Source organism: Allorhizobium sp. nf9_anc, assembly GCF_056323085.1.
Genome location: NZ_CM150481.1, coordinates 82,501 through 197,843 on the forward strand (window position 1 = coordinate 82,501; position 115,343 = coordinate 197,843).

A 115,343-nucleotide genomic window follows, 5' to 3' on the forward strand; every position below is an offset into this window, starting at 1 on the left:
TTTGAAGAAATAAAAGTTTGCATCACTCGAACGAGTGCTGCCTGTTCTGCATACATTGTGAAGAGAAGATTGATCTGGAGGCTTCCAGGTGTGGGGTTTTACCTCATGTCCGAGCCCAGTTCTGATGATCCTTGTGAGGGCCTAGCCGGCCTGAACCTGGTGAAGGACTGGAGGTAGGTAGGAAGCTTGTCGCTCTGGATCGTTCGTTGTTGGTGACTTCGGTCACCTCTGATGAATGATCGGATTACCGTTGCCTGACCGCGCGGTACCGGATTTAATCTCGAGAAGCTGGTCTTAAAGACAAGCTGCAAGTGAGCTGCTCGGCGTAGCTCCAATAAAGCAGACTTGTCGAACACGTCGATGGCATCTGAATGGTCTGGTTGTAAAAGGTAGCCGGATTGCTGGATCTGACCGCAAGGTCTGATCGAGCTATAGATGAGCATTGGCAATGAGAACGATTAAGTGTCGTAAGGGCATTTGGTGGATGCCTTGGCATGCACAGGCGAAGAAGGACGTGATACGCTGCGAAAAGCCGTGGGGAGCTGCGAATAAGCTTTGATCCATGGATATCCGAATGGGGAAACCCACCTTAAATGCTTGGAGAATCCAAACTGATCGCAAGATCGGCTTGGGTTTCCAAGCATTGTGATAAGGTATCTAACCTTCGAATACATAGGGGTTAGAAGCGAACGCAGGGAACTGAAACATCTAAGTACCTGCAGGAAAGGACATCAACCGAGACTCCGCAAGTAGTGGCGAGCGAACGCGGACCAGGCCAGTGGCAATGAGGAATAAAGCTGAACAGGTTGGAAAGCCTGGCTATAGTGGGTGATAGCCCCGTAAGCGTAGAACACTCATTGTCCTAGAGTAAGGCGGGACACGTGAAATCCTGTCTGAACATGGGGAGACCACTCTCCAAGCCTAAGTACTCGTGCATGACCGATAGCGAACAAGTACCGTGAGGGAAAGGTGAAAAGCACCCCGACAAGGGGAGTGAAATAGAACCTGAAACCGGATGCCTACAAGCAGTCGGAGGGCGCAAGCCTGACGGCGTACCTTTTGTATAATGGGTCAACGACTTAGTGTAACTAGCAAGCTTAAGCCGGTAGGTGTAGGCGCAGCGAAAGCGAGTCTGAATAGGGCGACCATAGTTAGTTGCATTAGACCCGAAACCGAGTGATCTAGCCATGAGCAGGCTGAAGGTTGGGTAACACCAACTGGAGGGCCGAACCCGCATCTGTTGCAATAGATTGGGATGACTTGTGGCTAGGGGTGAAAGGCCAATCAAACTCGGAGATAGCTGGTTCTCCGCGAAATCTATTTAGGTAGAGCGTCGACCGAATACCCCAGGGGGTAGAGCACTGGATGGGCTATGGGGACTCACCGTCTTACTGATCCTAACCAAACTCCGAATACCTGGGAGTACTAGTCGGCAGACACACGGCGGGTGCTAACGTCCGTCGTGAAGAGGGCAACAACCCTGACCTCCAGCTAAGGTCCCCAAGTCATGGCTAAGTGGGAAAGGATGTGAGGATCCCAAAACAACCAGGATGTTGGCTTAGAAGCAGCCATCATTTAAAGAAAGCGTAACAGCTCACTGGTCTAAATAAGGGTCTTTGCGCCGAAAATGTAACGGGGCTAAAGCCATGCACCGAAGCTGAGGATGTGGATTTATCCACGTGGTAGCGGAGCGTTCCGTAAGCCTGTGAAGGGGTACCCGTGAGGGGCCCTGGAGGTATCGGAAGTGCGAATGTTGACATGAGTAACGATAAAGGGGGTGAGAGACCCCCTCGCCGAAAGACCAAGGGTTCCTGCTTAAAGTTAATCTGAGCAGGGTTAGCCGGCCCCTAAGATGAGGCAGAAATGCGTAGTCGATGGGAACCACGTTAATATTCGTGGGCCTGGTGGTAGTGACGGATTGCGTAACTCGTTCAGACTTATTGGATTGTCTGGGCGGGGAAGCGGTTCCAGGAAATAGCTCCACCGTACAGACCGTACCCGAAACCGACACAGGTGGTCAGGTAGAGTATACCAAGGCGCTTGAGAGAACTATGTTGAAGGAACTCGGCAAATTGCACGCGTAACTTCGGAAGAAGCGTGACCCCTTTGTACGCAAGTATGATGGGGTGGCACAGACCAGGGGGTAGCGACTGTTTATCAAAAACACAGGGCTCTGCGAAGTCGCAAGACGACGTATAGGGTCTGACGCCTGCCCGGTGCTGGAAGGTTAAGAGGAGAGGTGCAAGCTTTGAATCGAAGCCCCAGTAAACGGCGGCCGTAACTATAACGGTCCTAAGGTAGCGAAATTCCTTGTCGGGTAAGTTCCGACCTGCACGAATGGCGTAACGACTTCCCCGCTGTCTCCAACATAGACTCAGTGAAATTGAATTCCCCGTGAAGATGCGGGGTTCCTGCGGTCAGACGGAAAGACCCCGTGCACCTTTACTATAGCTTTACACTGGCATTCGTGTCGGCATGTGTAGGATAGGTGGTAGGCTTTGAAGCAGGGACGCCAGTTTCTGTGGAGCCATCCTTGAAATACCACCCTTATCGTCATGGATGTCTAACCGCGGTCCGTCATCCGGATCCGGGACAGTGTATGGTGGGTAGTTTGACTGGGGCGGTCGCCTCCGAAAGAGTAACGGAGGCGCGCGATGGTGGGCTCAGACCGGTCGGAAATCGGTCGTCGAGTGCAATGGCATAAGCCCGCCTGACTGCGAGACTGACAAGTCGAGCAGAGACGAAAGTCGGTCATAGTGATCCGGTGGTCCCGTGTGGAAGGGCCATCGCTCAACGGATAAAAGGTACGCCGGGGATAACAGGCTGATGACCCCCAAGAGTCCATATCGACGGGGTTGTTTGGCACCTCGATGTCGGCTCATCGCATCCTGGGGCTGGAGCAGGTCCCAAGGGTTTGGCTGTTCGCCAATTAAAGCGGTACGTGAGCTGGGTTCAGAACGTCGTGAGACAGTTCGGTCCCTATCTGCCGTGGGTGTAGGAATATTGACAGGATCTGTCCCTAGTACGAGAGGACCGGGATGGACATATCTCTGGTGGACCTGTTGTCGTGCCAACGGCATAGCAGGGTAGCTATATATGGAATGGATAACCGCTGAAGGCATCTAAGCGGGAAACCAACCTGAAAACGAGTATTCCCTATCAGGGCCGTGGAAGACTACCACGTTGATAGGACGGGTGTGGAAGCTCAGTAATGAGTGAAGCTTACCGTTACTAATAGCCCGATTGGCTTGATCGTTCTCATTGACCATGCTCATCGGCCCGGACAAATCCGGGCGATGATGCCAAATACGTGTTCATGTAAAAGAGGTTCGCCTCACCAGCTTCTCAACAACATTGCCCTTAGCCGACCTGGTGGTCATGGCGGGGTGGCTGCACCCGTTCCCATTCCGAACACGGCCGTGAAACGCCCCAGCGCCAATGGTACTTCGTCTCAAGACGCGGGAGAGTAGGTCGCTGCCAGGTCTGCTAAAGGCAATGTTGTCGGGTTTTGCGAAAGCAAATACCTCGGGTTTTGCGAAAGCAAATACCCAAATCTTCTCGATCGCAACATCGGCCCAAGCCGAAACAACGGGCCGCATCAAGCGGCCCTTTTTGCTTGGTGGAACCTCTTAAGCGTTACAACTTCAGTTGTTACGCTCTTGGCGCGGGGTGGAGCAGCCCGGTAGCTCGTCAGGCTCATAACCTGAAGGCCGCAGGTTCAAATCCTGCCCCCGCAACCAAAACATTAAAAAAACCGAAACGAAGCCTGTTTCTCAGTGAGGGCAGCCTCGAACCGGCTGAAATACGCCAGCTTCCCTAGCTCGATCCCTGAACTCACCCGCCCTCACACGGCGGGCGAACTCGTTTGCATTCCGTACACACAGGCTGACCTGATGCAGTTCCTCATGACCTGAGCCCCTGACCTTCCTCCAGAATTTGGTAGAGTCCGTCACATCAAGGAGACGGACGGATGAAGCGTTCACGGTTTACGGAAGAACAGATCATCGGGATATTGAAGGAGCAGGAGGCGGGCGCGAAGACGGTTGATGTCTGCCGCAAGCACGGCATCTCGGATGCAACCTTCTACAAATACAAGGCGAAGTATGGCGGCATGGACGTGTCGGATGCCCGCAAGCTGAAGGCGCTCGAGGACGAGAATGCCAAACTGAAGAAGCTGCTCGCCGAGGCCATGCTGGACAATGCGATCCTGAAGGATGTCGCTGCAAAAAATGGTGACGCCCGATGTGAAGCGGAATGCGGTGGCTCACGTCTGTGCTCAGCATGGAGTGAGGCAGCGTCGGGCGTGCGAGGTTCTATCGTTTGATCGGTCGAGCATGCGATATCGCAGTGTGCGACCTGACGATGCGGCCATTCGGGAGGCGATGAAGAAGGTGTCATCCGAGCGGCGGCGCTTCGGTTACCGGCGCATCCACGTCATGCTCGACCGGCAGGGCATCGTCATGAACCTGAAGAAGCTTCGACGTCTCTATCGGGAGGAGAAGCTGACGGTGCGCAAGCGTGGTGGCAGAAAGCGAGCCTTGGGAACGAGGCGCCCTCTGGCTCTGCCCTCACGCCCCAATGAGCGCTGGAGCCTGGACTTCATCAGCGATGCCCTCACCGACGGTCGCCGGTTCCGTATTCTGGCGGTGGTCGACGACTTCACCCGTGAATGCCTTTGTCTGGTCGCCGATACATCCCTGTCGGGGGCAAGGCTTGCCCGCGAGCTGGGTGGTCTCATCGCCAAACGCGGAAAACCGAGGACGATTGTCTCGGACAACGGCATGGAGATGACCAGCATGGCCATCCTCAAATGGTGCCAGGAGACGAAGGTCGAATGGCATTACATTGCCCCAGGCAAGCCGATGCAAAACGGCCTCATTGAAAGCTTCAACGGCAGCTTCCGTGACGAATGCCTAAACGAGACGCTGTTCTCGTCGCTCACCCAGGCCCGCACCGCCATCACTGCATGGAAGGAGGATTACAACAGAAACAGACCGCACTCGTCGCTGGGCAATATCACTCCCAGCGAGTTCGCAATGAAAATGGCTATGGAAAAACAGGCCGCATGAGGCCAGATTGAAAACCCACGACTCTCCCGAAAATTGGAGGGAAGTCGGGGCTCAGGTCACTCACCATCGACGTGCAATTCCGCTGCGTCCGGCTACCGTCTCCCCGTCATAGCGGGGTCTACCAGAATCGGCACGAAATTTAGCGTCTCGGGTCAGTAGCAAAGAACCCTGCTGATCCCGCATGATCGCAGCCGGCGCTCCGTCAGCGGCGCTCCGACCGTCCCTCATTGCAATACTCCTCTCGGCGCTCGCGGACGCAAGGTTGATGTTGTGCGGCCCAATGACGATGGTGCGGCCGGTCTCGTCGGCGAGCCGGCGAGGTTTCAGCATCAGCTGGCTGCCGTGATACTTCCCTTTTTGCACCTTCAGAATTGCACTTCAACACGGCGGCGGGGCGCAGGGCAGGATGGTTCAGATTCATAGCTTCCACTTTTTTTAGGCCTGAACGCCTCCGGTCAGCGCACCAGTCCCTGTATCTTTGGTTGTATCATTTTGAAACAGGATTGCTCAGCTTCGCGGTGGCGAGAGGAGTAACGCTTCGCGGCGGCGCTTTCTTTCAGATGGAAAGTCGACGCACCGCGGTCGAGATCCTAGCAATCTATAAGTGTTTGAAATGTGGGGGATCTCATGCCTTGTGCGCTGCGATCAAGGGCTTTTCGGTGTCGTTGAGGGCCCGGTCGCAAGACTCTTGTCCTAATCTCACACAACCATCGCCTGCCAGAGATCAAAGGGAATTAAATCTCTGATCAACCATGCCGCCACGCCAGGATGCGCCCAAGGGTCGTCGCTGTGGTCATTAAGATAACAGTTACGTGAGTACGTTATGAAATACTAACTGGAGCTCTGGTTGCAGGGAGAGAATTATGGGCGTTACCCCGATGAAGGTCCTGAATGACGGCAGCCTTGCCGCGCACAGCGCGCCGCATGCAGTCGCCGTGTGGCGAAGACCGTCACTCATGCAAGGATTTCAAAATCTGCAAGAGTTGGGGGATGCAGCGTGACAGAGAGCGCTCACGAACTGGCTACAGCTCCGCTTGAAGTTGGCAAGAACCTGACGATTGCGCATGCCGCGGCGCTGCGTGAATTGCTCCTCTCCGAACTTGAGGCGCGACCTTTGCTGGAGATCGCGCTGCCGGAAGATGCGGAGATGGATCTCAGCTTCATTCAGGTGATGGAATCGGCGCGGCTCTCAGCTGCTCTTCAAGACAAGCAAATTTCAATGAGAACACCCGCCGGCGCCAATCTCATGCGTCTCCTGGAGCGGGCCGGCTTCACCACGGACATGTCATCCGAAAGCCGGGCGTTCTGGTTTCATGAGGGGGCAATCCAATGACTGCACAGATCCTGACTGTTGACGATTCCGCAAGTATCCGCATGACGACGAAGATCGCCCTGACGAATGCCGGCTATCAGGTCACCGAGGCGGTGGATGGCCGCGACGGGCTGACCAAGGCCACGTCCGGGGCTTTCGATCTGATCGTGACCGATCTCAACATGCCGAACATGAACGGCATCGAGATGATCAAGGCCCTTCGTGGTTCACCGAAGCATGCGGGAACGCCAATCATCTTTCTCACGACCGAGTCCGACGGTGAGATCAAGGCACAGGCCAAGGCGGCCGGTGCGACAGGATGGATCACGAAGCCTTTCGATGCCGACCAGCTGGTGAAAATTGCCAGAAAGGTCCTTGGCCGATGAGTTCGCTCGACCCGGTTCAGGTTTTCCGCACCGAGGCGGTGGAATTGTTCGAACAGATCGAGCTGAACCTGCTCGACCTGAACAACGACCTCACCAATCAAGGATTGGTCGATGCCGTGTTCCGTGGGCTGCATACGCTCAAAGGTTCCGGAGCCATGTTTGGCTTCGACGCGCTTGCCGCCTTTACCCATCATTGTGAAACGGCCTTCGACGCCGTGCGCAAGGGCAGTGTGCCGGCAACGCCGGCCCTCGTTTCGGCCGTGCTTGATGCGCAAAGCCATATGAAGGCTCTCATCGATCGGCCGCATGACGTTCAGCACGAAACGGGCGAAGAGCTGTTGGCCAAGCTTCAGGCGGCCATTGAGGGGGCTTCGGGTAACGGGACGTCCGGCAAGGAAGGCTTACAAAACGGGGCTTCCGGCCATGAGGCCGCGGCCCCGTCTCCAGCACTCTCTGAGACCGCTTCCAACAAGAACATCGGCTGGACGCTGAAGATCGGCCTGCCGCCCCGCGCCATGGTCAATGGCACCAATCCGCTTGGTTTGCTGGATGAATTGCGCGAACTCGGCGAATGTACCGTGATTGCCGATGCCAGTCACATCCCCGATCTTCCAGCGCTTCAGCCAACCGAAATCTATGTCAGCTGGACGGTGACCCTTCACGGGAATGTCCCCAAGTCTGCAATCGAAGACGTATTCATCTTCGTGCTCGACGAGATGTCGCTCGAGATGACGGAGATGTTCGAGGCAGCGCCTGAAGCGACAGAGCCCGAAGCGCCGTCCGCCTCCGCAGAGCCGCAAGCGACGCCGGTTGCGATGCCGGAGACGCCGCCGCCGGCAGCCGCAGCTCCGACCGCCAGCACCGATAACCGGAGCAGCAAACCGGCCGAGAGCGTGCGCGTGCCGGCTGAACGGCTTGATGAACTGATGGATCGCGTCGGCGAGCTGGTGATTGCCCAGTCACGCCTTTCGCAGCTCGCCAATGCCAGCGCGGATGTCATGCTTCGCTCGGTTTCCGAAGATGTCGAGCGCCTTTCCGGAGAACTGCGCGATACGATGATGGGTTTGCGAATGGTGCCGGTGGGCAGCCTCTTTGCTCGCTTTCGCCGGCTCGTACACGACCTGTCGCGCGAGACTGGAAAGACGATCGAGCTCGAAACTCTCGGCGAAACAACCGAGGTCGACAAGACCGTCATCGAACGGCTTGCGGACCCGCTGGTTCACCTGGTTCGCAACTCCGTCGATCACGGCCTTGAGCCACCGCACGAACGACAGGCGGCCGGCAAGAGTGCTGCAGGAAAGGTGACCCTTTCCGCCCACCAATCCGGCGGGCAAGTGATCATTGCCATCAAGGATGATGGCCGTGGCATCGACCGTGCCCGGGTCAGGGCAAAGGCGGAATCCACGGGATTGATCGCGCCGGGTCAGCCACTGACCGATCAGGAACTGATGCTGCTGATTTTCGAACCGGGCTTCTCGACCGCAGCGCAGATCACCAGCCTTTCCGGACGCGGTGTCGGGATGGATGTGGTGAAGAAGACCGTGGAGACCTTGCGCGGCATCATCGATGTGAAGAGCGAGCCGGGCCAGGGGTCTGAAATTTCTCTGCGCATTCCGCTGACGCTCGCCATCATTGATGGGCTGCTGATCCGTGTCGGGTCGGGAAACTACGTTATTCCGCTTTCTGCCGTCGAGGAGTGCGTCGAACTCTCCCTTGAGGAAGATCAGCGCTCGCGGGGGCGCAGCTTCATCTCCCTGCGTGACAGCCTTGTGCCGTTCCTGAGGCTCAGGGAAGTCTTCAACACCTGTACGCCGCCGGACACCTACCAGAAGATGGTTGTGATCTCGACCGGCAACGAGCGCGTCGGGCTCGTCGTCGACCAGATCATTGGCGACCACCAGACGGTCATCAAGTCAATGTCGAAGCTGCACCACGACGTGTCGACCTTCTCCGGCGCCACGATCCTCGGTGACGGCAGCGTCGCCCTCATCCTCGATGTGGCACAGATCGTCAGCGCAGGGCAGCAACAGGAGGCGCAGTTGCGGGCAATAGCATGAACATCGTTGTCGACAGGAAGGCCACAGGCAGCATCTGGAATGAAGAGGACCTAGCCGTCCTGACCTTCAGCCTGAACGGTGAATTGTTCGCGATTGCGGCGACACTGGTGCGCGAAATCATGGACGTCGTTGCGGAAACCAGCGTCCCGGGCGCGCGCAACTTCGTCGGCAGCGTGATCAACTTCCGCGGCCGGGTCATTCCGCTGACCGACATCAGGCTCGCTTTCGGCATGGAAGCGACACAGACGACCATCGACAGTCGCATCATCGTCATCGAGATCGATATCGACGGAGAGCCGACCTTGCTCGGAGTGCGCACCGACAAGGTCCATGAAGTGACCTCGCTCCAACGCTCCCGGGGAGAGCCGCCGCCAAGCGTCGGAATGCGATGGCGCGCGGACTTCATCGAGTGCCTCGTGAAGCGCGACGGCGAGTTCGTCATCGTACCAAATCTTTTTGCAATCTATGCGCTTGGCCGCCCGCAAAGGCAATTCAACCAGTCCTGACCTCCCAGTTTCGCCCATCAGTGGCCAACCGAATGAATAGAAAGAGGAAATCCCGCATGTCCGTTCTAGATCAGATGAGGAAGACATCTCGCACGGCCTGGGCGATGGCTGAAATTCGCAGCCTGATGCAAGATATGGCCGCTGGAGACATGTCCGGCCGTGCCAACCTTCAGATGGCAACGGGTGAAGCGCATGAACTGCTGACAATGGTCAACGAACTGCTTGACCTAGCTACGGCGCCCGTCGCGGATCTGCGCAAGGCAATCGACGATGTCTCGGCCGCACATGAAAAGGGCGATATCGACGTGATCGTCCCGACGGCAGTGTTCAAGGGCGATGTCGCTGTGATTGCCCAGGAGGTGAATGACCTCGTAGGCAGCCATATCGCCGTGAAGAAGAAGGCAATGGCTGTCGTCAAGGAGTTCAGTGAGGGCAACTTCAACGCGCCGCTCGAACAACTGCCGGGCAAGAAAGCCTTTATCAACGATACGATCGAGACCCTGCGCGGCAACCTCAAGGGTCTGATCACCGAGATGAACACGATGTCTGCCGAGCATGACAAAGGCGATATCGACGTCTTTGTGCCTGTCGAGAAGTTCAACGGTGACTTTGCCACCATGGCCAGTGGCATCAATGACATGGTCGCCGGTCATATCGCCGTGAAGAAGAAGGCGATGGCTGTGGTCAAGGAGTTCGGCGAGGGCAACTTCAACGCGCCGCTCGAACAACTGCCAGGCAAGAAGGCCTTTATCAATGATACGATCGAGACGCTGCGCGGCAACCTCAAGGGCCTGATCACGGAAATGAACACCATGTCGTCCGAGCACGACAAGGGCGACATCGACGTCTTCGTTCCGGCGGATAAGTTCAACGGTGACTTTGCCACCATGGCCAGGGGCATCAACGACATGGTCGTCGGCCATATCGCCGTGAAGAAGAAGGCAATGGCGGTGGTCAAGGAGTTCAGTGAGGGCAATTTCAATGCGCCGCTCGAACAGCTGCCCGGCAAGAAGGCCTTTATCAACGACACGATCGAGACCCTGCGCGGCAACCTCAAGGGTCTGATCGCGGAAATGAACACTATGTCCACCGAGCATGACAAGGGCGATATTGACGTCTTTGTGCCTGTCGAAAAGTTCAAGGGTGACTTTGCCATAATGGCCAAGGGCATCAACGACATGGTCGCCGGCCATATCGCCGTGAAGAAGAAGGCGATGGCGGTGGTGAAAGAGTTCGGCGAGGGCAACTTCCATGCGCAGCTCGAACAGCTTCCGGGCAAGAAGGCTTTCATCAACGACACGATCAACACGCTTCGCGCCAACTTCCGCGCCATCATCGCCGAGATCCAGCGCCTGATTGACGCCTCCACGGCGGGCAAGCTTAACGAAAGAGGCGAAGCCAATCGTTTCGTCGGCGATTTCGCGTCCGTCGTTTCCGGCATCAACGGAATGCTCGATGCCATTCTTGTGCCCATCGCAGAAGGCAACCGTGTGCTTGGCAAGGTGGCGATCGGTGACCTTACCGAAGCCGTGAACATTGACTGTGAGGGCGACCATCAGAAGATGAAACATGCCGTCAATTCGCTGATCGATAGTCTGCGTGAAACGGCGGATGTGGCCAACCGGATTTCCAACGGAGACTTGACGGTTACGCGGCGACCACTCTCCGACAAGGATGTCCTCGGCCAGGCGCTGCTCGAAATGACGGAACGCCTTCGCAGCGTCGTCCGAGATGCACTCGCGGCCTCCGACAATGTCTCGCTGGGCAGCCAGCAACTGTCCGGCAGTTCTGAACAGTTGTCGCAGGGCGCCTCCGAACAGGCTGCCGCCACCGAACAGGCATCGGCTTCCATGGAAGAGATGGCTGCCAACATCAAGCAGAACGCCGACAACGCATCGCAGACCGAAAAGATTGCCCGCCAGTCCTCTAGGGATGCCGAGGAATCGGGCGGTGCGGTCAACCGGGCAGTTGGTGCCATGCGCACGATCGCCGAGAAGATCTCCATCGTCCAGGAGATTGCTCGCCAGACCGATCTCCTGGCGCTGAATGCTGCCGTCGAGGCAGCGCGTGCCGGCGAACATGGCAAGGGCTTTGCCGTCGTGGCATCCGAAGTCCGCAAACTTGCCGAACGCAGCCAGGCTGCGGCTGCAGAAATCAGCACGCTTTCGAGTGAAACCGTCAGCGTGGCGACACAAGCTGGCGAAATGCTCAACAAGCTTGTGCCTGATATCCGCAAGACCGCGGAACTGGTGTCGGAAATTTCTGCCGCCTGCCGCGAGCAGGATATCGGCGCCTCGCAGATCAACGAGGCCATCCAGCAGCTCGACAAGGTGACGCAGCAGAATGCCGGAGCATCCGAAGGCGTCTCGTCAACTTCGCTCGAACTGGCGTCCCAGGCCGAGGAATTGCAGGCTTCGATCTCATTCTTCCGCATCGACACTTCAGGGTCGGGGCGGCTCCACTCGCAGCCCCCCGTGCAACGCGCAAGCCAGACTGCATCGCGAAGCCCGGTCAAGCCGTCCAGATCCCACTCGTCCGGCACGGTCGCCGGCCAACAAGAGCGAGTGAAAGGATTTGCCCTGGACATGTCCATGGGTGCGCCGGACGACGAAGACAACGATTTCCGCCAGAGCGCCTGAGTAGCCTGCAATCAACTTGACCAAAGCTCGACGCGGTCAAACAACGAGGAGCATCAGTATCATGAACTTGCTCACACAAATCCGGAAGACATCTCGCGCCGAATGGGCGATTTCGGAGATCCAAGAACTCACGAAACGCCTTGCGGAGGGTGATCTTTCTCACCGCGCACGCGAACAGGATGCGACCGGGGAGGCTCGTGACATGCTGATCGCCGTCAACGCTTTGCTGGACGTGGCCATGCGTCCGGTCGGCACGCTCCATTCGGCCATCGACCGGATGGCCTCGGAGCATGACAAAGGTGACATCGATGTGGTGCTGCCCGTTGATCGCTTTCACGGTGATCTGGCCACCATGGCCAATGGCATCAATGATTTGGTCGCCGCCCATATCGCGGTGAAGAAGAAGGCTATGGCTGTCGTCAAGGAGTTTAGTGAGGGCAACTTCAACGCGCCGCTCGAACAACTGCCAGGCAAGAAGGCCTTTATCAATGATACGATCGAGACGCTGCGCGGCAACCTCAAGGGCCTGATCACGGAAATGAACACCATGTCGTCCGAGCACGACAAGGGCGACATCGACGTCTTCGTTCCGGCGGATAAGTTCAACGGTGACTTTGCCACCATGGCCAGGGGCATCAACGACATGGTCGTCGGCCATATCGCCGTGAAGAAGAAGGCAATGGCGGTGGTCAAGGAGTTCAGTGAGGGCAATTTCAATGCGCCGCTCGAACAGCTGCCGGGCAAGAAGGCCTTTATCAACGATACGATCGAGACCCTGCGCGGCAACCTCAAGGGTCTGATCGCCGAAATGAACAATATGTCCACCGAGCATGACAAGGGCGATATCGACGTCTTTGTGCCTGTCGAAAAGTTCAAGGGTGACTTTGCCATAATGGCCAAGGGCATCAACGACATGGTCGCCGGCCACATCGCCGTGAAGAAGAAGGCGATGGCGGTGGTGAAAGAGTTCGGCGAGGGCAACTTCCATGCGCAGCTCGAACAGCTTCCGGGCAAGAAGGCTTTCATCAACGACACGATCAACACGCTTCGCGCCAACTTCCGCGCCATCATAGCCGAAATCCAACGCCTGATTGATGCCTCCACGGCGGGCAGGCTTAGCGAAAGAGGCGAGGCCAATCGTTTCGTCGGCGATTTCGCGTCCGTCGTTTCCGGCATCAACGGTATGCTCGATGCCATCCTGGTGCCCATCGCAGAGGGCAACCGTGTGCTCAATCAGGTCTCATCGGGAAACCTTATGGAACGCGTCGAAATCGACTGCGAAGGTGATCATCAGGCCATGAAGTCGGCAATCAACTCGCTTGTCGATAACCTCACATCCTTCGCGACAACGGTCAGCGCTGCCGCAGATCAGGTCGCCAGCGGCAGCCACAATCTATCCTCGAGCAGCGAACAGCTGTCGCAAGGGGCAAACGAGCAGGCCGCCGCGACCGAAGAGGCGTCTGCCTCGATGGAAGAGATGGCTGCCAACATCAAGCAGAACGCCGATAATGCATCGCAGACCGAAAAGATTGCCCGCCAGTCCTCTAGGGATGCCGAGGAATCGGGCGGTGCGGTCAACCGGGCAGTTGGCGCCATGCGCACGATTGCCCAGAAGATCTCCATCGTGCAGGAGATTGCCCGCCAGACCGATCTTCTGGCACTGAATGCTGCCGTCGAGGCGGCGCGTGCCGGCGAACATGGCAAGGGCTTTGCTGTCGTGGCATCCGAAGTCCGCAAGCTTGCCGAACGCAGCCAGGCTGCTGCTGCAGAAATCAGCACGCTTTCGAGTGAAACCGTCAGCGTGGCGACACAAGCTGGCGAAATGCTCAACAAGCTCGTGCCTGATATCCGCAAGACCGCGGAGCTGGTGTCGGAGATCTCTGCCGCCTGCCGCGAGCAGGATATCGGCGCCTCGCAGATCAACGAGGCGATCCAGCAGCTCGACAAGGTGACGCAGCAAAATGCCGGAGCCTCCGAGGCGATGTCCTCAACGTCTGAACAATTGTCGGCGCAGGCTGAGGAGATGCAGGAATCGATCAGCTTCTTCCGCATCGGGCAGGCCCCTGCCAGTCGCCCTCATCAATCCCCAAAACAGCATCGGAGCGCGGGATCGGCCGCTCGGCAAGGCACAAGCCCCTCGGCTATGTCAGCCAAGTCTGGTTCGGGCATGACGGTTGCGGCCCAGCAGGCCCGCGTCAACGGCTTTACGCTCGACATGTCGATGGGTGGACCTGATGAGGCCGACCGCGATTTCCGGGAGACCGCATGATGGCGCAGTCCGAGGCCCAGTTCGTTACCTTCGCCATGGGTGAAGAGATCTTTGCAGTTCCGGTCGAGGTGGTGCGTGAAATCCTCGACCACGAACATGCCTTCAAAATTCCGCAGGGCCCGGACTACCTCCTTGGCCTCAGGGATGTGCGCGGCCAGGGCGTGCCGATCATCGACCTGCGCCGCCGTCTTGGCATGGCGGCGACCGTCCTGACCCACCACACCCGCGTGCTGGTGCTCGACATTCCCTGCAATGGGCGGGTGCTGACGCTTGGCATGATGGCAGACAAGGTCTTCGAGGTGACACCCTTCCGCTTGGATCAAATCGACAGTGCGCCGCAGATCGGGGTGCGCTGGGAGTCCAATTACATCCAGGGTGTCGTCCGACGGACAAACGATTTCGTGGTCATTATCGATCTGCCCCGTCTTTTCGCCCATCAGGGTGATGAGATCCAGCGCGCCAGCTTAGACGCGCGGCAGGTGGCATAACATCGTGTTCGCGGAACCCAACACTGCCACCCAGATCAATTTCGACGATCGCTTAAGCAGTCGCAATTTCAAGCGCCTGGCGAGCTATATCTACGACTATAGCGGGATCAAGATAACCGATGCGAAGGTGACCATGCTCGAAGGTCGCCTGCGGCGGCGACTCCGCGTGACCGGACATCAGAGCTTCGACAGATATTGTGAATACCTGTTCGATGAGGGAGGGATCGACAAGGAGGCCGTCGTCCTCATCGATGTGGTGACCACGAACAAGACGGACTTCTTCCGCGAGCCCAATCATTTCGAATTCATGTGCAGTCACATCCTGCCGGAACTCGCGCGGCGTGGAAGCCAGCCGATCAGGATATGGAGTTCGGCGTGCTCGATCGGTGCCGAACCCTATACGATCGCCATGCTGCTCGAGGAGTTCTCGACGCTGCAGAACGGGCCCAACTATTTCATTCTCGCGACGGACCTCTCGACGGACGTGCTGGATAAGGCCCGGCGGGGCATCTTCAGCCAGGAGATGGTCGACCCGGTGCCTCCGGCCCTGGCCTCCAAATATGTCCGATATTCGAGAGATCCGGAACGGGCCCAGGTGCGCATCGTTCCCAAGCTTAGGTCCCGGATTGGCTTTGCCCGTCTCAACCTTATGGATCCCACTTACGAGATCGGCGAAGCCGTGGATATGATCTTTTGCCGCAACGTCTTGATCTACTTTGACAAAGATACGCAGCTGCAGGTTCTGAACAAGCTCTGTAGCAAGCTTTCGGTGGGCGGCTACATGTTCATCGGACATTCGGAATCGATTTCCGGCATGAACCTGCCGCTGCGCCAGATTGCCAATACCGTCTTCAAGCGACTGTGAGAACGAGATGAAAAGAAAGATCCGTGTCCTGATCGTCGACGATTCCGCCAGCGTTCGCCAGACGCTGATGAACGTATTGCAATCGGATCCCGATATCGAGGTGATCGGCACCGCTGGCGATCCCTTCATGGCTGCCAAGCGCATCCAGGAAGAAGTTCCGGATGTCATCACGCTCGATGTCGAGATGCCCCGCATGGATGGGATCACTTTCCTGCGCAAGCTCATGTCGCAAAAGCCGATCCCTGTGGTGATGTGTTCGTCACTGACGGAGGCCGGCACGGAGACGCTGATGCAGGCGCTGGAAGCGGGCGCGGTTGACGTTGTCCTGAAGCCCAAGATTGGTGCCGCAGACTATCTGGCGGAACAGGCGACCCGGATCTGCGATGTCGTGAAGGCCGCATCCCATGCCCGCCCGGGTGTCAGGCGGCGCGGCCCTGGAAACGGATCATTGGAAGGCCCGGCAGAGAAGCTGACGGCAGATGCCGTTCTGCCGCCACCGTCAGGTCGGGCCATGGCCAAGACAACGGAAATGGTGGTTTGTGTTGGCGCGTCAACCGGGGGCACGGAGGCGCTGCGCGAGATGCTCGAAGCCCTACCAGCCAATTCGCCCGGAATCGTTATCGTGCAGCACATGCCGGAAAAGTTTACCGCAGCCTTCGCACGGCGCCTCGACAGTCTTTGCGCGATGGAAGTGAAGGAAGCCGAAGACGGAGACACGGTGTTGCGGGGGCATGTTCTGATTGCGCCCGGTGGCGGCAGTCACACCGTTCTCGAACGGCAGGGCGCGCGGTATTACGTCTCGGTCCGGCAGGGGCCGCTCGTGTCCCGCCACAGGCCTTCGGTCGATGTGCTTTTCCGATCGGCTGCGCGAGCGGCGGGTGGCAATGCCATGGGCGTCATCATGACCGGCATGGGCGATGACGGTGCTCGCGGCATGCTGGAAATGCACACTGCCGGTGCCTACACCGTTGCACAGGATGAGGCGACCTCCGTTGTCTTCGGCATGCCGAAGGAAGCCATTGCGCATGGCGGCGTCAACCGCGTGGTGCCCCTTGGGTCGATCGCTGCCGAGATCATCGCCGCAGACAAACGGCGGTGATCGACCAGCCTGACGACCGGGCAGAAGATCAGCGCCAAAGGCTGCATTCAAGCTTAAATGGTGACTGGCACTGAGTTTGCTCTGCCTCGAGTTGCGTGTTCGCAGGCGAGACGTGGCTTCTGCCGAACTGGTCGGGCTTCCTCAGACTTTGACGGAAAGGTTCACGGGCACGCGCTCTTTCCCGAGCCAGGCGGCCAATTGCGGATGCCATCCCCTCAGAAGAAGGCGTCGTCCAGATCGTCGTCACTGAGAGTGCCGCTTTCGGTGACGGATGACGCGGGAAGCTCGGTGCCCATGATCTGCGCATGCAGTTCCCGCTCAGCGACCATCGTGTAGAGGCGGCCAATCTGGCTGCCGATCGCATCGAGAGCCTCCGTCGGCCCCTCTGCCGGCGCGACGTCTTCAAGGATCTCCATCCGTGCCGCACAATCGCGAAGCACGTCGCCCAGAGCCTCGTTGAAATCCAGTCTCCTGAGCGAGCCGTTGATCTCGGCGAGTGCTGTCTGGCTTTGCTCGTTGAGTGCCGCCAGTTGTGTATCCATCCGGTCACCGGCCGCACGAAGATTGTCGCGCACCTGTTCCAGCTGTGCGTCGAGGCATTCTTCTCTTTCACCGTTCATCTGGCCGACGAGTTGTTGGGCGGCCGCTTCGAGGCTGTGGAGCTCGGCAAGGATATCCTCGGCGGTCTCGTCGAGCCTCCCGGCGAAATGGCGAAGCTCGGCCGTTACGACATTGATGGCCTTGCCCTCTTCACCAATCCGGCTGCAGCGGAGATTGGTGTTGAGCGCAATGTAGTTGATGTCGGTGCGGACAGCGCGGACGGTGCCGATGCCTTCGAGCAGCTGGCGGACAATATTTGCCGTGTCAAGGCTCAGTCGGGATGCTTCCGCGCCGACGTGGTCCACCTCTCGGACGGCGGTGCGGGCACTGTCTATACCTGTCTCGAGCTGTCGAATGGCGTTGTTCTTTCCGCCCGAGGCACGATCAGACATGGTGGCGCTTAGCGCTTCGATTTCTGCAAGATCCGAGCGGAAGCTGGACACGGTCGCCACGATCTTACCGGTGTCGCGGTCGAAATCTTCGATCGTCTGTTCCAATTGCCGGTAGACCAGGCCGCGGATCATCAGGATCAGTGACTGTCTCTGCACCTCAGTCAGCGCATGTCCAGCTTCCGATCCGAGATAGTCCGACAGGATCTGCAGGCTGGACTGGCAATGCTCGATCCGTTGCCGCGTGATGTCGCCGACCTGCATGGACGACAGAATTGCGCCGAGCTTCATCTGTATGCCACTGGCCACGGCGCGGACACTCGTCGCTCGCTCGACGAGAAGCCTGCGATAGTTCCCGAGATCCTCGGCGCCGGCCGAAAGGCTTCGAAGGATCTGCGGCACGGCCTCATCATAGCTGGAGACGATTTCCCGGCTTTTGCGGATTGCTGGCCCAAGGCCGCTTCCCAGCGACATGACCTTGCCGGCGAAATCGTCGACCTGCTCGGTGCCTTCCCGGATTCGGTCGAGGATTTCTTCGGCGAAGCCGGCAAAATCTGCAATGCTTGCTCCGGTAATCTTGGCCGTCAGGGCGAAGGTACGCAGATATCGCAGCGTTTCCTGCATGAGATCGACATGGGGCTCAAGCGCCCGTTCGGCCCGCAGGATTTCCTGGAACCCCTCCTGTCGCCCTGCTTCTATATTGGTTTGCTGAGAGAGGCGATCCATGGACGAGGTCAGCTTTGCCATCGTCTCAGTCGCGGTCTCCTCGTCAAGCGCGCCGTTGAGTTGATCCAGCGAAGCGATGAGGTTGTTCAAGACGTCGAGAATGGAGAGCAGCGCCGATCCCCCTTCGAGGAACCGCTTCTCAATCAAAGAGCGCGCCGCCTCCATGCGATCGACATATTCCGAGTGCTCCGTCTGAGAAGCGCCTGCTGAAACGCTAGATGTCTTGAAAGCCGCTTCACCCATGTCCCGACCTATCGACCCGCCTGTTCAAGATCAGCCTATGCGTTATTCTCTGCCATCGTCCGCCGCATCAATCTGCGCGGAGTTTTCCTGATGGGGGTACACTCTGGTAAGACACCAGTTAATTCCATCAGAACGAGTGCATCATATCTGCGGCTTTAGTTAATTTAGCATCCACTTTGGTACGGGTGGCGGTTTTTTGGTACGGCGGATTCAGAAAGATGTCGGCGGCCTCACCGCCCGTTCCGGGATTGGCGTTATCCTGGATGGATACCTTGCGCAAAGTCGGCAAGGCGGGCCATGAGGCTTTGACCCATTCTTTGCGATCGCAGCTCGCCGAGGGGCGGCATCGCCTTCACGGATATTGTTGATCGCCGCGATATGCTGAGTGCATGACCTGAGCGCTTCCCCGCCGCGATCATTGTCGATGTCTTAAACTGCCGCAAAGGCGATATTGATGCCGGGTGTTGAGCATTGTTTGCACAAGGGACTGAACATCGGGCGCAGAATTCGCGCCTTCCATTACGAAGACGGGAGCGGCGCATCATCCGCTTCAAATCGCCCCGGCAATACCAGCGTATTGTCTCAGCCCATTGCCTAATCGTGAACTTCTTCCTTCTTCCTTCTTCACCGAAAGAACCTCACAGCCGCCGACTATCGCCAGTTTCGCACCAACGCCAGTGGTTTATGGCAGGAAATCTCTTTGTCGATTGAGACCTGAAGTTCAGGCCAAAGATACTATCATGCCTCAAACTCGGTTAAGGCGAAGCCGCCTTCATTTGTTATGAGAAGGCAAGAATGCTCTCATGGCGGTGAGACGGCATTGTGGAGTTGATTGCCGAGAAAAGAGCCAAGTGAACAGCCCCTACCTGGTGAGCACCTCTTCTAGAACTCGCATAAACTGGGGCAGCCTGACATCGGCTGCCACGTTGGCGTCCACTGACAAAAGGCTCGTCCAACACTCTCGAACCGGCATTCGTGCAAGTCTGCGTGCAATCAGTCCCCGCAACCAAAATTCCATGTTAAAGTTAAACTGCCCCCACCAAAAGGGGGCGTTTGGCGTTCATGGGACAAAACTCCAGGAAAAGCGTTGGGGCGAATAGATCAACAGCAGCAACAAAACTATTCCTACAGCGCCTCTAGGATCAGCGCGATACCCTGGCTACCGAAAATGCACGGTGGAAGTACGCTTAACCTGAGCGATTTCTATGTGGAGGCCATGGAGCGGTTTTGCCCCTCCATTCGGGTCGTTCGCCATCTCAATTCATTGGTCCGAAAGCTGCCGCTTCAAGTGGCAGGTCAGTAGCACTTCTCGTGATTTCGCGAACGCAGAAGGGGGACAGAAGCGGTTATCTAGTCCGCAGGCTGGTTCACAACTGCTCCCTTAACGTTAACCTCGGCTTGCTGGTTTCGCAGGCTTGGATTTGAAATCATTGTTCTGGCGGCGGGAGTGAAAGTTCACATTCGAATCCCGTGCGCCCCTTAGGCAGCACCACAGTCCTTAAGGTCATCGTGCCGTTCATCTGCGCTACCAGTTTTTCGACGATCGCAAGACCGAGACCGGATCCGGGCTTGCTCGTGTCACCGCGTCTGAAGCGTGCGCGGTAAACATTCAGGTCTGGATCGAGCGGGGCGGAAACGGCATTGGTTACCCTGATGCGCCCGTCTGCGGAGATGGCGATCGTGATGGGATGTTCGGCATCGCCATAACGGGCTGCGTTTTCCAGAAGGTTGTTGAAGGCGATGGCGAAGGCGTCTGGGTCGATTGCTCGGACGAGGGCCGATAATCCGGGTTCTGGCCGCAACTCGATCATCGCGGTTTGATGCGAGCGCTGGAAAGTCTCGACAAGCAGCTTTACGAGGGCGAGCAGATCAACGGGAGTGGAGGATAAACCCACGCCTGCCTTCGCGCGGGAGAGCTGCAGCAGTTTTTCCAGCATCAGCGACAGGCGACGAAGTGCTTCCAGCACGCGATGTGAGCGCGACCGGTCGTCCAGCTCGGTGAGCTGATCGGCCAACAGTTCCATCTGGGCAAGCGCACCGGCGAGTGGCGTTCGAAGTTCATGGGCGCTGTTGGCAGCGAGGTCCCGTTCGGCTTGCAGCGCGAGCTTTAGCCGTCCGAGTAGCGTGTTGACCGAACCCGGTATCGTCGCGATTTCTGTCGGAAGGCCGTGTAAAGAGATGGGTTCGAGGTTGTTGCCATCGCGTCTGCTGATTGCGTCTCGCAGTTCATTGACCGGCCTTGTCGCCCGCACAACGACCCAGCGGATGGCGAACATGCCGAGCGGAAGCAGAAGCAGGATCGGCAGCAACAGCGTCAAGGCGCTTTCGAGCGTTGCTTCGCGTCGATGCGCGAGTGAGTCCGCCACTTGGACGAAGAGCGTATCGCTGACCGTCGCGATCGTGAAGATCCGTCTGTCATCGCCGCTCCAGAAGCCGGGCGAGAGCGGTGCGGCATAAGGTTCAGCTCCGACATTGTGCGAATGCAGGAGCACCCGCCCGGAGGCATCCCGCACTTGGTAGGTCAGGTATTCGTCGGTCGCGCCAGGATTAAGCGCTGCCACCTTGTTCGGCCCTGTGCCCGTGTCGCGACGGAAGAAATCGTCGATGACGAGAGGGGCGAGGCGTTCCGTGTTCTCCTGCAGCGCACTGTCGAAAACTTCATCGAATTCGGCACGCATGACGTGAATGGAGAGCCCGACCGCAATCGTCCAGAAAACGGCGAGCAGCATCGACAGGGAAAGCACAAGGCGTCCGGCAAGGCTTCGGGTTTCAATTCGCATCGGCGGAAATCCTGTAGCCGACACCGCGCACGGTCTCGATTGCATCCTTGCCCAGCTTTCGGCGCAAGCGGCTGACATAGACTTCGACCGTGTTGCTCTCTACCTCCGCCCCAAAGGCGTAGAGCGCCTCCTCGATCTGCGCCTTCGACACGATTGCGCGTTTGCGGGCGATCAGCCTGTCGAGCACGGCCCATTCGCGGGAGGAGAGAAGGATTTCCGCGCCGTTCCTGGCCGCAATCCGCCGCTCGGAAGGGTAAACTGCAATGCCGCCGATGGTCAGATCGGGCAGTTTGTGCGTGCCGTAGCGTCGCGATACCGCGTGGATCCGGGCCTGCAACTCGCCGAGATCGACAGGTTTGACAAGATAGTCGTCGGCCCCGGCATTCAGTCCGGCGATGCGATCGGACACCTGGTCGTGGGCCGTCATGATGATGACGGGCATCTCGTCGCGGCGCGCCCGCAGAGCCTTCAGGATGTCGAGGCCGCTGCCATCCGGCAGCCGGAGATCGAGGAGCACGAGATCATAGGCGGCTGCTTGAAGGCTCGCCTCGGCCTCGTCGCAGGAGAGCGCCCAGTCCACGGCATGGCCCTGGCGGTGAACGTATGTCTTCACCGCATCGCCGAGCATTTCATCGTCTTCGACCAGCAAGACCCGCATTCATTTCCCCCTGTCCAAGAGATCGCAGTCTCTTGTCGCGCACGAAACTGACAGTCCGCTGAACCGCCCGCAAGGTCTGAGCTTGGCCTTCAGGTGGCTGTCAGCTTGCGGGTCGATCCTCCTCTCGTGTCCAACACTAGGAAAGGAACACATTCCATGCAGAAGATCATCATCGCTCTCGGCCTCGCAGCTGCGTTTGGCGGCACCGCACTTGCTTCCGAAAAATGCAATGTCGCCATGGCCGACTGGAAGCCGCGTGAGGCGCTGCAGACCAAGCTTGAAGGCGAAGGCTGGAAGGTCCGCTCGATCAAGACCGAAGACGGTTGCTACGAAGCCTACGCCATCAACGCCAAAGGAGAAAAGGTCGAGGCCTATTTCAACCCGCAGACGCTCGAGTCCGTCGACATGAAGATCGAGGACTGATCGATGACGTCGACAGTCAAGGTCTGGGATCGTCCGGTCAGGCTCTTTCACTGGAGCCTCGTGGGCAGTGTCGCCTTGTGCTGGTTGACGGCGGACGAGTTGCAGAGCCTGCACGAGGTGGCAGGCTATGCAGCCGCCGGCCTGATTGGCCTGCGGCTCGTTCTCGGCATAGCCGGGACGCGTTATGCCCGATTCAGCCAGTTCATTCGTTCGCCAAAGCGCACGCTCACCTATGCCGGCGACATGCTTCGCCACAAGGAGCCCCGCTATCTCGGCCACAACCCGCTCGGGGCCGCCATGGTGGTCGTCTTGCTTGCGATGGTCGGTGGTATCGCGCTCACCGGCTGGATGCAGACGACTGATGCCTATTGGGGCATTGAATGGGTCGAGGAGACGCATGAAGCGCTCGCTCAATTGCTGCTCGTGGCCATCGCCGTCCACGTGGTTGGCGTCATTCATGCCAGCATCCGGCATCATGAAAACCTGGCGCTTGCCATGTTCACCGGGCGCAAACGCGCACCTGATGGCGGCGATATCCTCTGACAGAGAAGCCCCAACGAAACAAAGGACGCCGCAAACCGCGGCGTCCTTGTCTGTCGTGAGTAGCATTGTTGCGTTCGGTGGACCGAGTTCCGAAGTGCCCCTCTCAGGACGATACGCCGCTGCGGCAGGCTGCAAAGATGTCGAGGGCGGGGTCGTAGACCTCAGTCTTCACTTGCATCAGGCCGAGCACGCTGTGGAAGAGGTTGTCGTGCGAATGCGGTGAAGCCGCCCTGGATGTGAGGCACGGTTTGTCGATGCCCGTCGACTGTCGAAGGTCGGGTGACGTCCAGAGGACAAACGGAACATGGGTCTGTTCCTCCGGCGCGAACATGTAGGGCGCGCCGTGCAGATAGAGGCCGTTTTCGCCGAGCGACTCGCCATGGTCAGACATGTAGATCATCGCCGTATCGAGTGTCTTGGCATGGGCGCTAAGCTTGTCGATTACCTCTGAGAGGATATGGTCGGTGTAGAGCAGGGCGTTGTCATAGGCGTTCCTGATGGTCTCCGGCGTGCAGGCATCAAAGTCTGCCGAGCGGCAATCGGGCACGAATTTCCGGAACTCCTCGGGATAGCGGAGATAGTAGGCGGGGCCGTGATTGCCGAGTTGGTGGAGGACCAGAACGGCGTCGCCATCGACCTTGTCCAGCCAGGCATCGAGGCCGTCGACCAGGATCTGGTCCAGACACTCACCGCCATGGCAGAAACGCGGATCATTCGATTTGAAGAAATCGGTCTTCTGGATCCGATCGGCGACATGTTTGTCGCCCGTGTTGTTGTCCCACCATTCGGTCTTGATGCTGGCATGGGTGAGGACATCCATCAGGTCCTCCGTCGCCATGGCTTTGGCGTGCGAATAGTCCCGTCGACCATAGACGGAAAACATGCAGGGCACTGAGACAGCCGTCGCCGTGCCGCAGCTCGAGGTGTCGCTGAAATAGGTGATGTCTCGCTTCGAAAGCTGAGGGTTCGTCGGGCGCTCGTAACCTCCGAGCTGGAAATTCTGCGCCCGTGCCGTTTCGCCAACCACGATGATCGTGACGCGCGGTCGACGGCCGGCGGCTGGCAAGCCATCCACCACCTTGGCATCGGTGCCGATCGGCTCAAGCACGATGGATTGCTCACGCGATCGTCCAATCACGAAGCTGGCCGCACTTCCGACGGGAAAGATCGGGTTCAGCGTTCGGAACCATTCCCGGTGCTCGCGGGTGCTGAAGATGAATGTGCCGCTGTTCGAGAGGCCGGCACCAGCTAAGATCAGCAAAGACGGCGCGATGATCATCAGATTGACCGCGAGCTTTTTGAGGATCGGACGGTGCACGACCTCGACCCAGGCGATGAACAGTGAGGGCAGGATACCGAAGAGGCCCATATGGAGGACGAAGGCACCGGTCATCAGGTGGCCGGCCTCGGCTGTGTTGGTCTCCGCCGCGTTGCGGATCATCTCGGTGTCGATGATCACACCGAAGCGATCCATGAACCACGCGCTCGCCACGCTGGTGATCACCATAAGGATCAGGGCCGGCTTGATCAGGTATTTGGCTGAAACCGTGACGGTCAGCGCAACGAAGGCGCCCAGAAGACCGACCGCCAGCGCAACGAGCGCGAAGCCTTGCCCCTGGAGGTAGAGGAAGGACTTGCCCCAGAAAGTCCCGTTCATGAAAAATAGCAGATAGACTGCGGTGAGTATGCTCAGCCATTCGCTGCGCAGGCGCGGTCTGAACTTCAAAAGCGTCTTCGACAAGCCCGCTTCCTTTCGTGCATGGATCCTAAGATCCGATGCACTGCCGTGCAAAGCTGACAGACACCTGAACGTTGTTTACAGGGGAATGGGTTCTCGACGGTCAGCCAGATCAGCTTCGAGACCACCAGTATGCCCCACGGTCTTTTGCGATCTTGGACCGAAGCCTCGATCCTTCAAGCGGACTGGATCCGCAATAGCGTTTGACTTGTATCGGACTGCTGCTGATCTGCGATGAGTTGGCTGGTATCCTCACCGCTCATGGGCCGGCCGAACAGGTATCCCTGGATCAGATCCGGCTTGAGGGCCGCAAGCACAGCCATCTCCTCTCGGGTCTCGACGCCTTCGAGCACGCAGCGCAGGTTGAGCTTGGAGCATAGGGCAATGATCGCGGCGACGATTTCGCGCGATGTGAGGCTGTGGCCGACCTTGCGGATGAAGCTCCTGTCGATCTTGACCTTGTCGAGTGGAAGCTGATCGAGATACTGGAAGCTCGAATAGCCAGAACCGAAATCATCGAGTGCGACCCTGCAGCCGCTGCTTCTCAACCTGTCGAGAACGGTGCTGGATGTTGTGAGATCAGACATCACCGCTGTTTCGGTGATCTCGAATTCCAAACGGCTCGGCGAAACGTCTTCCTTCATGATCTGCCCGAGCAGCGAGAGCACAAAGGCCTGGTCCGAAATGTCCCGTGCTGACAGGTTGAAGGACAGACTGATGTCGTCGGGCCATGTCTTCAGCTCCGCCAGGCCCTTGCGGAACAGGATGGCGGTGACTTTCTGAATAAAGCCGGAGCGTTCGGCGACACGGATGAAATCGTCTGGACGGACAAGGCCGAGCCTGGGATTTTGCCAGCGGGCTAGGGCTTCGAAGCTGACGATACGCTGCCTGCTTGGCGAGTATTGCGGCTGGAACAGCAGGAACAGTTCCTCCTCGAGGTTGCCTTCGCGCAATTCCCGTTCGATGGCGATGGCGTTCTCCATCTCCTTGCTGTCGGTGGTGTCGAAAACGATGCACTGTCCACGGAACCGGGCCTTGGCCTTGTAGAGAGCGAAGTCTGCCTGCTCGTAGAGCTGTGTGCTCGCGGTTCCCATATCCGGATAATGCGAGAAACCCGCGGAAGCTCCGACCGAGAGTTCCTGGTTATCAATGATATAGGGGGCGGTGATCGCCTTTAGCCAACTGCCGGCAAGCGCCCTGACCTGTTGTTCCGTGACGTTGCCGGTCAGAACGACGGCAAACTCGTCACCACCGATGCGGCCAATCATTGCCCCCTCGAAATGCAGCTCCGTGGCCCGCGCGACGGAGGCTCGCAACAGGCGGTCGCCCATCGAGTGACCGTACACATCGTTGATGCCCTTGAAGCCGTCGAGGTCGAATATTCCCAGCCAGAATGGGGTACGCTGCTCGATCAGCCGGTCGATCTTCTCAAAGATGGCGCGTCTGTTCGGGATCCCGGTCAGCATATCGGCGTCGGCAAGGGCCCGCGCCTTGACCGTCAGCTCATCGGCCAGCAATCGTGCGTCGATCTGACGAATGATCGCATGCCTGAGCAACCCCGTCATGCTCACTGAAGCGAAGGCGGTCGCAACTATAATGGAGACATACTCTGCGTAGAGATCCTCAAGGAGAGACGTGGAGAACCAGTAAAGGGTCGCCAATGTCAGTGGAACGCTGATCATGACCGTGCGCGTCGTGGCGCCGGTGATTGCAAAAATGAAGGCGAGCAACACGAAGTATATGTAACGCGTCTCGACATTGTAGACGAGAAGGTAGCTCAACAGGTTGAGGTACATGAACAGATGCATGGCCAGGTTATGCAATTCGAGCCTGGCCAGAGACATTGTCCGGTAGTTCGCTAGAAGCTTGTGAAACAGATAGAAGCCGAGAGCCGTCGTCGTGCTGATAAGGGTAAACGCCACCAGCATCAGGCCGGTCTGCGTCTGCCAGTGCTCCCAAGTGACGAAGAGATAGTAGCCGCAGGCGGGGATCAGGATCGGTCGCAGGATCGGGATATAGGCATCCACCATTGCCTGCTGTCGTGCCGGGTCGGTCGATATCCTGAGCTGATTGAGCAAGGTGCCAATTTTCATGGAGAGAGTTTTTTGTTTTCGCCTGATCCGGATAGTGGGCGCTCTGATGGAGGCAAACGCATAGATTTTTCCCGTTTATTCTTTGCCATCAAAGCGTGTATCAGCAGTGCAGTCCGACTTCTTGTCATCCGTCGCTGTATACGTGAGTGAGATTTAAAACAGGTTTACGGCGACCTCAGTTAGAGCTGGCCGCTATACTGTAGTCTTGCTGTCCGGCGACGCGGAAACCGGCCCTAGAGTTTACGGCATCTTGCGGAAAACATTGCCGCTTCGGACTGCAATCCGGTCGCCTCGGTCGGCAGCCTCTCACCGATACGCGGACATCTCACTCCAACGGGATGGGACTATTCCGAGGAAGCACCAGCAAAGCTGGATCTCCAGTCAGCCTTGCATGTGCATCCTTATCTTTTCTTTACGCCCCTCTCAGCTCTTCCCAATCGAAGCCTGATCCGCCCAGGCGTAAATCACCTCCTGTATCAACAGGAGAAACGGACATGTCCGACCTCATCTTCATCGCGCTTGGCTCTGGCACGCTTCTCGTTCTGGCCCTTTATGCCCGCGCGCTCGACCGGCTGTGAAGGGCAACGCAAATGCTTGAACCCCTCTTCGGCCTCGCTGTCGCCGTCGCCCTCGGCGTCTATCTCGTCGTGACGCTCCTGCGTCCCGAACGCTTCTGATCGGGAGCAGATCCATGACAACAGTCGGATGGCTTCAGATCAGCCTCCTCTTCCTCGCCGTCCTCCTCGTCATCAAGCCACTCGGCCTTTACATGGCGCGGGTGTTTTCCGGCGAGCGGACCTTTTTGTCCCCCGTGCTCGGCCGCGTGGAGCGTGATCTCTACCGGGTGAGCGGCATCAACCCTGAGAAGGAGCAGAGCTGGCTCGGCTATACTCTTGCGATGCTGACTTTCTCGCTCGCCGGCTTCCTGGCGCTCTATGCAATGCTGCGCCTTCAGGCCTATCTGCCACTCAATCCGCAGGGTTTCCCCGGAATGCCGCCGGATCTCGCCTTCAACACGGCGGTCTCCTTCGTCACCAACACCAACTGGCAGAACTATGCCGGCGAGGCGACGATGAGCCATTTCTCCCAGATGGCCGGCCTCACCGTGCAGAACTTCCTCTCGGCCGCGACCGGCATGGCGCTGGCCGTTGCCATTACCCGTGCGCTCGCCCGCTCCAAGGTCGCAACGCTCGGCAACTTCTGGGTCGATATGACGAGGGCCACGCTCTACGTGCTGCTGCCGCTCGCCATCGTCGTTGCACTCGCCTTCGTCGCCATGGGCCTGCCCCAGACGCTGGATGCCTCTGTCACGGCCACGACGCTCGAAGGCGCCAATCAGGTGATTTCGCTTGGGCCCGTCGCCTCGCAGGAAGCGATCAAGCAGCTCGGCACCAATGGCGGTGGCTTCTTCAACGTCAATGCTGCCCATCCCTTCGAGAACCCGACCGCCTGGTCGAACTATCTCAATATCTTCGCCATGCTGTCGATCTCCGCCGCCATGGCCTACACTTTCGGCCAGATGGTCGGAAACCGGAGACAGGGCTGGGCGCTGATCTCGGCCATGGCGTTCCTGCTCATCTCCGGCGTCGCCGTCACCTATTGGGCCGAAGCCCAGGGCAATACCATCCTGGCGGCGATCGGCGTCGATCCCACGCTCGGCAATATGGAAGGCAAGGAAGTCCGCTTCGGCCAGGCCATGACTGCGCTCTATGCGGCGGTGACGACTGGCCTCTCGGATGGCGGCGTCAACGGCATGCATGGCTCGTTCACCGGGCTCGGCGGTCTGGTGCCGATGTTCCTGATCCAGCTCGGCGAAGTGCTGCCCGGCGGCGTCGGCTCGGGTCTCTATGGCATGCTGGTCTTTGCAATTCTCTCCGTCTTCGTCGCCGGCCTGATGGTCGGGCGCACGCCGGAATTCCTCGGCAAGAAGATCGAAGGGCGCGAGATGAAGTTCGCGATGCTCGCGGTGCTCATACTGCCGCTGGTCATTCTCGGCTTCACATCCGTCTCCGCCATGCTTCCCTTTGCGGTGGCAAGCGTCGGCACCGCAGGCCCGCACGGATTGTCGGAAATCCTCTATGCCTACAGCTCGGCAGCCGGCAACAATGGCTCGGCCTTTGGCGGTCTGTCAGGCAACACGCCCTGGTACAACACCACGCTTGGCATCGCGATGCTGCTCGGCCGCTTCGCCTATGTCGTGCCGGTCATGGCGATCGCCGGATCGCTTGCCGCCAAGGTGAAGTCACCGGCCTCCGCCGGCACCTTCCCGACCGATGGCCCGCTGTTCGTCGGCCTGCTGATCGGCATCATCCTCATTCTCGGCGGCCTGCAATTCCTGCCTGCTCTGGTGCTCGGCCCCATCGTCGAACACTTTGCCATGCTCGCCGGCCAGACCTTCTAAAGGACCCATCATGTCAAAAGACCACCAAGCTCCCGGTCTTCTCGACCCGTCGATCCTGTTTCCGGCGATCCGCGACGCAGTCGTCAAGCTCGATCCGCGAAAGCTGCTGCGCAACCCGGTCATCTTCGTGACCGAAATCGTCGCAGTCGTCGTGACGATCCTCTTCATCCGCGACCTCGCCACCAATCCCGGCGAGGCCAGCTTCTCCGGGCAGATCGCCGCCTGGCTCTGGTTCACCGTGCTCTTCGCCACCTTCGCCGAAGCTGTGGCGGAGGGCCGTGGCCGCGCCCAGGCCGACAGCCTGAAGAAGACCAAGTCCGAACTCGTCGCCCGTAGGCTCGGAGCCAACGGCAAGACGGAAACGATTGCGGCCTCCAGCCTCAAGGTGGGCGATATCGTGCTGGTCGCCGCCGGTGAGTTGATCCCCGGCGACGGCGAGGTGATCGAAGGCGTCGCCTCGGTCAACGAAAGCGCCATCACCGGCGAATCCGCCCCCGTCATCCGCGAATCCGGCGGCGACCGCTCGGCGGTAACAGGCGGCACGCAGGTTCTGTCAGACGAGATCAAGATCAAGATCACCGTCCAGCCGGGCTCTTCCTTCGTCGATCGCATGATCGCGCTGATCGAAGGCGCCCAGCGCCAGAAGACGCCGAACGAGATCGCCCTGTCGATCCTGCTCTCGGGCCTGACGCTGATCTTTCTCTTCGTCTGCGTCGCGATCTGGGGCCTGGCCGGCTATTCCGGCACGGTGCTTTCGGTCACGGTCCTGGCTGCCCTTCTCGTCACACTGATCCCGACCACGATCGGTGGCCTGTTGTCTGCCATCGGCATTGCCGGCATGGATCGCCTGGTGCGCTTCAACGTGATCGCCACTTCCGGCCGCGCCGTCGAAGCGGCAGGCGACGTCGACACGCTGCTCCTCGACAAGACGGGCACGATTACCTTCGGCAACCGCATGGCCAGCGATTTCCTCGCCGCTCCCGGTGTCACAGCCACGGAACTTGCGGAAGCAGCACTCATCGCCTCGCTGTCCGACGAAACGCCCGAGGGTCGCTCGGTCGTGGCACTGGCAACAGGCGAATTCGGCGTGCCCATGCCGAAGGCCGAGTTCGATGCCGTCATCGGTTTCACCGCCGAAACCCGCCTTTCCGGCGTCGATATCGGTCAGCGCCGCCTGCGCAAGGGCGCCGTCGATGCGGTGCTGAAATTCGCCGGCCTCACCGAACAGGATGCGCCCGCCGAATTCCGTCGCGCCGTCGATCAGGTCGCCCGCACCGGTGGAACGCCGCTTGGCGTGGCCGATGGTGACCGCCTGCTCGGCGTCATCCACCTGAAGGACGTGGTAAAACCCGGCATCAAGGAACGTTTCGCGGCCCTTCGCGCCATGGGCATCCGCACGGTCATGGTGACCGGCGACAACCCGGTCACGGCAGCCGCTATCGCCTCGGAAGCCGGCGTCGACGACTTCCTCGCCCAGGCAACCCCGGAAGACAAGCTCGCCTATATTCGCCGCGAGCAGCAGGGTGGCCGCCTGATCGCCATGTGCGGCGACGGCACCAACGACGCCCCGGCGCTGGCCCAGGCCGATGTCGGTGTCGCCATGCAGACCGGCACCCAGGCCGCCCGCGAGGCCGCCAACATGGTTGACCTCGATTCCAGCCCCACCAAGCTCATCGAGATCGTCGAGATCGGCAAGCAGCTCCTGATGACGCGCGGCTCGCTGACGACGTTTTCGATCGCCAATGACGTGGCCAAGTACTTCGCCATCATCCCGGCACTGTTCGTGGCGACCTATCCCGCACTCGAAGCCCTCAACATCATGGGGCTGACCTCACCGCAGTCGGCCATCCTCTCGGCCGTCATCTTCAACGCGCTGATCATCGTGGCACTGATCCCGCTGGCATTGAAAGGCGTGGCTTACCGTCCGTCGGGTGCAGCTGCACTCCTGCGCCGCAACCTGCTGGTCTACGGCGTCGGCGGCCTGATCCTTCCCTTCGCCGGGATCAAGGTCATCGACATCGCCGTCAGCGCTCTTCATCTGGTGTAATCATGCTCAACCATATCAGACCCGCACTCACCCTCGTTGTCGCCATGACCGCGCTCACCGGTCTCGCCTATCCGCTGGCGATCAACGGCATTGCCCAGGCCGTGATGCCCGCAGAGGCCAATGGCAGCCTGATCGAACGCGACGGTAAGGTCATCGGTTCAGCTCTGATTGGCCAGAACTTCACCTCGGACCGCTACTTCTGGCCGCGCCCTTCGGCGACGGGACCGGACCCCTACAATGCGGCAGCCTCGTCCGGCTCCAACCTCGGCACGACCTCGGTCAAGCTGAAGGATCGCGTGACGGCCGATGTCGAGCGGCTGACAGCAACCGGCATCGCGCAGCCGGTGCCGGGCGATGCGGTCACCACCTCCGGCTCAGGTCTCGACCCGCATGTGTCGCCGGCCTTCGCGGAAGCCCAGGTCGCGCGTGTAGCCCGGGCGAGGGGACTGGAACCTGCAGCCGTGGCCTCGCTCGTCGCCCAACAAGTCGAAAATCCCGACTTCGGCGTTATCGGCGAAGCAAGGGTCAATGTGCTAGAGCTCAACCTGGCCCTCGATGCCATGTAATCTGTGAGAATTTGATGGCGGATGACGACCGCAGGGACGATAGACGTCCCGATCCCGATGCATTGCTTGCCCTGGCGGATAAGGACCGCCGGGGCAAGCTGACCGTTTTTCTGGGAGCTGCTCCCGGCGTCGGCAAGACCTATGCGATGCTATCGCGGGCCAAGCGCCTGAAGGCCGACGGCGTGGATCTGGTCGTCGGGCTGGTCGAGACCCATGGGCGGAGCGAGACCGCAGCGCTGCTCGAGGGGCTTGAGATCCTGCCGCGACGCCGGGTGCCCCATCGTGGCCGGATGCTGGAGGAATTCGATCTTGATGCGGCTCTTGAGCGGCGTCCCCGGATCGTCATCGTCGATGAGCTTGCCCATACCAACCCGGAGGACAGCCGCCATCCGAAACGCCACCAGGACATTGAGGAGCTGACCGCTGCAGGCATTGACGTCTGGACGGCGCTCAACATCCAGCACCTCGAAAGCCTTGCCGATCTCGTCGCCCAGATCACTGGCGTCACGGTGCGCGAGCGGGTGCCCGATGTCGTCCTCAAGCGTGCAGATGAGGTGCTGCTGGTCGACCTCGCCCCATCCGAACTCATCGAGCGTCTGAAGGAGGGCAAGGTCTATCTGCCCGAAAGCGCGAACCGCGCCGTCGATCGCTTCTTCCGGCTCGGCAATCTGACGGCCCTGCGGGAACTGGCGCTTCGCCGCACTGCCGACCGTGTCGACGACCAGATGGTCGACTACTTGAAGCAGAACGCCATCGACGGCCCTTGGGCCACAGGCGAGCGGCTTATTGTTTGCGTCGGCTCGGATCCTTTGTCGGAAAAGGTCGTTCGGGTCGCAAGCCGGCTTGCCTCTGGTCTCAACGCGCCCTGGCTGGTCGTCTCCATCGAGCGGGCCGACCGGGAAGTCGAGACGCCGGAGCGCCTGCAACGGATCGAGACGCTGTTTCGCTTGGCCGAACAGCTGGGTGCCGAAACCCGCCGCATCATCGGTAATGATTTCGTCGAGGAAATCCTCAAGCTCGCCCGCCGGGAACACGCCACCCAGATCGTCATCGGCACGCGCAAGCGGAGCCGCTGGCAGAAGCTCGTCAGCCGCTCGCTGCCGGATGCTCTGGCTGCCAAGGCATCTGGACTGGGCGTTTACATCGTGACACCAGAGGGAACGCCGGCCGAACGCGTGCGTCCGTCGCTGCGCCTGCCAGGAGCCACGGCGCTGAGACAGTCGGCCATCTCGGCTCTCGGTTTCGTCGCCCTGACGACGGCTTTGGGGAAGGGGATCGACGTCTTCGTCGAGCTGCCGAACATATCGCTGCTCTTTCTGCTTGCCGTCCTCGGAGCCTCGGTGGTCGGCGGCTACGCTTCGGCATTCCTGGCAGCAATTCTGTCAGCGCTCTCCTACAATTTCTTCTTCATCAATCCCCGCCACACCTTCACCATCGCGGCACCGCACGAGGTCTTCGCGCTCTTCGTCTTTCTGGCCGTGGCCATCGTGGCCGGTGGTCTGGCCTCACGCATCCGCGAACAGGCCGAGGTAGCCCGGATCCGCGCGACGGCGCTGCAATCGCTCTATGATTTCTCCCGAAAGCTCGCGAGCACGGGAAAGGGCGATGACGCGATATGGCTTGCCGTCTCGCAATTGCAGGCGAGCCTGAAGCGCAAAGTCGTGTTGCTCGTCCCGCGCAAGGGCGATCTCGGTGTCGCAGCCGCTTGGCCGCCGGATACCGAACTCGACGTGACGGACATGACGGCCGCCCGCTGGACACACGACAAGCGTGAGCCGGCCGGCCATGGCACGGGTACCCTGCCGAACAGCCGCTTCGAGTTCCGCCCGCTGCTCGGACCCCATGGCATTGTCGGTGTCTGCGGCATCGAGCACACGGGCGACCGGCTCGACCTCAATGCAGAACGCGCGCTGACCGCCATTTTGGATCAGACGGCGATCGCGCTCGATCGGGCACGACTTGCCGACGAAACCGTCGAGCAGGCGGCAAGGCTGGAGGGCGAACGTTATCGGGAAGCGCTGCTCTCCTCCATTTCCCATGACCTGCGCACGCCACTCGCGACAATCACCGGAGCTGTGACCGGCTTGCGCCAACTCGGCGAGCGCATGACGCCCGAGAACCGCGACGATCTTCTCCAGTCGATCGAGGAGGAGAGCGGCCGCATGAGCCGCTTCGTGGCCAATCTCCTCGACATGACCCGGATCGAGGCGGGTACGCTGAAGCCGAAACAGGATTGGGTGGATGTCGCCGACGTCGTGCAGTCCGCCGTCGAGCGCACCCGCAAATACGCACCGGGACGGATCGTCGAAACCGGTATCGCCGCCGACCTGCCGCTGGTCCGGGGTGACAGTGTGCTGATCGGCCAGGTGCTGTTCAACCTTCTGGACAATGCCGTGAAATATGGCGGCGACGAGCCGATCAATGTCTATGCCCGTCGCGACGGCAAGGATGTGCTGATCTCCGTCACCGATCTTGGCAAGGGTATTCCGCCTGAAGATCTGGACCGGATCTTCGAAAAATTCTATCGCAGGGGAAAGCCGGATGGGCGGGCACCTGGAACCGGGCTCGGCCTTTCCATCGCTCGCGGTTTCGTCGAGGCCATGGGCGGCAAGATCCATGCGGAAAGCCCGGCACTGAAGAAGCGGGGAACGCGCATCGTGATGCGGTTCGAGGGAAGTGATGCAAGAGGCGAGATCACATGAACCAGTCCCGCATCCTGGTCGTCGATGACGAGCCGCAGATCCAGCGCTTCCTCAAACCTTCGCTGACGGCCGCCGGCTATGAGGTCGTCGAAGCCGGAACGGGTGCCGAGGCGCTGAAGGCCGTAGCCACCCAGGCGCCTGACCTCGTCATCCTCGATCTCGGCCTGCCGGATATGGACGGCAAGGAGGTGATCGCGAGCCTCAGAGGCTGGTCGGACATTCCGATCGTCATCCTTTCGGCCCGCGACCGCGAGAGCGAGAAGATCGCAGCGCTTGATCTCGGTGCTGATGATTATGTCGAAAAACCCTTCGGGATCGGCGAACTCACCGCGCGTATCCGCACCGCACTGCGCCATCGTGGGCGCCGCGATGCGATCCCGACCGTGATGGAGATCGATGGCCTGACCATCGATCCGGTCAAGCGCCTCGTCTCGCGAGGCGGTGAGACCGTGCACCTCACGCCCAAGGAGTACGACCTGCTCCTGCTGCTGGCCCGCCATACCGGTCGGGTCGTGACCCACCGGACATTGCTGACATCCGTCTGGGGACCCGCCCACGGCGAAGACCTGCATTACCTCCGCGTCTTCATCGGCCAGTTGCGCCAGAAGATCGAGCGCGATCCCACCCAGCCCCGGATCGTGCGTACGGAACCGGGTGTGGGCTATCGGATGGCGGAGCAGGAATAGCGTCGATGGCGCGCGCCATCGTGGCGAGACGCGGCCTCGTCGTTGGGTCTTCAAGGCACATGTGATCCCTTTGAACATTCGCCGGAGAGGACGTGATTGCGGACTTAACGGTTGAAGGCCGGACAGGCGTGGTCGGCAGGTTGTCGGATGGCACCGTCCGATCCGGCCCCTGCCTCATGCCATGAATCTGCGGGCTTGCCCTATGACCTGCTATGTCGAAGGGCAAGAAACTCGAAAAGACGGGCGACTGCCTCTGCGCCGGGATCGATGTGACCTTCGAGCTGCCGGGCGTTTATGTAAGCCGCTCGGCCGGCCCGGGCGTTGACATAGGTTGCGGTCAAGTTGGCTCCGGCGCGGGCCGCACTGGCTGCTGCTGCAAAACCCTTGTCGTAGGCGTCTAGTGCGGGCGAGAGCGCATCGATCATCGTGCGGTCGCCGAGCTTTGCGCCGCCGATTTCCTGCATGCGGGCGAGGCCAGCTTTGAGCGCGTCGCGCATTCCAAGCCCACTCGAGGCCCCATCACCTGCTGCGGCAAAGAAGATCGCGAGCAAGACGCCGGAAGAGCCGCCCATCGTCTGGCTGAGCTCCTGGCCCATGGCGCGCAACAACTGCGTGTGATCGGCAAGCGGCAGCCGATCGAGGGCCTCGATCAGGGCGCGTGCAGCGCTTGAAAGGGTCGAGCCGGTATCGCCGTCGCCGGATTTGGCATCGAGGGCGTTGAGGTCCTTTTCGGCATCGATCAGAAGCTTGCAGCATTCGGTGAGGAATTGGCGGGTCGGCAGATGCTGCGAGGCAAGTGGCGCGATCGGGGTCAGTCCGTCGGGCAGGGCGACAATGTTGACGGGCCGGATGGCCGTCACGCCCGGCCATGCTGCAAGCCCGACGGGCTTGGCCAGCAAATCGAGATCGGCCTTTTCCGCCGGCATGACGGAGATCGAAAAGCCATGCATGTCGAGCGAGGTCATCATCGATGCCGGCCCCACGATATGCGAGATGCGCGCGCCGATCGGCGACTGGACGAGTTCGTTGACGACAACAGCCATCTCAAGCACGGACGTGCCTCCGAGATTGTTCAGAAGCACCACATGCGGCTTCTCTTCCATTCCAGCGGCGAGCCTTTCCGCCATGGCGGCCACCGCGCCCCGGACGCCGTCATAGTCGATCTGCTCGACACCGGCCTCGCCATGGATCCCAAGACCGAGTTCGGCGCGTCCTTTCGGAATGCGGACTTCCTTCGGCGAGCCGGGCACCGTGCAGGTGTCGAGTGAAATGCCGATCGAGCGGGTATTGGCGATCACCCGCCGCGCCGTGTCGATGACGGCGTCGAGGCTCGCGCCGTTTTCCGCCATGGCCCCCGCAATCTTGTGCACGAAGAGTGTGCCTGCCACGCCGCGCGATTGCGGCAGATCGGGAAGGGCGATGTCATCGTCTACGATCATCATGCCGACATTGAGCCCGAAGGCGCGGGCGCGCTCGGCTGCGAGACCGAAATTCAGCCGGTCACCGGTATAGTTCTTGACGATCAGCAAGCAGCCCAGCGGACCTGTCACCGCAAGGATTGCAGCCAGGATTGCATCGACGCTCGGCGAGGCGAAGACATCACCACAGACGGCCGCTGTCAGCATGCCGCGCCCGACGAAGCCGGCATGGGCCGGCTCATGGCCGGATCCGCCGCCCGAGACGATCGCCACCTTCGACTTGTCCCAGTCGGATCGCACCACGACGCGGATATGCGGATAGCCATCGAGACGGCTCAAGGCTCCGGCCGAAGCCATGAGCACACCGTCGATCGCCTCGGTGACGGCATTTTCCCTGCTGTTGAGGAATTGAGACATGAGACCCTCCCTTAGACGAGACGCATTCCGGCCGCATCGAAATAGATCGGCTGGTGTGGCTGGATTTTGATGATGTCGCCGCCCTGCAGGGCGGTATGGGCATCGGTGACGGTGATGATCGGGTGTTCCCCAAGCGTGAGATGAAGGCGCGTCTGATCGCCGAGATGCTCGACCCGGATCACCTTCGCTTCCTGGCCTTCTCCCGCACGAATATGCTCGGGCCGTAGTCCGATCGTCTGGGCTCTCGCCGGTGCTCCGGGGAAAAGGTTTGCGGGCAGCACGTTGATGCGCGGCTGGCCAAGTCGCGTCGCGGCATAGATGCTGACCGGGGCTTCGTAGATCTCGCGCGGCGATCCGAACTGTACCAGGCGTCCTTCCTTGAGCACGCCGACATGGGTTGCCATGGTCATCGCCTCGATCTGATCATGCGTCACGTAGAGGAAGGTGGCGCCAGACCGGGCCTGGATGTTCTTCAGTTCGACCCGAAGATCGGCGCGGAGTTTCGCGTCGAGCGAGCTCAATGGCTCATCCATCAGATAGATCTGCGGGTTGCGGACCAGGGCTCGGCCGATCGAAACGCGCTGCATCTCGCCGCCCGAAAGGGCGGTTGCCCTGTTGTCGAGCTTGTGGGCGATCTGCAGCATCTCGGCGATCGCCTTCACCTTCTGGTTGATCTCTGCCTGCGGCGTGCGCAGCAGCGGCGACTTCAGCGGAAATTCGAGGTTCTGCCGCACCGTCATGTGGGGATAAAGGGAATACTGCTGAAAAACCATCGCGACATTGCGTTGCGCGGGCGTCAGCCCCGTCATGGACTCTCCGCCAATCCTGATGTCGCCGCCGTCCTGCGTATCGAGGCCGGACACCAGGCGCAGCAGCGTGGTCTTGCCGGCTCCGGTCGGGCCGAGGAGCACGACGAAGGAGCCGTCCGGTATGGTCATCGTCACGTCGTCGAGCGCGCGGGTGGTGCCAAACGACTTGCTGATGCTGGAAAGGACGACTTCAGCCACGGCTCAGCACTCCTTCATTCGCTTCAGACACCAGTGCCCTCCCGCTTTTCGCATCAAAAAGGGTGAGGGAGCGGCGATCGAATTCAAGCCCGACGGAAGCATCCGTTCGGATGGCATCGCTCGACGCCGTTCGCGCCTTGATCTCTCCATGGGCGGTCTCGATCGTGACGATTTGGGTGGTGCCGAGATATTCGACGGCGGCCACCCGTCCGCGAAGGGCGGCTGCGTCCGAGAGGTGGACATGTTCCGGCCTGACGCCGAGCGTGAGCGCCCCCTTGCGACCTTCGCGAGATGTGGGAACCTCGATGCGGGATCCACCAATCGTCACTGTGTTGCCCCCTTCGTCGATCACCCCTTCGAACTCCAGGAAGGACATGGGCGGCGAGCCGATGAACTTCGCCACGAACTTGGTTGCGGGCCAGTCATAGATCTGCTGGGGCTTGCCGAACTGTTCGATGACGCCATGGTTCATGACGACGATCTTGTCGCCCATCTGCATGGCTTCCAGCTGGTCGTGGGTGACGTAGACGGTTGTCGCCCCCATGCGGTCATGCAGGGCGCGCAGCTCCTCTGCCATATGCTCGCGGAACTCCGCATCGAGTGCGCCGAGGGGCTCGTCCATGAAGAAGGCCTTCGGCTGGCGCACGATCGCACGGCCGAGTGCGACGCGCTGGCGGTCGCCGCCCGAGAGACCACCGACCGGTTTGTCGAGGATGGATTCAATCTGCAGGATGCGAACCACTTCGGCCACGCGGCGATCGACTTCGGAGCGCGATATGCCTTGGCTGACCAGGGGATAGGAGATGTTCTTGCGCACGTTCATGTGCGGATACAGCGCAAACATCTGAAAGACGAAGGCGATGTCGCGCTCGCTGGCGCGCTTCATGCCGACCTCTTCGCCGCCGATGTAGATCTCGCCACTGGTCGGCAGTTCAAGGCCGGCCATCATCCGCAGCGTCGTCGTCTTGCCGCAACCGGACGGGCCGAGCAGCATGAAGAATTCGCCATCCTCGACGGTGAAGGTGGACGACTTCACCGCATTGAAGGCTCCGAAGTCTTTGCGCAGGTTTTCAACGCGAATCTGGGCCATGACTTACTCCGGAAAATGACTGACGACGATGAACATGACGGTTCCGATCAGCGTCACCGGAAAGGAGAAGGTAAAGAGCGTCAGCGAAAGCGGCTGCATGAGCATGACCACGCCGAGCGCGATCAGGGCCGAGGCGAGCATTTCCCATTCTGACCGGCGAAACCGGCTGAGGCGGGCAAGGAAGTTCATCATTTGCGCACGGCTCCGAAGGTGATGCCGCGCAGCAGATGCTTGCGCAACAGTACGGTGAAGACGACCACGGGCATGAGGAACAGGGTCGCAGCCGCCGCAACCGCCGGCCAGTCGATACCGCCACCGACAGAGAGGATGGTCGGGATGAAGGGGGGCGCCGTCTGGGCGTTGCCACTCGTCAGGAGAACGGCGAAGGCATATTCATTCCAGGCGAAGATCAGGCAGAAGATGGCGGTCGAGGCGATGCCGGTTGCGGCCTGGGGCAGCACGACCTTGTAAAAGGCCTGGAAGCGGGTGTAGCCGTCGATCAGTGCCGCTTCCTCGTATTCGCGCGGGATTTCATCGATGAACCCCTTGAGCAGCCAGACCGACAGCGACAGGTTGACCGCCGTATAGAGCAGGATCATGCCGAGGTGGGTGTCGGAAAGCCCGAGCTGGCGGAACATCAGATAGATCGGGATCGCGACCGCAATCGGCGGCATCATCCGGGTCGAGAGGATGAAGAAGAGGAGGTCGTCCTTGAGCGGCACCTTGAAGCGGCTGAAGGCATAGGCGGCCAGCGTTCCCAAGAAAATCGACAAAAATGTCGAGCCGAAGCCGATGATGACTGAGTTCAGGAACCGTTGCCCGAAGCGCGAGGGCCCCGAAATGATCATGCCCCTTTCCCGGGTGATCTTGTCGTACCAGGTGGTGGGTGCCGGGAGTTTGGCGAGATCGTCTGCCGAGGGGCGCGACTGGGTCGTGAAGAGGTTCACATAACCTTCCAGCGTCGGCTGGAAGACGACCTTCGGCGGATAGCTGATCGAATCCGGGCCGGACTTGAAGCTTGTCGAGATGATCCAGAGCAGAGGGATCAGCGTGATCACCGCGTAAAGTCCGACGAGGATGCCGGCAAGCCACTTCGAGGCGGTCGACGGTTCGGTGACGGAATGAGCACTCATCGTTCTTTCACCTTGTTCAGGGCCTTCACGTAGATGGAGGCGAGGCCGAATACCGTGACGAACAGGACAATCGCATAGGCGCTGGAATAGCCGGTCCGCCATTTTTCGAAGGCCTCGCGCTTCAGATCGATCGAGGCGAGCAGTGTCTCGTCCCCCGGTCCGCCCCCGGTCAGAAGGACCACGAGGTCGAACATCCGGAAATTCTCGATGCCGCGAAACAGGACCGCGAGCATCAGGAACGGCAGTGCCATCGGTAGCGTGATCGTCCAGAACTGCCGCCACTTCGATGCGCGGTCGACCTCGGCTGCCTCATAGATGTAGTCGGGTATGGAACGCAGGCCCGCCAGGCAGATCAGCATCACGAAGGGCGTCCACATCCAGGTGTCGACGATGACGATCGCCCAGCGTGCCCAACCGCCCGGGCCAAGCATCGAGAAGCTGTCGGCCGGAATGCCGGTCAGGAATTCGACGGCGTAGTTCACGAGGCCGATCTGCGGCTGGTAGAGGAAGGTCCAGAAGTTGCCGACCACGGCGGGCGAAAGCATCATCGGGATGACGATCAGTGTCGTCACCAGATCGTTGCCCTTGAACTTGCGGTTGATCAGCCATGCCAGGGTGAAGCCGATCAGCACCTGGAAAAAGATCGTCCAGATGAGGAAATGGGCGGTCGTCTGCATGTTCGCCCAGGTGTCGGCGTCCGTCAGGATGCGCGTGTAGTTGCGCAGTCCGACCCATTTCACTTCCGCATTCGGCTTGTTCGCGGCGAAGTTCGTGAAGGACAGACGGATGGTCCAGATCAGCGGGAATATGTTGACCGAAAGAAGCAGGAAGATCGTGGGTGCCACGAAGATCCAGGCAATGGCCCGGTCGCTCAGTCCCCGGATGCGTTTTGCGACCGGTTTTGGCGTAGCGCGGGCGAGGCGGTCTGCGGGGGTATCGGTCATCTTCCGGATCCGTGTGGCGTTTCCAAAGGGCGGCCGCGCACTGTGCCTTGTCCCTTGAGGCAACGAGGCAAAGTTCGGGTTGTGCCGGCGTGAGGTTTCAGAGGTCGGTGCCGGCGGCAACGCTGGCTTTGTGAGGGCTCCCCCGGCATTGCCGGGGGAGAGATTGAGGGAACGGCTTCCGGACCCCAGGTCCGGAAGCCGAGCTCTTTTGCTGTCAGAGCTTGCCTTCGTCCTCGAAGGTTTCCGTCCAGTCGGCAATCAGCCCGTCCAGCGCTTCCTTCGCGGTGCCGTTGCCAGCGACGACATAGTCGTGGAACCGCTTCTGCGATGCCTGGAGGAGCGAGGCATAGGACGGCTCGGCCCAGAAGTCCTTCACGATTGCCATGCTGTCGAGGAAGGTCTGCGCATAAGGCTGGCTCTGAGCGAAGTTCGGGTCTTCGACCACGGCGCGAAGGCACGAGAAGCCGCCCATGGACCACCACTTGTCCTGTACATCCTTCTGGGCGAACCATTTGATGTAGGCGAGTGCGCCGTCCATGTTGTCGGTATTGGCGACGACCGAAATGCCCTGCCCGCCGAGCTGTGCGAACTTCTCGCCGCCCGGACCTGCAGGATTGACGAGATAGCCGGTCTTGCCGCCGCCGACATTCGGATCCGCCTCGAACCCCGGCCAGGTGAAGGCGAAGTTCATCTGCATGGCGACCTGACCCGACTTGTAGGCGTCAATGCCTTCGCCCATGTAGGTGTTGGACGTGCCCGGTGCGACGCAGCAATCATAGAGCGACTTGTAGAATTCGAGGCCCTTCACGGCACCTTCGGAATTGACGAAACCTTCCATCTCATAGGGCTTTTCCGGATTGTCGTACTTGAAGCCATAGCTGTAGAGCACGTCCATCACGCCCATCGTGATGCCTTCCGAGCCGCGCTCGGTGTAGATCGAGGCGCCGTAGACGGTCTTGCCGTCGATCTCGCGGCCCTGGAAGAATTCGGTGACCTGCTTCAGTTCGTCGAAGGTGGCCGGCGGCGTCAGGTCGCGACCGTACTTTTCCTTGAAGGCTGTCTGGATTTCCGGGCGTTCGAACCAGTCCTTGCGATAGGTCCAGCCGACAACGTCGCCGAAGGCGGGCAACGACCAGTAGTTCGGGGTGTTCTTCGGCCATTCGGAATAGCCTGTGACGGTTGCCGGTACGAAGGCATCCATCTTGATGCCTTCCTTGTCGAAGAACTCGTTGAGCTTCACATACCAGCCGTTCTCGGCGGCGCCGCCGATCCACTGGCTGTCGCCGATCATCAGATCGCAGAGCTTGCCGCCCGAGTTGAGTTCATTGAGCATGCGGTCGGCGAAGTTCGGCCACGGCACGAACTCGAATTTCATCTTGATGCCGGACGACGCCTCGAAGTCCTTGCTGAGTTCGACGAGGGCGTTTGCCGGATCCCATGCGGCCCAGCAGAGCGTCAGTTCCTTTTCGTCGGCATGCGCCATCACTGTGCCGACACTCATCGAACAGGCGACCGTACCGGCAGCAAGCAGGCCTTTCATGTAAAGCGATTTCATCATGTCATCCTCCCAGCGCCGTCCGGTCTCCTACGGATGGCGAAACGCCCTTGCGGGCCACATGCCGGCTCCGGACCCTGATCTCTGGCCGGCCTCCTCCAGCGGAACGGGCTGCAGTGAATGCATCTCCCCCCGAACCGAGATGGAAGCTAATTGATGTGCGCACCTCAAGGCAAGCAATTTTTGAGGTGCGCACATCAATTCTTGCGTTTGGTGCCATTTTGAAGGAAAGCTCTGGACGGCGGAAATCAACAGGAAGGCTTCATGCGTCCAACAGCGAAAGATCTGGCCGAGGCTGCAGGCGTCAGCCTTGCGACCGTCGACCGCGTCTTGAACGACCGGCCGAACGTAAGTCCCAAGGCCGCGCGGCTGGTCAATGACGCAATCGAGCGGATCGGCTTTATCCGAAATCCGGCTGCTGTCAGCCTTGCCCGCAACAAGGTCTACCGCTTCCTCTTCCTGCTGCCGGCAAGCGGCGATCTCTACCTCAAGGAACTGCTGCGTCATGTTGAGGAGCTGACGGGTGCGCTCAAGGGCGACCTTACCGAGATCGCGTATCGCCAGATCGGCATCGACGATGCGCATGGTGTGGCAAAGCTTCTCTCCAGCCTCGACAAGGAGACGGTGGACGGCGTGGCGGTCATGGCGCCTGAATCGCCTCAGGTGCGCGATGCCATGGCGCGGCTTCTGGAGCGCAACATCAAGGTGGTGCAATTCCTGTCCGGTCAGGAAAAGCTGCCAGAGGCTGATTTCGTCGGCATCGACAACTTTGCGGCGGGTGCGACCGCGGGCAAGCTGATGGGCATGCTGGCGGGGCCGCAGCCGGGAAAGGTCATGGTGATCGCGGAGACCATGCAGTCGCTGGACAGCATCCAGCGCCGCCTAGGCTTCGACCATGTGATCAACAGTGCCTTTCCGCATCTGACCTGTCTGCCGTCCATTGAAACCCATGCCGACGAGGCAAGGAGCCGGCAGGTGATGGCCCGCGTGCTGGCCGGCAATCGCGACGTCTCTGGCATCTATGTGTTGAGCTCAGAGGCTCGCGTGCCGATACTGGCTGCCGCCGGAAACGTCGAGCTCGGGGGCATCGCCGTGGTCGTGCACGAGCGAACGCCGTTTACCGAACAGGCGCTTCGGGACGACCGCATCGATGCCGTGATCGCCCAAGATCCGGGCCATGCGGTCCGCAGCGCAATTCGCATCATGCGCGCCCGCGCAGATGCCCGCGAGCCGCTCGCCGCACAGGAAAAGATCCGCATTGAAATTCTGCTCAAGGAAAACCTTTGAGCCATGTGGAGGGTTGGTGAGGGGCGCGCCATCGGTAACGTGGCTTTCAATTCAGCCGAGGGCGCAGTAGGCAACCTCCGCGGCGAGGATGGCCCGGGACCGGCTGAGATTTCAGGTTCTGGTCTGTTCGTTTTTGGTTGGTAGCTAACGAGGCGAACTCCACACCGTGGCAGCCCCTCCTGTGCGACGCCTATAATGGGACAATCGCTTGTGGGACGTCCGGCCATCGCATCATATGAGCAGATGGCCGGACGAGTGTTCAGGCAGCTTAGCTTGCCGTAGAAATGTTCGTCTGCTCCATGTCTTCGCTGGCGTGCTGACGCAGCGGCCTGTTGCCGGCAAGCAAGCGTGCCAGCAGATAGAAGACCGGCGTCATGAAGATGCCGAACAGCGTGACGCCGATCATACCCGAGAAGACGGCGACACCCATGGCGGAGCGCATCTCCGCACCCGCACCGGTCGATACGACAAGCGGGATCACGCCCATGATGAAGGCCATCGAGGTCATCAGGATCGGTCGAAGGCGCAGACGGCTGGCTTCTATCGCTGCCTGGAACGGCGTCCGGCCCTCGAATTCGAGCTCTCGCGCGAATTCGACGATCAGGATCGCGTTCTTGGCAGACAGGCCGACCAGGACGACTAGGCCGATCTGCGTGAAGATGTTGTTGTCCCCGCCCGTGTACCAGACACCCACCAGAGCCGCGAGCACGCCCATTGGCACGATCATGATGATCGACAGCGGCAGGGTGAGGCTCTCGTATTGCGCCGCCAACACCAAATAGACGAGCAGGAGTGCAAGCGGGAATACGATGATGCTCGAATTGCCGGCCAGGATCTGCTGGTAGGTCAGGTCCGTCCATTCGAAATCGATGCCGGCGGGCATGGTTTCCTCCAGGATTTTTTCCATTGCCACCTGGGCCTGGCCTGAGGAAAAGCCAGGGGCGGGGCCACCGTTGATATCGGCGGCCAGGAAGCCGTTGTAACGCGTGGTGCGTTCCGGCCCCGTTGACGTTTCGACCTTCAGGAGGGCGGAGAGCGGGATCATCTCGCCGCTTGCCGAGCGCACCTTCAACTGGCCGATGTCTTCGGGCTTGGCGCGATACTGGGCATCGGCCTGGACGCGCACGCTGTAGGTACGGCCGAAGGCGTTGAAGTCGTTGACATAGAGCGAGCCCAGATAGATCTGCAGCGTCTGGAAGACGTCAGTCACGGAGACGCCGAGCTGCTGTGCCTTGACCCGGTCCAGATCGGCAAACAGCTGCGGAACGTTGACCTGGAAGCTCGAGAAGATGCCCGCAAGCTCTGGCGTCTGGTAGGCCTTGGCGAGGACTGCTTTTGTCGTTTCGTCGAGCGTCTCATAACCGAAGCCGGCCCGGTCCTCGATCTGCAGTTTGAAGCCGCCGGTCGAGCCGAGGCCGTTGACGGGTGGCGGCGGGAACATGGCGATGAAGGCGCCATCAATGGCTGCGAACTTTTGATTGAGTGCCATGGCGATCGCGCCACCGGACAGGGACGGATCTTTACGCTCTTCGAAGTCGTCGAGAACGGCAAAGACGATCCCGGCATTAGAGCCGATGGTGAAGCCGTTGATCGACAGGCCGGGGAAGGCGAGTGCGTTTTTCACGCCCGGCTCTTGCAACGCGATATCGCTCATCCGGCGGATGACCTCTTCCGTGCGGTCGAGCGTTGCGCCATCCGGCAATTGGGCAAAACCGATGAGATACTGCTTGTCCTGCGCCGGCACGAAACCGCCGGGTACCGTGGTGAACATGCCGTATGTTGCGGCGACCAAGGCGAGATAGATCACCATCACCAGGCTCTTGCGGCCAAGCAGGCCGCCGACCGTGCGGCCATAGCCACTGGATGCGGCTCCAAAGGCGCGGTTGAAGCCCCGGAACAACCAGCCAAGCAGGCTATCCATGATACGGGTCAGCCGGTCCTTCGGCGCGTGATGATCCTTGAGCAGCAGAGCCGCCAGCGCCGGCGACAGGGTCAGCGAATTGATCGCCGAGATGACCGTCGATATCGCAATCGTCAGGGCAAACTGACGATAGAACTGGCCTGAAAGGCCGGTAATAAAAGCGAGCGGCACGAAGACCGCAACGAGCACCAGAGCAATCGCGATGATTGGTCCGGAGACTTCTCTCATGGCGCGGTATGTAGCCTCGCGGGGAGAGAGCCCGTTTTCGATATTGCGTTCGACATTCTCCACGACGACGATCGCGTCATCCACCACGATCCCGATCGCGAGCACGAGACCGAACAGGGTCAGCGCGTTGATCGAGAAGCCGAAGGCATACATGACCGCGAAGGTGCCGATGATCGAGACGGGGACGGCGATCAGGGGGATGATCGAGGCACGCCAGGTCTGCAGGAACAGGATCACCACGAGCACCACGAGCGCAATCGCCTCGAGAAGCGTATCGACGACCTTGTCGATCGAGGCGCGCACGAACTCCGTGGTGTCATAGACAATCTCGAAGCGCGCACCGTCAGGCATCGCCTGCTGCAGATCGGTCATCGTCTGCTGCACGGCATCGGATATGGCAATGGCGTTGGAGCCAGGCGCCTGGAAGATCGGAATGGCGACGGCCGGCTCACCGTCGAGAAGCGAACGGAGCGCGTATTCGGCGGCCCCCAGCTCGATGCGTGCCAGATCTGCAAGTCGGGTGATCTCGCCGTTCGGGCCGGACTTCACGACGATTGCACCGAATTCTTCCGGGGTCTGAAGGCGGCCCCGTGCATTGATGTTCAATTGCAGATCGACGCCTTCAAGCGACGGCGAGGCGCCGATCGTGCCGGCGGCGGCCTGGACGTTCTGCTGGGCGATGGCGTTGGTGATGTCGCTTGCGGCCAGACCGTGCTCCGCCACCTTTTGCGGATCAAGCCAGATGCGCATGGAATAGTCGCCAGCACCGAAGACCTGCACCTGGCCGACGCCTTCGATACGGGCCAGCCTGTCCTTGACGTTCAGCGTCGCGTAATTGCGCAGATAGGTCAGGTCGTAGCGATCACCGGTCGAGACGAGATGCACCACCATCATCAGATCGGGTGAACTCTTGACCGTCGTCACACCGAGCGCACGGACTTCCGCCGGTAGTCGCGGCTCGGCCTGGGCGACGCGGTTCTGCACCAGCTGCTGAGCCTTGTCCGGATCGGTGCCAAGACGGAAGGTGACGGTGAGGGTCAGCACGCCGTCGGAGGTTGCCTGGCTCGACATGTAGAGCATGTTTTCGACGCCGTTGATCTGCTCTTCCAGTGGCGTTGCCACCGTTTGCGAAATCACGGTCGGGTTGGCGCCCGGATAGACGGCACGCACGACGACAGACGGCGGCACGACCTCCGGATATTCCGAAATCGGAAGGGCCCTGAGGCCAATCAGGCCGGCGACAAGAATGAGGATCGAAAGCACGGCGGCAAAGACCGGCCGGTCGACGAAAAAGCGGGAGAAATTCATCTGAGGACCCATAAGGCAGACAAGGGAAGAGCGATCCCGCAATGAGGATTGCGGGAGGCGACTTGAGTTTCATGCGTGGAGTCGAGGTGCTGGCACGACGCTATGCCGAAGGCATGGAATGCGCCGCTGCCGGCACCCGGCGGATCAGTTCTTCAACGCCGTCTGTTCCTGCGGTGCGACCACCGCTCCTGGACGAATGCGCTGCAGGCCGCTGACGACAATCCGGTCTCCTGCTTCCAAGCCGGTTTCGACGATGCGTTCACCATCAACCGCGGCCCCCAATTCGATCTGCCGATAGCTGACCGTGTTGTCGGCTGCGACGACGAAGACGAATTTCTTGTCCTGGTCGGTGCCCACGGCGCGTTCGCTGATCGTCAGGCGCTCTTGCGCTTCTGCCTGGCCCAGCCGAATGCGGGCGAACTGGCCGGGGATGAGGCGACCGCCGGGATTGTCGAAAACCGCGCGAACGCGGATCGTTCCTGTCGATGCGTCGATCTCGTTGTTGATCAGCTGCAGGCGCCCTGGGATGGGTGCTGCATCGGCGCTTGCGTCCACTTCCACCGGGATCTGCTCCAGGAGCAGGCCCGCATCATTGGCCGGCAGCGTCGAGAGCACCTCGCGCAGATGGTCTTCATCGATGGTGAAGCTTGCATAGATCGGGTCGACCGAAACGAGGGTGACGAGCGACGGAGACGAGGGGCCGGCAGCGACGAGGTTGCCGACCGTGACGTCGAGGGTGCCGATGCGGCCTGCAATCGGGGCCCGGATTTCGGTATAGGCAAGATCGAGCTCGGCGAGCTTCAAGGCTGCCTTGGCAGACTGGAGCTCAGCCTCGGTTGAGGCTTTTGTACTCTTTCGCTGTGCGACTTCGCTCTCGGAAATCGTATTGCGGGCAAGCAGAGCCGTGCCGCGATCGAGTTCGGTTGTCGCGAGGGTCAGTCTCGCTTCGGCCGATGCGACGGCGCCGCGAGCGCGGTCAACGACGGCGCGGTAGGGTTCGGGGTCAATCGTGAACAGGAGATCGCCCTGATTGACGAGCCCGCCTTCGCGGAAGTGAACCGCCTGGATGGCGCCGGCGACGCGGGACCGGAGTTCGACCCTGTCTACCGCCTCGAAGCGTCCCGAGACTTCGCGCCAGATATGCACCTGATGGGGCTGGACTGTGGTCACTGTCACCGGCACGGCCGGCGGTGCAGCTGTAACCTCGGTCGAGGCCGCCTGGGCGTCCCAGGAGGGTTCAAAATACAATACGGCGCCGGTTACGGCCAAAGCAGTTGCCATCGCAGAACCCCACAGGGCTGCGCTCCTGATCCTTGCGGTCATGATCGTCTCCTTCGGTTCGTCTTGAACCGCTATATGTTGGGAGCGGGCTTGGGACCCGCCGTCAGACTGGCAGTTCTTCGAGGAACTGCGAAAACTCGGTCGAGAAGTGCGAATGCCATTCGCCATCCTTGCCGTCATAAATGCCGGTCCAGCCGAGGTTGTCGGGTAGGGACCGGGTTTTTACGGGCACGCCTGCTGTTCGCAGCCGTTCCGCATAGTCTAGGCTTTCGTCGCGCAGCGGATCGTCATCCGATGTCACGACAAGTGCCGGCGCCACACCCGCCAGCCGTGAGCAGAGACACGGTGCGGCATAGGGATGTTGGCCGTAGCAGGCGAGGGCCAGGTAGTGACCCCAACCGTCCGCCCAACGTTCCCGCAGACCGATATCGTCCGCCCGGCGAAACGACACCGTCACCATGCGGGGATCCAGCATGGGAGACAGGAGAACCTGCCCCGCGAGCTCGCCCGGCATTGCGTCACGCGCCTTGAGCGCCAGGCTCGCAGCCACGTTTCCACCCGCTTCGTCTCCGGCGACCAGCACCGGAGAGCGTAGGTTCGCGAAACGCTTCCGCTTGGCGAACAGATATTTCAAGGCTTCGAACCCGCGCTCCAGGGTTCCGGGAAACCTGTTTTGCGATGGTCCGCCGCAATCGGCCTCGACCACCAGAGCTCCAGCTGCCGCCATGGCCAGGGCGGCGGGAGCATCGGTCGATCGCGCCGGGGCCGATCCGAAGGCGTGACCAGAGAGGTAGAGGACCAGCGGTCGGGGCTTGCCCTTGCCGCATCCCTCGTAGATGCGGAACGGCAGGGGAAACCGCGTCTCTGCGTCCTCGGCCTTTTGCCAAATCCTGGTCATGGATCTGCTCGGCGCCTCTGGAAATGGCTTTTGTTCATGACCTATTTATAGTATTGTCCTGTCACAACGCACAAGGCATCCATTTCTGAGAGCTCTGTTCCGATGTGCGGAATAATGAGCCTCTTTTATAAGGCGTACCGAATTCATGGATCAGCTATCGGCCATGCGCGTCTTCACCAGAGTGGTCGAGACCGGCAATTTCTCAAAGGCGGCGACGTCCCTCAAGATGCCGAAGACCACGGTCACGACCGCAGTCCAGGCTCTGGAAGCGCATCTCGCGACGAAGCTTCTCAATCGGACGACCCGTCGGGTGGTGGTGACGACCGATGGCGCGCTCTACTATGAACGGGCCGCGCGGATCCTGTCCGAACTGGACGAACTCGACGGCAGCCTCTCCAGCTCCCAGGCGCAGCCATCTGGCAAGGTGCGCGTTGCCTTATCCGGGGCGTTTGCGGACCGCATCATCATGCCGGCGCTGTGTGACTTCCACACGCGCTACCCCAAAATCCAGCTGGAGTTCGACATCGGCGACCGGATCGTCGACTACGTTGCCGAGAACATCGACTGTGCGCTGAGGGCCGGAACGCCGACCGATCAATCGCTCGTCGCCCGCAAGGTGGCGGATCTCGAGCTGCGGACCTATGCGGCGCCACTCTATCTCGAACGCATGGGCATTCCCCGGCATCCACGCGATCTCGACAACGGACATTTCGGCGTCGGCTACATGAAGGCCTATGAGGGCCGCGTTTTTCCGATGGAGTTCCGGCGCGGAGAAGAGAAGGTCGAGGTCAGGCTCGACTACGTGATTTCGGTCAACGAGTTTAGAAGCTACATGGCCGCCGCCGTTGCCGGCATCGGTGTCGCTCAGGCGATTGCCTTCACCGTTCGGGACTATGTGGATCGCGGGGAACTCGTCGAGATCCTGCCCGATTGGCCGCGGGATCCGATCCCGCTCTATATCGTCTATCCGCAGACGCGACACTTAAGCAACAAGGTTCGCGTCTTCGTCGACTGGTTGGCCAAGAAGCTGCAAGAGGCCCAGCATTGCGAGACAAAGGCGCATTTATTGGCTGCAGGAGCGGATGCCTGAGAGGTCAGGGTTACTGACTGACTTTATCATCTGCCTGCAAGAAGGCAGCCGTTTGGCGACGGGCTAACGCTGGAGCTTTTGACCAAGGCCTATATCCTAGGCCTTGGTGTATCGTGCGACTGGTCATAGGGCCTCAAACCCGTGCCCTTAGAGTCTCAAGGCCTCAATATCCCAGAGCAATCCCATCCTTGCGGGATTCCGAGGCGCCCGTCAGGGTGCCGTTCTCCCAGTCGATGCGCACGACCTGTGCGCCGCCGATCGGATCTTCGGCGGGGACGATTTCGAATCCGCGGCGGGTCAGTTCGGCTACGGTCTCAGCCGAGACAGTATGTTCGGCTTCAACGCGTGGGACCTTGCCGCCGACGGGGATCAGGCGCGGCAGGTCGATCGCATCCTGCATGTCCATGTCGTAGTCGACCACTTTCGAGATCAGATGGGCATGGCCCATCGCCTGGTAGTAGCCGCCCATGACGCCGAAGGACATTTCCGTGCGGCCGTCGCGTGTCACCATGCCGGGAATGATGGTGTGCAGCGGTCGCTTTTCCGGGGCGATCATGTTGGGATGACCGCGCTTCAGCGAGAAACTCTGGCCGCGATTGTGCAGGATGACGCCGGAGTTCGGCGCAACGAGACCAGTGCCGAAGCTGTCGAAGATCGAGTTGATGAAGCTGACCGCATTGCGCTCCTCGTCGACGATCGAAATGTAGACCGTGTCGCGATGCAGCGGCATCTCGAAATCAGGCAGTTCGGTCAGTGCCCGGGTCAGGTCTATCTTCTCGGCCAGTCCCCGCGCGAAGTCTGCCGAAAGGAGTTCGTCGATCGGTACGTTTGCCTTGGCCGGATCCGCGATCCAGGCGTCACGTGCAGCATAGGCGAGGCGAGTGGCTTCGATTTCCAGATGCAGGCGATCGGCAGAGTGTGGTTCCAGCGTGTTGTCGAAGCAGGAGAGTATGTTGAGGATCAGCAGCGCAATGATGCCCTGGCCGTTCGGGGGGCATTCGTGGACGGTGTAGCCGCGGAAGGTGGTGGTCACCGGGGTGACGTATTCGCCCTGGGCTGCCGCAAAATCCTCCAGTGTGTGGAGGCCGCCATGGGCGTTGAGATGCGATACCATGTCTTCGGCGACAGATCCCTTGTAGAAGCCGTCGCGGCCTTCAGCGGCAATCTTGCGGAGCGTTGCGGCAAGCTTCGGCTGGTGGTGCGTTTCGCCGATGCGCGGTGCGCGGCCGCCGGGCAAGAAGACCTCGGCTGCTGCCTTGTCTGCGGCGAGAAGCTCCTCTTCCTTCTTCCAGTCGCGGTGGACGCGCGGCGAGATCGCATAGCCTTCCTCGGCGTAACGGATGGCGGGTGCGAGGACATCTGCGAAGGATAGGCGGCCGTGGTCGGCATGCAGGCGGGTCCAGGCGTCGATGGCGCCGGGGATGGTGATGGCTGAGGGTGACTGGCGCGGGACTTCGGTCAAGCCGCGCTCTTCGAACCAGTCGATCGTCAGCGCCTTCGGCGTGCGGCCGGAGCCGTTGTAGGCGATGACCTCGGAGCCGCCCTTCGGAGCGTACAAGGCGAAACAATCGCCACCGATGCCGGTGGAGCCCGGTTCGACCACGCATTGCACGGCGCAGGCAGCAATCGCTGCATCCATGGCATTGCCACCGGCCTGCAGGATATTGATGGCCGTCAGTGTGGCATAGGGGTGGGAGGTCGCGGCCATGGCCTTGGTCGACACGGCCACCGATCGCGTCGGCTTCTCGAAATTGCGCATCCTTGTCAGTCTCCTCGTATTCTCTTGTGCCACGGCTTCAGCCGCGGGATCTGTATGGTGTCATGCGGATCTCCAGGAAGGCTAGTGCCCGGACGATCAGGAAGTTGATGAAAAGATAGATGGCACCTGCCGCGATAAAGACTTCGATCGCTCGGTAGCTCTGAGAAATGAGGCCCTGGGCGATGCCTGTTACCTCCATCAGCGTGATGATCGAGGCCAGCGAGGTGCCCTTCACCATCAGGATGATTTCATTGCCATAGGCAGGGATCGCCTGACGCAGCGCGATCGGCAGGATCACGAGGCGAAGCGTCAGAAGGCGCGACATGCCGAGCGCCTGGGCTGCTTCGCCGAGGCCACGCGGAACGTTCTTGATCGCGCCGCGCAGGATCTCGCTGCCATAGGCGGCGGTGTTCAGAGTGAGCGCAAGGATCGCGCACCAATAGGGTTCGCGAAACAGACCCCAGAGGCCAATGGCCTGAAGGGAAGGGCGGAACTGGCCGAGCCCGTAATAGATCAGGAAGATCTGCACGAGCAGGGGCGTGCCACGAAAGACGGCGACAAATGTTCTGATGGGCCAGACGACGAACCGGTGTTCGCCCTGCTGGGCGAGGGCCAGCAGGAGGGCGAGAACAAAGCCGAGCAGGATCGACGTGCCGGCCAGTTGCAGTGTCAAAGGCACGCCGGAGAGAAGCTTCGGAATGATTTCGAGGAAGAAGCCGATGTCGATCATCGATGCATGATCCCCCGGGAGGTGCGTGTCTCGGCGACGCGGAAGACCTGTCCGGTGATGCCGGCGATGATGAAATAGAGACCCGCGGCGGCGAGGTAAAACAGGAAGGGTTCCCGCGTGGAGCCAGCACCGATCTGCGCCTGACGCATCAGTTCGACGAGGCCGATCACGGAGATCAGGGCGGAGTCCTTCAGCACCAGCTGCCAGACATTGCTGAGGCCTGGGATCGCGTGCCGCAAGAGTTGGGGAATGATGACGAGGCGCAGCATCTGCATGCGCGAGAGCGCCAAGGCTTTTGCAGCGTCGAACTGTCCGCGTTCGACCGCGAGATAGGCGCCGCGATAGACCTCGGCCTGATATGCGCCGGAGATGATGCCGATCGCGATGACGCCTGTTGCAAGCGAGGGCAGGCCGACGAAACCATCCGAGCCGAAGCTTTTGGCGATCGCGGTGAGGGCGACCGAGCCGCCGTAATAGAAGAGGTAAATTGTCAGAAGATCCGGAATGCCACGAAAGACGGTGCCGTAGGCTGCGGCGAGGGATCTCGGGAGCCGTTTGGATGACAGGGCGCCGCTCGCGCCAAGGGCACCAAAGAGGGCTCCGAGCAGAAAGCCCAGCACCGACAACAGCAGCGTCATGGCGGCCGCACCAAGAAGGGCCATACCCCAGCCGCCTTCGGCGAAACCGAGCAGATGCAGTTTTTCAAGCATGCGGGCGAACCCCTTTTGTGGTCTTCCTGCAGCCGGAATTGCGCGAACTCCGGCTGCAGTCGGTTCGCCTTGGTTACTTGACCGGGGTGACGTCGGTGCCGACCCATTTCTCGGAAATGCGCTTGATCGTGCCATCGGCGATGGCGGAGTCGATGGCCGCGTTCAGCATGTCCTTGAGCTTGGTGTCTTCCTTGCGCAGGCCCGCCCCCGTGCCGAGGCCGAAAACGCCGCCGACGAAGCCCGGGCCAGCGATCGTGTAGTCGGCGAATTCCGGTTTGGCGAGCGTGGCAGCAAGCGCCGTCTGCTGGGCAAAGAGCGCGTCGATGCGGCCGGCAGCAAGGTCGAGGTCGTGCTGTTCGGTGGTCTTGTATTCGCGGATCTCGACGATGTCGCCGAAGTACTTCTTGACGAAGTCGAGGTTGGTGGTCGCCGCCTGCACACCGACGATCTTGCCCTGAAGCAGCGGCTTCAGCTTGTCGATGGCCGCGATTGCCGCTGCTTCATCCTCCAGCTTGAACTTTTCGGCGGAGACACCGAGCTTGCCGAGATCACTGTCCTTGGCGACGGCAAAGCCTGAGGGGTCGACGGCGTAAGGCTGGGTGAAGTCGATGGTTTCAAGGCGCTTCGGCGTGATGAACATGCTCGCCATGATGACATCGAACTTGCCGACGGTGAGCGAGGGAATGAGGCCGTCCCAATCCTGGGCAACGATCTCGCAGGTGACCTTCATGCGGGCGCAGAGATCGTTTGCCAGCTCGACTTCGAGGCCGTCGAGCTTGCCGTCCGCCGTGGTGAAGTTCCAGGGCGCATAGGCGCCTTCGGTCGCGATCTTGATCGGTTTCGGGGCATCCTGGGCCAGAACCGGCTGGGTGAATGCAAGTGTGGTGAAGACAGCCGTAAGCGCTGCCATGCGATTAATCGTCATGACTTTTCCTCTTCGTTGTTGTGCCGTGGATAACGGCGGTTCCCCGTCCGTGCCGGATGTTCCCCCGGCTACGGACATATCTTCAGGCTGGGCTCAAGGCCGCCCGGGACTGGCATAATCGGCAAGCATGGATGCCGTTTCGATGATGTGCTCCTGCATGACCACCTCGGCATAGCGGGCATCGCCAGACCGCAAGGCGTCGATCAGTTTCTGATGTTCTTCACGGGCGGAGAGTGGCTTGTCGACATAGTCGAACCAGATGCGCATGTAGGGCTCGATCGCCACATGCAGCGCGGTAATCTGGCGGATCAGCTTCGGGCGACCACTCAGGTTATAGATGAGCGCGTGGAATTCCTGATGGCGCAGTACCCAGTCGCTGCTGCCCGACTGTCCGGCGCGTTCCATGCGCTCCAGCAGTCGCTCCAGCTCCTCGAAGGTTTCGGAATTCATGCGCGGCGTCGCGAGGCGAACGGCCAGGCCCTCAAGCACGGAGCGAATTTCGAAGGTTTCATGGATTTCGTCCAGCGTCAGTCCGGCGACGACGCAGCCGCGATTGGGCCGCAGCGTCACCAAACCATCGGCCGCGAGCCGCCGAAAGGCCTCGCGAACCGGCATGCGGCTCATGCCAATCTCGGCTGCGATCTCTTCGGGGATCAGTCGCTCGCCCGGCTTGTAGCGACCGACGCGCAGGGCTCGCTGCAGGTGGAGATAGGCCTCCTGCTCGGCCGTGGAGGCAAGATGCGCCGTGGCGGCGGTCGAAATCGGCATGTCTGGCTCACTGGATTTTTGTATCCACTCATCCAAACACCGCGGTGGAGAGCCGTCAAGCGCTTTTTGATCAAAAGCTACGGAGGCTCTCAGCGGGCGGGATGGAGGCCGTTTGCCACCCTCTCCCGAACAAGGCGGGTAAAGGCCGCAACCGTATTGCGGTCTGCGCCGGGCGACGCCACGAGGATGAATTCGACATCCTCGATCGCTGGCAGGGCGGACGGCGGCAGTTCCCGCAGCCCCGATGGCGCGAGATTGCGCGGCTGGACAAGGACGCCCATGCCTGCTCGCGCTGCTGCGGTCAGGCCGCTCAGGCTCTGGCAGGAGCAGACGATCCGCCAGGGTTGCCCGGCGCGTTCCAGCGCCTCCATCAGAAGTGTTCTCGTCAGGCTCGGTGGTGGAAAGACGATCAGCGGCAGGATGGGTTTTGCCAAGACCGCGTCCGGATCGGCTGCCAGCCAGACCAGTGGTTCGCGCAGGATCGGCTCACCACGGCGATCGCCCAATCGGCGCTTTGCAAAGACCAGGTCGAGTTCGCCCTTGTCCTGCATGTCGGCGAGATCCCTGGAAAGCGCCACCGTCAGATGCAGCTCGACGGCAGGATAATCGGCGATGAAGTCCTGCAGGAGAACGGGAAGTTGACCGGAGACCAGATCTTCGGAAATGCCGAGCCGCAATCGACCGCGGGGTTGCGCAGCCTCGAAGAGAGACGCCGTCTGCCGCTCGAGCGATAGAAGTTGCCGCGCATGCGGAAGAAGGGCTTCACCGTCGGCCGTCAAACGCACGCCGTGGGTGTCGCGGTCCAGCAGCCGACGGCCGAGCACCTCTTCGAGGCGCTGCAGATGCTGACTGACGGTCGACTGCCGAAGGCCCAGTTTCTGGCTGGCATGGGTGAAGCTGGTGAGTTGGGCAATGTATACGAAACTGCGCAAGTGAACGAGGTCGAGCATATCACGTTTTCCGATGACTGTTATTTCTTGCATCGGGTTTGACGATAACTAGTCTTGGTCATCTGTCCAGATCGACCGGAGCCTCAGATGAAACGCTTCCTCCCAGATACTTTCACGCTGCTGCTCGTCGCCATGGTCGTGCTGGCAAGCCTTCTGCCGATCTCCGGAGAGCCTGCGGAATGGTTCGGCCTTGCGACCAATCTGGCGGTTGCTCTCTTGTTTTTCCTGCATGGCGCGCGTCTTTCGACCGATGTGGTTATCGCGGGCTTCCTGCACTGGCGCCTTCAGAGTTTCATCCTCGCGGTGACATTCGTGGTCTTTCCGCTGCTCGGTCTGCTGATGGGCTTTCTGTCGCCGTGGCTCATCCCGCCGGCGCTCTATCTCGGCCTTCTCTATGTCTGCGTCTTGCCGTCAACGGTGCAGTCATCGATCGCGTTCACCTCGATTGCCGGTGGCAATGTGCCGGCCGCTATCTGTGCTGCTTCCGCGTCGAACATTCTCGGCATGTTTCTGACGCCGGCGCTTGTTGCGGTTCTCTTCTCGGCGGGCGGTCATGTCGGGGTGTCGCTGGACATGATCTGGAAGATCCTGCTGCAGCTTTTCTTGCCCTTCGTGATTGGCCAGGTGTTGCAGCCTTTCATCGGCAACTGGATCCGGGCCCGCAAGTCGCTGCTTGCGCCCGTCGATCGCGGTTCGATCCTGATGGTCGTCTACCTCGCCTTTTCGAACGCCGTGATCGAGGGCATCTGGTCCAAGTTTTCGACTGCTGACCTTGCTTTGGTGATCGGCCTCGATATCGTCCTGCTTCTCGTCGTCCTGGGAATAACGGCCTTCGGCTCGAAGCTTTTCGGCTTCAGCCGGGAGGGCCGGATTGCCGCGATCTTCTGTGGCTCGAAGAAAAGTCTGGCGAGCGGCGTGCCGATGGCCGGCGTCATCTTCGCCGGCCAGTCCGTCGGCGCGATCGTTCTACCGCTGATGCTCTTCCACCAGATCCAGCTGATGGTCTGCGCGTGGCTGGCGCGATGGATCGTCGCTCGAAAAGGTGACACGGGGCAGGAGAGGGTGGCTGCCGTGAATTGACAGCGTGATCTGCCAATTCATGAGCCAAGTCCTCAAGTCGATATGCGCCACGGTGCCTGTAAGCTAAAGTCCCACTGAAATGAGACTCAGTGTGCCGGCATGCGCCAAATGAAGCTTGCCCGCACCGGATCCTTCCCATGAAGGTTCCTACTAAGGCATGGGTATTCTTACGTTCGTGCGATCTTTGAAATCTTGCTCGCGATCTCCGGCTACAAATGCTGGAGCCGCTGGCGAGACCTCCGCCGTTTCACGATCGACCGGCGCCGTTTGGATGACCACCCCAGTGGTCGCGGGACTTGGATAGCCATAGGCGACGGCGGCGGCTGGGGCGGCTGTTGTCGGGCCTTTCAGCGATAGGCCAGTTAGCAGATCCGCGAGCACCTCCGGTCCGAGCGACGAATGGCAGTATCGGAGGCTGACCTCTGCCGGATGGCTGCGACCAAGGTCGACGTCGCGCTTGATGATCTGCCAGGCGTACACACAGCCGCCTTTGTCGCCCAGCCTGCCGGTCGCTGCGCCATAGGCGCCGTAGGCGTTTTGGCGGATCACCGGATCGATGCTCATCGCGACCCCTGGAAACTCGCTTCGCAAGCTTCGGTTGATCTCGGCACGGTCAGGCGTTTTCCGGAGCGTCGATTTTGAGGCGGCTGCGGTCGATATCGTCAGTGCGTTTTCCCCGGCAAGCGTGGTCGTGTTCGCCCAGACCAGAGTTTGCCTGGTCACGACATCCGTGGATGTCTGGCGAAGGCCGATCGGCATCTCGCCTAGCCCGGTCAATGAAGCCGATGCGAGGTGAATGGGCAGTTCGCGGTTACCCGTGGCGACGGGCATGCTGCCGGTCATGCCATCGAGGAAGGGATCCTCGACGGTATTGCAGCCGTGCAGGCCAAGCAGCGCCAGGATCGCAAGGATGTTTGGCTTCACTAGTTGATCCCCATGCGTTCGTTGATGGCGGCGATGCCTCTGGTGTTCGCCGGGTCTGCCATGACCTGATTGAGCTGGGCGAAGATCGCACGCGACTGTGCGAGATTGCCGAGGTGATAATGGCTCCAGGCGCGCATCTGGCTGACGCCGACCGGCTCGGGCATGATCTGAAGGCGGGCGTTCAGCGCTTCGAGCGTGACGCGGTACTGCTTGCGATCGAAGGCGTTGCGGGCCCGTTGCCAGAGAATTTCGGCGCGCAATTCGCGGTCGCGCAGCGGCGTCAGGCCATGCTGCATCAGAAGGGCTTCCGCGTCGTCGGTCAGATTGGCGCGGAGCAGGGTGAGGCCAAGGCCATAGGCGGCATCATCCGCCTTGCCGCCACCGCCTGCGAGGCCGGCTGTAAAGGCCTGGCGCGCCTCGGCCAGATGGTTGAGGCCGAGAAGACACCAGCCTTTGGCGACCTGTGCATCGGGGCGCAAGGCGCTGCTGGCTTCAAGCCGACGTAGTTCGGAAACGCAGCCGCCGTAATCCTTCTTTTGCAGCCGTGACAGATAGCCTGCCTGGATGCTTGCGGGGGCCGAGACCGATTTTCCGGTCCGCTGGCGCGGTTCGGCTGCCGATTTCAACTCGGCGAAAACCGACTGATAGGCTTCGCCATACTTTTCGCGGAGGTCTGCCAGGGCCTTCTTCTCGCCGAGGCGCGTTAGGGTGAGCGCCAGCCCCTTCAGGCTGTCTGCCTCGGCCTTCCATTCGAAGGCCTTTGCAAACCAAGCGCGCGCCGGGTCGAACTGGCGCGAGTTGTAAGCATACCAGCCGATGAGGCGGGCGTGATCGGAGGATTCCGTTTTCTGGATCGCTTCCGAATAGCGGGTTACGACCCGCTCATCGATGTCGGTCTTGCCCTCACCCTTGAAAGGGAAGGACAGCTGATCGAGGAGGAAGGCGTCCTCTCCGGCAAGGATGTCGAGGTGCGCCGTGACAAAGGCGTAGGCCTCCTCGTCCTTCGACTGGTGGGCGAGACTGAGCGCCATGCCGCGGACGGCTTGCGGCGTCGCCTTGCCCTGCAGCATGCGCTGGAAGAAGCTCGCCGCCTGATCCGGCTGCTCGGTCTTCAGCATGTACCAGCCCATGAGGGCGAGGTCTTCCTGTGCATTCTTGCTTTCGGCGGCCGCCCTGACAGCGGCAATCGCCTCGGGGCCTGGTTGCGGTGCGCCCGCAATGCCGGAGGCGAAGTCTCCCACTTCGCGGCGCATGAGATCGAGGCTGAGCGACCGCATCGCGAGGGCGAGTTCGGGATCCGCAGAGAGCGCACGCATGGCCTCGCGCAAATCGGCTGCCGGAATGTCCTCCATCGCCTTTTGCAGGGTGGTCAGCACCAGTTCATCCGAAAACGCCTTCTCCGGCGCCCGGAAAAGGATCCCGCGATAGACCGTCGTCAGCCCCTCCTGCATCTCGTTTGCCCTGAAAGCGTCCAGCATCATCCAGAGCAGGTCGATCTCGGTTTCCTGCGCAGGGTCGAGCTTTGCGCCGAGGCGAATGACGGTCACGAAGTCCTTCGCCTCGTTTGCCTGCGTCATCGCAAATCGCAGCTTGCGCCGCTCGAGCTTGCTGCGAAAATCCTCTGATGGCTCCCAGCCCGGATGGCTTGCAGCGATCCGGCTGATCTCCTGCTCGATGCCGGCATAGTCATCGCGCTCGTAGAGCTGCCAGATCGAGGTCTCATCGACGTGTTCGCGGGCATCCGGAGCATAGAGGTCTGCCGGGCGCATGAAGCCCGGGAATTTCATTTCCAGGCGGCGGGTTTCGGCTTCGACGCGTTCTGCCACGCCATTGCGTGCGTAGTAATAGAGTGCGGCGAGATCGACCGTGTCGGGCGCTGGCGTTGTCTGGGCATTCGCTTCGCCGGTTTCTGTGCCGTTCGAAGGCTCTGCCATTGCGGTGGTCGCTTGCGGTGTCAAAAGTGACGTTGCGCCAGCCGGCAATGCGACGAACAGCGTGGCGAGGATGGTGCCGGCCGAGAGCCTTTTCTTGATCGTCTTCTTCATTCGACTGTCCTCACGCCCTTGCGCGGCACGACATAACCAACCCACCAGCCGAAGCCGCCCATCAGTGCGAGCACAAGGCCGACATAGATGATGAAGTTGTCGGAGAGCCATGCAGCCGCGAGGCGTCTGAGATTGGCGGGGCTCGTGTCGGTGATCGGAAAGAAGCTATAGCTTTCGGGATAGCGGTTCACGAGTTCGAGGTCCGAGCGGCGGATCACCGCTTCCCCTCCTTCGAGGGCCGTCCATGTTGCCGGCTTCGTGAGTGCTGCAACGCCCTGCTGAAGCATGGCTTCATCAGCCGCGTTGACATAGGTCCAGACCGCGGCGCTTTCCGCGGAGGCTACCTGCTTGACACTGATCAGGCGGTCGCGCGGATCGATCTTGACGTCTTCACGACCGATATCCTTGTAGGCAAGCCAGCGGTTGACGGTTGTCGAGACCCGGGCAACCCAGTCCGAAGCGCGGCTCTTCAATGACAGCTGGTCGTGTTCAAGCCGCGTTTCGACCTGGAAAGCGTCGAGAAGGGCCTGCGAGTCCGACAACTGGTCTCCTGCCGTAACCGAAGCCGTGATCAGATCATCGGTTGAAGACGGCTGCAGGCGATCGCCCTTTTGGCCGGCAAGGGCTGCAAGCTCCAGCGGCTCGCCGCCGGCGCCGACAATCAGTGCATTTGTTGTCTGGCGCGGATCCGGCCGGCCGATCTTGAGTTCGGCTGGCAGTGGATGCCCCGCCGACATGGCGAGCCGGGTGAGCAGGGTCAGTGCCGAGCCCAGCCGTGCGGGTGTTGCCGTATCGACATAGAGATCGAAGGTAGCAGAGCCCTTGAGGGGGAAGGACGTGCCGGCAAAGGCCGCAAGGTCGGGAAGACGACCGGCGCGGGCGAGGGGCGGTATCGTCACCGTGGTTTCTTCAAGCAGCAGGAACCGAGACCGCGCTTCGTCGCGCGCGGCCGGATCGCAGACGAGATCGGAGGCAAGCGGCACTTCGGCCAGAACGCGAACATGGTTCACGCCGGGATGGAAGGCACGCAGCGGAAGTTCCAGCGGCTTGTCCTTCAGCGTCGCGCCCTCGGGATCATAAAGCACGAGGCTCGCCACGGCCCGTTCGTTGACGCGGACCAGCAACTGCGTTCCGGGTGCGAGGCCTGGCGCAGTGGCGGCATTCAGGTTGAGATCGACCGTCGCATAGTCGCCCGGATAGAAATCGGCGGGCATCACGACATCGAAGCTCTTCTGGAAGAGACGACCGGCGAAAGGTGTCGTCTGATAACCGACGCTCGACAGGGCATGTGTGCCTGGGCTCTCGCCATCGATCCGCGTCTCGGTCATGGCAAGCTTGTTTGCGCGGATCAGCGGAAGCAGGGGACCGTTGACGGCGGCAAGCAGGAGCGACTGAAGTTCGCTCTTGTTCGAACCGCGCATGGTGACGATGTGGCGGCCGTTTTCGCCTTGCCGGACGAAAAGGCCACGCGGTGCAGCAGTGAGCGCATCGCGGGCGGGCTGCGGCAGCTTCGTGTCCGAGGGATCACCGAGATAGAGGTCGATGCCCGGTCCGCTGCCGCCGACATCGCCAACGGTGACGCTCAAATCCTCACGGCCGAGCACGAGTGCAAGAGTTTGCACGAGGGACAGGCTGTCGCGCAGTGTCGTTTGAGGCGCATCGTTTCCGGCAATCACGCGGATTTCTGTGGCGCCATCGGCATTTCGGCCAACCGACAGAAGGCTTGAGAGATCGCCCTCCTTCGGACGTGCACTGGTCAGGAAGCCGCTGACCAGCGGATTGACCTGCGTCCACAATTCGTAGGTTGCCTGAACGCTGCAGTCGATGCGGTGGTGCTGTTTCGCCCGCAGACGGACCTGGTTCCAGCCGACCGTCAGGTCCTTGGCGGCAACCGGAATGTCATGGGTGGCCGGTCCATTGGGCGATCGGATCGGGAAGGCTGCGAGAGGTTTGCCGTTCAATTCGACGTCGAGCATGGCGTCATCGGGCATGACCGAGACGGCATTGGTGTAGCTCAGTCTGAGGATGCCGGCCGTCGCCACCTGATCCGCCGAGAGATAGAAGGTGAGGTCTCTCGCTGCGTCTTCACCTTCGAGACGCATGGCTGTTGCCGTCTGCCGGAAGGCGATCATCTGGCGCGGAACATCCGAGCTGGGTTGCGAGCTGGCCTGCCCCGCGCTTTCCACGCTTGCCGTGCCAAGGTCTGCGGGTACGAAGTCGCCAGCGCTGGACGCGTTCGCCGACAGGCAGATGAGGATGGCTGCCGCAGAGAGCGGGCGCAGGATGTTTAGGTTACGCATAGGCCGGTCCTCTCACGGCTGCCGGATAGGTCGCGCCGGGGTCCGAGGCGCAGCTTACAGGCTTGATGATCAGCGGCGCGTCGGGATGCGAGATTTCCGTTGTTTCGCGGACCAGACGCAGGGCGTAGGTGAAGCCACGCAATGTCTCGGTGATCGTCCAGATGGCAAAGCGGAGGGTGCCGGTGAAGAAACCCTTGTGCTTCTGAACGCGGTTCCAGCGATCCTGCAGCGGCTGCTGTTCGCAATACATCATCTCGGCAATCGCGATGAAGGTATCGGGCGTGCGCTCGGCAAAGGCAAAGCCGAAGCTCGTCTCCTCCTGTCGGCGCAGCATGCTGCGGCAGACGAGTGGGACACGCATGCCACGGCCGTGGCGGCGGATCTCGATGATGGCCTCTTCGCCCTTTTCCAGCCCGTTTACCGGCTGTCCGTCGATGAACTGCAGAGCCAGACCACCACTCGAGACATCCGCGATGATGACGGCATGGCTTGTGCCGCCCGCATGCAGGATCGCGTGACGCCGAACGCTGAGGCGCTGGTTGCGGCGACGCTCGCGCCGTTCCGAAACCGATCCAAGGGCCGCACCGGCAATGCCCATGTTGATGATGTTCCAGCCGGCGACGATCAGCAGCAGTTCGGAGGGCATCGCTTCCGTCGTGTAACGCCAGATCGCGTAGCAGGTGGCGGCAAAGAGCAGAAAGAAGATTAGGAAATAAGGGCGCGCCAGCGGCGAGAGCTTGCTCTCATCCAGTGTCTGTCCCTTCGAGGTAACGTTGAAGGTCGGCTTGCGCGGGTTCCTCACGACGCTCAGGATCGCCCCGAAGAGCATCACCGACTGGACATATTCATAGAGTTCGGAGACCCACGGCCAGCGGACGCGCCCGAAGAGGTAGCTCTGCATGGCGAAGGACGAGATGAGATAGGTCACCGAGTAGCAGATGAATTCGGTGATGTTGGCTTCGAAGATCTGCAGCGAAAAGAAGATGTAGAGGAGCGGCGAGAACATGAAGGTCAGCCGCGTCAGCGGGAAAAGCCAGAACAGGTTGGTGCCGGCGTAGCAGATGCGCTGTGCCGTCGAGAGGCCGCGCTGCAGGAATGGGCGGTTCAGAGTCAGGATCTGCAGCATGCCCTGGGCCCAGCGAACGCGCTGGCCGATGAAGGAGACGAGCGTTTCCGGCTGAAGGCCGGCGATCAGCGGCTTGTCGACATAGAGGCTGTGCCAGCCGCGGCAGTGAAGGGCCAGCGCGCTTTCGCAGTCTTCGGTGATCGACTGACCCGAGAAGCCGCCGGTTTCCTTGAGAGCCTTGCGGCGCAGAACGGCAGCAGAACCGCAGAAGAAGGATGCATTCCACTTGTCGAGGCCACGCTGAACGACGGAATAGAACATCTCGTTTTCGGACGGCATCTTGCCGAAGGTCTGGAGGTTCTTCTCCACCGGATCCGGATTGAGGAAGTAGTGCGGCGTCTGGACCAGGAAAAGCTTCTCGTCGTCCTTGAAGTGGCCAACCGTCTCGTTCAGGAATTCGCGGACGGGCGCGTGGTCGGCATCGAAGACGACGACCAGTTCGCTTTTCGAGATTGAAAGGCCCGCGTTCAGATTGCCGGCCTTGGCATGGCTGTTTTCGGCACGGGCATGGTAGCGGACGCCGAGCGCTGCCGAAAGCGCCTGCAATTCTTCGCGGCGACGACGGGCAGCGATCGCGGCGCGCGGATCGGACTGGCTGCACTTGGCATCGGTGCCGCCATCGTCGAGCAGATAGACCGTCAGCTTTTCGGCCGGGTAGTTCATCGACTTGGCAGCGGCCAGCGTCAGCGCCAGGAGGTCGGCCGACTCGTTGTAGGACGGGACGAAGACATCGACTGTCGGCTTGTCGTCATCGGCCAGCTGCGGCGCCGGCTTGCGCTTAAGCGGGTCCGCGACGATGAAGAAATTGATTGCCAGCATGATCAGGCAATACATTTCCGCCGCATAGAGGATGATGCCCGGGATGAAGTTCCAGGGCTCGTTGATGTTCGGAAGCGTCTCGGTCGTGCGCCAGAACGCATAGCGCAGGGCGAGCACAGCAGAGAACACGAATGTCATCAGGCGGAATGTCTTGTTCTGCGGACGCATCATGAACAGGAGCATCAGGGCCAGAACGGCCAGGCTGAGCACCAGTTGCGCCTGGAGGCTGATCGGCAGCCACAGCAGAAACACACCAAAAAGGCCCGCAATGATTGCAGGCAACGCAGCGCACATCATGTGCAGAACCCCATCTTTCACCCACCCGCAGCTTCATCTGCGGTGATCCCCCAATAGGAATGCCCTGAAATTAGGGGGTGATTTCTTAGCAAATTGCTAAGAGATGAAGAGGGCCGGAGGGCCTAAAACCGGTCGGCGACGATTTTCCAGTTTGCTTAAGTGTCTGCGATAAAACACATTTTCAGTCAGCGAACTTCGCTTATTCGGCATATGCCAATGATCGACTTCCTAAGCCTAATCTAATCGACATGGTTACCATCTCGTGAAGTTATGCATGAAGGGGCGCAAAACCGTTTCATTCCGGTGCGCTTGGTGAGGAAGCGGCCTATTACTGGCCTTACGATGCATAGAGAGCGTGCTTCTTCACGTGCATCAACCGCCACCACTGCCCCAAATCGCCACATTGCATCAGAATTGGGGGAAGCATTGCTGCCACAAGCCACAACCGAGCTCGCGTCGACAAAACAAGATGGCGGCGTCAATGGTTTGCGTGCTTGACGGCATTTGTCAGCATATCGACAAACGCTGTCACCTTGGGAGGACGAAAACGGGCTGCGGGATAGACCGTGTATATGCCGCCCGATGGCAGGTGCCACTCGGGCAGGACGTGTAGGAGGGCACCGTTCGACATGTCGGCTGCCGCCAGGAAGTCTGGCAAGACTGACAGCCCGCCGCCATGTTTCACGGCCTCCATGACCGCCGGCGTCGTGTTGATCGCGATGCCTGCCTTGAGCTGGACGGTGCGGATTTCTCGATCCTCATTGGTGAAAACCCACTCCAAGGACTCTCGGAGTGCGCTGTTGGCCACGAATGGCAGAGCCGGGAGTTCTGTTGGGTCTCGCAACTGCGCTAGCCGCTCCGCGAATTGAGGCGATCCGACCAGGAGTTGCCGGAAAGAGCCGATCCGTCGCGCCTGCAGGCTTGAATCGGCAAGCCATCCAACGCGGATGGCAAGATCCATGTTGTCGGCAATCAGATCGACCGCCTTGTCGCTGAGATTGAGTTCGACTTTGCATTCCGGGTAGCGCGCCGTGAAGGCGGCGACGATTGGGACTATGACGGAGGTGCCATAGTCATAGGGCGCGGTCAGCTTGAGCAGTCCTTTCGGAGCGGTCCTTGCCTCAGCCAGTTCGTTGAATGCGTCTTCCGTTTCCCGCAGGATCGAGACGCAGCGGGTATGGAATATCCGGCCCGCTTCTGTCGGTTGAAGTCGGCGCGTGGTGCGCATCAGCAGAGTGGTGCCGACGTCCTGTTCCAGTCTGGCAACCTGCTGGCTGACGACAGCCTTTGTGATGCCGAGATGTTCAGCCGCTTTTGTGAAGGAACCCGCGTCGATGACGGCGGCAAAGTAGACCAGGCGGTTGAGGTTCGTCACTTCCTGCATGTCGGCTCCCCTTTAGACTGTAAGCTTTTAGCATACATTCTGTCATTTTTGCCGGTCTTTTTGTTTCAATATCCTCATGCCATTTGTGCTTCACAAGGAGCAAGACATGAGCAGCAAAGTTCACATCACCTATCTTTTCGATCCCCTGTGCGGTTGGTGCTACGGCGCGTCCGGCATCCTGAAGCAGTTGTCTTCGAGGCCGGAGATGGACGTTACGCTTGCACCAACGGGCTTGTTCTCCGGTCGTGGCGCAAGGCCAATGGACGCACAGTTTGCTGCCTTTGCCTGGTCAAACGACCAGCGCATTGCGGCGCTCACAGGCCAGCGCTTCTCCGAGGACTATCGCGCCCGGGTTCTTGGCAAGCAGGGCGGAATGCTGGACTCTGCGCCGGCCACACTCGCGCTGACGGCCGTTGCCCTGACAGCGCCTGACGCGGAACTGGATGCGCTCCGGCTGATCCAGGAGGCGCGCTATGTCCATGGTCTCGACATTACGGATACCCCGGCACTCATCGAGATCCTCGGAGCGGGCGGTTTTGATTCCGCTGCCGCCCGTCTGGTGTCGCCGGACGAAGAACTGCTTGCGTCCAATCAGTCGCGGATTGCAGCCGCCCGTGCGCTCAAAGACGCGTTCCGGGTGGATGGGGTGCCGGCCCTGATCGTGGATGACGGGGAAAGCCGCCGTCACCTTTCCGCGAGCAGCCTGTTTGGTGATCCGGATCTGCTTTCGACGCTTCTTGTCACGAGACCTGCCATCGCCCCCGCCCTCTGAGGCGGTGCGTTGCAAATTGCCATCTTACCCACGCCCTCAAGCGGCAAGTGCCGGCTCCCGCTTCACCTGCCCAACCAACATTGGAGACGAACCATGTTCACCCGGAGAACAATCATGAAAACCACCGTCGCTGCTGGCGCTGCCGCAGTCTTTGCCCCCGCCGGCCTCGGCCACGCCGCTGGAAGCCTCACCTGGCAGCATTTTCCTGCTGGCCAGAACGGCTTCTTCCGCGCCCCCGTTCTGATCTCCGGAGCAGGCGAAGCTATCCTGATCGATGGTGGCTTCACGCTCTCCGACGGCCAGGCTGTCGCCGACGCCATCAAGGCAACCGGCAAAAAGCTGACCACGATCTATGTCAGCCAGAGCGATCCGGATTATTACTTTGGTCTTGGGCCCATCAAGGCTGCCTTTCCCGATGCCAAGGTGATTGCCGCCACGGCCACCGTGTCTGCCATCAACGGCAATGTCGAAAAGAAGCTTGCAACCTGGGGACCCCAGCTCAAGGACAACGGTCCGCAGACCCTGAGCGATGTCGTCATCCCGGAGGCCTTTGACGAGAAGACCCTGACCGTTGATGGCGAAACCATTGAGATCGTTGACGCGGAAGGTCTGGCCAATCGGCGCTATCTCTTCGTGCCGTCTCTGAACGCGGTCTTCGGCGGCGTGATGATCTTCAATGGCGTTCACGTCTGGACTGCCGATACGAACAGCGCGGAAATGCGCGCCGCCTGGGTGAAGGCTCTCGACTCGATCGCCACACGCGCGCCGTCGATTGTCGTGGCCGGTCACATGACGCCAGATGCCAAGACCGATCTCAGCGGTGTCCAGCATACCAAGGCCTATCTCGTTGCCTTCGAGGAAGAACTGGCCAAGGCGAAGGACTCCGCTTCGCTCAAGGCTGCCATGGAAGCGCGCTTCCCGGGCCTTGGCATGGGCGTGGCACTCGATATCGGCTCCAAGGTCGCAACCGGCGAAATGAAGTGGGGCTGATCGCCATGGGTGCCAATCTCGATCTGATCCGGGCCACCTATGAGGGCTCGTCGGAAGACAATGGTCGCAACCTGCTGGCAGCCCTTGCTCCCGATACGACCTGGACGGAGGCCGAGGGCTTTCCCTATGCCGGCACCTATGTCGGACCGGACGCCATTATTGCCGGTGTCTTCTATCGACTTGGCACCGAATGGATCGGCTACAAGGCCGAAGTCCATACGTTCATGGAAGACGGCGACCGGGTGGCTGCCTTTGGGGTCTATCACGGCACCTACAAGGCGACGGAGAAGTCCATGACGGCGAGCTTTGCGCATCTCTACGAGGTGACGAATGGCAAGATCGCCAGCATGGTGCAGTTTGTCGACAGCCATAAGGTCGTCCAGGCCTTGCATCGCGACTGATTTCGCCGTTCAGCTCGGCACGGTTGATGACTGTGCCGAGATGAACTTGGTTGCCCTCGCTGATCTTTGCGCCGTCGTTCGTCACCTCAAGATGCGAGGCCACGTCTTCCTCACTGGCCTGTTCGCCCAGAAGCGTGTCGAGAAACGCAGACACATCGAGCGCGCACCTTCCGGGACGCTGTAGTTGATGTGAATTGTCGATGGCTTGAAGCCTTTTTCAATGCGTTCTAGGGTCCGGCCCGCCTGAGACAGCAATGTAGCAGGGGGGTGTCAGGAGGGGCGTGGTCAAGATGAAATGTTTATGGCGGACGGCCGTGGTTGCACTGTTGCTGACTGGGCAGGCGGTTGAGAGCGTTTCCGCTGCGGAGGGAAGTTGCCTTCGGGGCGTGAACCTTGCGGGAGCCGAGTTCGGCACACTGCCTGGGGAATTCGGGAAAGATTACATTTATCCATCTGGCGAAACGGTCGATTATTTCGCTGCAAAGGGTTTCAACACCGTCCGGCTTCCCTTCCTTTGGGAGCGTCTTCAGCCTGCGCTTTTCGGCGACTTTTCGCCGGATGAGCTGACGCGGCTGAAGGATATGGTGGTGTCCATGCGGAACAAGGATATCGTCGTCATCCTCGATCCGCACAATTATGCCCGTTATCAAGGTCAGCTGATCGGCTCACCCGATGTTCCGCCGGGGGCTTTCTCCGATCTGTGGCGGCGGCTCGCGCAGGAGTTCGGACAGGATCCTGGTGTCATCTTTGCGCTGATGAACGAGCCCTACGATATCTCCGCGGTCAACTGGCTTGCCATCGCGAACGAGGCGATCGCCGGCATACGCACTGTTTCGAACCGCAATCTCGTGATGGTGCCTGGCACGGCTTGGACGGGTGCACACAGCTGGGGGGGCGACTGGTATGGTGGCTCGAACGCGTCCGTGATGGCGGGTGTGCGAGACCCCGCCAACCATTTTGTTTATGAGTTCCACCAGTATTTCGATGAGGATTTTTCCGGAAAGAAGGACAGCTGCCTGCGCGCCCAAGAGGCGATCGCGTCCGTCGGCGAAGTTGCCAACTGGTTGCGGAGCACCGGAGCAAAAGGTTTTCTCGGCGAGTTCGGCGTCACACGAGAACCGTCCTGCGTTTCGGCGGCTGCCGCCATGACGGAAGCCGTTGACGCCAATCGGGATGTGTTCATTGGCTGGGCCTATTGGGCAGGCGGAGACTGGTGGCCAAAGGATGAGGCGCTCAACATCCAGCCGGTCGACGGCGTGGATCGGCCTCAGATGGCTGGGCTCGTCGCGGCGCTGGCGAGACCAATGCCGAGCGGTCAGTGCAACTTTCTGGATCGATGAAGCCGTGAAAAATCCTGGTCGCGGTTAACCACGGGCGGCCAGTTGGTGCTTAGAGACTGTCGCTGCCCCTGTTTCTCGCAGCGCCTCACGAGAGCGTAGCCTCGTGCAACATCTGTTTCCGACCTCATGCCGTTGTTAAACAGCGGCCCCCTACGGCTCAGATTTCTTCCATCATCGCCCGCTCGACGTTGGTCTGGCGATATTGCGATGGCGGTCGCCCATAGCGATTGATGAACAGCTGACGCATGTTCGTCTGGCTTCCGAGCCCGGCCAGACGGGCGATGTCCTTTATCTTTCGTTCCCCGGCCACCAGCATTTCACAGGCATAGCGCAGCCTGACCGACAATACGAACTCGCCGATCGTCTGTCCGGTCTTCTGCTTGAATGCGCGCGAGAGGGTTTTCTCGCTCATTGCGACCATGTCTGCCAGCTTGCCGACACTGAGATCCGCGGACGGGTTGGCCGTGACCCATTCCTGCAGGCGTTCGATGGGGCTTCCGGTGTCGAGGCTGGGCAGACGTCTGGCGCGTGTTCCGTAGCGCATATCCGCGTCCGCGAGGCGTGAACCAAAGCGACGGGCAACCTCTTTCGCGATATCACGCCCCAGATCTTCCTCGATCAGGGCAAGTGCAAGCGCTAGCCCGGCGGTGGCGCCTCGCGCGCTCCAGATCTTGCCGCTCTTGTGCAGGTCAGAATGCGGCTCGACGATCGTCTGTGAGCAAAGTGTGGCGAGCCGCTGCTGGACGTCGCCACTGGCGACAACCGTATGCCCACGCGTCATTCCGGCCGCAGCTGCAAACAGCACTCCGTTGCCGAAGGTGGCGAGCCGCCGCACCTTGGGCGTGCTCTTGGCAAGGAATTCGATGATGCGGAGATCATGATCCTGCAGCGTGACAGGAGATCCGTCCGGCACGATGAGAGAATCAACCTCCGGTGGTGTGTTCGTCAAGTTGTGTACGGCACTCAGGTGGATCCAGTGTTCATCCGGCTGCAGTGCCTGATAGCCTGCTGCACACGTTGTCAGAGCGTAAGGGCGGTTTCCGGACAGTTCGCTGGCATAGCGGAAGCTCTCCACGACAGACGCAATTTCCAACATTCCGCAATTGCTGCGCAGCACAATCATGATTACGCGTGTCATCCGAACCAACCTCAGATTCTGCAGATCCTGGTAAAGGAAATTGAACAACAAAGCTTAGTTATGCATAAAAAACGAGCAACTCATGTTCATAAAACAGTCATAGTGTGTCAGAATCGGGTATGGAGAAAACATTACATCTGCAATGTTCGATAGTTTCGATAGTAATCAGTAGGACGCAATAATAGTCGAATTTTGTACAGCTAATAGGACAATACAAAATAAAAGTCCCATCCTTTTTTGGGTATTTATTTGGCCATTTTGACTAAAATTTTATGTTGCAGCGCAACTATCTCGACATTCTCCGACAGGATTCGGACAACCCACCGCCAGAGCTGAATGGAGCACTTCACATTCTCCTCGAGCCGCTCCTAAGGTTAAACAGAGATTAACTTCAGGTGTCCCCCGACCTGTCTGGTGCCGTGCCTTTCGTGCAATCCCAAGATGCATGAGAATGTGCGCCTATACTCAGGGGTACCCGATAGGCAATCGACGATCGAACTCATGAGGAGTCCAAAATCGTGCGAGATATCATTCGCTATGCTGCCTGGCTGGCCATCGTTGTGGCGATGTTCCTGCTGATCGCGCAGCCCGTCGGGCATTCCGCCCGTTTCAACCTTTCGGTCATCGTCATCGCTATCCTGGCGGTCATCATGCTCCTGAAGCTCGATGGCTTCTGGCGCCACGTTTTCCTCGCCTTGGCGAGTGTCGTGATCCTGCAATATGCCTACTGGCGCACGACGAGCACGCTCCCGCCGATTGAGGATCTTTATTCCTTCATCCCGGGCATCATTCTCTATGCGGCCGAGATGTATTGCATCCTGATGCTCGGCATCAGCCTCTTCGTCGTTGCCGATCCCATCGAGCGCCCCCGGGCTCCGGAACTCGATGAGGATGAGAGCCCGACCGTCGACGTGTTTATCCCGACATACAATGAAGACAGGGAGATCCTGGCGCTGACGGTCGCAGCGGCCAAGGCCATGGATTATCCATCGGAAAAGTTCACCGTCTACCTGCTGGATGACGGCGGTACCGACCAGAAGCGTAACAGCGATGACCCGGTGTCGGCGGCCAAGGCCAGGGAACGCGCAGCGATCCTCAAGGACCTCTGCAGCGATCTCGGCGCTGTCTATATGACCCGCGCGGAGAACGTGCACGCCAAGGCCGGCAACCTGAACGCCGCCCTCTGGCGCACCCAGGCGGATCTGGTCGTCGTGTTCGATGCCGACCATGCGCCGGAACGCAACTTCCTGCGCGAAACCGCCGGCTATTTCTCGGAAGACGAACGTCTCTTCCTCGTGCAGACACCCCACTTCTTCTCGAATCCGGATCCGATCGAGCGCAACCTCGGAACCTTCGGCCGCATGCCGTCGGAAAACGAGATGTTCTATGGCAAGATCCAGAAGGGTCTGGACCGCTGGAACGCCTCCTTCTTCTGCGGTTCGGCGGCCGTCCTGCGCCGCGAGGCGCTCGAAGAGGTCGGCGGCTTCTCGGGGATCACGATCACCGAGGACTGCGAAACGGCGCTCGAGCTCCATGCCCGCGGCTGGAACAGCCTTTACATCGATAAGCCGCTGATCTCCGGCCTTCAGCCCGAAACCTTTGCCAGCTTCGTCGGTCAGCGTTCGCGCTGGTGCCAGGGCATGGTTCAGATCCTGATGCTGAAGAACCCGCTGTTCAAGCGCGGCCTCTCTCTGCCGCAGCGCCTGAGCTACATCTCCAGCTCGCTCTTCTGGTTCTTCCCCTTTGTTCGCTCGGTCTTCTTCGTCGCTCCGCTGCTCTTCATCCTGTTCGACATGAAGATCTTCGTGGCGTCCTTCGAGGACTTCTTCGCCTACACGGTCATGTATCTGATCATGGGCGAGATGGTGCGCACCTATCTCTATGGCAGCGTGCGCTGGCCATGGATTTCCGAACTCTACGAGTATGTGCAGTCGGTCTATCTGTTCCAGGCGATCGTCAGCGTGCTGCTCAAGCCGAAAAGCCCGACTTTCAAGGTGACCGACAAGGGTGTCTCGCTGAAGCAGGACCGGCTTTCCGAGCTCTCGCTGCCCTATTTCATCATCTTCGGCATACTCTGCTTCACCCTGTTCGTTGCAGCATACCGCTACAACACCGAACCCGAGATCTCGAGCCTGCTCCTGATCGTCGGTGCCTGGAACTGGATGAACCTGATGATCGCAGGCTGCGCCCTCGGCGTCGTCACCGAACGTAGCCAGGACCTTGCCGGTGTCGAATTGCCGCTTCGCACTACCGTCGAACTGCAGTTCGGTGAAACCGTCCTGCGGGGCGCCGTCACCGAAGCCTCGGCCAGAGGCGCCAAGCTGATCCCGGCGCAGGGTTCGTCTCGCATGCTGCGCAAGGGCGAGTATGGCCGGCTTCAGCTGCTGAGCGTGTCCTCCAACCTGCTCGTGACCTCGCTTCCGGTCAGCATCGTCGGCGGCTCGCCGGATGAAGATGGTGCGATTGCGTTGCGCTTCGATGCGGAGCCTCACCACTTCCCGATTATCGCAGAACTGCTGATGCACGACATGTCGGTGGTCCGTGAGCAGCGTGCGCTGCGTCAGCGGCCGAAGAGCATCATTGCCGGTAGCCTGCGCATCCTGCGCTGGGCGTTCACCTGCCCACTCGCGGCAATCGGCGTCGCCCTCGGCGGCAAGCCGGATGACAAGGCCGAGCCGCAAAGACTGAAACCCCTTGCCGGCGCGGCCCTGGCTGCTGCACCGGTCCGTCATAGGGAGGCCGGAGAATGATCAGACAGCACCTCTCCTTGCTCGCTGCCGCAGGCCTGCTTCTCGCAGCCTCGCCATCGGCTGCTGCTACCTCGACCGGCTTCGTCCTCGCTCCGCAGGCGAAAGCCCAGACCGAGACCAAGGAATATTTCCAGGAAGAAAACCAGATCCGTCGTCTGATTGCAGACAAGCGGGACCTGTTCTTCCCCGGAGAATCCGCAAACCGGGAATACCCCTTCGTCGTTCTTCCCTCGGAAATGACAGGATCGGCGAAGCTCATCCTGACGATGCAGACGGCGATCTCGGTGGCGCCTGAGCGCTCTGCCATGCGCATCTTCGTCAACGACCGGGACATTGGCGCCGTCAATCTGAAGTCCGGCGATGCGCACCAGGTTGAGTTGGAACTGCCGAAAGGTCTGCTTCAACCGGGCTACAATGCCGTGACCATTCTGCTCGACCAGTCGCATCGCGTCGATTGCACCGTCGAGGCGACATACGAACTCTGGACCCAGATCGACCCGGCCCTGACCGGCTTCGTCTTCACCCGCAACGCCAAGGACGATCCGAGTGACGTCTCGACGCTCCTGGCCTATAGCCGCGATGTGAACGGTCATGCGGCGATCAATGGACTGATCCCGCGCGGTGCCGCCGGCGAGGACATCGATCGCACTTTCTCGGTCGTCCAGGCCCTGTCGATCCTCGGTCATTTCGATCGCCCGGTCGTGACAGTCGGCAATGAGATCGGATCCGGTCCCGGCATCGATCTGGTCGTCGGCACGTTCGGTACCGTCCGTGACCTCATCGGCGTGACACCGGAGCAGTCCGGCGTTCAATTCGACATCGATCCTGCCAGCGGCAGAAGCCGAATGGTCGTTGCAGCACGCACGGCGGATGAACTGGCAACCACGATCCGTGACTTCACGCTGCGCGCACAGACCGAAGTCACCGACGGCTCACCACAGGGCCGGCGCGCGCTTGGCAACCGCCGGGGTCGCCTGCTGGAATCCGGCAGTGCAAATTCGCTTGCGGAACTGGGCTTCGTCTCTCGTCCCTTCGCCGGTCGCCATTTCGAGCAGTCGATCTCGTTCAGCCTGCCGGCCGACTTTTACCCCGGCGACTATGGCGCTGCGAACCTGAAGCTCAACGCTGAGTACGCTGCCGGGCTCTCGCCGACATCGCAGATGGTCGTGCGGGCAAACGGCGAGACTGTTGCCAATATCCGGCTGGGAGAAGCCCGCTCTGGCCGCATCGACGGTCAGGTGCTCCCGATCCCGCTTAACAAGTTGAGGCCCGGTTACAATGTCATCGAGTTCGAGGCGGAATTGTCCACGGCGTCCGATGCAGTCTGTGATCCGGCCACGCTTGGCAATTCCACGGCGCGCTTCTTCATCAAGGGTGACAGCACGCTGAACATTCCGGCTTTTGCCCAGATTGGTCACGCACCCGATCTCGCGGTTGTTTCGGCTGGCAAGGCCGGGTTCGGCAACGGTCGCGCGACGCCTTTGTATGTCGAAGGCATGGATGAAACTATGCTTGGAGCTGCCGCCAGCTTCCTGGCGAAGATGGCTTATGCCTCTCGCGAAGTAAGCCCGGTTTCGGTGAGCTCCGGCTGGCCGCTGGACCGTCAGGGTCCTCTTCTGGCCTTCGGGACCTTCTCGGGCTTCTCCGGACAGCTGAGATCCGATCTCGGCATCGACCTCAATCCTGTCGCCAGCGATATGGCCCTGTCTCTGGACGCGAACCAGATCCAGCAGCCTGGTGCCCCGGTCGAAGAGGCCGCACCGGCCCTCTCGGTCGACGGATCGGCTGCACCGGCACAGGGCGAACGTCCGACATCGGTCGTCGCGCGTCTGCGGGATGGCGTCCATAACCTCTATGAGAGCCTTACGGTGCGGGTCCGCATCCAGGCTGCGCAATTGGGACTGGTCGATGATCCCAATGTCCTGTCCGCCGACGGCGTCTATCAGGTGAGCGGCGAGGCCGACATGCTGGTGGCCCAACGCCTGGTCAATGAACGGGATGCATGGACGGTCGTGGCCGTTCGTGATCCCGCCATCTTGGACGAGGGTATGCGCAGCCTTGCTCAGACCGATGTCTGGGGTCGTCTCGCAGGGTCCGTCAACGCCCTGAAACGCGACGGCACCCTGGTCGAGCGCAAGATGGCCGGCCATGAGCGCCTGTATGAAACCAAGCCGCTCAGCTTGCAGAATGGTCGTCTCATCGTGGCGGGCTGGTTCTCGAACAATGCCCGGGAGTTCACCATCGCCCAGATCGTGGTGGCGATCCTTCTCGGCGCGGCAACCTTCGTCGTCCTGAGGCAGGGACGCAAATCGTGAGGACCCGTCTTCTCATCCTGACATGTCTGCTGAGTGGCGCCCTGATTGCGGGCGCCACGACGGCGGCACTGTCACAGCAGGAGGACAACGTCGCGGCCGACATCACGGCCGGTGCATGGCTGGTTTACCGCCACAACTTCGTCACCGACGAAGGACGGGTGGTCGATAACCGGGCAGGCGGCATCAGCCACAGCGAGAGCCAGGGTTACGGCATGCTGATGGCAGAAGCAGCTGATGACCGCGAAAGCTTCGACCGGATCTGGGCCTGGACGAAGGGCAATCTTTTCGTCAGGGACGATGGACTGGCAGCCTGGCGCTGGGATCCAACCCAGACGCCACCGATCACCGATCGCAACAATGCGACCGACGGCGACCTGCTGATCGCCTGGGCGTTGATGCGTGCCGGTCAGCGCTGGGACGAACCGGAACTTCAGCGTGAGGCCAGACGGCTCTCTGACGCCATTGTCGAGCGCGCAACCATCAAGACGGGGCACGGCCTGGTCCTCCTGCCGGGTGTCCATGGTTTCGGTCCGAATGAACAAGCGGACGGACCAGTCGTGAACATGGCCTACTGGATCTTCCCGGCGATTGTTGACCTCGGTCGCCTGTCGAGCCGTTTTCCGTCAAAGGCCTTGATGGACAGCGGAGTGACACTGCTTCGCGACGCGCGCTTCGGACCTGCCCGGCTTCCCTCGGACTGGCTGTCCCTCTCCGGCGATATGCCCCGACCGGCGAGCGGCTACCCATCGCAATTCGGTTATGACGCCATTCGTGTTCCGCTCTATCTCGCCTGGTATTCCCGGGACTATCCCGACATTCTCGAGATCTTCGCATCGCATTGGAAACAGTTCGGGACCGCATCGATGTCCGTCGTCGAACTCGCGACGGCGACGCGGATCGCTCCCATGCCCGACCCCGGCTATCAGGCGGTTGCGGCACTCGTCGAATGCAGTCTGGGCAGGCGTCCCGACGTCGCTCTTCTCTCTGACTTCAGCTCCCAAGACTATTACCCCGCCACTCTCCATGTGCTGAGCCTCATGGCGATCGCTGAAAGGTACCCCACATGTTTGACCGACTTCCCCTGAAGAAAGCTCTCCTCCTCGGCGCCTGCATCATTATCCCGATCAGCCAGGCCACAGGTGACGGCGTGAACAATTACCCCGCCATGGGGGTCGTGATTCCAGGTGGAGCCCAGATGACGAATGTCTCGGCTCCGGCCGCCGTGCAGCCTGCCATGCCGAACTTCGCCCCCTTCTCGGCAACCGCGGTCGCGCCCACACTTCCGCCGGTCGTCCCGGCCACCGCGGCTGTGCCGCAGGCCGTCGTGCCAAGCATGCCGACCCCAGCACAAGTCGTTCTGCCCGCACCGATGCCGGAGGCCGTGAGCCCCGTCATGGCCGTTGCGCCTCAACCGGCCGCCCCGGTCATCCGGGATGTGGCCCCCGGGGAGAACCCCTTCGGTCCGAGCGCGACCACGTCCGCGCGGAGGCCGGCTGAGCAGCCTGCCGCAGCCAGCACACTGCAGCCCACGGCAACCACGGCGCCCGTCGCTACCCGTGACAGCGTCGAGATGCAGATCGCGAAACTCAGCCAGCAGACCGATGAACCGAAGGCTTCCACCCTGTCGGAAGTCGATGAAACCGCGCTTCGCTATTATGCGCAGACGCGCGACCTGAAGCGCCTTGGTGCCGAGTTGCGGCGCCTGAAGACGCTTTATCCCGACTGGGATGCGCCGGAAGATCTCTTCGATGCCCCGACGAACATCTCCGAACAGCCGCTCTGGGACATTTTCGGCAGCGGAGACTACGTGCGTGTTCGCACCGAAATTGCCAAGCTGCAGAGTGAAAACCCGAACTGGAAGCCGAGCCAGGAACTGCTCGACAAGCTGGCCCTCGGCGAAACCCGCAAGCTGATGGAGCGCTCGCATGCTCAGCGTAATTGGGGCCAGGTCGTAACACTGGCCGAGGGCTCGCCACAGCTGATGGTTTGTGCCGAGATGAACACCATGTGGATCACAGCAGAGGCTCTCGCGCAGTCCAGGGACTTTGCCCGGGCCTTTGATCTCTACAAATACATCGTCACGACCTGCGAAGACCCGATCGAACGTCTGTCGACCGTCCAGAAAGCAAGCCTTCTGCTTCCTGAGGCTGGAACCCGTTCTCTCGTGGCGCTCGGCAATATCCTTCCGGATGGGACGGGCGAATTCGACAATGTGTCCTTCGATCTGGTTCGGCGAAAGATGGGCATGGTCGCACAAGGTCAGGGGCCTGCAAGCGCTCTGACGATGGATGAACTGCAGCGCTTCAGCGACTACGTGCAACGCTCGTTCTCCGCTGTCGATGCGGAACTGTTCGGCTGGTTCTACTACGGTCAGCAGAGCTGGGAGGCCTCTTACCACTGGTTCGTCAGCGCCACGCGGATGACGACGAGCCTGAAGAGCGTCGAGGGCGTCATCCTGACGCTTCGCAACATGGATCACCGCGACGAAGCGCTGCAGATTGCCCGCCAATACGCAGCGCAGACCCCTGAGCTGAAAAAGATCTACATCGAACTGGTTGCGGCCGGTCTCACCGATCAGGAGGCGCCCCTCTCACCGGCTGAGGACGAACTTCAAACCTTCGAGGCGTACGTTTTCGAACTGAAGTCCGCCCTCGGCGCTCAGGCACTCGCCTGGTACCGGCTGGACAACAAGGCGACCAAGGAAGCCTCCCGCCTCTTCAAGCAATCGGTTGAATGGGAGCCCACGGAAGGCGGCGTTGTTGGCCTTGCGGTGCTCGCGTCGCGCTCGAAGAGCTGGGGCCGGGTCGCATCGATCAAGAAGGAGTATGGCGAGAAATTTGCCGCCCTCGATGATGTCAAGGTTTATCGCCCGAAAGTCATCGTGAAAAAGACGAAGGAAACTCCGAAGAAAAAACAGGATCTGCTGACCTGGCTTCTGCAGAAGAAGAAGGACAAAGACGAAAAGAAGGGGCGCGTCGAGATCGAGTGAGAGTTTGGCGCGCGGCTGCCCCTGCTGTTTTGGTCAGCGGGGGACCGGTCTTTGGTGCCTAACTTCGCGCGAGCGAGATCGTTGACCACGAACAAACGGTCGCGAGCGTTTGAACTGGGCTAGCGGACGCGGCGAGCCTAAGTGCTCGCTGCTGGAAGGCTGCGCCGGCAACGCGGCTGTCGTCCGAGCAGGGCTGTCGCGAGAGTCGAAATCGATATCCTTTCTCTCCATGTGGCCCATGGAGGCATTTGGCCAGTCTGGAGTTAAGCGGGAACCATTGAAGCATTGGGCGGTTGGACACCTGATACTTCACCAAATTTGAATGGATTCCCCGATGGCTACCGAAAAGACGTTGTCTGACCTGTTCCTTGATACGCTCAAGGACATCTATTTTGCTGAAAAGCAGATCCTGAAGGCTCTTCCGAAAATGGCGCGTGCAGCGCAGTCGGAAGAGGGCAAGGCTGGCTTCCTGCAGCACCGCGAGGAAACCCAGGGCCAGATCGAACGTCTGGAACAGGTGTTCGAACTGCTCGGCAAGTCGCCTCGCGGCAAGACCTGCGAAGCCATCCAGGGCATCCTCGCCGAAGGCGAAGAGATCATGGAAGACTACAAGGGCACAGCCGCCCTTGATGCGGGTCTCATTTCATCTGCACAGGCCGTCGAGCATTATGAAATCGCCCGTTACGGCACCCTCAAGTCCTGGGCTAAGCAGCTCGGTCTCAAGGAAGCGATCCCGTTGCTGGATGCCAATCTGCAGGAAGAGATCGCCACCGACCAGAAGCTGACGGCACTGGGCGAGGCGTCGGCAAACACCAAGGGCATTAAGAAGGCCAGCTGAGCTGCCTCCGATCCCTGCGAGACCGCCCGCTTGTGGCGGTCTTTTGCTTTTCAAGCAGCTTCCTCATCACCATCAGAGCGCATGCTCCAGGAGTTCTCCATGGCCAAGACACCAACTCGTGGGTCCGTTTCGCCCAAGACTTCGACTGTCAAGATCCACGACCAGACAATGCAGCGCCGCGAAGGGGGCGAGCTGCATCAGATCGCCGAGGGCGACGTGCCACTGCTGACGACAGCCCAGGGCGGTCCTGTCTCCGACGATCAGAATTCGCTGCGTGTCGGCCCGCGTGGTCCGCTGGTGGTGGACGACTTCCATTTCCGCGAGAAGATGTTTCACTTCGATCATGAACGCATTCCCGAGCGCGTGGTTCATGCCCGCGGCTATGGTGCGCATGGCTATTTCGAAACCTATGAATCGCTCGCCAAGTATACCAAGGCCGATCTCTTCCAGCGTACTGGAGAAAGAACGGAAGCCTTCGTTCGCTTCTCGACCGTTGCCGGCAACAAAGGCTCCGCTGACCTTGCTCGCGATGTTCGCGGCTTCGCGGTCAAGCTCTACACCCAGGAGGGCAACTGGGATCTCGTCGGTAACAACATTCCGGTCTTCTTCATCCAGGATGCCATCAAGTTCCCGGATCTGATCCATGCCGCCAAGCAGGAACCTGATCGGGCCTTCCCGCAGGCGCAGACCGCCCATGACACCTTCTGGGATTTCATCAGCCTGACGCCTGAGAGCATGAACATGGTCATGTGGATCATGTCGGATCGGACGATCCCGCGCTCCTTCCGCTTCATGGAAGGTTTTGGCGTGCACACCTTCCGCTTTGTCAACGAAAAGGACGAATCCACCTTCGTCAAATTCCACTGGAAGCCGAAGCTGGGTCTCCAGTCGGTAGCCTGGAACGAGGCCGTCAAGATCAACGGTGCGGATCCCGACTTCCATCGCCGCGATCTCTGGCAATCCATCCAGTCCGGCAATTTCCCGGAATGGGAATTGCAGGTTCAGCTGTTCGATCAGGAATTCGCTGACAGCTTCGACTTCGACGTGCTTGACCCGACAAAGATCATCCCCGAGGAGATCCTGGCCCCTGTCGCCATCGGCCGGCTGGTGCTCGACCGCATGCCCGACAACTTCTTTGCGGAGACCGAGCAGGTCGCCTTCATGACGCAGAACGTGCCGCCGGGCATCGACTTCAGCAACGATCCGCTGCTGCAGGGCCGCAATTTCTCCTATCTCGACACACAGCTGAAGCGTCTGGGCGGACCGAACTTCACCCATCTGCCGATCAATGCGCCGAAGTGTCCCTTTGCGACCTTCCAGCAGGATGGCCACATGGCGATGCGCAATCCGGTTGGACGGGCGAACTACCAGCCGAACTCCTTTGGTGAAGGGCCGCGGGAATCGCCGACGCGGGGCTATCGTCATTTCCCAGCGGAAGAGCAGGGCACCAAGGCGCGTCTCCGTCCTGAAAGCTTTGCCGACCACTATAGCCAGGCCCGGCAGTTCTACATCAGCCAGACGGCCCCGGAGCAGCGGCACATCGCAGCTGCCCTGACCTTCGAGCTGAGCAAGGTGGAAACGGCCGTGATCCGCGAGCGCATGGTCTCCCATCTCCTCAACATCGATGAGACCCTAGCCAATACCGTGGCCCAGAAGCTCGGCTTCCAGTCGATGCCGAAAGCCGCGGATGCCGCAATGCCGACTCGCCAGGATCTGGAGCCTGCCCCTTCGCTCAGCATCGTGGAACGCGGCCCGAAACGCTTCGAAGGCCGTAAGCTCGGTATCCTGATCACCGATGGCGTCGATGCGAAACTGCTGAAAGATCTGACGGCGGCGATCACCAAGGAAAAGGCCGTCTTCGAGCTGATCGCCCCGAAGGTGGGCGGCGTCAAGGCGTCCGATGGGAGCTGGATCGACGTCCACCATATGATCGATGGCGGGCCTTCGGTTCTGTTCGATGCCGTCGCGCTGCTGACATCGGCCGAGGTGATGGACGACCTCGTCAAGGAAGCGACGGCACGGGATTTCGTGGCGGATGCCTTCCAACATTGCAAGTATATTGGCTACGACCAGTCGGCCATGCCGCTTCTGGAAAAGGCTGGTATTGCGGAGGCTCTCGACGAGGGGGTGATCGCCTTGCCCGGCGACGAAGGGCTGGACGGGTTCGTCACATCGCTTGCCAAGCTGCGGGTCTGGGGCAGGGAGCCGTCCGTGAAACTGGGTAAGGCTTCGGCACCCAAGTAACGCGCCTGGCCCCCAGTCGATGGGGGCCAGTTCACGCCTCTGGCTTCAGAGCGAGGTGGCCTTCGGGTTCTCGCTGGCAAGCAGGCGTTCCATCGCCACGGTGATGGTCAAGTCGTCATAGGGCTTGGGGAAAAAGCGGCTACCGGCCGGCAGCATGCTTTCTTCGACAATGGCTGCACCGGATGCGACGATGAGCTTCACGGGTGGCCATCGATCGCGGATGTAGTGGGACAGTTTGATGCCGTCCATCGTGCCTGGCATCTGGACATCTGTGAAGACCAGATCGATGTCGTCTCGTGTTTCCAGGATGCGGATCGCTTCATCGGCGTCGCCAGCTTCCAGCGCTTCGTAGCCTGCAGACAGGACGAGATCGACTGCGCTCATTCGTATTAACGCACTGTCTTCCACGACCAGGACGACCGGTTTGCCGTTCTTCATTGTTCACTCGCAGTATGAGTTCGGCTGCCACATGGCAGCCATTGGCGCTTCAGAGACCAGTTCTGGCCTAGGCAGCCGGCGAAAAATCGGTTCGGAGTCCTGGCGTTTCCCGATGGCTGATCGTCACCACCGTGCCAGGGTCAGCGTCGCTCAGCATGATCTCGCCTTCGAGATTCTTGACGAGCGCTTCCACGATGCCAGTCCCTAACCCGGCCCTGGGTGCATCGTTCCCGACAGGCATGCCAATTCCGTTGTCGGAGATGGATAGCGTCCAATCCTTGTCCGAGGATTGGTAGTCGATCTCGATCATTCCAGCCCGCTCATCGGTAAAGGCATGCTTGAGTGCATTGATCACGAGTTCGGTGACGATGAGACCCAGACTGATGGAGATGTCAGCAGGAACGCTGCTGTCATCCACAGTCACCTTGATCGACAGGCGCTCGGGGTCTGCAATCATGGATGCACCAAGGCTCAGGCAGAGCTGCGTGAAATAGGCACGCAACTCGACGCTGCCGCCGGCCGAGGTGGAGAGCTGTCGTTGCAGCGCCGCGATCGACATGATGCGGTGACGGGCGTCATGGAGATGCCCGCGGGCTTCTTCAGACTGAACGCGGCGGGCACTCTGCATCAAGACACTGGCAATGATCTGCAGGCTGTTGGCCACCCTGTGCTGGACCTCCTGCAACAGAATGGCCTTGTCGCGTACGAGGTCATCCTTCAGCCGGGCTTCGGCGCGCATCTCGGTCACGTCGGTGATCGCGAGAAGCAAGCGAATGTGCTCAAGGTCGCCATCGTCGAGCGTTCGCGCATTGACGACCAAGTTCCGCGTTTTCTGGTGCGGTCGTCGCAGGTCGATCTCGTAGGCGTCGATCCGCGCGCTGCCGGTTGCCGTGGCCGTCAAGAGCGACTGCAGCCTGGGCATTGCCCACTCTCCCTGTCCGAGTTCGGCAAGTTTCCTGCCAGTGACGGAGGCGGGGTCTATCTCGAACGCCCGGCAAAAGGATGCGCTTGCCGCGATGATCCTGAGGTCGTCGGACAGGAAGAGCAGCGGCTCGTGGGAGGACATGACTACGGCAAGTGTACTCGCCGCTTCGAAATGCACGGTGGGTGTTTGTGGCATAGGCAGGCCCTCAAGGGCCGAAGACTCACGGCGCAAGTCATGACTCGGCAGACGCGTCGTCAAGACGGTGAGGTCAGGTCCGACGAGAGCACTGTAGCACGCGGGATGTCGGAGCCTTCCATCATTTGTCCGGGGTATTGGCGAAAATGAGCCCTGCAGCGAGCCAATCTTGATGAATATCAAGCAGATGATGGAATGGTGTCTCGGTATGCCTCAAAGTCGGCGTCCGTTTGTCCTGTGATGGATGATCGAAGAGGCAGAAGACCACCGGCGAAAAGTTACAGATGAAAACGATTGGCCGGTAAAGCGCGCCAATTGCGGAACTTTAATCACGCCGTTGTGTTCTTCATCCGAGACCTAGCAACCAGGTCTGCAAAGAGGAAAACCCATGAAAAAGATGATTTTCGCGGCGGCGCTCGTGTGCGCCACGGCAGTGTCTGCCTATGCCCAGACCACCCCTGTTCCTGCGACGGATGGCGACACGCCAGCCGTTGCGACACCGGAAACACCTGACGCTGCAGCCCCCGTTGAGGGCGCAAATTCCTTCACCGAAGAACAAGCGCGTGAGCGCATCGAAGCAGCCGGCTTCACCGGCATTGCAGACCTCAAGCTCGACGACCAGGGCGTCTGGCAGGCTACGGCGATGAAGGACGGCAAGTCCATGCCAGTGGCCATGGATTACCAGGGCAACGTCGTCTCCAAATAATTTTGCGGAAACGCAGAGAAAGGTCATTCCCATGAAAACCGTTACCGGACTTTTTGACAACTACAATGATGCAAGCGCAGCCGTCAGCGCGCTGGAAGCTCGTGGCGTTCCGTCTGACGACATCAGCATTGTTTCGAACAATGCCGACAACCGTCACAAGCATGAAGACAACGACAACGGTGCCGCAGAAGGCGCTGGCACCGGTGCCGGCATCGGCGCTGTGGTCGGCGGCGCAGGCGGTCTTCTGACTGGCCTCGGCATCATGGCCATTCCTGGCGTCGGCCCGGTTGTTGCAGCCGGCTGGCTTGCCGCCACTGCCGCTGGCGCGATTGCCGGCGCGGTTGCTGGTGGCGCGGCTGGTGGTCTCATCGGCGCACTGACAGATTCTGGTGTCTCCGAAGACGAGGCCCATGTCTATGCTGAAGGTGTTCGCCGTGGCGGCACGCTGGTCACCGCTCGGGTGGATGACGGCATGGAAACCGAAGCTGACATGATCCTCAAGCAGTCCAACCGCGTCGATCCCATGGCGCGCCGCCAGGCTTATTCCGAGCAGGGCTGGACGAAGTTCGATCATTCCGCTGATCCTTACGGCCCAGCCGAAGTCGAGCAGGAGCGCGACCGCTATCGGGTTCGCACTCTCTAAAGTCTGACTACTGAGGACCGGCGTGAGCCGGTCCTCGACGTTCTTGAGGCATATCATCTATCAACAGGGATGTCGGTTGGCTTTCCGGAACCCCAGAAGGTCACCCCATGCGAAGCATTTCCGATACCATCGAGCGGCTCGCTCGCGCCCGCGCGCAGGCGCCAGGCGCCACTGGCCAGACGAACAAGCTTGCCAGACTGGCCGATCCTGCGCGAAACCCTGGCCAGTTGGCGGGCTGGTATCAGTGCCCGGACAATCCGGCTTCTCCTCCGGCCCTCGTGGTCGTCCTGCACGGCTGCACACAGACCGCCGCCGCCTATGATCACGGCTCCGGCTGGTCGCAGCTTGCCGATGACTATGGATTTGCGGTCCTTTTCCCAGAACAGTCGCGTCAGAACAACGCCAATCTCTGCTTCAACTGGTTTCAGAGCGATGACGTCACCCGCGACAGCGGCGAGGTTCTGTCGATTCGCGAGATGATTGCGACAATGATCGCCGTTTACGGTGTCGATCCGCGCCGGGTGTTCGTCACCGGCCTCTCGGCAGGGGGTGCTATGGCCAATGCGCTGCTCGCCTCCTATCCCGAGGTCTTTACCGGTGGTGCGATCATCGCTGGCCTGCCCTTCGGCGTCGCCTCCACTGTCCCTGAAGCATTCGACCGCATGCGGGGGCATGGTATTCCATCTTCGTCGACGCTCGACACCAAACTCAGGGACGCATCCCGACACGAGGGCCCATGGCCAACGGTCTCTGTCTGGCATGGGACGACCGACAATACGGTCTCAGACGCCAATTCCCGGGCGATCATCGATCAGTGGCGCGGTGTCCACGGCGCGGATGTTTCCGCGAGCCAGGCTCAGCTTGTCGATGGCGGTCACGCGCTGGAAACCTGGAAGGACGCATCGGGTCGAGATGCCATCGAGCACTACCGGATCGTCGGAATGGGCCACGGGACGCCAGTCGATACGACGTCCGGATACGGTCGACCTGCCGCACATATGCTCGACGCCGGCATTTCATCGACCGTGCATATCGCGCGCAATTGGGGGCTGACCCCATCCTTCGAACGGCGAGAAACCGCAGCCAATCCCGATACCGCGCACGTTGCTTCGCAGCATAGCGCACCCCCAAGGCCTGATGGCATTCAGGAGGTTATCGAGAGCGCTCTACGGGCTGCGGGCCTGATGAAGTGAGCTCGCCGGTGGCACTGACTTTGCTGCTTGAGCCCAATGCATGTGTCAGCTTTGAACTCGTCGTTTCTCGAACACTTCCCAAGCCTTAAGTGCAGAGATTTCGGAACCTAATAGCTCTCTGCAGGTTGGCTAGCATAACTTCACGCGAGATCCGCCCGCGTCATACGCCGGCCACCCGCCAATGAAAGACAAGTCGATGATGAAATCTTTTGTATGGTCCCTGGCGGCCGCTGCGGCGCTCGTCTTTATGTCTGGAAGCTTCGCCCATGCCGACGAAAGCGCCTTTCTGAAGTCGATGGCTGGAAGCTGGAACGGCAAGGGCACGGTCAAGGTTCGCGCGAATTCGCCGACGCTCAACGTCACCTGCCAGTTCACGTCGGATACGACGTCGCAATCGCTGTCGCTTGACGGGAAATGCACGAGCCTTGCGATCTTTTCGCGGGTCATCAGTGCCGATCTGAAGGCCAACGGATCGCAATATGCCGGCTCCTATATCGGTGCCGGCACCGGCACCGCAGGTCTGGGCGGACAGCGCGCCGGCGACACGATCAACCTCGGCATTACCTGGGCCAAGGAGGTCAATGGCGACCGCCGCGCGCAAATGACGATCGAAAAGGTTGGCGACACCGGCATGCGCCTGACCACGGTCGATACAGATCCCAAGACGGGCAAATCGGTCGTGACCAGCCGCATCGATCTGCGTCGCAGCTAAGGTCTCGTGGTGGGGTGTTCAAGCGCTGGCGCTTGGCGTCCTGTCCGTCGTCAGCACATCCTCGTTCCGAACATTTCGCAGCAGGTACATACCGTAGAGGAAGTTCGGCAGGACCAGCAGCACAGGCAGAAGGAAGGCCCATGCGTCGACCTCTCCGCCTGATGCCGCACCTCTGGCCTCGCTGCTGGCCGAGATCGAGAAGGTGCCGAAGTCCCAGAGCGCATGATAGATGATCGGTGGCCAGATCGAGCCGGTGCGCACCAGAATGGCCATGAAGGCAAAACCACTCAGGGTCGCGGTGAAGGCTTGCAGCAAGGAGTGCAGGAGTTCGCCGGTCGTGAGGGCGTTGAGGATATGCACCGAACCGAACAGAACCGATGTCCAGATCATCGCGGGCCAGAGCTTCACTCGGGTTCGCAAAGCCTGGAACAGGATGCCGCGGAACATGGTTTCTTCCGACAGGCCGACGAAAGCGGTGCTGAGTAGCATCAAGAGCATGAGGTTCAGAGGTGGCAGTCCAAGGAGCCCTGCCAAGCTGAGGAATCCGACAACGTAAAGTGCCGGGAACCACATGATCCGAAGCGAGCTCATCGGGTCGGGTGCCACGAACTTCAGGTCGCGCCAGCTGGTCACACCGATGACGGCAACGAGGAAAAGGAAGGCTGCGATGACATTCCAGAGCGGCCCTTTGGACAGCCCTTCGATCAGCGACTGCTGCTCCCCGCCACTGAGCAATATGCCGCCGAGAATGGTGATCGCGGCCCAGAGGATGTAGACCAGCAGGCTGATTGGAAGACGCGCTTGCGCCCGTGCGGCGTTCATATGAGCCAGTCCCTTTGTCAATTCGGCGCCATGTCAAGTTTGGCAGTCTGGCACATTGTTTCTTTGCCGTCGTCAGAGGCGTTTCCAGATCGATTGGACGATGTGGAAAAGTCTGATTGCCGTGCACCTCAAAAAGCAGGCGGATCAGCGGATGCAACTCACCGCTTGCTGATCCAGGGCGCCGGGACGATGTGGCCGCGCCGGATCGCCATTCTCAGGAGAGCGAGACCTGCGGCGCTACACAGGATCAGGGCAAAGATCGACAGTTCCATTCCGAAGGTACCGCCCGTCAGGAAGTCGGGTCCCTCAATGGCCATGCGGACCAGACCCGGTTCACTGCCCGCGCCCGAAACGGCGCCAGAGAAGACGCCCGACTCGCAATAGTTCCAGCCCATGTGGAGACCGATGCAAAGCCAGAGGCGTCGGGTGACCAGATAGGCCGCCGCGAGCAGCAGGCCTGCCTCGATGCCGATATAGGCCGCACCGGCGATCGTTGCATCCGGATTGACCAAATGCACGGCGCCGAACACGAATGACGAAACCGCGATCGAGATTCAGCTCCCGGCCAGATCCTCGACGGAACGGAAAAGGACCCCGCGAAACACGAGTTCCTCAAAGATCGCGGCCTTGATCGCCATGCTCATGGCCGGGATGAGGAAGCCCCAGGGGTTCAGCCCCTCGACCCGGTAGACGCCGAGCGCCATCAGGCAGACGACACAGGCGGTGTAAATGCCGGCTCCGATCAAGACCCCGGCTGCCAATTCCCCGCCCAATCCAGGGGTGGACAGTTCGCTCACCTCGCGCCGTTCGATGATCCGTCCCCAGGCCATGTATATCGCCAGCGCAACGGCGCTCATGCCGAGTGCAATGGCAAGTGCCAGTGCCGGATTGTCCTTGGCCAACTCCATCTGACCCTGGGTCCAGGCCATAAGGAAGAAAATCATGCCGCCAAGGATCAGTAGGCGGGTCAACGGAAACTGCAGCGCGCGCAGCAGCAGCGGTTTTTCGGCAGTCGTTTCGTTGAACATGGTTCCCCCTCATGCCCCTCTATTCGATCCTCGGTTCTTATTTGGCGGCGTTAAGCCAGTGGGGTATGTGCCACTCGATGCTGATGCTTTCCGCGCAATCATTCGAAAGCTTGCGCCCCGGCTGATTGATGAAAGCCACGCCCATATCGGCCACGCAGGACTGGTAGAGCAGGGCGCCATGGCCGGCCTCGGGGATCATGAAGACCTGGGCATTGCTCAGCTGCTCGGTCGCGGTCTTGGCCCAGCTCGCCGGCGTCTGGCTGTCATAGAGGCTGCCGATCGACAGGGTCGGAATGTCGCTCTTGACCGGGACCTGCCAGTTGTCGCGCTGAACCTGCTTGAAGGGAATGCAGGAGCCGAATACGAAGCGGGCCGCCTCATCGGCGTCATCGCCGATGTAAGGGTATTTCTGGGCGGCGGTGAATTTCTGATAGCCCTCGAAACTGTTGAACGGCAGGTCCTCCTGGCAGGCGTAGTTGAAGAGATAGAGGTCGCCGAAGAAACCTTCCTCTGATCTTGCGACGTCCCGCTGGATGATGGCGAAGTAGCCGGCGAGTTCGGCCTCGCTCATGCCATCGATGAGGGACGAAAGCCGGGCTGTGGCTTCGCCCGTGGTATGAGTTTTGATGAAGGTGCCGAGCGCTTCCTTTGAGGGGGCAACATTCTGCAGCGCGGCGTAGTCAGCCACCATGCTGGCCGCCTTGGCGGCATCAGATCCGCGCGCAGCAATCAGCGCCCTCTCAAGCTCGCTGTCGAACAGGATGGCCACAGGACCATAATTCTTTTCCGCATCGATCTCGTCGCGCAGTTCTTCGAGGACGTTCTGGTTGGAGCGGTCGATCCGGGCTGAAATTGCGGCATTGTCGGCCAATGTCGCGATCATGGCGCGCTCGGCCTTGGGCAGCGTCGCAGACGCCTTGGCCACGTCATCGTCGCCCGGCATCGGCATGACGAAGTCGCGCCTGACAAGCAGGTCGACGGTCGGCATCTCCTTGCCGCGATGCAGTTCGTAGATGAAAGCAGGCAGATAGGGCGTCATCGACAGGTTGCCGTATTTCGCATTCCGCTCCTCGAAGGGGCGGAAGATCGTCTTCGGCTCGACCGGTTTGCCCTGGTGGATGACCTTGCCGGCCTTGGCCGCGTGCAGCGTCTCGATGATGATCTTGTCGAGATCCGGGAAGGTCGCATTGCAGGTCTGATCCGCCTTGCATTGTTCGACCACGTGCTCGATTGGCTCACTGACCTTCAGCGCGAAGGTGTCGTAGAGCTTTATCCAGGACGGCGCCACGCCGTCGATGATGACAGAGCGGATGCCTTCGGGTACGACACGCATGGCTTCCAGAGCCAGCTTTGTGCCGTAGGAAATGCCGTACATGTTGTAGCTCTCGTAGCCGAGAGTCTTGATGATTGTCGGGATGTCCCTGGCGTTTTCCGTTGTGTTGTACTTTGAGATGTCAATGCCGGCGGCCTCGATCTCCCGCAGGCAGTCGGCCATCGTGTTGTTGTTGACGTTCGATCCGTCGATGGCGGTGGTCGTGTATTGCTTCTTGGCGATGATGGCGGCATTGGCCGCCAGAGCGTTGAAGCACTTCACCGAATGGCCTGAAAGGCCTGCCGAGCGCTGGTCCCAGAACACCACGTCGCGGGTCTTCCGGAAGGGTTCGAAGGTCTGGGCCAGAAGTGGGATCTGTACCATGGCGCTCGCGCCTGGCCCGCCCTGCAGATAAACGACCGGATCGCGCTCCGGATAAAGCGAATGCGATTTCAGAATCGCGAAGTCGAGGCTGATCTTTTTGCCGTCAGGCTTCGAATGATCTTCCGGGACCTGCACCCTTCCACAGAAGACAGTCTTGCCTTCGATCTCGTCCACCGGGAGCGGTCGGGGGCAGACGATCTGGGTGATCGGCGGGCTTCCCGCCGTACCCGCTTTCAACGTGGCGAACCCGTCCTCGGCATTGCCGGTGAGGAAGGAGATCAAGGCCAGTATGCCGGTATAGTCCATTGTAACCCCCCTATATAACTGCATCTTCGGTCACGAAGCGGGTCGTGGCATCTGTGTCCGCGACCTGCCAGCAGGCGTCAGAGACGGCCGCCCCTCAGGTCGATCAATTCACCACTGTCACGCATCTTGCAGGTCATGTACTGCCGTCCAACTGCGGCCTCGATCATCCATTCATGCTTGCCCGGCGAGCGCGCCTTGGTGAAATGAACCTGATGCGTGCCAACCGCGAAGTTGCGGGCCACGATCTGGGCGCAACCTTGATAGGCCATGGGTGGCGCCTTGGCAGCGGACGCCTGCTGGCGATGCGCCATCGAGTTTTCGCGCTCCCTGTCGCCTGCCTGATAGCCTGCGGCATAACCGCGTGTCTGGTTTCCTTCCCAATAGGGGTATCCGTGAACGCCGTCGCGATAGCCGCGCTCGAATTCCGCCGTCTCCTCGCCACCGCCAGGTTCATAGCCCTCTTCATAATGATGCTTGTTGTGGGCGAGAGCTGCGATGCCGAGAATGGCGATCGCGGCTGCGGCAGCCGCTGCCTTGTCCTTGTCGCTCATGCCGGCCTGAGCCGGCTGGATCACCATCTGAAGAGCCATTGTCGTGGCCGCGAGCAATGCGATGGTCCGTTTCATAGTCCCTCTCCTTTGCACTCGTCTGGTTCATGATCCCGATATCTGATGCCCGTCAGTGATGGGCTCACCAAGCCTTTACGCGCCGTTCCGGCGGAACCCATTCCTTGTCGCCCTCCTTGATGTCGAAGGCTTCGTAGAAGGCGTCGACATGTTTGAGAGCCGCCGTTGCGCGGTAGAAGCCGGGCGGATGCGCGTTGCTCATGTACACGCTGCGGATGGCCTCATCCGTCACCTTCATCGCCCAGAACTGAGCCCAGGAGATGAAGCAGCGCTGCTCGGGTGTGAGGCCATCGATCGGGACATTTTCTTCCGGATGCTCCGCGAGGTAGTCCTTCAGCGCGTCGAATGCGAAGTTGATGCCGCCGACATCCGCCATGTTTTCGCCGACGCTAAGCGCACCGTTCAGCTTGAGGCCTGGTAGGACTTCATAGGCGCTTGCCTGTTCGGTGAGTTTGGCGGCTTCCTTGTCGAAGGCGCTGGCATCCTCGGCTTTCCACCAGTTGTTCAGATTGCCGTCGGCATCATAGAGCCGGCCTCGGCTGTCGAAGCCGTGGGTCATCTCGTGGCCGAGCACCGCGCCGATGCGGCAGAAATAGGTGGCCGCATCCTTGTCTGCTTCGAAAGCCGCCGGCTGCAGGATCGCGGCTGGCACCTCAAAGCCGTTGATCTGCATGTCGTAGCCGGCATTGATGATCACGGGCAGCGTTGCGGTGGAATCCGCGAAGGCCTCGTGTTCCACCGGCTTGCCGAGTTTCGCATAGGAGCGCGCGGTATCGAAGGCATTGATCCGCATGATGTTGCCGACCAGATCATCCGCGCGGATGTCGACGGTCGAATAGTCGATCCAGTTTTCCGGATAGCCGATCTTGTAAGAGAGTTTTTCAAGCTTTGTGAGGGCCGCTTTCTTGGTGTCGTCGTTGAGCCAGGTCAGGCCCTTCATGCGGTTCTCGAAAGTCTGATGAACACGCTCCACCATGTCTGTCGCTTTGACCTTGGTCTCCTCGGAGAAGTGGCGCTCGACATAGAGACGCGAAACGGGATGACCGATATTGGCCTGCAGGCTCTGTTGGACGAGCTCCTCGCGCGGCGGGAGCCGGTCAATGCCAAAGACGATCCGGTTCCATTCGCGGGCACTGTCATCGAAGCGTGTCCCAAGGAACGGCTTGAAGTGGTTTATGGCCCTGACCTTCAGGTAGTCCTTGATGTCGGAGAGCGGCCTGTCCGCCAGCACCCGCGAAAGTGTCGCTAGGTAGCGGGGTTGCGTCTGGACAATCGTTTCCGGCACCGCGACGTTGACGGCTGCGAGGATTTTCGTGAGATCGAGTGCCGGGATCTCGGCCTGAACAGCGTCGAACGGTTTGGGCTGGTAGCTGTTGTCCGGGTTCATCGACTCGACCGGCGTCAGCATCGCTCCATGCAGCTCGCGTTCCAGATCAGCTACCATGTCGACCACGGTCGCTGCCCGGGCGGTTTCGTATCCGGCCTGTTCCAGCACGGTCTTCAGGTTACCCCTCAGAGCAATATCGAGTGCCGAACCCGCCGGAGCCTCGTAGAGGTTTTCCTGATTGAAGATCAGGGAACCCTTGACGATGAAGAGGACCATCTTCGTCGTATCGGCCTGATCTGCCGAAGGAACGATGCCGACCAGGGGAACCTCTCCGGCAACGGAAACATAGCGCCCGAGATAGGTCGCGAGATCGTCGAGACTGGCGATGGCGTCGATACGGGCCAGTTCAGGCTCGATGGGCGCTATGCCCTTCGCATCCAGCGAGGCGATATCCATGTAAGCATTGTAGAAAGCGCCGACCTGCTGCAGTGGGCTTCCCTTGGTCGCGGTGGCGGATTTCTCCCCGGCTTCCGCGATCAGGTTCTTCATCTGCGCGGTCAGCCTCAGACCCATGAAGTCGAAAGTGCCGATGCTGACACGATCAGCCGGTCGCTCGACCCGATCCAGCCAGCCGCCCACCGCATAGCGGTAGAAATCGGTGCCAGGGTCGACTGACGTGTCCATGTTGGTTGCGGAAAACGACAGCTGGTCCGGGCCGATTTCCGGCACCGGAACAAGCTCGGCCGCCTGAGCGGAGCTGGAGGCGGACAGGCACAAGACTACAAGAGATGCCAGACGATGCATGAAGGTCCCCTTCGGTGAACAATGAAAAGGCGGCCTCCGGCAGCCTTGGCCGCCTATGGCGCGGAAACCGGTGCCGGTGCGAACCGGCACCGCAGGGTAGCAATCCTCAGAGCGCGCCCTCGTTCGTCATCGACATGACATTGGCGACGACGCCGCTGTTCGACACCAGGCAGCGCCAGGGCGCCCGGGTCGGGCCGACGCCGACGGTGACCTGCGAATTGGCTTCCGAGAAGATCATTTCGGTGATCTGGACATCGCCGTTGTTTGCGGTGTTGGAAACGGCGGCGAGGCAGGCGCTACGCGCGGCCGGCGGCACGCTCTCGTCCATCAAGGGCTGGGTCGCGGCCGCCATCGGCGGCGGTTGCGACGTCCCGTCCGAGGTGCAGCTTGCAAGCAAACCCAATGCAAGCGAGATCATTCCGGTCTTCATGATGAAGCTGGTCATGCTGTTCCCCCTGTTTTTGTGTCTCTCTTCGCTGCCCCGCAGGGCCTAGTTGCTCGCTTCGATCAGAAAACGTCCCGCCGCCCAGCCGGCATCGCTGCCGTCGGGGCGCGAGACACGGCACCAGCGGGTCTGTCCGGTCATGCGGCAGCCACCATTGCGGAGGATCTCGCCATTGACGACGCGCGTGACGATGGGGCTCTGGGCGCTCGGCCGGGTTCGGATGTTCAGGGCGTCGCCGCGGGAAATGCCCGCCACCTGGAAGAAGTCTGGGCCGCCAGACAGGCCGTCGGCAAAGTCAGGAGCGACAGGCGCGATCGGCCTGCCGCCTGTCACCTCGATGCGAAGCGTGAACCGCGCCTGTTCGTTGCGGCGTGCGGCATTGCGCATCAGGTAGACCTGGACGACATAGTCGCCGCCTGCGGGCACGATCACGTCGGCGAAGTTCCCGGAGATGGAGCCGTTGAAGAGCGCCTCGCCACCATCAGGACCGAGAATGTTGAAGTAGTTGCTCGCGTTGGAGCTATCCATTGTCACGGCGAGCCGCTGGCCGCCGCGCACATTGACGCGGTAGTTGATCCCGTCATAGCCGCGAATGCTGCCCCGGATGGTCGTCGAACTCTGGCCCCGGCTGAATTCGACCCGCGCATTGCGATCTTGTGCCACCGCTGTGCCGATACCGACATCTGCGATGACGGGCAGCGCTGCTGCCACCAAAACACCGACGAACGCACGCCACAAACGCATCGGACATCTCCCGCGGGCAAGGCTTCGGGCGGTTGACTTGCAACCTTTCGATGTCCTCAGACTGGCATGCTCATAGATTGCAAACCAGTGAATTAAATTAGTCTAATATGAAAAAGTCTCATGGTTGCACCAATTTCAGCCGCTCCTTCGGCACGCTGCGCTCGGTTTTTCCGAGCTCCTGCTTGAACCAGCGCATCACTGCTTCGAGGCCCGGCTCGGAGCGACGGCTTTCCTTGATGCAGAGGTGATAATCCTCATGCGTGGGAAGTCCTGCCGCGTCGAGAAGTGTCAGGCGGCCAGCCCTGAGTTCGGCCTCGGCGAGGAAATCGGGAATGAGTGCGGCACCAAGCTCTTCGCGCACCATGTCCAGCGCAATCACATAGTGCGAGGCAAAGAGCCACCGGCCGTCGACGGGGGAGAGATCGGCCCGACTGCTGTGGCGCGCATAGGCCAACCAGTCCGAACCGATCTTGCCGGGCTGCAATTCGGTCGTGATGAAGCTGAAGCTCCTTTTCCGCGACGCAACCGCCGACGACACCACGGGCACAAGGTATTCGGGCCACAGCAGTTGAGCGTGATAGCCCCGATCCTTGGGCAGCGTCGTCACGAATGCGTCTCCGGTGGCATCGGTAAGCTCCGGGTCCTGCGCATACATCATGATCTGCAGATCGATCTCGGGATGCGCCGCATAGAAGGAATGCAGTCGGGGTACGAGCCAGGCCTGGGCGAAGCTGCTGCAAATGGCGAGCCTCACCCGATCGCGTGTCCCGCCGATCGCCTCGGCCAGCGAACGGTCGATCTCGGCAAAGGCGGGCTGGAGGCGCCGGGCGAGATCGCGACCGGCTTCTGTGAGGGCAATGCCGCGGCCACTCTTCTGAAACAACCGCTCGCCGACGATCTCGCCCAGCAAGCGTAGCTGATGGCTGACGGCGCTTTGTGTCACCCCCAGCTCTTCTGCCGCTGCCGCGACCGAGAGATGGCGCGAGACCGTTTCAAAAGTGTGCAAGGCTCGAAGGTTATGTCGGCAATCCATGCTGTCGTCCTCCTCACCACATCCGAACGGGCGCCCTCCATATCGATTTCTGCTCATGCAAGCAGAGATCGCGAGGCGAGCCTTGCAACGTTCCATGAGAGTTTTTTAAAATTCAAGCAGGAAACTCATTGGACACCCATGATCGGTCCTGAAATGGTCGCTCCCATCGCTATTGTGAACGAGAGATCGGCAATGACGAAAACGGAGCAGGGCAGACGTTACTTCATGACCGGGCTCTCGGCACTGGCCGTATTCTCCGGCCCGTCCCTGTCGCTGGCCGGCGAGGTGATGAAGGAGATCGCCGCGCTCAAGCCCGGCGAATTCACCTGGCATCCGGAGCGGCAACGCACAGGGCCCGTGGCCGTCGTGGTCTCCCTGCCGGAACAGCGCGTGCATGTCTATCGCAATGGCATCCGCATCGCGGTCGCCACCTGTTCGACCGGAAAGCCCGGGCATGAGACGCCGACCGGCGTCTTCGTCGTCTTGCAGAAGGACAAGCACCACAAGTCGAGTACCTATGACGATGCGCCGATGCCGAACATGAACCGGCTGACATGGTCCGGCATCGCGCTCCATGCCGGCAATCTGCCCGGATATCCGGCCTCCCATGGCTGCGTGCGCCTGCCCATGGCCTTTTCCGAGCGTCTCTTCGACATCACCCATCTCGGCACCCCCGTCATTATCTCGGGTGCTGCCGCAGATCCGCAGGAACTCACCCATCCCGGCATGGTGCTCGGTGCCTATGCCGCCCGGGAATTCGGCGATGCCGTGACGGCGCTCAGCGGTAAGCAGCGCCCGAACGACTGGACGGACCTCAAGAAGCAGCCTGTCGTTTCCGTTATCATGTCGACCTTCGATGGCAGGGCTTTGCTGGTCGAAAACTCCGAGATCCGCGCCGAGGGCCGGATCACGGTGAACGGCCGGGACAAGGTCGGCAGCCATGTCTTCCTGCTCGACGACATCAACGACGCAGCACTCGGCATGCGCTGGATCGCGTTTGCCAATCCGAACGAGGACGACGGCGTGGTCAGCACGGCCGCAAACCTTCTCTCCCGTATTTCCGCCGATCCGCCCTTCGTAGCGACCATGCAGAGGGTTCTGCATCCGGGTGCAGTCCTGATACTGACCGACGCCCCACTCGCCCCGGATAGCCGCACGGGCGAGGATTTCGTGATCATGAGTTGAGTGCGGTCGCTTCGCCGGGAAGGCGTGGTGGTTCGACCTTAAGCACGATCCAGGGGCTGCTCTTCGGCTTTGGCATTAGCGGCTCGTGCCTATCGTCAGCCGCGTCCAGACGCTGAGTGAACGTGGGTGCGTCTTCAGCTCCAGCCCCTGAACCCACTCAGCATCTTGGCTGATCCCGTCCGCTGTTCTGCGCCGGGGAGGAAACACGTTACCGCTCCGCACACTCATGCGGAGCGGTGAGATCCCGTGAGATCACTCCTCTCGGAATGCTCTGGTGATCTGGTCTGTGAATGGTTTTGCGAGGAACGAGATGACGGTTCGTTCTTCGGTTTCGATATAGACCTCGACCGGCATTCCGGGCGTGAGCTTGGTTGCGAGTTCGCCGAGGTCGTCCGGAGAGAAGGTAACACTGGTCTTGTAGAAAGGCAGGTTTGTCGCCTTGTCGATGACGGTTGCGGCGGGGATGATGTCGACGGCACCGACGATTTCCGGTGTGGTCTGGCGGTTGAAGGCGGTGAAGCGCATGCGGGCGGTCTGGCCGACGAAGATGCGGTCGATATCGGTCGGTGCGACCTTCACATGCACGTCGAGTTCAGTGTCATCAGGCACGATCGCCATGATCACCTGTCCGGGGGCGACGACGCCGCCGATCGTGTGGGCCTGCAGGTCGTAGACTGTGCCGCTTTCCGGCGCCTTGACGGTGGTGCGTTCCAGCCGGTGAGTGAGCTGCAGCGCGCGCTGCTCGAGTTCGGTGAGCCGCGCCTCGACCGAAACGATCTCCTTCTGCAGTTCGGTGCGGCTGGTCTGGTCCACCGACATCAGGCGGACGTTCAGCTCGCTGATCTGACCTTCGGCCTCCGCGACCCGGGCGAGGAGATCGCCGATGGTGCCTTCGATCCGGACCATCTGGCGGCGAAGCCCGCGCAGTTCAGACGCCTTGGCGAGCCCCTTCTGCACCAGCCCCTCCTGCATGGCGAGCTCCTCGGCGATCAGCTCGTTTTCGGAAAGGTTCGCCTTTTCCTGCTCCTTGAGGCCGTCGATCTGGTTGCGCAGCTGGGAGATCTGCATCTCGATCTGTTGTTTCTGGTTTGCCCGCATGTCGCGGTTCTCGTCGAACAGCTTGCGCTCCTCGCGGGTGACGTCAGGCGCTAGATCGAGACCGTCGAAGGAGAGGGCGTCCGCACCATCACGCTCGGCCACGAGGCGGGCCATCATCGCCCTCAGCTGGGCCACTTGCGACTGGACGATGCCGAGTTCGATGCTGATCTGGGTGTCATCCAGGCGCAACACGACTTCGCCCTTCTTGACGGAGGAGCCGATCTTCACGGGGATCGCGACAATCGTGCCGCCATCGACATGCTGGACCTGCTTGGTTTCGCCGGTGACGACGAGTTCGCCCTGCGATATGACGGCGCCGGCAAGCTTCGCCTGCGCGGCCCATCCGCCGATCCCGACGGTGAGCGCAAGGCCCAGCGCCGTTGCCGCAAGCATGCGCCCTCTCAAGCCCTTGCCGGCCAGCGAGACATTCGTGTCGGTATCGTTTGGACGCTGTGTCATGTCGTTTCCCCATACGCAGGTTACAATGTGGGCCCGAATAAGGGCTCGGTTACCGGGTTCAGATCAGGCAACGAGCCCTTCGACCTGACCCGGCAGATGGAAGGCCGTCAGGATCAGGTCGTCGGCATCGAGGTCCTGGGCGCTGATGATGACGATCTCGTAGTCCTCATCACCATCGATATCGGTGATCAGCTGCAGGACATGATGGCCTGCATCGTCGTCGTCGATCATCTTCTTGTAGAGCTTGACCAAGGTCTTGTGCGCATGGTCGTCGAGTTCGAGCGAGCTCTCGCCATCTTCGAAGTAGAGCCGTCCGAGTTCGCCTTCGAGCTTCGACAGGTCGACCTTGTCGCCAACATTAAAATCGCGGATCTCGTCATGGCCCATCCCGCCATTGGCGATTGAGGCGACGGAACCGAAGACGAAGGTATCCTGGCCGCCCTTGCCATAGAGAATGTTGACGGCGGAACTTGCGGCAATCGTATCATTCCCCGTCCCACCGACGGCATTTTCGATCGAGGTCAACCGGTCGCTGCCGATCTCGTCGCCGTCTGCGGAGCCGGCCGCGAGATCGATATCGACCGCCATCCTTGCGAAGGAGGCGTCATATGTATCGCTACCGTCGCCGCCATGGATCACGTCGTCGCCGTCATCAACGATGGCGGGAGTGGCCGCAGCATCTGCAGGCGACAGTCTAATCGCGATCCGTGCAAGGCTCTCGAGTTCCAGCACCGGCTGGACCCCGGCGACGAAGATATCGTCGCCATCATTGCCGACCATGACATCTTCACCCGCGCCACCGCCGAGCGTATCGTGACCGGCACCGCCTTCCAGCACGTCATGGCCCGCATCGCCCGACAGGACGTCGTTGCCGAGTTCACCGAATAGCCGGTCGTCGCCGTCGCCGCCGGACAGCACGTCGTCGCCATCCCCGCCGATCAGGCTGTCGCGCCCGGCTTCGCCGAACAGCATGTCATTGCCGGCCTCGCCGAAGAGCACGTCATCGCCGTCACCGCCGAAGATGCGGTCGTTGCCTTCACCACCATGGATCACGTCGCGACCGTCGCCACCGATCAGCAGGTCATCGCCGGCACCACCGAGGATCAGATCGTCGCCTTCGCGGCCATAGACGATGTCATTGCCGGCGCCGGCATAGATGAGGTCCTTGGCCGGCGTGCCGAGAAGCACGTCATCTGCATCCGTTCCCTCGATCTCTGTCTCCGGATGCGGACGCATGTCGAGGAAGGCCTGACCCTGGATCGTCGCCTTGCCGTCGCTGAGGGTGAAGTTAAGCGTGACCAGACCCTGTTTGTCGCGCTCGGGCACATAGATCCAGGCGTCGCTGCCATAGCTTCTGACCTCGCCCGAGGTTGCCTGGATCGCGGAGATCGTGAGCTTGTCTCCGTCGGGATCGATGCCTGCGCGAGCCAGGTCGGCCCACATCAAGAGCATCGACAGGTTGACCAGTCCCGTCCCGAGATAGACGGGTCCGCGCGACACCGGCGCCCGATTGACCGGCTGGCTGTTGCCACCGGTCGAGCCGCCCCCAGGTGGAGGCTCGGTGCCGCCGCCGGCATTGCCACTGCCCTGGCCTGCAGAAGCTGGCAGTCCGCCAGACGCGTCACTGTTTGCCTTGGGCAGCGTGAGATCACTGAACCGCGGCCGGGCGACGGTCGGAGACACGAAGCGGAAGCCGTTGGCAGCAACGTCGATCGACACACCCTGGAAGGGCCGGTCGGTATAGCCGCCCTCCAGCATAAAGTCCTGGGCGTTGTAGCGGATCGAGGAATAGAGCCGGCGGGGTTGTTCGATCTGCTCGACAACATCTTCATAGCGCCGCTGGATCTCCTGCCAGAAAGCGGCAATGTCCACGCCGCTCTCTGCGTCGTCCTCGACCGGCGGGGCCGTGTCGTCGTTGAGTGCCACCGTCTTCTTGTCCTCGGGCACTTGCGTATTGGGCGCCGGATTAACCATGTCACGCAACCGCCCGAGATAGGCGCCGAGCCCCATGGAAAGCACGGCGAAGATGCCCGGGGACCACAGGGTGCGGTCGTGGATCTCGGCGAGTGCGAACTTTTTGGCCGGCGCCTTGGCCGCCTGCGCATCGCCATGACCGAGCTTCAGGCTATCGTCATGATCGATCGTGGACATGGTCATCTGTCTCACTCCGCTGCGACTGATAGCGTCCGGGCCGGACGCAAGGACTTCTTCTCGGACGTGTTGGCTGCCACCTTGATAATCTCCTCCTTCGGACCGAAGGAGACGAGCTTGCCGCCCTGCACGACGCCGACCATGTCGACGGCCTGAAGGACGCTCGGGCGATGCGCGACGATGACGACGATGCCGCCGCGTTCGCGGACCTTCACGATTGCCTTCATCAGGGCCTCTTCGCCCTCGGCATCGAGGTTCGAATTCGGCTCGTCAAGCACCACCAGGAAGGGATCACCGTAAAGCGCACGAGCCAGCGCGACGCGCTGCCTCTGCCCAGCCGAGAGTGACTGGCCGCTTGGTCCAATCTGGGTCTGGTAGCCATTGGGAAGCCGCACGATCAGGTCATGGATGCCGGCGGCGCGTGCGGCCCGGAAGATCATCTTGGAATCGGCATCCGGATCGAAACGGGCGATGTTGTCGGCAACAGTCCCGTCGAGAAGGGCCACTTCCTGCGGGAGATAGCCGACATTCTGCGTGAAGAAGCTGGTCGGCCATTGCTTGAGATCTGCGCCGTCGACGCGAACCGAGCCCCGCAGCAGTGGCCAGATGCCGAGAAGCGAGCGTGCAAGCGTCGTCTTGCCGCCACCTGACGGGCCGATCAGTGCCAGTGCCTGACCGGCGGTCAGCTCGAACGACACCTCGCTCAGGAGCACGGTGCCCGTGGTCGGTGCGACCGTCGTCATGCCTTCGACGACGAGGCCTTCGCTCGGCGTCGGAAGATCGAACTGCGTGCTGGGACGATCGAGGACAGCGAGCGTGTCCTTGATGCGCGACCAGGAGCGGCGGGCGGAAATCACGCCCTTCCACTGGGCGATCGCCTGGTCGACCGGGGCAAGGGCACGGCCCGTGACGATCGACGAGGCGATGATGGCGCCGGCCGACATCTCGCCCTGGATGGTGAGATAGGCGCCGAGGCCGAGTGTCGCCGACTGCAGCATCATGCGCAGTACCTTGGAGATGCCGGCAAAGGTGCCGGCGATGTCGGAGGTCGCCGTCTGAGTGTCGAGATGACGGCGGTTGGCGCTTTCGAAGCGGTCGATCGCGCGGTCGGTCATGCCCATAGAATAGAGGATGTCGCCGTTGCGGACGTGGTTGTCCGAGACGTTGTTGCGCTGGATGGCAGCTCGCGTCATTTCCTTGGCGTGGCGGCGCGACAGGAGTTCGGCTGCGATCGTCAGGCAGGCGAGGAACAGCGCGCCACCCAGTGTGAGCATGCCGAGCATCGGATGCAGCAGCCAGACGAAGACGAGATAGACCGGGATCCAGGGAAGGTCGAACAGCGCTACCGGTCCCGCACCGGACAGGAAGCTGCGCACGGTATCGACATCGCGTCCGCGCTCGGAGGCTTCCGCCGAGGAATAGCCGAAGCGCGGCATATCGATCACCACCCGATGCACGAGGGGTGCGATTTGCCGGTCGACGTTCGACCCGAAGCGAACCAGCATCTGGGACCTCAGGATATCGAACAGGCCCTGGAACAGGTAGAGCCCGACAGCGATCACCGAGAGCCAGATCAAGGTCGGGATGCTGCCACTGGTCAGCGCCCGGTCATAGATCTGGAGCATGTAGAAGGCGCCGGTCAGCGCCAAGATGTTGATGATCCCCGACAGACCGAAGACGAATCCGGTCACCAGGCCGATACCCGAGAGTTTGTAGCTCGACTGCTTGCTCATGAGTTCCCCCACTCAAAGTTGTCTGTCCGGCCCCGCCCGGGCCGGACAGTCTGTCCATGCAGTCCTCAGGAAACGCCGAGGAAGTCGTTGATCGTCAGGTTGTGACGGCCATGCAGCGAGAGTTCGAAGTCTGCGGCATTGTCGCCTTGCGTGTTGCCACGGATAATCGTGAACTCCTCGCCGTCGCGGATCTCGTGCGTGATGGTCACGTCGCCGATCGCATCGATCATCTGGCCCGCTTCCAGCTTCATCGTCCCGTTTGGATTCATGCCGGTGAAGTCGATCCGGTCGCCGGTCTGGAAGCCATAGATCGTGTCGCCATTTGCAGACGCTGCTGAGGTGAACTTGAAGACGTCGTCACCAAGTCCGCCATCGATGATGTTGACCGCCGTCGAGGCCGTGATCTTGTCGTGGCCGGCACCGCCGACGAAGTTCTCGAAACCGTAGAAGGTGTCGGAACCCGTTGTGCCGCCCGCGACCGATCCGCGATCGTTCAAACCATTGCCAAGATCGACCGTCAGGTTTGCGCTGCTTGCGGCGTAGTCGAGCGTATCGATGCCCGCTTCGCCGTAGTAGGTGTCATTGCCGTCGTTGAGCGTGGCGATGACGGTATCGTCGCCTTCGCCACCCCAGATACGGTCGTCTCCGGCCCCGCCTTCGACAACATCGTTGCCGGCACCGGCAAAGATCTGGTCAGAGCCAGCCCCGCCGAAGACGATGTCCTTGCCCTCTCCGGCATGCACTTCGTCATCGCCCAGACCCGCATTGATGAAATCGTCACCGTCACCGCCGGTTACCACGTCATCACCGTCCTCGCCGCGCAGGATGTCCGAACCGGCCTGGCCGACAAGGATATCGGTGCCCGCACCGCCGAGGATCGTATCATTGCCTGCGGCACCCATGAGCGCGTCCGCAGCCGCCGTTCCGATCAGCGTCAGCGCTGCGACCGGCACAGGAGTAGGCGTTGCACCACCGTCGGTGCCGGAGCCTTCTCCATCGTCGTCCCCATCGCCACTGCCATCGTCTTCGCCGTCTCCGTCCGAAGATCCGTCGCCGTCGTCTTCACCATCGTCGTCGCCGTCATCCTCGCCGTCGGTGTCACCATCGTTGTCGTTGTCGTCGTCATCACCGCCATTGTCGGTCTGGCCGTCGTCATCGCCGTCGTCGTCACCGCCCGCGTCACCATCCCCATCCGGACCGTCTTCGAGGTCGGAGGAGAAGATGTCTTCGGGCAGGCCGGTGAGGCCTGTGTTGCGGGTGACGATGTCGGAGAAGCCCTGACCGTCGATGAAGTTTTCGTAGAGGTCGAAATTGTCGAAACGCTCGAGATAGTAGAAGCGGTCGGCTTCCTGCAGGCGGTCGAACTGCTCGTGCAGGACGACCCAGAAGGTGGAGCCGGCCATGCCGCCGTTGAAGTGCTCCTCGGCAAGGCCGCCGACCCAGAGATCGACGCGGTCGATGCCCTTGACGAGACCGGTGCCATCCTGGCGAACGGTGACAATGTCGCCATTGATCGCCTTGAACGCATCGATCTGACTGGCCTGCAGGACGAGGTCCGGATAGGCCGCGATGAACTGGGCGATCACGACATCACTCAGGCCATTGCGCTGCTGGAAGTCCTGCCAGCTGGAATAAGGGTTCATCGAACCGCCATTCGCTTCCAGGAATTCGACTGCGAACTTGATGTAAGGATCGGTCGAGGCCTGCAGATCGGCCTTGACCTGGTTGAGCGTGCCGAGACCGACATCGCGACCGCGCGCCACATTGAAGGCGAAGAGATCGGCCCGGATGCGGACGAGGTCGTTGCGAACCGCATCGACGACGTTGAAGTCGACGTCTTCTGCCGGCTGCTCGACGATACCGGACAGGATCGCGCCCGTGCCGAGCTGCTCGTAGCCGGGCTGGGGATTGTAGCCCATCTGCTGCAGCTGAGCGAGTTGCCCCGGCGCGTAAGCGTCGTTGGTCGGGTTGAGGAAGGCGTCGAACAGGTTGACCGAGACGTTCTGGCCATCCGGGCCCTTGACCGTGATCGTGTCGCCGATCAGCGAGTGGCCGATGCGGTAGACCGCCGCGGCAAACTCGTGGCTGATGCTGGCGGTTGCCTGGTCGTTATAGGCTTCGAAGCCATGGCTGCCATTGCCCTGGATGCCGCCGATGAGTGCATCGGCGAACTCCGTGAAGACGACACGCTGGTACTCGGCTTCGTTGACCATCTTGGCCGCCTGGAAGAGCTGTTCCGGCGTCCCTTCAAAGCCAGCGGCCTCCAGTTTCTCGACATGGAAGTTGTGGTTGCGCGCCCAGATCGTGTGCATCGAGGTCAGCGTGAAGTTCTCGTTCGCACGACCGTCACCACCGATATAGTGGTCGAGCGGGCTGATCATCGGGTTGGCATCCAGCAGCAGGGCGTGGCTTGATCCCATGAAGTCCCCGGCAAGCTGCTGGACGACGGTCATGTTGTAGCCACCCGCCTCTGTCCACAGGGTCGGATAGTATTCGAGCAAGGTCTTGCCTGTCCCGAGGTTGGGGCCCTCGAAGACAGTTTGGGCCATCCGGTGATGGTCGAGCAGCTCACGCAGCGTTGACATCAGGTGGAAGCCAGGCGCTGACGGGTCAACCGGGCCCATCAGGATATGCGAACCGACACCACCATTTCCGTCGCTTTCTCGCAGGAACTGGCCAACAATCATATTGGAACCATAAACCTGGTTCTGGTCGACATAGGGTGAGGCCTTGTTCAGGTGCTCCGGTGTGTCGCTCGCCGTCTCCAGCTCATTGGCAACCGAACCGCGGGTCAGATCCGTGAAGTTCGGTGCCATCGGTCTCGAGGTATCCACCCCGTCGATGATCACCTTGCCGGCCCCGCCCTTTGGCAGGAAGTCCAGACCGTGGTCGAAGTACTGACCAAAGGCCATGAAGAAGATGTTGGCGTCATTCGGCGCCTTCGGCAGGTTTGCTTCCTGTGTACCGATTGCGTCCGAGATCGCCCGCGGATCCAGGCCGTCGAAGATCGGGTTGAGCGCCCGGTTGATGATGTTGCCCTGGCCGTCCAGCTCGACGCCTGCCCCATAGCGGGCGTCGGTCAGACGGATGAAGGGTTCATCGGCGGACCCGAACGTCGGATTGTCGATGTTGTTACCGTTGCCCGAGAGATCACGGACGCCGCCAGCACCTGCCGTATCATCTTCTCCCTCGAAGGCGGGCAAGCCCTTGAGGAGGTTGGTGATGCCCTGGATATCGCGCGCCGTGTATTCGAAGGCGCCCGCGGGGCCGGGAACATCGTCCGGGTTGTTTCCTTCACCCTCCGAATGCTCACCCGGCACGGCCAGCTGAGGCGTCTCGCCGGAGAAGGTTATCGAATGCGACCCATTCGAAAGGGTCTTGGTTCCATTGGCGTTGAGCACCAGGCTGTAGCTTGCCGGATCCGCCGCTTCCGGGATCTCGACCACGTCCTGGGCTCTGAGCGTTCCGATGATGGTGTCTTGGCCACCAGCCGACCGGAAAAGGATACGGTGTGCCGAGGCAAGACCGGAGATATCAACCGTGTCGTTCCCTTCAGAGCCATTGATCGTGATTGTGTTGACGTTCAGGCTGGTCGCATTGAAGTTGCCGATCGGAATGACCTGATCGGTACCGGCACCCGTGTTGATGACTATTTCCTCGATGTTGTCGAGCTCGGCGATGATGTTGGCATTCGTCGTGCCACCGCGGGTGATGACGATTTCGGTCGCCCCGTTCAGTCCAGTGATGCCGGCGGCAAGCGCTGCCGCGCGGGAATAGACCCGGAAGACTTCGTCTGTGCCGTCGCCGTTGACGATGACCGTATCGTTTCCAGTGTTGCCGTTGACGAAATCACGGCCGTCGCCGACGTTCCAGACGATGATATCATTGCCCGTTCCGGCATCGACGGTATCGTTGCCTGCGCCGGTGAAGATAACGTCGTTTCCTCCTTGAGCCGCGATCGTGGATCCGGCGGCGTCACCTACAATGATGTTCCCGGCGTTGGTCCCGTTGATGTTGTTGGCGTCAAAGGAGATGTTCACAGACGCCGTATCGGAGGCTACCCCGTCGCTGACGGTATAGGTTGCGGTCCTGTTCGTGTCGGTCGTGTAGGTGAAGGTGGTTGAAGCGCCCGATCGCTGGACCCCAAACTGGGTCTGGTTTTCCGTCACGCCTGTAATCGACAGGACCCCGTCCGGATCGGTGTCGTTCTGCAGCAGTACCCAATCGGGCAGTGTGAAGCTGCCTTGGACATTGGTGATGACACCGTCATTCCCAGCATTCGGCACGTCATTGACTGCTACCACGTTGATCGTCGTCGTCGCGGTGTTGCTGTTGAAGACACCGTCACTGATCGTAACTTCGATAATGCGGTCAATGATGCTGGGATTCTCAGAATTGTTGCGGAACTCGATCGCCTGGATCGCGGCTTGCCAGAAGCCGATCTGCGGCTCGTTGCCGGTGAGGGTAACCGTTATGCGACCGGCAACACTCGTGTCGACCGAACTGTTGATATTGCCCGGCAGGTTATTCGGGATGTCGAAACTATCCCCTTGCTGTGCATTCGTCAGAACGATGCGCGCCGAGACGATCCGATCATTTTCGATGATGACAGGACTTGCGGCCACGTTCCGGTCGGCTCCGTCTTCCGTGAAGGTCGTCTCGTAATTGACCACGGGAGCGGTGGTGTAGGTGATCGCGAGATTGTCGATGCTCACCTGATCATTGTTGCCGAGCGCCGTCGTCACGAACCGAACGGTCGCATTTTCAGTGAAAGGCCCGGTCAGCGTAATGCTGCGATTGGCACTGTTTGTGTTGCTGTTGATGACATCGACCTGAACGAAGTTTGCCTCGCTGCCGTCTCTGGAGAACCAAACACGGACGGACTCGTTGTCGTTCGCATCGAGGCCTTCTTCCTGAATTGAATAGGCAAGTGTCGCGGTTGTCGCTCCGGCAAGATTTACCGCTCTTTGGATCTGCGCACCATCACCGCCCACGAAGCGAAGCTGATTGGATCCCTGGTTCTGACCAGCATCGAGTTGGATCTGGCCGTTAATTACAACATTACCCGTGACGGTATCGTTTGTTTCGACCCAGGATGAAGCCCAGGCTGCGGTTCCATCGGAGTTGTTATGAGCCGGATTATTGAAGTTGTCGCGATACTGGCTCGAGGGCGTTTGCAGATAGAGCTTCGGCGGCGTCAGCGAAACATCGCCATCTGCAAACCGCAGCACCTCGATGTTTTTCAAGCGGTCGACGCCATCGGAATTGATCAACCCAAGCGCACCTGTGGGATCAACCTGCACATGCGTGACCGTGAAGCTGCCATCGGCATTCTGATCGATAGAATAATTCGCCCGGACGTCGGAATACACGGCGACATCGACATCGCCCGTTTTGCCGCCGTTGACGATTTCGCGAACGATTTCCATCTGGCCCGGTGTGATGGTCCGCGCCAGCAGGAGATCAGACAGCGCCTTGCCTCCCAAGGCGGGTGGAGTGTTCGCCGGGATTTCGCCGTTGACCAGCTGCGATTGCAGATAGACAGGACCGGCCAGGCTGTCTGCGGTATAGATAATGTTGCCATCCTTGATGCGGATGCGGACGTTAAGCCAGGCGTCGCCATCGATGACGTCGTCGCCACCGCGGCCTTCGATGAGGTCGCTGCCGCCGCCGCCGAGCAGGATATTGCCGTCGTCGAACGCGATTTCAGCCTCGCGAGCGGCTTCGCCTACAGTTGTTGATGTCTGGACGAGGTTGCCCAGCAGTTCCCGCAGTCCGGCGATGCGATCAATGCCTGCCTGGCTGAGGTGGTGCTGGACCATGGTGTTTTCGGCCCCGGCAAGGTTCGCACCCGGCTCGGCCTCGGGATCCGGCGTTGACGGGAAGGCCGTCGCGCGATTGTCACCGCGAAGCACGTCGTTCTGCTTGTAACCCGACAGACCTTCGACAGCGTCGAAGCGATTGCGCAGGATGTCTTGCTGGTCGGTCGTGAAAATCGGCTTGGTCAGATCCGCATCGGCATTTTCGCTATTGCCCTTGTAGATCGCCCAGTCATAGCCCCACATGCCTTCATTGCGCATGACGCTTTCGCCCTGCACCATGATGTCGTCGCCGGACTCTGCGTCGAAATCGTGTTCGTTCTCACCGGCGAACATGACGTCATGGCCGATGATCGTGGAGTTGAAGAAGAGTTCGGAATTGTCGCCGGCTGTCGTGTCGAAGCCGTTGCCGCCCTCAATCCAGTCGTCGCCTTCGTTGCCGAGCAGGAAGTCGCCGCCTTCGCCGCCGAGCATGAAGTCGTCACCCTCGCCACCGAACATTTCCTTGCCATCGGGGCCGGCAATGAGGACGTCGGACCCCTGGTTGCCGAAGACGAGCGCCAGGCCCGAACCGCCATGGACGACGTCGTCTCCTTCCTCACCCATGAGGAAGTCGGTCTCGCCGATGTCCGTTCCGGAATTGGTGATGATGTCGTTACCTTCGCCTCCATGGACCTTGTCGACACCGTAGCCGGCTTCGATCCGGTCATTGCCGCCACGGCCCCAGACGGTGTCGTCGCCGCCGCCGGAGATGATCGTGTCGTCCTGATTGGTACCCTGGATGAGGGCGTGGTCGAGGCTGTTGAACTGGAGGAAGTTGGTACTTGGATCCCGCTGCACCATGGGTGCCAGCGCGTTCTGGAAGCGGTCTCCCCCGACCGGGTAAGGGCCTGCCCACTTCGCCTGCTCGAGCGGATCGACATAGAGCACGTGGTCGGGAACCGAGAAGATGTCACCCGGTACCGCATAGCCGCTCTCGCCGATATCGGTATTGCGGATCACGAGTTCGGCCAGCGAATTGGCTTCCAACTCGTTCAGCAGGTTGAGGCCCTGGGTGCGGGACAGGTAGTAGAAGCGGTCGCCGTTCTGCAGGTTTTCCAGCTGCAGTTCGAACACGAAGGAGAAGGTCGAGCCCAGCATGCCGCCGAAGGCCATCTTCTTTTCGGCCAGGCCGCCAACCCAGAGGTCGACGTCGTTCAGGCCGCCGAGGCTGTTGGCATAGATGCCAGTACCGTTCAGGAATGCCTGCCGGTCAATTTCATTCACCGAGCTATCGCCGAAGACCAGTTTCATCGCCGCGTCGCGCTTGGCTTCAGCCGTGGTCGCCAACGTAATAGAGGAATGCGTGCCGTAAGCTGCGATGAAGTTGACGATGGACGCGGGGTTCTTCAGGTTCATCCCGAAGTCGACCCAGTTCTTGTAGGGGTCGAGCTGGGTGTCGCCGTTGGCAATTTCCTTGAACTGGGCGCGGGCCTCGTTCAGGCTCGGAATGCCGGTTTCACGGCCGCGAGCGATGTTGAGCGCTGCCAGATCGAGCGGAATGCCGACCAGGTGGTTGCGCAGGACGTCCGTGACGAATTCGTCGATCTCGTTGCCGACCTGACCGGTCATGCCGCGGATGACGGCGCCGGCGCCTTGGTCGGCGCTAATCCCGTTGGCATAGTCGACCGGGTTGAGGAAGGCGTCGAAGAGATCCATCGAGGACTTGACGCCCGTGGCACTGACGCTGTCGACCGTTTCGTTGAGCATCGAATGGCCGAAACGATAGACCACATGGGCGAATTCGGCGAAGATGGCCGGATTGATGTCCATCGACGGATTGAAGACGAAGACGTCGATGTCAGGCTGGATCTTGCGGGCGAATTCTTCGAAGACGAGATGCTGGTACTGCATTTCCGTTGTGAAACGCGCTGCTTGGAAGAGGCGTTCGCCATCCCAGTTCAACGCATTCTTGATGGCCGCGAGGGTCCCACCTGGCAAAGACTGGACATCGGTCGCAAGCCATTCGTTCAAGAAGGCAAAATCGCCGTTCTGCGCCGCTTGGATGGCGCGCTCCTTGACCTGTTCCACCGTGTTGTTGTGTTCGGAATGGAAGATGTGGTGGACCGCGGTCAGACCGATGTTTTCGTTGCCGCGACCGTCGCCGGTGACGAAATGGGCATTGAGAAGCTCGTTGTCATAGGCTTGCAGCTGCCCCATAATCCGAGGGACCGGGACGCCGCCAGCGTTGGATAGGCCGACGGCCGCATCTCCGTCAGCTACCGCCACGCCACCCACAATAACCGGCACGGCATCGTGCGCGATGTCGTCCAGGAAGGCATGGCCCGTGAGCAATGCAGTGTTGAGGCTGATCGCTCCAGCGCCGGGTACGCCTTCAACAAGACCTCCAGTTGTCACGAGCTGCGGAAAACCGTTCGGGCCGCGAACAAACTCGCCGTAAGCGTCCATCTCGAACAGGGGCACCGAACCGACATACTCGTCGGTCAGGTTGATCCCGAGGATGTTTTTGGCCTGAGCCTTGACCTCTGCCCAGGTGGCAATGCCCTTGGCGCCTTCCAGCAGATGGCCGGTTGCCATCGGCTTGCCGTCGACGAGCTTGTATTCGCGCAGGAAGAGCTGCTTCGAGGCGACCGACGAATAGGTCTGGTTCTGGTCGACGAACGGCGTGGTGAAATTGTCGGGCTGCTGCGGTGCCCGCGTCAGCACCATGTAGTTGGTGAAGCTTCCGGGGACATAGAGCGGGTCATCCGGAGTGAGCGGAATATAGATCTTGTCGTTGCCGCCCTTTTCGACCAGGTCGAGGCCGTGGTCAAAGAACTGACCGAACAGAGTAAACCAGGAATTGTAGGGAGCGGAGAGACCTTCATCCGGTGCCACGTTTTCAATGAGCACCGAGGGGCCGTCGAATGCCACGCCGAAGCGCGTTTCAAGCCCCACAAAGGCCGCACGGTCCGTCGCGAGCGCGTCGGCGACTTCGGTCGCCAACATGTCAACTGTCTTCTGGTCCTCCGGCAGCAACAGCGCATTTGCGACCTTTGCCGCCTCCAGAGCCGTGGTGAATTCCCCACTGATCTCACTCGCCGCCAACATGACATCGCCCTGATAGCCGGACTGAGCGAGGGCGTTTTCGATTGCCTCTAGATCTGCGAGAGTCTGCTCATCGAACGTCAGGCCGAAGCGTGTTTCGAGACTTGCAAATGCGGCACGATCCTTCGCAAGTGCGTCGGTGACTTCGGCAACCAAGACGGCAAGCGTTTTCTGATCGGCCGGCAGTTCGAGTGCATTTGCGACCTTTGCCGCCTCAAGCGCCGTTGTGTATTCCGTCCGGATCGCAGTGACAGCCGCCATGACATCGCTGGAATAGCCGGATTGGACCAATGCCGTGTAGATCGCCGCCGGATTGGCGAGTGTCTGGTCGACGATCAGGTTGGAGATCAGGCGTGGGTCGGCATCCGCGACGGCACCGCCAGGCGTATAGGCGCTATTGGCTATCGGGACAAAGACCGGTGCGTTGTTGGCAATTCCGGCGAACAATTGGAATGTATCGCCGTCCGCCGCGCGCCAGCCCTGTTCCAGCAGCCGCTCGAACGGCTGATCCGCCGCACCCCAGTTCTCACGCCCTTCGCGCAGATTGTTGTAGGTGCCATCCACCGTGCGAAGCCCGTAAGGCACATGTTCAGCGCTCAGAGCCTGGATGAGACCGAGATCTGCTGGCTTCTGCGGCAGTCCGTCAACCAGGATCTCCGCCCCGGCGGTGTTGAGCACATTTCCATTGCCATTCAGCCGAAACGTATTCCCGGCTTCGTCGACCCAAATGTCGAGGAGGTCCACGGCAGAGGTTCCGGAATGCGCTGTCGAGTTCGCTTCTGCGATCTTGATCTGGCGAAGAATGAATTCGAGATCGTGCTGATTGATCTGGACCATAACGCTACCGGGGTGCCCCCGCCTCCGATGTTCATCCCCGTGACGTGCTGTCAGGGATTTGTCAGGAAAGCAGCGTGGCACATGCGGCGAAAACAGGAAGGGAACTTGGTCCCGCCTATTGTAGGATCAAAGTCCAATCCCGGTTCAGACCTTGGTCTGAGCTTTCTAAAGGCGTGGTCGACAACAAGCTCATAAGCGTGCATGAATATAGAATAAAGAGGGGTGGCGGAAACTGCAGAAACAATACTGCAGATCTGCGCAAAATCGGGGGAGTGGCATGCTGCAGGTCTGGACAGAACTCGGCTTGGTTTGATGCACACCAATTCGATGAAAGAGGAAAGCGCCAGGCCGGCGCTGCGATTGGTGCAACGCGTGTGGCTCAGGCTAGGATCACTGTCGTTGTCGGCGCAGTTCCTGATTGCCGCGTCGATGATCGTCTTTGGTCTGATGGCTGGTGTCAGCTTCTTTGTGGCTGCTCAGGTGGAAAAGGCGGCCCGCAATGCCGCAGGCGCTGCCGGCGCTGTCAGGATGCAGGCCCTCGTTGCTCCGCTGGTCGAACGCTCGGAGAACGGCGAGTTTCGGTTCGATGATGTGTTTCAAGGCAAGATCAACAACCTGATCGGCCAGGGACCGCCCGGACAGCGGATCATCAACATCAAGATCTGGACGGCCGATGGCCGGCAGATCTTTCCGCCCGGCACGTCTGCCCAAGAGCCCGTGATTTTCGAAGAACTCCAGCAAGCGCTTGCCGGTCAGACCGTAGTGTCGCGGACGACGGTCGCCAAACATCAGTATAGTGACGAAGAGACATCGCAATCTCTTCTGGAGATCTATGGTCCTCTTGTAAGATCTGCGGATGGCGAGGTCTTGCTGGCGGGGGAAATCTACGAGGAGTCCGAAGTCCTCGAACGCCAGATCGCTGAAACCCGGAGCACTTCGATGGCCGGTGTGCTTCTGCTGTCAGTCCCGATGTTGTCACTGCTTTATCTCGTCGTCAGAAAGGGCGCGCGGCTGATCGAGCAGCAGCGACGAACGCTGCGGGAAAGCCTTCGCAACGCCATAGAACTCTCCGTCGAGAACAACCGCCTGCGGCTGCTCGCCGACAATGCCCGGGTCGAAGCCGGCAAGCTCAATGAACGCATACTGGATCAGATCGGCGCGGATCTGCATGATGGAGCCGTGCAGCTGCTTACGCTGGTGAAACTGCGTTTGAGCGATCTTGTGACACCGCGCCCCGATGTTTCCCAGCCCACGCGTGATGCCCTTAACAAGATCCTGGATCTGGTGGGCAATGTTCTGGACGAGGTCCGCAACCTGTCTGCCGGGCTCGTGCTGCCTGAACTCGAACACGCCACGATCGATGAATCCTTGCAGCTTGCGACCAAGCGCTATCTCGAGATCACCGGACGGGAGACGACCTTGATTGGAAGTGCTGGCATCGACTTGCGCATTCCGGATCTGTCGATCTGTCTTTACCGGTTCGTGCTGGAAGGGCTGATGAACAGCTATCGCCATGCCAGCAGCAATTCCCACATGGTCCGTTGCAGCTTCAAGCGTGGGCGGCTCTTCGTCGCCGTGGTGGACATCGGCCAGCGTCCTGTACTGTCGTCGAAACGGGAAGTGCAGAGGGTGCGCTTGGGCAAGGTCAGCCAGAAACGGCGGATCCGCAGTTTTGGCGGGCGGATGCGGTATTTTCCGCGCCGAAACGGGTCGTTTGCGATCGCAAGCTTGCCGATCGGCAACGAATAGCGAGATCGTCAGCTTGCGATGCGATCGCGCGGGGATGTCCTGTTCTTGACCGCGATGACGAGTTCGACGCGGTTGCGGACATTGAGCTTGCTCATCAGTGACGTCATGTAGTGTTTGACGGTTTTTTCGCTGATGTTCAGGGTGACGCCGATTTCTCGATTCGTAAGCCCCTTCAACAGACCGCTGACGATCTGTTCTTCACGATGATGGAGACGCTCGGCCGGTTGTGCCCTGCGCCGCAGCTCCGCCGTCTTCATCGACACGATGACCTTGGTGGCGAAGCCTGGGGTAATATAGGTCTCGCCGCCATAGGCGCTGATGATCGCGTGATGCAGGTCGGAGGACGATGCCCCCTTGAGGACGTAACCGCTGATGCCTGCCTCGATCAGCTCTACCGCCGGCTGGATCGCGCTTGAGGCCGTGAAGACGATAACCTTCGTGTCAGGATAGGACGCAAGCATGATATCTATCGCCGCGAAGGAGTCTCCCGGCATGCTCAGGTCCATCACGATGACATCAGGATGATGGGTTTCAAGAATATTCAGTGCGTCGACGGTGGTGTGACCCATCGCCACGACATCAAGATCGGTCTTGGTCCTGTATAGGCTAACCAAGCCCTCCAACAATATCGGATGATCGTCTACAAACGCGACACGTACAAGCATAACCCCCACCCTCTCAGGGGTATATCTAACATAAGCGGCATGTTTCAGGAAGCACTTGATTAACTTTCGGTTAATACTGGCGTGTTCATTTTTGGTGATAGTCGGGGCTTCCCGTCAAAGCAGTCTAAGTGAATAGCCTCAAGCGGGTGTCGTGCTGCTTATTCAATTCGTTGGCAACATTAACCGTTCCTGATGCGTTATGACTATTATTTTAGAATATCTTGATTTAATCGGGGCGTGATTATGAGGTGCTGCGCCAGCACCTTAGAGCTCTTGGCGGCGCGGTCCGGCAACAGGGCAGGGATGAGACTACGGCGATCGGCGAGTTGATTTTATCGCTGATCAACCTGGCGCAATTCCCTTGGAAAGGACCGATTGCTCTATCGTCATCCTCAACCGGATAGATCCCGCGACGCAGTGCGTGCGGGATCATCAACGGTCATGAGCGGCAAAGAGTCACG

80 protein-coding genes, 1 tRNA gene, 2 rRNA genes and 3 pseudogenes are annotated in these 115,343 nt (G+C 60.5%); 43 read left to right on the forward strand and 43 right to left on the reverse strand.

All coding sequences use genetic code 11. The features are described 5' to 3' along the window. Positions 1-456: 456 nt before the first annotated feature. The 15 genes and pseudogenes from AC02Y0_RS00375 (at position 457) to AC02Y0_RS00445 (ending at position 16,690) form a co-directional block, all read left to right on the forward strand. Positions 457-3,256 (forward strand): 23S ribosomal RNA (locus AC02Y0_RS00375). Positions 3,257-3,368: 112 nt separating this feature from the next. Continuing rightward, a 5S ribosomal RNA gene (gene rrf / locus AC02Y0_RS00380) occupies positions 3,369-3,483 on the forward strand. A 180-nt stretch (positions 3,484-3,663) separates the two neighbouring features. Further along, a tRNA-Met gene (locus AC02Y0_RS00385) sits at positions 3,664-3,740 on the forward strand. A gap of 230 nt (positions 3,741-3,970) precedes the next feature. After that, positions 3,971-5,069, forward strand: a protein-coding gene (locus tag AC02Y0_RS00390) for an IS3 family transposase (RefSeq protein ID WP_476381508.1) whose coding sequence is annotated in 2 segments (ribosomal slippage) — positions 3,971-4,230 and positions 4,229-5,069 — 1,101 coding nt in all. Because the reading frame shifts where the segments join, the coding sequence is not laid out codon by codon here. A gap of 997 nt (positions 5,070-6,066) precedes the next feature. Continuing rightward, positions 6,067-6,402 carry an STAS domain-containing protein gene (locus tag AC02Y0_RS00395; RefSeq protein ID WP_476381510.1) on the forward strand — a complete coding sequence of 112 codons (336 nt, stop codon included), beginning with the start codon at positions 6,067-6,069 and terminating at the stop codon, positions 6,400-6,402. Next, a complete protein-coding gene (locus tag AC02Y0_RS00400; RefSeq protein WP_476381512.1) occupies positions 6,399-6,767 on the forward strand; it encodes a response regulator in 369 nt (122 codons plus the stop codon). Before AC02Y0_RS00395 ends, AC02Y0_RS00400 begins: the two co-directional genes overlap by 4 nt. Next, on the forward strand, positions 6,764-8,824 hold the full coding sequence (locus AC02Y0_RS00405) for a chemotaxis protein CheA (RefSeq protein WP_476381513.1): 2,061 nt from the start codon (positions 6,764-6,766) through the stop codon (positions 8,822-8,824). Before AC02Y0_RS00400 ends, AC02Y0_RS00405 begins: the two co-directional genes overlap by 4 nt. Then, complete coding sequence (locus AC02Y0_RS00410; RefSeq protein WP_476381514.1) at positions 8,821-9,330, forward strand: chemotaxis protein CheW; 510 nt, start codon at positions 8,821-8,823, stop codon at positions 9,328-9,330. Before AC02Y0_RS00405 ends, AC02Y0_RS00410 begins: the two co-directional genes overlap by 4 nt. A 404-nt stretch (positions 9,331-9,734) precedes the next feature. Continuing rightward, positions 9,735-10,058 (forward strand): annotated as a pseudogene (locus tag AC02Y0_RS00415) (methyl-accepting chemotaxis protein); the annotation flags it as partial. Between the two features lie 75 nt (positions 10,059-10,133). Continuing rightward, positions 10,134-11,969 carry a methyl-accepting chemotaxis protein gene (locus tag AC02Y0_RS00420; RefSeq protein ID WP_476383915.1) on the forward strand — a complete coding sequence of 612 codons (1,836 nt, stop codon included), beginning with the start codon at positions 10,134-10,136 and terminating at the stop codon, positions 11,967-11,969. 277 nt (positions 11,970-12,246) lie between these two features. Beyond that, positions 12,247-12,432 (forward strand): annotated as a pseudogene (locus tag AC02Y0_RS00425) (methyl-accepting chemotaxis protein); the annotation flags it as partial. Positions 12,433-12,507: 75 nt separating this feature from the next. After that, positions 12,508-14,238, forward strand: a complete 1,731-nt coding sequence (locus AC02Y0_RS00430) for a methyl-accepting chemotaxis protein (protein WP_476383917.1) — start codon at positions 12,508-12,510, stop codon at positions 14,236-14,238. Beyond that, entirely contained in the window at positions 14,235-14,726 is a 492-nt protein-coding gene (locus AC02Y0_RS00435) for a chemotaxis protein CheW (protein ID WP_476381515.1), read from the forward strand. Before AC02Y0_RS00430 ends, AC02Y0_RS00435 begins: the two co-directional genes overlap by 4 nt. Positions 14,727-14,730: 4 nt before the next feature. Then, the gene (locus AC02Y0_RS00440) at positions 14,731-15,591 is read left to right on the forward strand and encodes a CheR family methyltransferase (RefSeq protein WP_476381517.1); all 861 of its coding nucleotides are present in this window, start codon (positions 14,731-14,733) and stop codon (positions 15,589-15,591) included. A gap of 7 nt (positions 15,592-15,598) precedes the next feature. After that, positions 15,599-16,690, forward strand: a complete 1,092-nt coding sequence (locus AC02Y0_RS00445; RefSeq protein ID WP_476381519.1) for a protein-glutamate methylesterase/protein-glutamine glutaminase — start codon at positions 15,599-15,601, stop codon at positions 16,688-16,690. A 215-nt stretch (positions 16,691-16,905) separates the two neighbouring features. Here AC02Y0_RS00445 and AC02Y0_RS00450 read toward each other — a convergent pair whose 3' ends face one another. Then, positions 16,906-18,648: a chemotaxis protein gene (locus AC02Y0_RS00450; RefSeq protein ID WP_476381521.1), complete on the reverse strand. Its 1,743-nt coding sequence runs from the start codon at positions 18,646-18,648 to the stop codon at positions 16,906-16,908. A 433-nt stretch (positions 18,649-19,081) separates the two neighbouring features. Here AC02Y0_RS00450 and AC02Y0_RS00455 point away from each other — a divergent pair. Continuing rightward, positions 19,082-19,366 (forward strand): annotated as a pseudogene (locus AC02Y0_RS00455) (IS6 family transposase); the annotation flags it as partial. Between the two features lie 709 nt (positions 19,367-20,075). Here AC02Y0_RS00455 and AC02Y0_RS00460 read toward each other — a convergent pair. Continuing rightward, positions 20,076-21,428: an ATP-binding protein gene (locus tag AC02Y0_RS00460; RefSeq protein ID WP_476381523.1), complete on the reverse strand. Its 1,353-nt coding sequence runs from the start codon at positions 21,426-21,428 to the stop codon at positions 20,076-20,078. Next, positions 21,418-22,086, reverse strand: a complete 669-nt coding sequence (locus AC02Y0_RS00465; RefSeq protein WP_476381525.1) for a response regulator transcription factor — start codon at positions 22,084-22,086, stop codon at positions 21,418-21,420. Before AC02Y0_RS00465 ends, AC02Y0_RS00460 begins: the two co-directional genes overlap by 11 nt. Positions 22,087-22,242: 156 nt before the next feature. Between AC02Y0_RS00465 and AC02Y0_RS00470 the strand changes: the two genes are divergently transcribed. Then, positions 22,243-22,509 carry a PepSY domain-containing protein gene (locus AC02Y0_RS00470; RefSeq protein WP_476381527.1) on the forward strand — a complete coding sequence of 89 codons (267 nt, stop codon included), beginning with the start codon at positions 22,243-22,245 and terminating at the stop codon, positions 22,507-22,509. 3 nt (positions 22,510-22,512) lie between these two features. Then, positions 22,513-23,052 carry a cytochrome b/b6 domain-containing protein gene (locus tag AC02Y0_RS00475; protein ID WP_476381529.1) on the forward strand — a complete coding sequence of 180 codons (540 nt, stop codon included), beginning with the start codon at positions 22,513-22,515 and terminating at the stop codon, positions 23,050-23,052. Between the two features lie 103 nt (positions 23,053-23,155). On the opposite strand, the gene AC02Y0_RS00480 is transcribed toward AC02Y0_RS00475, so the two are convergent. Both AC02Y0_RS00480 and AC02Y0_RS00485 read right to left on the reverse strand, forming a co-directional pair. Then, the gene (locus AC02Y0_RS00480) at positions 23,156-24,817 is read right to left on the reverse strand and encodes a phosphoethanolamine transferase (RefSeq protein WP_476383919.1); all 1,662 of its coding nucleotides are present in this window, start codon (positions 24,815-24,817) and stop codon (positions 23,156-23,158) included. Positions 24,818-24,966: 149 nt separating this feature from the next. Then, positions 24,967-26,883 carry a putative bifunctional diguanylate cyclase/phosphodiesterase gene (locus AC02Y0_RS00485; RefSeq protein ID WP_476381531.1) on the reverse strand — a complete coding sequence of 639 codons (1,917 nt, stop codon included), beginning with the start codon at positions 26,881-26,883 and terminating at the stop codon, positions 24,967-24,969. A 590-nt stretch (positions 26,884-27,473) separates the two neighbouring features. Between AC02Y0_RS00485 and kdpF the strand changes: the two genes are divergently transcribed. Genes kdpF through AC02Y0_RS00515 form a run of 6 tightly spaced genes read left to right on the forward strand, consistent with a single transcriptional unit; the run spans position 27,474 to position 35,285 of the window. Next, positions 27,474-27,560 carry a K(+)-transporting ATPase subunit F gene (gene kdpF / locus AC02Y0_RS00490; RefSeq protein ID WP_062276165.1) on the forward strand — a complete coding sequence of 29 codons (87 nt, stop codon included), beginning with the start codon at positions 27,474-27,476 and terminating at the stop codon, positions 27,558-27,560. A gap of 14 nt (positions 27,561-27,574) precedes the next feature. Continuing rightward, positions 27,575-29,284 carry a potassium-transporting ATPase subunit KdpA gene (gene kdpA, locus AC02Y0_RS00495; RefSeq protein WP_476381533.1) on the forward strand — a complete coding sequence of 570 codons (1,710 nt, stop codon included), beginning with the start codon at positions 27,575-27,577 and terminating at the stop codon, positions 29,282-29,284. A gap of 10 nt (positions 29,285-29,294) precedes the next feature. After that, positions 29,295-31,331: a potassium-transporting ATPase subunit KdpB gene (kdpB, locus tag AC02Y0_RS00500; protein ID WP_476381535.1), complete on the forward strand. Its 2,037-nt coding sequence runs from the start codon at positions 29,295-29,297 to the stop codon at positions 31,329-31,331. Positions 31,332-31,333: 2 nt separating this feature from the next. Continuing rightward, positions 31,334-31,897 carry a potassium-transporting ATPase subunit KdpC gene (kdpC, locus tag AC02Y0_RS00505; RefSeq protein WP_476381537.1) on the forward strand — a complete coding sequence of 188 codons (564 nt, stop codon included), beginning with the start codon at positions 31,334-31,336 and terminating at the stop codon, positions 31,895-31,897. 14 nt (positions 31,898-31,911) lie between these two features. Beyond that, positions 31,912-34,599 carry a DUF4118 domain-containing protein gene (locus tag AC02Y0_RS00510; RefSeq protein ID WP_476381539.1) on the forward strand — a complete coding sequence of 896 codons (2,688 nt, stop codon included), beginning with the start codon at positions 31,912-31,914 and terminating at the stop codon, positions 34,597-34,599. Beyond that, positions 34,596-35,285, forward strand: a complete 690-nt coding sequence (locus AC02Y0_RS00515) for a response regulator (RefSeq protein WP_476381541.1) — start codon at positions 34,596-34,598, stop codon at positions 35,283-35,285. The genes AC02Y0_RS00510 and AC02Y0_RS00515 overlap by 4 nt, the downstream gene beginning before the upstream one ends. A gap of 200 nt (positions 35,286-35,485) precedes the next feature. Here AC02Y0_RS00515 and AC02Y0_RS00520 read toward each other — a convergent pair whose 3' ends face one another. The 7 genes from AC02Y0_RS00520 to AC02Y0_RS00550 form a co-directional block, all read right to left on the reverse strand. After that, entirely contained in the window at positions 35,486-37,120 is a 1,635-nt protein-coding gene (locus AC02Y0_RS00520; RefSeq protein WP_476381543.1) for a dihydroxyacetone kinase subunit DhaK, read from the reverse strand. 11 nt (positions 37,121-37,131) lie between these two features. Further along, complete coding sequence (locus tag AC02Y0_RS00525; protein WP_476381545.1) at positions 37,132-38,127, reverse strand: ABC transporter ATP-binding protein; 996 nt, start codon at positions 38,125-38,127, stop codon at positions 37,132-37,134. Then, positions 38,120-39,217 (reverse strand): ABC transporter ATP-binding protein, encoded by a 1,098-nt coding sequence (locus AC02Y0_RS00530; protein ID WP_476381547.1) that lies wholly within the window; start codon positions 39,215-39,217, stop codon positions 38,120-38,122. Before AC02Y0_RS00530 ends, AC02Y0_RS00525 begins: the two co-directional genes overlap by 8 nt. Before the next feature lie 3 nt (positions 39,218-39,220). Further along, a complete protein-coding gene (locus AC02Y0_RS00535) occupies positions 39,221-39,409 on the reverse strand; it encodes a hypothetical protein (RefSeq protein ID WP_476381548.1) in 189 nt (62 codons plus the stop codon). Then, positions 39,406-40,350 carry a carbohydrate ABC transporter permease gene (locus AC02Y0_RS00540; RefSeq protein WP_476381550.1) on the reverse strand — a complete coding sequence of 315 codons (945 nt, stop codon included), beginning with the start codon at positions 40,348-40,350 and terminating at the stop codon, positions 39,406-39,408. Before AC02Y0_RS00540 ends, AC02Y0_RS00535 begins: the two co-directional genes overlap by 4 nt. Further along, complete coding sequence (locus AC02Y0_RS00545; RefSeq protein ID WP_120275944.1) at positions 40,347-41,294, reverse strand: carbohydrate ABC transporter permease; 948 nt, start codon at positions 41,292-41,294, stop codon at positions 40,347-40,349. The genes AC02Y0_RS00540 and AC02Y0_RS00545 overlap by 4 nt, the downstream gene beginning before the upstream one ends. Positions 41,295-41,508: 214 nt before the next feature. After that, entirely contained in the window at positions 41,509-42,795 is a 1,287-nt protein-coding gene (locus AC02Y0_RS00550) for an ABC transporter substrate-binding protein (protein WP_476383921.1), read from the reverse strand. A 318-nt stretch (positions 42,796-43,113) separates the two neighbouring features. Between AC02Y0_RS00550 and AC02Y0_RS00555 the strand changes: the two genes are divergently transcribed. Further along, positions 43,114-44,136, forward strand: a complete 1,023-nt coding sequence (locus AC02Y0_RS00555; RefSeq protein ID WP_476381552.1) for a LacI family DNA-binding transcriptional regulator — start codon at positions 43,114-43,116, stop codon at positions 44,134-44,136. Between the two features lie 268 nt (positions 44,137-44,404). Here the strand turns inward: AC02Y0_RS00555 and AC02Y0_RS00560 are convergent, their stop codons facing one another. The 3 genes from AC02Y0_RS00560 to AC02Y0_RS00570 form a co-directional block, all read right to left on the reverse strand. Further along, positions 44,405-47,593 carry an efflux RND transporter permease subunit gene (locus AC02Y0_RS00560; RefSeq protein WP_476381553.1) on the reverse strand — a complete coding sequence of 1,063 codons (3,189 nt, stop codon included), beginning with the start codon at positions 47,591-47,593 and terminating at the stop codon, positions 44,405-44,407. Between the two features lie 144 nt (positions 47,594-47,737). After that, a complete protein-coding gene (locus AC02Y0_RS00565; protein WP_476381555.1) occupies positions 47,738-48,916 on the reverse strand; it encodes an efflux RND transporter periplasmic adaptor subunit in 1,179 nt (392 codons plus the stop codon). Positions 48,917-48,977: 61 nt separating this feature from the next. After that, complete coding sequence (locus AC02Y0_RS00570) at positions 48,978-49,772, reverse strand: alpha/beta hydrolase fold domain-containing protein (RefSeq protein ID WP_476381557.1); 795 nt, start codon at positions 49,770-49,772, stop codon at positions 48,978-48,980. Between the two features lie 145 nt (positions 49,773-49,917). Between AC02Y0_RS00570 and AC02Y0_RS00575 the strand changes: the two genes are divergently transcribed. Beyond that, positions 49,918-50,862 carry a LysR family transcriptional regulator gene (locus AC02Y0_RS00575; protein WP_476381559.1) on the forward strand — a complete coding sequence of 315 codons (945 nt, stop codon included), beginning with the start codon at positions 49,918-49,920 and terminating at the stop codon, positions 50,860-50,862. A gap of 163 nt (positions 50,863-51,025) precedes the next feature. On the opposite strand, the gene ggt is transcribed toward AC02Y0_RS00575, so the two are convergent. The 6 genes from ggt to AC02Y0_RS00605 all read right to left on the reverse strand — a co-directional run bounded on the left by ggt (position 51,026) and on the right by AC02Y0_RS00605 (position 56,704). After that, entirely contained in the window at positions 51,026-52,621 is a 1,596-nt protein-coding gene (gene ggt / locus AC02Y0_RS00580; protein ID WP_476381561.1) for a gamma-glutamyltransferase, read from the reverse strand. A 37-nt stretch (positions 52,622-52,658) separates the two neighbouring features. Beyond that, positions 52,659-53,351, reverse strand: coding sequence for an ABC transporter permease (locus tag AC02Y0_RS00585; RefSeq protein ID WP_476381563.1), 693 nt, complete (start codon positions 53,349-53,351; stop codon positions 52,659-52,661). After that, positions 53,348-54,061 (reverse strand): ABC transporter permease, encoded by a 714-nt coding sequence (locus AC02Y0_RS00590; protein WP_476381565.1) that lies wholly within the window; start codon positions 54,059-54,061, stop codon positions 53,348-53,350. The genes AC02Y0_RS00585 and AC02Y0_RS00590 overlap by 4 nt, the downstream gene beginning before the upstream one ends. 73 nt (positions 54,062-54,134) lie before the next feature. Beyond that, positions 54,135-54,986, reverse strand: a complete 852-nt coding sequence (locus AC02Y0_RS00595) for a transporter substrate-binding domain-containing protein (RefSeq protein ID WP_476381566.1) — start codon at positions 54,984-54,986, stop codon at positions 54,135-54,137. Positions 54,987-55,079: 93 nt separating this feature from the next. Next, positions 55,080-55,754: a GntR family transcriptional regulator gene (locus AC02Y0_RS00600; protein WP_476381568.1), complete on the reverse strand. Its 675-nt coding sequence runs from the start codon at positions 55,752-55,754 to the stop codon at positions 55,080-55,082. Between the two features lie 89 nt (positions 55,755-55,843). After that, positions 55,844-56,704 carry a LysR family transcriptional regulator gene (locus AC02Y0_RS00605; protein ID WP_476381570.1) on the reverse strand — a complete coding sequence of 287 codons (861 nt, stop codon included), beginning with the start codon at positions 56,702-56,704 and terminating at the stop codon, positions 55,844-55,846. A gap of 87 nt (positions 56,705-56,791) precedes the next feature. Here AC02Y0_RS00605 and AC02Y0_RS00610 point away from each other — a divergent pair, with 87 nt between their 5' ends. Further along, complete coding sequence (locus tag AC02Y0_RS00610; RefSeq protein ID WP_476381572.1) at positions 56,792-57,784, forward strand: bile acid:sodium symporter family protein; 993 nt, start codon at positions 56,792-56,794, stop codon at positions 57,782-57,784. Between the two features lie 150 nt (positions 57,785-57,934). Here the strand turns inward: AC02Y0_RS00610 and bcsN are convergent, their stop codons facing one another. The 5 genes from bcsN to AC02Y0_RS00635 all read right to left on the reverse strand — a co-directional run bounded on the left by bcsN (position 57,935) and on the right by AC02Y0_RS00635 (position 66,679). Then, complete coding sequence (bcsN, locus tag AC02Y0_RS00615; protein WP_476381574.1) at positions 57,935-58,708, reverse strand: cellulose biosynthesis protein BcsN; 774 nt, start codon at positions 58,706-58,708, stop codon at positions 57,935-57,937. After that, positions 58,708-60,753, reverse strand: a complete 2,046-nt coding sequence (locus tag AC02Y0_RS00620) for a hypothetical protein (protein WP_476381575.1) — start codon at positions 60,751-60,753, stop codon at positions 58,708-58,710. The genes bcsN and AC02Y0_RS00620 overlap by 1 nt, the downstream gene beginning before the upstream one ends. Continuing rightward, entirely contained in the window at positions 60,750-63,053 is a 2,304-nt protein-coding gene (locus AC02Y0_RS00625) for a cellulose biosynthesis cyclic di-GMP-binding regulatory protein BcsB (protein WP_476381576.1), read from the reverse strand. Before AC02Y0_RS00625 ends, AC02Y0_RS00620 begins: the two co-directional genes overlap by 4 nt. Then, positions 63,046-65,295, reverse strand: a complete 2,250-nt coding sequence (gene bcsA, locus AC02Y0_RS00630) for a UDP-forming cellulose synthase catalytic subunit (RefSeq protein ID WP_476381579.1) — start codon at positions 65,293-65,295, stop codon at positions 63,046-63,048. The genes AC02Y0_RS00625 and bcsA (AC02Y0_RS00630) overlap by 8 nt, the downstream gene beginning before the upstream one ends. Before the next feature lie 478 nt (positions 65,296-65,773). Further along, on the reverse strand, positions 65,774-66,679 hold the full coding sequence (locus AC02Y0_RS00635) for a LysR substrate-binding domain-containing protein (protein WP_476381581.1): 906 nt from the start codon (positions 66,677-66,679) through the stop codon (positions 65,774-65,776). Positions 66,680-66,785: 106 nt separating this feature from the next. On the opposite strand from AC02Y0_RS00635, the gene AC02Y0_RS00640 reads away from it, so the two are divergent. From AC02Y0_RS00640 to AC02Y0_RS00655, 4 genes are all read left to right on the forward strand, one after another. Next, positions 66,786-67,451, forward strand: coding sequence for a DsbA family protein (locus tag AC02Y0_RS00640; RefSeq protein ID WP_476381582.1), 666 nt, complete (start codon positions 66,786-66,788; stop codon positions 67,449-67,451). Between the two features lie 93 nt (positions 67,452-67,544). Beyond that, positions 67,545-68,441: an MBL fold metallo-hydrolase gene (locus AC02Y0_RS00645; protein ID WP_476381583.1), complete on the forward strand. Its 897-nt coding sequence runs from the start codon at positions 67,545-67,547 to the stop codon at positions 68,439-68,441. A 5-nt stretch (positions 68,442-68,446) separates the two neighbouring features. Further along, positions 68,447-68,842, forward strand: a complete 396-nt coding sequence (locus AC02Y0_RS00650) for a nuclear transport factor 2 family protein (protein ID WP_476383924.1) — start codon at positions 68,447-68,449, stop codon at positions 68,840-68,842. 386 nt (positions 68,843-69,228) lie between these two features. Then, the gene (locus AC02Y0_RS00655; RefSeq protein WP_476381585.1) at positions 69,229-70,182 is read left to right on the forward strand and encodes a glycoside hydrolase family 5 protein; all 954 of its coding nucleotides are present in this window, start codon (positions 69,229-69,231) and stop codon (positions 70,180-70,182) included. Between the two features lie 157 nt (positions 70,183-70,339). Here the strand turns inward: AC02Y0_RS00655 and AC02Y0_RS00660 are convergent, their stop codons facing one another. After that, on the reverse strand, positions 70,340-71,305 hold the full coding sequence (locus AC02Y0_RS00660; protein WP_476381586.1) for a GlxA family transcriptional regulator: 966 nt from the start codon (positions 71,303-71,305) through the stop codon (positions 70,340-70,342). Positions 71,306-71,838: 533 nt separating this feature from the next. On the opposite strand from AC02Y0_RS00660, the gene bcsA (AC02Y0_RS00665) reads away from it, so the two are divergent. The 6 genes from bcsA (AC02Y0_RS00665) to katE all read left to right on the forward strand — a co-directional run bounded on the left by bcsA (AC02Y0_RS00665) (position 71,839) and on the right by katE (position 82,456). After that, the gene (bcsA, locus tag AC02Y0_RS00665) at positions 71,839-74,070 is read left to right on the forward strand and encodes a UDP-forming cellulose synthase catalytic subunit (RefSeq protein ID WP_476381588.1); all 2,232 of its coding nucleotides are present in this window, start codon (positions 71,839-71,841) and stop codon (positions 74,068-74,070) included. After that, on the forward strand, positions 74,067-76,385 hold the full coding sequence (locus AC02Y0_RS00670; protein ID WP_476381590.1) for a cellulose biosynthesis cyclic di-GMP-binding regulatory protein BcsB: 2,319 nt from the start codon (positions 74,067-74,069) through the stop codon (positions 76,383-76,385). The genes bcsA (AC02Y0_RS00665) and AC02Y0_RS00670 overlap by 4 nt, the downstream gene beginning before the upstream one ends. Continuing rightward, complete coding sequence (locus tag AC02Y0_RS00675; RefSeq protein WP_476381592.1) at positions 76,382-77,470, forward strand: family 8 glycosyl hydrolase; 1,089 nt, start codon at positions 76,382-76,384, stop codon at positions 77,468-77,470. The genes AC02Y0_RS00670 and AC02Y0_RS00675 overlap by 4 nt, the downstream gene beginning before the upstream one ends. Then, a complete protein-coding gene (locus tag AC02Y0_RS00680; protein ID WP_476381594.1) occupies positions 77,449-79,374 on the forward strand; it encodes a hypothetical protein in 1,926 nt (641 codons plus the stop codon). Before AC02Y0_RS00675 ends, AC02Y0_RS00680 begins: the two co-directional genes overlap by 22 nt. Positions 79,375-79,708: 334 nt before the next feature. Continuing rightward, on the forward strand, positions 79,709-80,212 hold the full coding sequence (locus tag AC02Y0_RS00685) for a YciE/YciF ferroxidase family protein (protein WP_476381596.1): 504 nt from the start codon (positions 79,709-79,711) through the stop codon (positions 80,210-80,212). Between the two features lie 99 nt (positions 80,213-80,311). After that, positions 80,312-82,456 carry a catalase gene (gene katE / locus AC02Y0_RS00690; protein ID WP_476381598.1) on the forward strand — a complete coding sequence of 715 codons (2,145 nt, stop codon included), beginning with the start codon at positions 80,312-80,314 and terminating at the stop codon, positions 82,454-82,456. Positions 82,457-82,501: 45 nt separating this feature from the next. Here katE and AC02Y0_RS00695 read toward each other — a convergent pair whose 3' ends face one another. Beyond that, positions 82,502-82,894, reverse strand: coding sequence for a response regulator (locus AC02Y0_RS00695; RefSeq protein ID WP_476381599.1), 393 nt, complete (start codon positions 82,892-82,894; stop codon positions 82,502-82,504). 67 nt (positions 82,895-82,961) lie between these two features. Next, on the reverse strand, positions 82,962-84,014 hold the full coding sequence (locus AC02Y0_RS00700) for a sensor histidine kinase (RefSeq protein WP_476381601.1): 1,053 nt from the start codon (positions 84,012-84,014) through the stop codon (positions 82,962-82,964). 388 nt (positions 84,015-84,402) lie between these two features. Between AC02Y0_RS00700 and AC02Y0_RS00705 the strand changes: the two genes are divergently transcribed. The 4 genes from AC02Y0_RS00705 to AC02Y0_RS00720 all read left to right on the forward strand — a co-directional run bounded on the left by AC02Y0_RS00705 (position 84,403) and on the right by AC02Y0_RS00720 (position 87,268). Next, positions 84,403-84,720, forward strand: coding sequence for a PepSY domain-containing protein (locus AC02Y0_RS00705; RefSeq protein ID WP_476381603.1), 318 nt, complete (start codon positions 84,403-84,405; stop codon positions 84,718-84,720). Between the two features lie 31 nt (positions 84,721-84,751). Then, positions 84,752-85,363: a general stress protein gene (locus AC02Y0_RS00710; RefSeq protein ID WP_476381604.1), complete on the forward strand. Its 612-nt coding sequence runs from the start codon at positions 84,752-84,754 to the stop codon at positions 85,361-85,363. 107 nt (positions 85,364-85,470) lie between these two features. Continuing rightward, positions 85,471-86,556: an extracellular catalytic domain type 1 short-chain-length polyhydroxyalkanoate depolymerase gene (locus tag AC02Y0_RS00715; protein ID WP_476381606.1), complete on the forward strand. Its 1,086-nt coding sequence runs from the start codon at positions 85,471-85,473 to the stop codon at positions 86,554-86,556. A gap of 199 nt (positions 86,557-86,755) precedes the next feature. After that, on the forward strand, positions 86,756-87,268 hold the full coding sequence (locus AC02Y0_RS00720; RefSeq protein WP_476381608.1) for a hypothetical protein: 513 nt from the start codon (positions 86,756-86,758) through the stop codon (positions 87,266-87,268). A gap of 18 nt (positions 87,269-87,286) precedes the next feature. On the opposite strand, the gene AC02Y0_RS00725 is transcribed toward AC02Y0_RS00720, so the two are convergent. From AC02Y0_RS00725 to AC02Y0_RS00765, 9 genes are all read right to left on the reverse strand, one after another. Beyond that, entirely contained in the window at positions 87,287-88,090 is an 804-nt protein-coding gene (locus AC02Y0_RS00725; RefSeq protein ID WP_476381610.1) for a lysostaphin resistance A-like protein, read from the reverse strand. A 158-nt stretch (positions 88,091-88,248) separates the two neighbouring features. Then, entirely contained in the window at positions 88,249-88,620 is a 372-nt protein-coding gene (locus AC02Y0_RS00730; protein ID WP_476381611.1) for a CPBP family glutamic-type intramembrane protease, read from the reverse strand. Between the two features lie 24 nt (positions 88,621-88,644). Continuing rightward, entirely contained in the window at positions 88,645-89,118 is a 474-nt protein-coding gene (locus tag AC02Y0_RS00735) for a hypothetical protein (RefSeq protein ID WP_476381613.1), read from the reverse strand. A 37-nt stretch (positions 89,119-89,155) separates the two neighbouring features. After that, complete coding sequence (locus AC02Y0_RS00740) at positions 89,156-91,120, reverse strand: alpha/beta fold hydrolase (RefSeq protein ID WP_476381615.1); 1,965 nt, start codon at positions 91,118-91,120, stop codon at positions 89,156-89,158. A gap of 77 nt (positions 91,121-91,197) precedes the next feature. Continuing rightward, positions 91,198-91,746: a hypothetical protein gene (locus tag AC02Y0_RS00745; protein ID WP_476381616.1), complete on the reverse strand. Its 549-nt coding sequence runs from the start codon at positions 91,744-91,746 to the stop codon at positions 91,198-91,200. Positions 91,747-91,810: 64 nt separating this feature from the next. After that, on the reverse strand, positions 91,811-93,877 hold the full coding sequence (locus tag AC02Y0_RS00750) for a M13 family metallopeptidase (RefSeq protein ID WP_476381618.1): 2,067 nt from the start codon (positions 93,875-93,877) through the stop codon (positions 91,811-91,813). Between the two features lie 106 nt (positions 93,878-93,983). After that, positions 93,984-94,322 carry a hypothetical protein gene (locus tag AC02Y0_RS00755; protein WP_476381620.1) on the reverse strand — a complete coding sequence of 113 codons (339 nt, stop codon included), beginning with the start codon at positions 94,320-94,322 and terminating at the stop codon, positions 93,984-93,986. A gap of 45 nt (positions 94,323-94,367) precedes the next feature. Further along, positions 94,368-95,066 (reverse strand): SH3 domain-containing protein, encoded by a 699-nt coding sequence (locus tag AC02Y0_RS00760; RefSeq protein WP_476381622.1) that lies wholly within the window; start codon positions 95,064-95,066, stop codon positions 94,368-94,370. Between the two features lie 118 nt (positions 95,067-95,184). Continuing rightward, positions 95,185-96,099, reverse strand: coding sequence for a LysR family transcriptional regulator (locus tag AC02Y0_RS00765; RefSeq protein ID WP_476381624.1), 915 nt, complete (start codon positions 96,097-96,099; stop codon positions 95,185-95,187). A gap of 192 nt (positions 96,100-96,291) precedes the next feature. Between AC02Y0_RS00765 and AC02Y0_RS00770 the strand changes: the two genes are divergently transcribed. Further along, positions 96,292-97,284, forward strand: a complete 993-nt coding sequence (locus AC02Y0_RS00770) for a L,D-transpeptidase (protein ID WP_476381626.1) — start codon at positions 96,292-96,294, stop codon at positions 97,282-97,284. A gap of 252 nt (positions 97,285-97,536) precedes the next feature. Here the strand turns inward: AC02Y0_RS00770 and AC02Y0_RS00775 are convergent, their stop codons facing one another. The 4 genes from AC02Y0_RS00775 to AC02Y0_RS00790 all read right to left on the reverse strand — a co-directional run bounded on the left by AC02Y0_RS00775 (position 97,537) and on the right by AC02Y0_RS00790 (position 112,468). After that, positions 97,537-98,841, reverse strand: a complete 1,305-nt coding sequence (locus tag AC02Y0_RS00775) for an HlyD family type I secretion periplasmic adaptor subunit (protein WP_476381627.1) — start codon at positions 98,839-98,841, stop codon at positions 97,537-97,539. A 63-nt stretch (positions 98,842-98,904) separates the two neighbouring features. Next, positions 98,905-100,998, reverse strand: coding sequence for a cadherin-like domain-containing protein (locus tag AC02Y0_RS00780; RefSeq protein WP_476381629.1), 2,094 nt, complete (start codon positions 100,996-100,998; stop codon positions 98,905-98,907). A gap of 5 nt (positions 100,999-101,003) precedes the next feature. After that, complete coding sequence (locus tag AC02Y0_RS00785) at positions 101,004-102,725, reverse strand: type I secretion system permease/ATPase (protein WP_476381631.1); 1,722 nt, start codon at positions 102,723-102,725, stop codon at positions 101,004-101,006. 65 nt (positions 102,726-102,790) lie between these two features. Further along, entirely contained in the window at positions 102,791-112,468 is a 9,678-nt protein-coding gene (locus AC02Y0_RS00790) for a peroxidase family protein (RefSeq protein ID WP_476381633.1), read from the reverse strand. 399 nt (positions 112,469-112,867) lie between these two features. Between AC02Y0_RS00790 and AC02Y0_RS00795 the strand changes: the two genes are divergently transcribed. Next, positions 112,868-114,217, forward strand: coding sequence for a sensor histidine kinase (locus AC02Y0_RS00795; RefSeq protein WP_476381635.1), 1,350 nt, complete (start codon positions 112,868-112,870; stop codon positions 114,215-114,217). An 8-nt stretch (positions 114,218-114,225) separates the two neighbouring features. Here the strand turns inward: AC02Y0_RS00795 and AC02Y0_RS00800 are convergent, their stop codons facing one another. Then, positions 114,226-114,882: a response regulator gene (locus AC02Y0_RS00800; RefSeq protein WP_476381637.1), complete on the reverse strand. Its 657-nt coding sequence runs from the start codon at positions 114,880-114,882 to the stop codon at positions 114,226-114,228. Positions 114,883-115,343: the final 461 nt, after the last annotated feature.

What these genes read in the sequence shown, in the direction of transcription:
- kdpA (WP_476381533.1), top strand. Translation starts at nt 27,575, where the DNA reads ATGACAACAGTCGGATGGCTTCAGATCAGCCTCCTCTTCCTCGCCGTC.
- AC02Y0_RS00435 (WP_476381515.1), top strand. Translation starts at nt 14,235, where the DNA reads ATGATGGCGCAGTCCGAGGCCCAGTTCGTTACCTTCGCCATGGGTGAA.
- AC02Y0_RS00685 (WP_476381596.1), top strand. Translation starts at nt 79,709, where the DNA reads ATGGCTACCGAAAAGACGTTGTCTGACCTGTTCCTTGATACGCTCAAG.
- katE (WP_476381598.1), top strand. Translation starts at nt 80,312, where the DNA reads ATGGCCAAGACACCAACTCGTGGGTCCGTTTCGCCCAAGACTTCGACT.
- AC02Y0_RS00720 (WP_476381608.1), top strand. Translation starts at nt 86,756, where the DNA reads ATGAAATCTTTTGTATGGTCCCTGGCGGCCGCTGCGGCGCTCGTCTTT.
- AC02Y0_RS00625 (WP_476381576.1), bottom strand. Translation starts at nt 63,053, where the DNA reads ATGCGTAACCTAAACATCCTGCGCCCGCTCTCTGCGGCAGCCATCCTC.
- AC02Y0_RS00610 (WP_476381572.1), top strand. Translation starts at nt 56,792, where the DNA reads ATGAAACGCTTCCTCCCAGATACTTTCACGCTGCTGCTCGTCGCCATG.
- AC02Y0_RS00470 (WP_476381527.1), top strand. Translation starts at nt 22,243, where the DNA reads ATGCAGAAGATCATCATCGCTCTCGGCCTCGCAGCTGCGTTTGGCGGC.
- AC02Y0_RS00605 (WP_476381570.1), bottom strand. Translation starts at nt 56,704, where the DNA reads ATGCTCGACCTCGTTCACTTGCGCAGTTTCGTATACATTGCCCAACTC.
- AC02Y0_RS00740 (WP_476381615.1), bottom strand. Translation starts at nt 91,120, where the DNA reads ATGGACTATACCGGCATACTGGCCTTGATCTCCTTCCTCACCGGCAAT.
- AC02Y0_RS00590 (WP_476381565.1), bottom strand. Translation starts at nt 54,061, where the DNA reads ATGCTTGAAAAACTGCATCTGCTCGGTTTCGCCGAAGGCGGCTGGGGT.
- AC02Y0_RS00410 (WP_476381514.1), top strand. Translation starts at nt 8,821, where the DNA reads ATGAACATCGTTGTCGACAGGAAGGCCACAGGCAGCATCTGGAATGAA.
- AC02Y0_RS00790 (WP_476381633.1), bottom strand. Translation starts at nt 112,468, where the DNA reads ATGGTCCAGATCAATCAGCACGATCTCGAATTCATTCTTCGCCAGATC.
- AC02Y0_RS00755 (WP_476381620.1), bottom strand. Translation starts at nt 94,322, where the DNA reads ATGACCAGCTTCATCATGAAGACCGGAATGATCTCGCTTGCATTGGGT.
- AC02Y0_RS00670 (WP_476381590.1), top strand. Translation starts at nt 74,067, where the DNA reads ATGATCAGACAGCACCTCTCCTTGCTCGCTGCCGCAGGCCTGCTTCTC.
- AC02Y0_RS00540 (WP_476381550.1), bottom strand. Translation starts at nt 40,350, where the DNA reads ATGAGTGCTCATTCCGTCACCGAACCGTCGACCGCCTCGAAGTGGCTT.
- AC02Y0_RS00555 (WP_476381552.1), top strand. Translation starts at nt 43,114, where the DNA reads ATGCGTCCAACAGCGAAAGATCTGGCCGAGGCTGCAGGCGTCAGCCTT.
- AC02Y0_RS00510 (WP_476381539.1), top strand. Translation starts at nt 31,912, where the DNA reads ATGGCGGATGACGACCGCAGGGACGATAGACGTCCCGATCCCGATGCA.
- AC02Y0_RS00575 (WP_476381559.1), top strand. Translation starts at nt 49,918, where the DNA reads ATGGATCAGCTATCGGCCATGCGCGTCTTCACCAGAGTGGTCGAGACC.
- AC02Y0_RS00595 (WP_476381566.1), bottom strand. Translation starts at nt 54,986, where the DNA reads ATGACGATTAATCGCATGGCAGCGCTTACGGCTGTCTTCACCACACTT.
- AC02Y0_RS00445 (WP_476381519.1), top strand. Translation starts at nt 15,599, where the DNA reads ATGAAAAGAAAGATCCGTGTCCTGATCGTCGACGATTCCGCCAGCGTT.
- AC02Y0_RS00450 (WP_476381521.1), bottom strand. Translation starts at nt 18,648, where the DNA reads ATGGGTGAAGCGGCTTTCAAGACATCTAGCGTTTCAGCAGGCGCTTCT.
- AC02Y0_RS00800 (WP_476381637.1), bottom strand. Translation starts at nt 114,882, where the DNA reads ATGCTTGTACGTGTCGCGTTTGTAGACGATCATCCGATATTGTTGGAG.
- AC02Y0_RS00760 (WP_476381622.1), bottom strand. Translation starts at nt 95,066, where the DNA reads ATGCGTTTGTGGCGTGCGTTCGTCGGTGTTTTGGTGGCAGCAGCGCTG.
- AC02Y0_RS00645 (WP_476381583.1), top strand. Translation starts at nt 67,545, where the DNA reads ATGTTCACCCGGAGAACAATCATGAAAACCACCGTCGCTGCTGGCGCT.
- kdpB (WP_476381535.1), top strand. Translation starts at nt 29,295, where the DNA reads ATGTCAAAAGACCACCAAGCTCCCGGTCTTCTCGACCCGTCGATCCTG.
- AC02Y0_RS00680 (WP_476381594.1), top strand. Translation starts at nt 77,449, where the DNA reads ATGTTTGACCGACTTCCCCTGAAGAAAGCTCTCCTCCTCGGCGCCTGC.
- AC02Y0_RS00485 (WP_476381531.1), bottom strand. Translation starts at nt 26,883, where the DNA reads ATGAAAATTGGCACCTTGCTCAATCAGCTCAGGATATCGACCGACCCG.
- AC02Y0_RS00515 (WP_476381541.1), top strand. Translation starts at nt 34,596, where the DNA reads ATGAACCAGTCCCGCATCCTGGTCGTCGATGACGAGCCGCAGATCCAG.
- AC02Y0_RS00770 (WP_476381626.1), top strand. Translation starts at nt 96,292, where the DNA reads ATGACGAAAACGGAGCAGGGCAGACGTTACTTCATGACCGGGCTCTCG.
- AC02Y0_RS00725 (WP_476381610.1), bottom strand. Translation starts at nt 88,090, where the DNA reads ATGAACGCCGCACGGGCGCAAGCGCGTCTTCCAATCAGCCTGCTGGTC.
- AC02Y0_RS00765 (WP_476381624.1), bottom strand. Translation starts at nt 96,099, where the DNA reads ATGGATTGCCGACATAACCTTCGAGCCTTGCACACTTTTGAAACGGTC.
- AC02Y0_RS00745 (WP_476381616.1), bottom strand. Translation starts at nt 91,746, where the DNA reads ATGAAACGGACCATCGCATTGCTCGCGGCCACGACAATGGCTCTTCAG.
- AC02Y0_RS00420 (WP_476383915.1), top strand. Translation starts at nt 10,134, where the DNA reads ATGAACACCATGTCGTCCGAGCACGACAAGGGCGACATCGACGTCTTC.
- AC02Y0_RS00600 (WP_476381568.1), bottom strand. Translation starts at nt 55,754, where the DNA reads ATGCCGATTTCGACCGCCGCCACGGCGCATCTTGCCTCCACGGCCGAG.
- AC02Y0_RS00705 (WP_476381603.1), top strand. Translation starts at nt 84,403, where the DNA reads ATGAAAAAGATGATTTTCGCGGCGGCGCTCGTGTGCGCCACGGCAGTG.
- AC02Y0_RS00460 (WP_476381523.1), bottom strand. Translation starts at nt 21,428, where the DNA reads ATGCGAATTGAAACCCGAAGCCTTGCCGGACGCCTTGTGCTTTCCCTG.
- AC02Y0_RS00545 (WP_120275944.1), bottom strand. Translation starts at nt 41,294, where the DNA reads ATGACCGATACCCCCGCAGACCGCCTCGCCCGCGCTACGCCAAAACCG.
- AC02Y0_RS00660 (WP_476381586.1), bottom strand. Translation starts at nt 71,305, where the DNA reads ATGATTGTGCTGCGCAGCAATTGCGGAATGTTGGAAATTGCGTCTGTC.
- AC02Y0_RS00715 (WP_476381606.1), top strand. Translation starts at nt 85,471, where the DNA reads ATGCGAAGCATTTCCGATACCATCGAGCGGCTCGCTCGCGCCCGCGCG.
- AC02Y0_RS00405 (WP_476381513.1), top strand. Translation starts at nt 6,764, where the DNA reads ATGAGTTCGCTCGACCCGGTTCAGGTTTTCCGCACCGAGGCGGTGGAA.
- AC02Y0_RS00475 (WP_476381529.1), top strand. Translation starts at nt 22,513, where the DNA reads ATGACGTCGACAGTCAAGGTCTGGGATCGTCCGGTCAGGCTCTTTCAC.
- AC02Y0_RS00635 (WP_476381581.1), bottom strand. Translation starts at nt 66,679, where the DNA reads ATGCAGGAAGTGACGAACCTCAACCGCCTGGTCTACTTTGCCGCCGTC.
- AC02Y0_RS00530 (WP_476381547.1), bottom strand. Translation starts at nt 39,217, where the DNA reads ATGGCCCAGATTCGCGTTGAAAACCTGCGCAAAGACTTCGGAGCCTTC.
- AC02Y0_RS00570 (WP_476381557.1), bottom strand. Translation starts at nt 49,772, where the DNA reads ATGACCAGGATTTGGCAAAAGGCCGAGGACGCAGAGACGCGGTTTCCC.
- AC02Y0_RS00650 (WP_476383924.1), top strand. Translation starts at nt 68,447, where the DNA reads ATGGGTGCCAATCTCGATCTGATCCGGGCCACCTATGAGGGCTCGTCG.
- AC02Y0_RS00780 (WP_476381629.1), bottom strand. Translation starts at nt 100,998, where the DNA reads ATGACCATGTCCACGATCGATCATGACGATAGCCTGAAGCTCGGTCAT.
- AC02Y0_RS00700 (WP_476381601.1), bottom strand. Translation starts at nt 84,014, where the DNA reads ATGCCACAAACACCCACCGTGCATTTCGAAGCGGCGAGTACACTTGCC.
- ggt (WP_476381561.1), bottom strand. Translation starts at nt 52,621, where the DNA reads ATGCGCAATTTCGAGAAGCCGACGCGATCGGTGGCCGTGTCGACCAAG.
- AC02Y0_RS00560 (WP_476381553.1), bottom strand. Translation starts at nt 47,593, where the DNA reads ATGAATTTCTCCCGCTTTTTCGTCGACCGGCCGGTCTTTGCCGCCGTG.
- AC02Y0_RS00400 (WP_476381512.1), top strand. Translation starts at nt 6,399, where the DNA reads ATGACTGCACAGATCCTGACTGTTGACGATTCCGCAAGTATCCGCATG.
- AC02Y0_RS00735 (WP_476381613.1), bottom strand. Translation starts at nt 89,118, where the DNA reads ATGTTCAACGAAACGACTGCCGAAAAACCGCTGCTGCTGCGCGCGCTG.
- AC02Y0_RS00620 (WP_476381575.1), bottom strand. Translation starts at nt 60,753, where the DNA reads ATGAAGAAGACGATCAAGAAAAGGCTCTCGGCCGGCACCATCCTCGCC.
- AC02Y0_RS00535 (WP_476381548.1), bottom strand. Translation starts at nt 39,409, where the DNA reads ATGATGAACTTCCTTGCCCGCCTCAGCCGGTTTCGCCGGTCAGAATGG.
- AC02Y0_RS00775 (WP_476381627.1), bottom strand. Translation starts at nt 98,841, where the DNA reads ATGACACAGCGTCCAAACGATACCGACACGAATGTCTCGCTGGCCGGC.
- kdpC (WP_476381537.1), top strand. Translation starts at nt 31,334, where the DNA reads ATGCTCAACCATATCAGACCCGCACTCACCCTCGTTGTCGCCATGACC.
- AC02Y0_RS00750 (WP_476381618.1), bottom strand. Translation starts at nt 93,877, where the DNA reads ATGCATCGTCTGGCATCTCTTGTAGTCTTGTGCCTGTCCGCCTCCAGC.
- AC02Y0_RS00550 (WP_476383921.1), bottom strand. Translation starts at nt 42,795, where the DNA reads ATGAGTGTCGGCACAGTGATGGCGCATGCCGACGAAAAGGAACTGACG.
- AC02Y0_RS00710 (WP_476381604.1), top strand. Translation starts at nt 84,752, where the DNA reads ATGAAAACCGTTACCGGACTTTTTGACAACTACAATGATGCAAGCGCA.
- AC02Y0_RS00430 (WP_476383917.1), top strand. Translation starts at nt 12,508, where the DNA reads ATGAACACCATGTCGTCCGAGCACGACAAGGGCGACATCGACGTCTTC.
- kdpF (WP_062276165.1), top strand. Translation starts at nt 27,474, where the DNA reads ATGCTTGAACCCCTCTTCGGCCTCGCTGTCGCCGTCGCCCTCGGCGTC.
- bcsA (WP_476381579.1), bottom strand. Translation starts at nt 65,295, where the DNA reads ATGATGTGCGCTGCGTTGCCTGCAATCATTGCGGGCCTTTTTGGTGTG.
- AC02Y0_RS00565 (WP_476381555.1), bottom strand. Translation starts at nt 48,916, where the DNA reads ATGACCGCAAGGATCAGGAGCGCAGCCCTGTGGGGTTCTGCGATGGCA.
- AC02Y0_RS00465 (WP_476381525.1), bottom strand. Translation starts at nt 22,086, where the DNA reads ATGCGGGTCTTGCTGGTCGAAGACGATGAAATGCTCGGCGATGCGGTG.
- AC02Y0_RS00695 (WP_476381599.1), bottom strand. Translation starts at nt 82,894, where the DNA reads ATGAAGAACGGCAAACCGGTCGTCCTGGTCGTGGAAGACAGTGCGTTA.
- AC02Y0_RS00585 (WP_476381563.1), bottom strand. Translation starts at nt 53,351, where the DNA reads ATGATCGACATCGGCTTCTTCCTCGAAATCATTCCGAAGCTTCTCTCC.
- AC02Y0_RS00640 (WP_476381582.1), top strand. Translation starts at nt 66,786, where the DNA reads ATGAGCAGCAAAGTTCACATCACCTATCTTTTCGATCCCCTGTGCGGT.
- AC02Y0_RS00785 (WP_476381631.1), bottom strand. Translation starts at nt 102,725, where the DNA reads ATGAGCAAGCAGTCGAGCTACAAACTCTCGGGTATCGGCCTGGTGACC.
- AC02Y0_RS00520 (WP_476381543.1), bottom strand. Translation starts at nt 37,120, where the DNA reads ATGTCTCAATTCCTCAACAGCAGGGAAAATGCCGTCACCGAGGCGATC.